Origin of the sequence: Citrobacter sp. RHBSTW-00859 (assembly GCF_013729795.1) — a bacterium.
Taxonomy (GTDB): Bacteria; Pseudomonadota; Gammaproteobacteria; order Enterobacterales; family Enterobacteriaceae; genus Citrobacter; species Citrobacter braakii.
This window is the reverse complement of record NZ_CP056284.1, coordinates 115,218-230,560: the sequence shown is the minus strand read 5'-3', so window position 1 is coordinate 230,560 and position 115,343 is coordinate 115,218. Positions and strand designations below refer to the sequence as shown.

Genomic DNA, 115,343 nt, shown 5'->3' with positions numbered 1-115,343 from the left:
AGACGGAGAAGAAAGAAGCAGACGTTATAAATAGTTACAGCTGAAACCAAAGAATCACACAAAGGATCAAAATCGGGGTCAAATATTCAGAAAATCCTTAATATTTGATGTTCAAACCTGGATTACTAATATTAATAATCCGGAGTTTATATTCTTAGCTAAAAATAAGGAACTCACGATAACAGACAAATATGTTACAAAACAAAATATCGCATTAAATGATCACTCTGGCATGAGAATGGGGAGGTGATCATGGTTTCTGATACAACAAATCCACTCCCGAAGAAGAATGAACTCTTCAGAACGTTTATCCCCGATCTCTTTCAGCACCGCGATTGCGGTATCAGATTCCAAATAATACCGGCAAACGCCACCAGCTATATTTTGACTTCTGATGGCGCGCCGGTTTTCTCTTGCTCAAAAGGCTAAGTAAGAGGCAGTCGTTTACAGGAACATCCCGCCAGAGACTTCGATACGCTGTGCCGTCATCCAGGCCAGCTCATCGCTGAGCAACGCAGCAATGGCGTCGCCAATATCGTCCGGTAACCCAACACGCCCCAGCGCCGTCTGCGATGCAATATAGGCATTCAATTGCGCATTATCCCGCACGTTTCCGCCGCTAAAATCCGTCTCGATTGCCCCAGGCGCAATAATATTCGCCGTAATGCCGCGCTCTCCCAGCTCTTTCGCTTGATAACGGGTTAACACCTCCATCGCCCCTTTCATGGCAGCGTAAGCGCTGTAACCCGGTAGCGCAAAGCGCGACAATCCGGTCGAGACATTAAGAATGCGTCCGCCGTTGTTGATCAGCGCCAGCAGGTTCTGTGTCAGGAAAAAAGGTCCTTTAAAATGGATGTCCAAAAGCTGGTCAAATTGCGCTTCAGTGAACGCCGGATACGGTGCGTTAATGCCAACTCCGGCATTGTTCAATAAATAATCAAAGGTGTCGCTTTGCCAGTGCGTTTCTAGGGTTTCCTGCACCTGTTTGACAAACTGAGGGAAAGTGGAAATATTTCCGACGTTCAACGGTAATGCGGCAGCTTTACCGCCAGATTGGCGAATTTCATCTACAACCTGCTGCGCTTCTTTTTCATTGCTGTTCCACGTCAGGATGACACCAATGCCTTTACTCGCCAGCTTTAGCGCCGCGTTTTTACCGAGTCCACGGCCGCCGCCGGTCACCAATGCGATACGTTGCGTCATAAGAAACCTCATTTCAGGTGTTGTGAAGATTGAGACAAAGCTTATTAGGTGGTAGAAAAACAATAAATACCGCTAACTGCGCATTACTGTTTCATTTAGAACAACAATAGGGCATGAGAATGGATAAAATTCACGCAATGCAGTTGTTCATCCGCGTCGCAGAACTGGAGAGCTTTTCGCGCGCGGCAGACACCCTCGGACTTCCTAAAGGTAGCGTATCGCGTCAAATCCAGGCCCTGGAAAATCATCTGGGCACACAGTTGTTGCACCGCACAACCCGCCGCGTTCAGCTCACGCAAGACGGCATGATCTATTACGAACGAGCGAAAGATTTGTTGAGCAATCTCGATGAACTGGATGGGCTATTCCATCACGACCCGGCCAGCATCAGCGGCAAGCTGCGCGTCGATATGCCGGTTGGTGTGGCGAGAAATCTGGTGATGCCCCGCTTACCGGCCTTCTTGCATCAGTATCCGGGGCTTGAGCTCGAACTTAGCAGCAGCGACCGCCTGGTAGACTTGATCCGCGAAGGCTTCGACTGTGTGGTACGCGTGGGAACGCTGAAAGATTCAGGGCTGATTGCGCGCCCGCTGGGAAAACTCACGCAGATTAACTGCGCCAGCCCGCAATACCTCGCCCGATTTGGTTATCCGGAAAGCCTGGAGGATTTAGCCTCGCATGCGGTGGTGCACTACTCAGTCAATTTGGGAACACGTGCGCAAGGCTTTGAAGTGGCGACAGACAACGGTGCTAAATGGGTTAAAACCGGCGGCATGCTGACGGTGAACAGTACCGAAACGTATCATGCGGCATGTCTTGCCGGTCTGGGCATTATTCAGGTACCGCGCGTGGGCGTGCGTGATGCCCTGCGCGCCGGTACGCTGATTGAAGTATTGCCGCAATATCGCGCCGAACCATTACCGGTTTCATTGCTCTATCCGCATCGCCGTAACCTCTCCCGCCGCGTACATCTGTTTATGGAATGGCTGACCGGCGTGATGAAAGACTATGTGGACTGACAAGCTATACTGTCCTGAGAATGAACAGAACAAGGATTACTGCCCTGATGACGCAGGAAAAAGAGATTAAACGCCCCATTCAGGAACTTGAGCACGCACCAATCCCAAAAATTGAGACCCTGGAGCGTAAAAATACAGAAACCAACGGTAAGACCAACCAGGCGCTGAAAACCGCCCTAACCTTCGCTGATAAAATTCAACGCCAGCCCATGATTGCCCATCTGATTCGCGCCGCGGAGAGATTTAACGATCGTATGGGAAATCAGTTTGGCGCCGCCATTACCTACTTCTCATTTCTGTCGATGATCCCTATCCTGATGGTGTCGTTTGCCGCCGCGGGTTTTATTCTCGCTTCGCACCCTACGCTGTTGCAGGATATCTTCAGCAAAATCCTGCTCAACGTCAGCGATCCGACGCTCGCCTCCACGCTGAAAAACACCATCAATACCGCCGTTCAGCAACGCACCACCGTCGGTCTGGTGGGTCTTGCCATCGCGCTCTATTCCGGAATTAACTGGATGGGAAACCTGCGCGAAGCTATTCGTGCCCAGTCGCGGGATGTCTGGGAGCGGACCCCACAGGATCAGGAAAAAATTTGGGTCAAATATCTGCGTGATTTTGTCTCATTGATTGGCTTACTGATTGCGCTGATTGTTACGCTGTCCATTACCTCCATCGCCGGTTCCGCCCAGCAGATGATTATCTCTGCGCTGTATCTCGACGGCATCGAATGGCTGAAGCCCGCCTGGCGGCTGATCGGCCTGACCATCTCTATTTTCGCCAACTACTTGCTGTTCTTCTGGATTTTCTGGCGGCTGCCGCGTCACCGACCGCGCAAAAAAGCGCTCATTCGCGGCACGTTTATCGCAGCACTGGGGTTTGAAGTCATCAAAATGATCATGACGTACACGCTGCCATCACTGGTGCAATCGCCGTCAGGCGCGGCGTTTGGTTCCGTACTTGGCTTGATGGCGTTCTTCTACTTCTTCGCCCGTCTGACTCTGTTTTGCGCTGCCTGGATTGCCACAGCGGAGTACAAAGACGACCCGCGTATGCCGGGGAAAACCCACCGCTAATCTTTGTTTACTGCCGGATAACGCTGCGCTTATCCGGCCAACCCAATGCTTACGTCGAAATTCTGCGCATTATCAGAATTAAAATCCAGCCCGTAACTTTTGTTTAACCCAAAACCAGTTTTATCATCCAAGTTTTAAATTATGTGAAGCATTTCATGGAAGTGAAATCTCCAGCCTAAAAATTATCCCCTTTTTGCTCTGTTTTTGACCAATCGCAAGGTTTGTTACAGATTGAAATGTCTCTTTTGCTGTGCGTAATATGACCTTTCGTTCGACCAAAAATAAGAAAATATTATGCAAGCAACAGCCACAACGCTCGACAACGAACAGGAACACACCCCGGTCAACTCGCGCAATAAAGTCGTCGTCGCCTCACTCATTGGCACTGCCATTGAGTTCTTCGACTTCTATATCTACGCCACCGCCGCGGTGATCGTGTTCCCCCATATCTTCTTCCCGCAGGGGGATCCGACCGCGGCAACGCTGCAGTCCCTCGCCACCTTTGCTATCGCCTTTGTGGCACGGCCTATCGGTTCTGCTGTGTTCGGGCATTTTGGCGATCGCGTAGGGCGTAAAGTCACGCTGGTTGCCTCACTGCTCACTATGGGGATCTCGACGGTTGTCATTGGCCTGCTGCCGGGCTATGAAACTATCGGTATTTTCGCCCCGCTGCTGCTGGCGCTGGCGCGTTTTGGTCAGGGTTTAGGACTGGGCGGTGAATGGGGCGGCGCGGCGTTACTGGCGACGGAAAACGCACCGCCGCGTAAACGCGCGCTGTACGGATCATTCCCGCAGTTGGGCGCACCTATCGGCTTCTTCTTCGCCAACGGCACTTTCCTGCTGCTCTCCTGGCTGCTGACCGACGAGCAGTTTATGAGCTGGGGCTGGCGCGTACCGTTCATCTTCTCTGCGGTGCTGGTGATTATCGGTCTGTACGTTCGCGTTTCGCTGCATGAATCCCCGGTCTTTGCCAAAGTGGCTGCGGCGAAAAAACAGGTGAAAATCCCGCTGGGTACCCTGCTGACAAAACATGTCCGCGTGACGATCCTCGGCACGTTCATCATGCTGGCGACCTATACGCTGTTCTATATCATGACCGTCTATTCCATGACGTTCAGCACCGCCGCGGCGCCTGTAGGGCTTGGCCTGCCGCGTAATGAAGTGTTGTGGATGCTGATGATGGCGGTTATTGGCTTTGGCGTCATGGTGCCGGTGGCGGGCCTGCTGGCCGATGCGTTTGGTCGTCGCAAGAGCATGCTCATCATCACCACGCTTATTATTCTGTTTGCGCTGTTTGCCTTTAAACCGCTGCTCGGCTCTGGCAATCCGGTGCTGGTGTTCGCCTTCCTGTTGCTTGGTTTGAGCCTGATGGGTTTGACATTTGGTCCGATGGGCGCGCTACTGCCGGAGCTGTTCCCAACCGAAGTGCGCTACACGGGGGCGTCGTTCTCGTACAACGTTTCGTCGATTCTTGGTGCTTCCGTTGCCCCTTACATTGCCGCATGGCTGCAGGCGAATTACGGCCTGGCGGCGGTAGGTACGTATCTGGCATCAATGGCGGCGCTAACGCTGATTGCGCTGCTGTTAACCCACGAAACCCGCCATCAGTCATTGTGATTCTTTGGCTGTAACCACCGTCTCCGGCCTACGTTGAGCATGAAATGTATGTAGGCCGGAGACGCGTTAGCACCATCCGACAACGGCAAAAATCACTTCTTCATTTGCGACAAAATGGTCCGGCATTGATTAGCGTCTCCTTCAGAAGGTGAAATCAGCGCCAGCAAGGCCGCCGCGGGCGTCACTAACGTTGCCAGCGCGGCAGCAACCGCACCGCGCGCAATCAGCGGCCCGGCCTTCACACCGGCCTGCGGATTCTTAAAGGTGCCGCGAACATACAGCGGCGAACGCAGGGTAATAATACGAATGCCTTTGCTCTCCGGATCGATGGTTAAATCCAGTTGCTCCGACGCAAAACTCGCCGTACCAGTGACATTAATGACCGCGTTTTCCGTGTCGAAGGCAAAAATCTGCGGGCGGGCTACGCCGTTAACAATATCCAGATTCGCCGCCGCGCAGTTCACCCGCACCTCGTCATCACCAAATATCTGTCCAACAAGATAGTTGCCCAGATTCAAGCCAACAATTTCCATCAGATTCCGGCTGATCAAACCGTCGTTCATCAGCAGCTTCAGGTTGCCATTGCTGTTACCAAGCAGCGCCGCTACCGAGTTTCCGCTCCCGCTAAACCTGGCGTCACCGTTCATTTCACCGAGCGTTTTCTGCATCAGCTCCACATCCGGCATCAGCGCTTTTAACTTCAGGCGGCGAGCCTGGATGTCCGCCTGCCCCCGCATCGGCTTTTTATCCCCTTCCAGATGGATGCTGGAGACAATGCTGCCTCCCGCGAGGCCAAATTTCAGCGGCTGCAGGCGCAGGTCGGCATTTTTCAGGATGATATGGGTGGAGAGATCGCTGATTGGCAGACTGCTGCCGTGCTCAATACGCCGTCCTTTGAAACGTACGTCAGCGTCCATCACGTTCCATTTGTCGGTTTCAAAACGGTCATACGGCAAGACCCTGTCCGCGGGCTGGACGCTCTTCTCACCTTTGCGCTGTTCAGATTGTTTGGCCCGCTCCGCCCCTTTGCCTGAATCCACACCGATCAGCGGCCCCAAATCAGCCAGCCTTAGTTGGCGTGACTCAACATCCCCTTTCAGCATTGGGCGCGGCTTGCCGGTGGTATAGGCCAGCGTTCCGTGAATATCGCTATCGCCAATTCGGCCATTAAAATCGCGGTAATCAAAAACAGAGGATTTTTCCGGGTCAATTTTCGCGACCAGATGTCCGTCGGTTTCAAACGGCGGCGTATCCGGGAGCAGCACGCCGGTCAAATCGTACAAATCCCCTAGCGAATCTCCCGAGAATTTAAGCCGCAGATCCGCCCCGCCCATATTCATCGGATCGTTTATCGTACCCATAAACGCCACACGCGTATTACCCGAACGGAAATCAGCCTGAATCGGGAAAGGAGTTCCTTCACCGCGCAGTGCCAGCATTCCGCCTATCTTCCCGCTACCGCTTAGCGGTTCCCCGTTATATCGGCCTTGCGCTTTCAGACCAAACACGTAGTCCTCAATGTGGGCGTTGCTCTCTTTACTTTTTGCGCCAGTCACTTCGCTAAAGGGCAACGGCTTACCCAGCGGATCGACCAGGATCTCAATCTCTGACTTCGTCACCTTATCGTTAATGGCGATGCGCCCTTGGTCGAACAGAATGTTATCCAGCCGGAAAGACCAGGCTGATGGCGGCGCATTGGGATCGCGGTTTTCATCCCCTGCCAGGTTAAAGGTCCAGTTATTGTTTTTCTCCGACAGGCGGATAAGCCGCGCATCGGGTTTTACCAGCTTGATCCACGGGAGCCAGACGGTTTTTGTCAGCAATGCCAGTGGGGCGAGCGTGGCTTCAACGCGCGGGAGATGCACCATGGTGACGTCAGGAATGTCCGGTGGGTTGCCGAGGATGATATCCTCAGCATGAACATGCGGCCACGGAACCCAGCTACGCCAGCCGGTTTCCTGTTTTTGGCGTTCCCAAACCACGCCCAGGTCACCCCGTATGGCGAAGGGCCGGTTGAGTTCTGTAGAGACTTTCTGGTTGATGGTCGGTTTGAGCCGGTTCCAGTCAAATGTCGCAATCACGATGATGAGTACGACGATCAACAACAAGAAAACCCCTATTACTGAAGTGGTTATTTTGCCTGTTCTCGTCATGTTTAACCTCCTTACTTTCTTCCTTGCCTGTCCTAAAGATAGTCCAGCAGAGGAAAAGGAGGCGTTCTACATCCTTATCAAAGCGACAGAATTACGTCTTCTAGGGTATCCAGAGGCACTGGACGAGAGAGAAAATAGCCTTGCGCAGCGAAAGCCGGTGAGTTTTGCACATCACGCCACTCTTCCAGCGTTTCAACGCCTTCGACAATCACACCGCGGCAATAGCGGTTCATTAGCTGTAACAGGAGCGTAAAGAGATTGCGGCCCTCCGGCGTCTGGCGCAGCATGACAAACAGATCCCGCGCCACTTTGATATAGTCGTAACTCACTTCGCTCAGAGCCGAGAAGTTTGCCATTCCGGTGCCAAAATCATCTAGCCAGAGCGGGCCAAACTCGCACATTGAGGCGAACGACGAACCCTTCGGCAAGCGGATATGTTCCACCAGTTCAAAGCGCAGCCACGGCAGACATTCGATGATTTTCAGGATTTCGGGATCCTGGCGCATTGCAATCAGCGTTGGCCCGTCGACATTCACGGATGCCAGCAGATCGTGGGCTTTGAAAAACGCCCCTTTTTGTTCAAGCTGTACGAGCTGCTCTTTCACCACATCTACACGATGTCGTACGGCCACTTCGGCGAAATAGCGGTCTGGCGCGATACGTTGGGAGGGGTTTTCAGGATGGCTCACGACGGTCAGCAGCTCAACGGCCATCAGCCGTCCGTTGGTCTGATAAATCGGCTGGTAGGTGTAAGCACGCTCGCACTGCAGCCAATAGCGTCTCTCCTGCAAGTTTTCAATACTCGCATCGAGCGTAATTAGCTGCTGGGTAACCTGCTTTATCATCTGAGATGTCCTGTAAATAAGAGTGTGACTGACCGGACTCGTCAAAGGTTATCGGCGCTCAGGCGAAGAACTTTACGTTCAGCCCTACGCAAAATAGAAACTAAGCGGCAAAAAACGACGCAGAACACGTGCTGGCTCAAAAAAATAATGGAACGATGTTTTAATATAGTTGACCACTTAACACCCACAGCGCACACTAACGCTAATTTTTTTCAGAGCAGGTTACGACTATGTCCAGAAAGATTGCCGTGATTGGCGAATGCATGATTGAGCTGTCACAGAAAGGCGCTGACGTTCAGCGCGGATTCGGTGGCGACACGTTGAATACATCCGTTTATATCGCCCGTCAGGTCGATGCTGCGGCACTTTCCGTACACTATGTGACTGCGCTGGGTACCGACAGTTTTAGCCAACAAATGCTGGAATCCTGGCAGAGCGAAAATGTGGATACCTCATTAACCCAACGCATGGAAAACCGCCTGCCGGGCCTTTATTACATTGAAACCGATAGCACCGGCGAGCGCACCTTCTATTACTGGCGTAATGAAGCCGCTGCTAAATTCTGGCTTGAGAGCGAACAGTCCGCCGCTATTTGCGAAGAACTGGCGACATTTGACTATCTGTATCTGAGCGGAATCAGCCTGGCTATTTTAAGCCCGGCAAGTCGTGACAAGCTGCTGTCGCTGCTGCAAGAATGCCGTGCCAACGGTGGAAAGGTCATTTTTGACAATAACTACCGCCCACGTCTGTGGAGCAGTAAAGAAGAGACCCAGCAGGTGTATCAGCAAATGCTGGAATGCACCGATATCGCGTTCCTGACGCTGGATGATGAAGACGCGCTGTGGGGTGAAAAACCGGTTGCCGAGGTGATTGCCCGTACTCACGTGGCTGGCGTACAGGAAGTGGTTGTGAAACGCGGTGCTGACTCTTGCCTGGTTTCCATCGCAGGCGAAGAACTCATCGACGTTCCGGCCGTAAAACTATCGAAAGAGAAGGTTATCGATACGACCGCTGCGGGAGACTCCTTCAGCGCCGGGTATCTGGCGGTACGTCTGACCGGTGGCGATGCCGCTGATGCCGCAAAACGTGGGCACCTGACGGCAAGCACCGTTATTCAGCATCGTGGGGCGATTATTCCTCGCGACGCCATGCCGCAATAATCTGGCGTTCTGGCAGGCCGGATTAGACGTTAACGTCGCGTCCGGCCTGCAGGTCACGATTCCCTTATTGCACTGGCGGGATGTCCGTCACTTCAGGATGTGATTCATCCGTTTCTACCGACGTTGCCGCGGCGGTAACCGGCGCCATAATGCTATCCCACGTCGCCTGCAGATCCTTCATATTGAATTCAGGTTCACCCTTCGGCTGCAACAGAATTAACGCCATATCTTGCGACAGTTGCTGACGCAGGTCCTGATTCAGCATCTCAACACTCAGGTTGTTCAGGAAGCTTTGGCGTAAACGCTGATACTGTTCAGGCGCAATATCCACGACCTGGTTTTGCAGCGAGCGCAAACGCTGGCTGATCAAAATATCGGTATCGGTGCGACCATAGGTGGCAAACAGCTTCTGCAGTTCCAGATTCTTTTGCGCCACCAGCGCATTAAACTCTTCTTCCGGCAGCCCCTTATCGCGCACTTTGGCCAGCTCACGCGCAACCGTGCTGAGGTTCGCGTTCAGCTTACCGTTCGGTGATTCAACGTTGATGGCACATTGCGCGCGCAGGAACAACACCCGACAGTCAAAGCCAAGGCCAATGTCTTTGGCATTGTTTTTGGTGAGCTCCTGCTGAATGTGCCAGAACAACGCTTCACGGGCTAAATCAGCGCGCCAGTAACGTAACAGCGCGGCAGATTCACGGATCGGCTGCCACGGCGTATCCCACATAATAGACAGGCGATCCTGACGTACCGCATCGGTCATTATGCTTACGGCCTCTGCACGCAGCGGAGAGAGCGTGGGTACCGGCGCAGGCGTTTCGCGTTTACCTTTTAATTCGCCAAAGGTTTTATTGATTTGATCAGCCACGCTGCGCGCATCTACGTTACCGACGATAATCAGCGTCATCGCATCCGGGGTATACCATTTCTGGTAGAAGGACTGGATTTTCGTCGCATCAACAGGCGTTTTCAGCGGATCGGCAGGATCGTGACCCAGCAGAGTCGATCCCTTCAGACGATAGCGCCACCATCCCTCTTTGGTATCTGACGGCCAGGTTGCAACCATATCTTCGCTACTCAGCGCATGATTGACCGATTCAGGGGTGATGCTCAGATTACCGGAAATATTCGCCAGATAAGAAAGTGACTCCTTCAGCAGATCGTTGCGGCTGTTAGGCAGACTGAGGTTATACAGCGTGGAATCATAGGAAACGATAACGGGCGGCATGGGACGACTGGGATCGAACCCCTGCTGCCACAGAGAACGGGCTTGCGTAGCATCGAGGCCACCGCTTTGCGTCAGCGCGATACGCGGGATCGCATGGCTGAAACCACTCTGTTGTGTACTTTCGGTGAGTGAACCGGTATTGACCAGCAGGCGAACCTCAATACGGTCGCTGGGGCGCTGGGGAGTGGCTAAAACTTGCCACTGTAACCCATTTGCCAGCGTGCCCTGTTGCCACGCCGGGTCAGGCTGGAGCGCATCTGCCTGCACATAGCCGGCAGTGGCCATCATCAGCAAGCCGCCCGCTAAAAGTCGAATTTTTGTGCCCTGCATGTGAACCCCTGATCAACTATCCTGGAAATAAAAAGACAGCCCGCGAGAGGACTCTCTGAATATGACGTTAAAAACACTTCGTGTTAGACCGCAAGAACATAAAAATGTCACGGAGGAAGTGAAAAAATCCCGACGCCGCCGAATCGGCGGTTTCAGGCACAGGGGTTAATTATGCGCAAACGCCCGCAGTCCTGGAAGGGACTACGGGCATAAGTGGAGAGATTAAGAGGATATTTCGTGCGTTTTGCCATCCGGCGCACGATTATTCAGCACATCATCCAGCTTTTTATGGTCCAGTTCTTTCACCCATTTCGCTACTACAACAGTTGCCACACCGTTACCGACCAGGTTAGTCAGCGCACGGGCTTCAGACATAAAGCGGTCAATACCGAGAATCAGCGCCAGACCAGCAACCGGCAAATGGCCCACAGCGGAGATAGTCGCGGCCAGAACAATGAAGCCACTCCCGGTCACACCCGCAGCACCTTTTGAAGAGAGCAGGAGCACCACCAGCAGAGTTATCTGATGGAAGATATCCATATGGCTGTTGGTGGCCTGAGCGATAAACACCGCCGCCATCGTCAGATAGATTGATGTCCCATCAAGGTTAAACGAGTAGCCCGTAGGTATAACCAACCCGACAACCGACTTGCGACAGCCCAGTTTTTCCATCTTATCGAGCATACGCGGCAGCGCGGACTCGGAAGAAGAGGTGCCCAGAACGATCAGCAGTTCTTCACGGATATAACGGATGAATTTGAAAATGCTGAAGCCGGTTGCGCGCGCAATCGAGCCCAACACCACAACCACAAACAGAATACAGGTAATGTAGAAACAGATGATCAACTGACCCAACTGCACCAGCGTCCCGACGCCATATTTACCGATAGTAAAGGCCATGGCACCGAAAGCACCGATCGGCGCCAGGCGCATGATCATGTTGATGATGCCAAAAATAACCTGCGAGAAGCTTTCAATCACGTTGAAAATCATCTGGCCTTTGCTACCTAAACGATGCAGCGCAAAACCAAACATGACCGCAAACAGCAATACCTGCAGGATGTTGCCACTGGCGAACGCGCCAATGACGCTACCCGGGATAATATCCATCAGGAAGCCTACGATCCCCTGGTCTTTTGCCTGTTCGGCGTAAATCGCAACCGCTTTGGCATCCAGCGTCGCCGGATCGACGTTCATACCGGCACCGGGTTGCACCACGTTGACGATGATAAGGCCGATGATCAGCGCAATCGTACTAACAATTTCAAAATAAAGCAGTGCAACCGCACCGGTGCGGCCTACGGCTTTCATACTTTCCATGCCTGCAATGCCGGTCACGACAGTACAGAAGATGACAGGTGCGATGACCATTTTGATGAGCTTAACGAAAGCATCACCAAGTGGCTTCATTTGGGCGCCTAATTCAGGGTAGTAATGGCCAAGGAGAATACCTATGGCAATTGCTGTCAGGACCTGAAAGTAAAGGCTTTTGAATATAGAGGTTTTCATAGGGTGTCCTTAAAGTAAAAACCACAGGTCTTGTAAGGTTTTGTTTAACCTGCGGCCTTAAAGTAACACCCACACAACATGACAGAAATGCGCCTGGATCATAATTGATACAGAAATGTTAAAAATTTTGAGCTGGCTCGCACAAGCGAGACCTTTTTTAACTTTTGTAATCAGCGTTTTTCGGCGTCAGATAACGTTCTTCGAAGATATTCGCCGGAGCCGGCCGGGCAAACAGGAACCCTTGTGCCACTTCTACCCCCGCTTGTGATAACCATTCGCGTTGCGCTTCGGTTTCGACGCCCTCAGCGATCATCTGCAAATTGAGGCTATGTGCTAACTGGATGATGGCGGAGATCATGCTGCAATCTTCAGGGACGCCATCGACAAACATCTTATCGATTTTGAGTACATCCACCGGGAGCGACTTCATGTGCTGCAGCTGCCGCAGACCCGCATAGCCCATACCAAAATCGTCCAGCGCGATACGCACGCCCGCGTTGCGCAGCGGGCGTAAAATAGCCACAGCGGCGTTAGGATCATCAATATGCCGGCTTTCGGTCACTTCCAGAATCAACGTCCCAGGCTTGATGCGATAGCGGTTTAGCAATTCCAGCAGATCCGACACCATACTCGGATGCATCAGCTGTAGTGCAGACAGGTTCACCGAGAGCGGCAGCATCAGGCCGCGTTCCTGCCAGGCTGACAGCTGGCGGCATGTCTCCTCCAGCACCCAGTAACCGACCGTCACCATCAGGCCACAGGACTCAATCCTGTCGATTAACCCTTCTGGCAGCTCCCAGCTTCCGTCTGGCTGCTGCATTCGCAATAATGCTTCTGCGCTCAATACCTTACCGCTGGACATCTCCACCTGCGGCTGCATCCAGAGCGCAAACTGATGGTTATCCAGCGCGGTAAGAATATCGTTCTCTTCCGTCAAACGCTGTTGCGCCTCTTCCATCTGCAACGGGTCAAAGAACTGAATCCGGTTTTTACCCTTGTGACGCGACGTTAACACGGCTGAGAGTGCGCGGTGGTAAAGCTGTTCTGCGGTCAAATCGCCATTAAACATCGCCACCCCAATGTTACAGGTTGGACGTAGTTGAATGCCCTGAATCGGTAATCGCTCGTTAACGATAGTGAGCACTTGCTGACCTAGCGTAATAGCGTGCCAGGGTTCTTTCACACCATGTGCGATGATGGCAAAGTCATAGCCGCTCACCTGGGTAAGCACCATTCTGGGGGCCAATACTGACTTCAGCTTTTCAACCAGCGTAAGCAGCAGGATTTCCCGCTGGGTCTCGGATAACACACCCGCGGTATCACGCAGGGTTTCGCAGGTGACAATCATCAACGCCGTTGTCTGCTGGCGGTTCACAACCTGCTCCAGCAGCGCCATCAGAAACGACTTGTTGGGCAGCTCAGAAACCGGGAACCGCATTGAATGGTCGCTTTGCTCTTCACTGCGGCGCTGAATCAGTTGCTGATTGAGGTTGTAGCTACGCACCAGCAGGCCAATCTCGTCGTCCTGATGCAGACGCGGCAATGCCAGCTGATAGCCAATCAGATCCTGCTGGGGAATGTCGTTCAGCTCACGCGCTATTTTACGTAATGGATGCAAAATCAATCTGTTAATACACCATGAGATGGCTACCGTGAGTATTAACGAGAGAAGTAAGTAAATGGTCACTAACGTTGAGAGCGTACTCATCACGAACTTGTACATACGGTACGAATCCGCCTGTAGCACCAGATACGCCAGCGGTTGCGGATTCGCTGAACGCTCAAGAGAATAGACCGGCAGCGAAATTTGTACCGGAAGTTCAAACAGGCGAGTCACCGTAACCGGAACCGGGCGTTCAGGAATAAAGCTCATCCGCAGCGCCTGAAACTGATTGGGAAGCACCACATCGGCGCGGCTGACCACGCCTGCTGGTCGAATACTTCTTAAAATAGCTTCTGCTTCGGGAATATCCCCTTTCAGGATCGTGCCCGACAGAGGCTCACGGACGGAGCGAGCGATACTTTCCAGTTGCGTAGCCGTGTTGTAGCGATTCTGCTGGACCAGATGGAACAACAAAACGGTGCAAAAAATAAACACAAACACCATGACAACGGCCGCAACCATTGCCATCTGCTTAATTGTTAACGAGCGACTGACACGCAAACTGACTCTCCACGGATAGACGAAACTGCCGTCAGAGTATACCCGATCGTAGCGGTATTAAGAGAGGCGGTATCTGAAAACTTCCCAGCATGCATTATCCCGACAGGATAGGCACCTGGCGACGAGATTTATCTGCATTTAAGCCGAAAAAGGCCGCAAGGTTACCCCCTGCGGCCTGGTTCGGGCGCATGTTGCCATCACGGCAGACAGACGCCCGCAAGGTGCATTACTTCCTGTTACGCAGCCAGCTCACAATCAGGCTGGCAATAATGCCAGCGATGATCGGAGCCGCTAAATCGTGCCAGAAGGCCACGCCTAACTGTGCGAGCGTCATATAGCCGCCTGTGTTGCAATGGCAACTGTTCACGGCTATTCTGAGTTGTTCAGGTTCAAGTTAGCCCCCGTTTTGTTGCCAGGTTTATACCGAACAACGTGCGGGGGTTTTCTCTTTCCAGCAACCTATGCCGCCGGGGATCAAGCCCCCGCAACATTGCGCCTCACCGGGAATTCCCGGCTTGCCGCTGATTCTACGGTAGCCCACTTGCCATATCACTGCGCAATACACGGCTCTGCGTAGCGCCTCGCATTTCACCTGTTTTCTCACCATTACGCTGGAAAGATTCTTGCCAGTTGGCAACATTCCTGCCGCTCTTCAATACAGAAAAAGACATATCTCATTGATATCTATAATTTCATTTTCTGGCACAGCGATTGCTATTTGACTGTGAGCTGTTTTGTTCCGAATCAAAGGAGATATCATGTCTGACTGTCGTACTTACGGATTCAACACCCAGATCGTTCACGCGGGGCAACAACCCGACCCTTCTACTGGCGCGCTCAGTACGCCTATTTTCCAGACTTCAACGTTTGTTTTTGACAGCGCCGAACAAGGTGCCGCCCGCTTTGCGCTCGAGGAGTCCGGGTACATTTACACCCGTTTGTGTAACCCCACCACCGATGCGCTGGAGAAAAAGCTGGCGGTACTGGAAAGAGGTGAAGCCGGGCTGGCAACCGCATCCGGTATTTCTGCCATCACCACCACGCTGCTGACGTTGTGCCAGCAGGGCGACCATATCGTTTCCGCCAGCGCGATTTACGGCTGCACCCACGCGTTTTTGTCGCACAGCATGCCGAAGTTTGGGATTAACGTCAGCTTCGTCGATGCGGCAAAGCCTGAAGAAATCCGCGCCGCCATGCGCCCGGAAACCAAAGTAGTGTATATCGAAACACCCGCTAACCCGACGCTGTCGCTGGTCGACATTGAAACGGTAGCCGGTATCGCCCATCAACAAGGCGCATTGCTGGTGGTGGATAACACCTTTATGTCACCGTACTGCCAGCAGCCTTTACAGCTAGGCGCGGATATTGTGGTGCACAGCGTCACTAAATATATCAACGGTCACGGAGACGTGATTGGCGGGATCATTGTTGGTAAGCAGGAGTTTATTGACCAGGCGCGGTTTGTTGGTCTGAAAGATATCACCGGCGGCTGCATGAGTCCTTTCAACGCGTGGTTGACGCTACGCGGCGTTAAAACACTGGGTATACGTATGGAACGCCACTGTGAAAACGCATTGAAAATCGCCCGCTTCCTCGAGGGGCATCCATCCATTACCCGCGTTTATTATCCTGGCTTGTCTTCACACCCGCAGTATGAGCTGGGCCAGCGACAGATGAGCCTGCCAGGAGGAATTATCAGCTTCGAAATCGCTGGCGGCCTCGAGGCTGGCAGACGGATGATCAATTCTGTAGAATTGTGCCTCCTCGCGGTCAGTCTCGGTGATACCGAAACCCTCATTCAGCACCCAGCGTCTATGACACATTCGCCCGTTGCGCCAGAGGAACGGCTTAAAGCAGGTATTACCGACGGGCTTATCCGTCTTTCTGTGGGTCTTGAAGATCCAGAAGATATTATTAACGACCTTGAACACGCCATCAGAAAGGCAACATTCTGACCATTATGACCTGAACCGACGCCGATCGGTTCAGGTTGTTGAGAATCAAGGCACAACAGTCTGGTAATACGCGCAATCCTGTTTCGGGGAGAGCGCGTATTTTGGGCAGGGGGTTCTATGCAGGACGACACATTACAACTAAGCAACAATACAGCAACCACCGTACCATTCTCAAAGAAAATACCGTTTACGAAATATGACTTTGGCTGGGTATTACTGTGTATCGGTATGGCAATTGGTGCCGGAACGGTACTGATGCCGGTACAAATAGGCTTAACAGGCATTTGGGTATTTATCGTCGCCTTTATTATTGCCTATCCAGCAACCTATATTGTGCAGGATATTTATTTAAAAACATTATCAGAAAGTGAAACTTGTAATGACTATACCGATATTATCAGTCATTACCAGGGAAAAAACTGGGGTGTATTTCTTGGCGTCATCTATTTTTTGATGATTATTCACGGCATATTTATCTATTCCTTATCCGTGGTTTTTGACAGTGCCTCATATATCAAAACCTTCGGCTTAACCGATGCCGATCTTTCACAATCGATAATCTATAAAGTGGCCATTTTTGCCGTGCTGGTGGCCATTGCTTCCGGGGGAGAAAAGCTGCTGTTTAAAATCTCCGGCCCGATGGTGGTAGTCAAAGTGGGGATCATCATCGTGTTTGGTTTTGCGATGGTTCCGCACTGGAACTTCACTAATATCAGCGCATTCCCTGAAGCATCGGTCTTCTTTCGCGACGTGCTGCTGACCATCCCGTTCTGCTTCTTCTCGGCGGTGTTTATTCAGGTGTTGAACCCAATGAACATCGCCTACCGCAAGCGGGTAGCGGACCGGGTTCTGGCCACCCGCATGGCAATACGCACACATCGCATCAGTTACATTACGCTGATTGCGGTCATTCTGTTTTTCTCATTCTCTTTTACCTTTTCTATTAGTCATGAAGAGGCCGTTTCAGCCTTCGAACAAAATATTTCTGCACTGGCGCTGGCAGCGCAAGTCATTCCTGGGAAAATTATTCATATCACCTCAACGGTGCTAAATATCTTCGCCGTATTAACCGCATTCTTTGGTATTTATCTGGGGTTCCACGAGGCGATTAAGGGTATTATTCTTAATGTTCTGAGCCGCGTTATTGATGTGGCGAAAATTAATCCCCTGGTGCTTACGCTGGGTATTTGCACCTTTATTGTTATCACCCTGGTGATCTGGGTGTCATTTCGTGTATCGGTACTGGTGTTCTTCCAGTTGGGTAGCCCACTTTACGGGATTGTGTCGTGTATTATTCCGTTTTTCCTGATCTATAAAGTAACGCAACTGGAAAAACTACGCGGGCTGAAAACCTGGCTAATCCTGTTGTACGGGATCCTGCTGTGCCTGTCGCCATTATTGAAGCTGATTGACTAATCCGTTTACAGTGCCGTCAGTCACTGACGGCGCTTAACTCACACTCTCCAGTTGATAGCTGCGAATTTTATTCAGTACCGTGGTATGTGACACCCCCAGCGCTTTAGCGATATGCCGCGACGACACATTCTCTTCCACCATCTGTTCAATAAGCTGGCGTTCAGCACACAAAACCTGTTCTTTAAAAGGACGTTCTGTCGGCGTCAGCTCAACAGCAGGCAAATTCACCATCCCTAATTCTTCCCGCGTAATGACGTCGGATTCCGCCATCAGCATCAGGCGAATGATGGTATTTTCCAGTTCGCGAACGTTTCCCGGCCAGGTGTGATGATGCAGGGCATCAAAGCAGGCTTTATCCAGAATGATCCGTCGCTGGAATTCCTTCGCGTATTTCTGCACAAAGTGGCGAATCAATAGGCTGATATCCTGCGGGCGCTCCCGCAGGGGCGGAATGGTCAGTGAAAGTACATTGATGCGGTAATAGAGATCGGCGCGCAGCAGACGTTGTTCCACCATCTCTTCCAGATTGGCGTTGGTTGCCACAATAATGCGCACATTGACCGGAATAATTTGCGCCCCGCCAACGCGACGGATCCCGCCATCCTGAAGTACGCGCAGTAATTTAGCCTGTAAGCTCAGCGACATTTCACCAAATTCATCGAGAAAAAGGGTGCCTTTATCGGCCATTTCAAACAGCCCTTTTTTGCCTTTACAATCTGCACCGCTAAAAGCTCCTTTCTCATAGCCAAAGAATTCACTCTCCATCAACGACTCAGGTAGCGCAGAGCAGTTGACCGGAATAAACGGATAAAAACGTCGCTGCCCGGAATTATGGATAGCCCGGGCCAGCAGTTCTTTGCCAGTACCCGTATCGCCGCGGATCAAAACGGTATATTTGCTGTCGGCAATTTTTATCGCCTTTTCGATAAGCGAGTGCATGCTCTGGCTGCTACAAATAATGTCAGAGAAATAGCGCGGGCGTTCCGGCTCAGGCGTCGACAGTTCGCTTATCTCTTCACACAGGTAAGCGACGTTAATAATATCGGCGCGCCGGCCTAAACAGGATTGCACGCAGGAAATATCCTGTAACTGCCGGCACCAGGATTTAATCAGGATCCGTCCAGGCGTGACTTTCATGGAGATGATATTGATATCGCAGCAGGAAAATTCCTTCAGGACATCCTCAACCATCGACAGACGATCAATTGTTTTAATATCCCAGCGTATCGTGACCACATTTGCTCCTGACAGTTAGCAACTGCGAAATAGATATTTCTGTGACGAGAGGAAATCTGACTACATTTTAGACGCTGTGGAATAATGTTCTGCCAGAGGACTCACATTGTGGACGTAAAAACAAAATATAAAAAAACCGTAGCACAAGGCTCCGGTTATCAGGTCATAACCCACGTTTATTGCTGTGGATTTTCATCCTGGTCAACAGCGAAACAGGCCACGAGTTGTCCACCGTAATCCTTCAGTTGCGGCTGAAGCTGGGTACACGGACCAAAACGCCGACGGCAGCGGGCATTGAACGCACAGCCCGGCGGTGGATTCAGCGGGCTTGGCAGCTCACCGGTCAGCTTGATACGCTCGCGGCGATCGTCCGGATTCAGGCGCGGCGTCGCAGAGAGCAGCGCCTGCGTATACGGATGACGCGGATTATTGAAGATCTGATCCTTCGTTCCTTTTTCCACGCAACGGCCTAAATACATCACCATCACCTCATCGGCAATGTGCTCTACCACCGACAGGTCATGCGAGATAAAGACGTATGACAGCCCCAGTTCCTGCTGCAAGTCCATCATCAGGTTCAGCACCTGCGCACGAACAGAAACGTCCAGCGCCGAGACCGGTTCGTCGGCGATCACCACGTCTGGATCAAGCATCAGCCCGCGAGCGATGGCAATACGCTGACGCTGACCGCCGGAGAACATGTGCGGATAGCGGTCGTAGTGCTCGGTTTTCAGCCCCACTTTCGCCATCATCGCCAGCGCTTTTTCACGACGCTCCTCTTTACTTAGCGTGGAGTTGATCAGCAGCGGCTCTTCCAGAATCTGCCCTACTTTCTTGCGCGGGTTCAGGGAACCGTAAGGGTTCTGGAACACAATCTGGATTTTCTGCCGGCGCAGCTTCTGCGCCTGCGGGTCGTGCTTAAGCAGATCCTGCCCCTGATAATACAGCTCACCGCCGGTCGGGACTTCAATCATCGTCAGCAGGCGACCAAGGGTGGATTTCCCACAGCCCGACTCGCCTACCACCGCCAGCGTTTTGCCGCGTTCCAGCGTAAAGGAGACGCCGTCCAGCGCTTTCACCAGGCGTTCCGGGGCGAACATCCCCTTCTTCACCGGGTAGTGTTTTTTCAGGTCAATTGCCTGCAACAGCGGCTGTGGCAAAGCGGCCTTTTGCGTACTCATAGCCCAGGCCTCCCGGCATCATCAAGTGGGTAGTGGCATTTCGACTGACGACCGCCTTCCAGCAGGTTCAGTTCAGGTTCTTCAGCGCGGCATTTGTCAGTCGCATAGGGGCAGCGCGGGTTCAGTAAACAACCGGTCGGGCGGTCATATTTACCTGGCACCACGCCCGGCAACGAAGCCAGACGCGCTTTATCCTGAGCGAACTCCGGCAACGCGCGCAGCAACGCCTGGGTATACGGATGACGCGGCGCGCGGAAAATATCCTGCGCGGCCCCGGTTTCCACTACCTGCCCGGCGTACATCACAATGATCTTGTGCGCCGCTTCGGCCACCAGCGCCAGGTCGTGCGTGATTAAGACCAGCGCCATGTTCTCTTTTTGCTGCAATTCCAGCAGTAGCTCGATGATCTGCGCCTGAATGGTCACATCCAGCGCCGTTGTCGGTTCGTCGGCAATCAACAGCTTTGGACGACAGGCAATCGCCATCGCGATCATCACGCGCTGGCTCATCCCACCAGACAACTGGTGCGGATAGACATCCAGACGCGAGGCCGGATCGGGGATCCCCACCAGCGTCAACAGGTCAATCGCCCGCTGAATACGCGTTTTTTTGTTGCCGCCCTGGTGCACCTTAATGGCTTCCATAATTTGGTAGCCGACGGTGTAGCACGGGTTAAGGCTGGTCATCGGGTCCTGGAAGATCATCGCCACTTCCGCGCCCACTAACTGGCGACGCTCTTTCTCAGAGATGCGCTTCAGGTCACGACCATTAAACTCCAGATTTTCGGCCATAACGCGGCCTGGGTAGTCAATCAATCCCATGATCGCCAGCGAGCTGACGGACTTACCAGAGCCGGACTCCCCTACAATGCCAACCACTTCACCCTGGTTCACGCTGTAACTAATGCGGTCTACGGCACGGAATTCGGACCCCACATCGCCGAAGTGCACCGATAATTTATCTACATTTAATAACGCCATCTCGAACCTCTTACTGCTTCAGTTTGGGATCGAGCGCGTCACGCAGACCGTCACCCATCAGGTTAAATGCCAGCACCGTCAGCAGGATTGCCAGCCCCGGGAAGGTCACGACCCACCAGGCGCTTTGGGCAAATTGCAACACGTCAGAGAGCATGGTGCCCCATTCCGGCGTAGGCGGCTGTGCGCCCATCCCCAGGAAGCCGAGGGCAGCCATATCGAGAATGGCGTTAGAGAAGCCAAGCGACGCCTGAACAATCAGCGGCGCAAGACAGTTAGGAAGAATATTGACGAACATCTGGCGCATCGCACCGGCTCCGGCCACGCGGGATGCGGTAACGTAGTCGCGGTTAACCTCCACCAGGACGGCGGCGCGCGTCAGACGCACATAGTGCGGCAATGCCACGAACGTCAGCGCCAGCGCGGCATTGCCAATCGAGGGCCCAAATACCGCCACCAGCACCAGCGCCAGTAGCAGGCTCGGCAGTGCCAGCATGATATCGACCACACGCATGATGACGTTATCGACAATCCCGCCAAAGTAACCGGCAATCAGCCCGAGAATCACGCCCATCAGCAGGGAGAGCACCACCACCAGACAGCCGACCAACAGAGACAAACGCGCACCGTACATCAGGCGGGACAGCACATCGCGGCCCACATCATCAGTACCAAACAGATGCGCCATGGTACCACCTTCCTGCCACGCAGGAGGAGCCAGCAGCGTATCGCGGAACTGCTCTGCCGGGTTGTACGGCGCGAGGACGTTGGCAAAGACCGCAATCAGGATCATCACTACAACGTACACCAACCCAACAACCGCACCTTTGTTGCGTTTAAAATAGTGCCAGAACTCCTGCAGCGGGGTCATGGGCACCGGTGCAGCAATAACTTTATTTTCAGTAACCTGTGACATGATGGCCCCTTACTTCCTATGCCGAATACGCGGGTTCACCACGCCGTACAGCAGGTCTACCAGCAGGTTGACGAGGATAATCATCGTCGCGACCAGCAGTACCCCGCCCTGTACCACTGGATAATCACGGCGTTGTAGCGCATCGATCAACCAGCGTCCCAGTCCCGGCCACGAGAAAATAGTCTCGGTCAGGATCGCCCCAGCCAATAACGTACCGACCTGCAGGCCGATAACGGTCACAACGGGCAGCATCGCGTTACGCAGAGCGTGAATGATGATGACGCGCATACGGGTCAGGCCTTTGGCGCGTGCGGTACGAATGTAATCTTCACCCAGTACTTCCAGCATCGATGAACGAGTCATACGCACAATTACCGCCAGAGGAATGGTGCCAAGCACCATTGCCGGCAGGATCATATGCGCCAGCGCATCGATAAAGTTGCCCTCTTCACCCCAAATGGCGGTGTCAATCAGCATAAAACCGGTCAGGGGATTGGAATCATCAAGGAACACCATGTCGCTCACCCGACCGGAAACCGGCGTCAGGTTCCACTGCACGGAAACCAGCATGATCAGCATCATGCCCCACCAGAAAATCGGCATGGAGTAACCCGTCAGCGCCAGGCCAACGGCAGTGTGATCGAAAATGGAGCCGCGCTTAACGGCAGCAAGTACACCCACCGGAATACCCACCGCAACGGCGAAAATCATCGCGCAGACGCCAAGTTCCAGCGTTGCTTTAAAGCGAGGAACGAACTCTTCCCACACCGGTAATCGGCTTTTCAGCGAGATACCTAAATCACCATGCATAACCCCCCAGATGTAATGGAGGTACTGCTGCCACATCGGTTTATCCAGACCGAGTTCAGCCAACAGTTGAGCATGACGCTCAGGGGAAATTCCACGCTCACCCGCCATGATCATTACCGGATCGCCGGGGATCATATGAACGAAAGCAAAGGTGAGAAGAGTGATACCGATAAACGTGGGGATGACGAGTCCCAAACGTCGGAGAATGAACTGCAACATAACCCGGATTCTCTCTAATGACGCACGGCCTGGAACCGTGAATCTGTATTGCTCACAAATCTTATCTCCCCCTCCAGCGAGAGGGAGATAAAGCATTACTGTCAGGTGGCGCTACGGTGACCCGACTTAACGGTCCGTAGCGCTGCCTGGCTTGCTTTTAATTATTCGACAGAGACGTTTTCGAAGTGATGTTTGCCTAATGGATCAACCACATAGCCTTTCACTTCTTTACGCACTGGTTCATACACGGTGGAGTGAGCAACAATCAGAGCCGGGGCCTGATCGTGCATAACAACCTGAGCTTGCTTGTACAGTTCAATACGTTTGTTGTGATCGTCGGTCGCACGCGCCGGCTGGATCAGATCTTCAAACGGCTTGTAGCACCAGCGAGAGTAGTTGGAACCGTCTTTCGCTGCCGCACAGCTGAACAGGGTGGCGAAGAAGTTGTCCGGATCCCCGTTGTCACCGGTCCAACCCATCATCACCGCCTGATGCTCACCCGCTTTGGCGCGTTTCAGATATTCGCCCCACTCGTAGGTCACAATCTTGGCCTGAACGCCAATTTTCGCCCAGTCAGCCTGAACCATTTCCGCCATACGGCGGGCGTTCGGGTTGTAAGGACGCTGTACCGGCATGGCCCACAGCTCAACGGTAAAGCCTTTATCCTGACCCGCTTCCTTCAGCAGCGCTTTAGCCTTTTCAGGATCGTAGGTGTAGTCTTTAACGTCGTCGTTATAGCCCCACATGGTCGGTGGGATCAGGTTTTTCGCGGCAACGCCAGCGCCCTGATATACCGCTTTAATGATGGCTTCTTTGTTCACCGCGTAGGTCAGCGCCTGACGGACTTTCACGTCATCAAACGGTTTCTTCTCGGTGTTGAAAGAGAGGTAGCCAACGTTCAGACCGGCCTGCTCCATCAGGTTAATATTTTTATCCTGCTTCATACGCGCGATATCTGCCGGGTTCGGGTACGGCATCACCTGGCACTCGTTCTTCTGCAGTTTGGCGTAACGCACGGAAGCGTCAGGCGTAATGGAGAAGACCAGACGGTCAATCTGTGGCTTGGTACCCCAGTAACCTTCGAATGCTTTATACAGAATACGGGAGTCTTTCTGGTACTGCTGCAGCTGGAACGGACCGGTCCCAATTGGGTTCAGATCCACTTTCTCCGGGGAACCGGCTTTCAGCATGTTGTCTGCATATTCTTTGGAAAGAATAGAAGCGAAGTCCATCGCCAGGTCAGCCAGGAAAGGCGCCTCCGGGCGAGTCAGCACGAACTGAACGGTTTTATCGTCCACTTTTTTCACTTCGGAGATCAGATCTGGCAGACCCATCCCTTCGAAGTATTCATAGCTACCGCCAGAGACTTTGTGGTACGGGTTCTGGGCATTTTTCTGACGATCGAAAGAGAACACCACGTCATCGGCGTTTAAATCGCGCGTCGGTTTGAAATCTTTGTTGTCCTGCCACTTCACGCCCTGGCGCAGGTGGAAGGTATAGGTTTTACCGTCTTCGCTGATTTCCCACTTCTCAGCAAGGCCCGGGATCACTTCAGTTGTACCGGTTTTGAACTCGACCAGGCGGTTATAGATCGGCACGGAGCTGGCATCATAGGTCGTGCCAGAGGTGAAAAGCTGTGGGTTAAAGCCTTCAGGAGATCCTTCTGAACAATAAACCAGAGTTTTAGCCTGTACGCTTGCGGCGCAGGTCATAGCCACCAGGCTCAGACCAAGCTTCAGCATCCCTGACTTCTTCAAGGAAATACTCATTCTTCTGCTCCAAATGTGATGTTTGTTGTTTTACCCTTTGCAGTGGGTTTGCACCGCCTGGCCTTTTTTGTTTTTTACCCGGCCGGGTCGGCGTTAAGAGGATAGGGATTCCGTTCACATAAGCGACTGAGTTGCAGTGCGGATTCTCCATGAAATGCCCCTCATGCCCTACAATCTGTCAACAGAATGTGAAAACGTCAATACAGGTAACCGTGATTTACACCAACGGTGAGAATTCGCAAACAAAGATTAAAAAAAGTGCAGAAGGACATTTTCAGCAGGGAAATTTGTGCTACGCGCACTATGCCAGAATAAACATCTTCATATTTCGCAACATTTGGTGATTAACATTTATGCAAATTATTAAAACTTTCTAAATTAATGCTGCATATCTGAGCGATTAATGCCATGAACGCTAAAGCGCACAGCGGAAAATGCCAGGTTCAGCCATAAGTAGCGCAAAAAAAGTTTCAAGCAAATATAAAAAAAGGCAATGGAATATGTCACAGAATCGTTAACAGTCAGTGGGAAGTGGTGCACAATTTTTGCAGATAAAAGGAAGGTCAATTTTGGTCGGAGAGAGAGGATTACTCGCCACTGACGTGGCTCGCCCTACGGGCCGTTGCTAACGCAACGTTCTCTCGCTGCGCTCGAGTCGAACCTCTTACCCCCGGAGGTTCTCATCCTCGTGGGTTTCAAATGCAAAAAACCCTGCTCGTTGAGCAGGGTTTTGAATTTGGTCGGTGATAGAGGATTCGAACCTCCGACCCCTTCGTCCCGAACGAAGTGCGCTACCAGGCTGCGCCAATCACCGAATGCGGGGCGCATCTTACTGCTCAGCCGCGCCCCCGTCAATCCCTTAGTATCAAAATGCCATTTGATCGGCGAGAAAGTCAGCAGCCCAATTACTGAGCCGTAACCTTCTTCGCGTCCGGGATACGGCACCAGTTGTTATTCTCGTTAATACCGCCCTTTGGCGAGGTATAACCGAGGCAACCCAAGATAGTGTCGTACAGTTCCACATGACGACGCGGCACCTTCATATCAGCTTCTTGCTTCAGGTGTGCAAACGCCTTCGCATGGTCTGGGTCTTCCAGATATTTATCTGACATCCACACCAGCATAGGAACGCGGAACTGCTCTGGCGGAGCCATTTTACGCGGCGTACCGTGCAGGTGCTCACGCTCGTTAATCGACTCGCCGTGATCGGCGGCGTAGAACACTATCGCTTTCTTATCCCGCAGTTGATCAAACACTTTGGTAATAAAGTGATCAACATAGGTTACCGAGTTATCAAAAGAGTTAATCATCTCGGCTTTCGAGCAACCGCTATCCACATTGACACACTCCGGCTTCCACTGCGCATATTCGCGGGTGTAGCGCTGCGTGTAGTTAAAATGCGAACCTTTGGTATGCAGAATAATCAGACGTTTGCCATCATCGTCATTCGGTTGCAGAGACTGCTGCATTTCGGTAATCAACAGCATATCGTCAACGTTCTTGCCACGGTTACGCGGCTCTGCGCCAATCTGCTCTCGGTAAGCGATGTTCTCCGCCATGGTATTGCTGTAGAACCACATCTCGCTTTGCATCGCGTAGAGGTCTGTCTTGAACCCTAACTGACCGAGCACGGAAAAGACGTTTTGTTCTTTCAGGGTACGCTGCGGGTTTTCTTCCGCTCCACCTTCACGCACAAACATACAGCGCAGCGAAAGCTTGGTCGCCGTGTCACAGGAATATCCACGGAACGCGGCCAGGTTTTTCTCCTGGGCGAGCCTTGGAGTGGTATTTCGCTCATAGCCAAAAATCCCCATATGGTCCCAGCGGGTCGTTTCGCCGATAATAAAGACCACATAGGTGTCGTCGAGGTTCTTGGGCTCAACATAGGTAAATTTCTTCGCCGGGTTCATCAGCGATTTGTTGTCTGAGGATTCATCCACCTGTGCCCAGGCGTACAAACCCAGCGCAGAGAGCCAGTTTGACGGCAAGTAAGAGTTCGCCACAACCCCGCCATAGCTGGGTAAATCGATACCTGTTTCTCGCTCTACGCTTCTCTGTTGCATGCTCAGCAGGCGAATCGGCGCCCACACCATCAGGCCGGCAAGTAAAACTACCGCTACGCTACGCCACCTCATGCCCGGTGTACGAATTTGTCTCATCAACGTGTAGCGGCAGCGGTTACTCCAAATCAGCACCAAGGGAATAATACTGACCGAAACCAGCCACACGATGAAATGCCAGCCGACGACTTCTTTCGATAAATCAATATCCGTGGTCATTACGGAGGCGATAATACCGTAACCAATTACCACGTTCAGGAAGGTCATATAATAACTGGCGCCGGCAGAACACAGCACCAAACAGGTTGCCAGGACACGCCAGGCGCGGCGGCCAAACAAAGAGAGAAGGCGTAGTAAAAAGAAGGTCACCAGCACAGTGCCGGCCAATTCAACAACCGCGGAAAGTCCTTTCCAGACGGTAAAATCGTGCGCATATCCGCTAAAACGACGGAAAAATACAGCACAGTTCATAAACAAACCGATATAGATTGCCAGCAAGAAACTGAGTTTCTGCTGCGTCATCGACTTAATGTATCTCATGCAAACAAACCCTGGAAATCGGGATAAAAAACCCTGAGCAGCGATCAATCAGACCTGACAGAGGAAAAATGCGACAACAGCAGAGGTGAAATGTCTACGGGCGCGGGTAAGTAGACCACAGGAGGGAGCAAAAGTGCTTATAGAGAATGAAAATGGCGCATAAATTTTTGTAAATATATGCGCCAGGTATTAATCATACTACTAATAGATTTAGGCGTGCGCCTCGGTATAGACACTACGTTGTGGCTGACGAATAGTGGTAGAAAGCGCCAGCGAAATGATTAACAGCGCAAAGATGACGCAGAAGGTCACATAGAACCCGCCAAACAGCGAGGCGATAATGGAACCGCAAATGCTACCGATACCGAAGCCCAGGTAAATAACACCGTAGTTTTTAGCCAGGTTATTCAGACCGAAGAACTCGCTGACCAGTGACGGGAATACGGTGATGGTGCCGCCAAAGTTAAATGCGACACAGGCAATTGCCATAAAGAAGGTTACGTCATTCAGCGGTGCGAACAACAGTGCAGCCATACCGACCAGAGAAACGACCTGACCAATGGTGATCACGCGAATACGGGAGATTTTATCGGACAGAATCCCCAGCACCAGACGACCCGACAGGTTCGCGATAGAAATGACGGTAACCGCATTCGCCGCCGTCGCCACATCCATATGCGCCAGGCTTTGTGCGATATCTTTCGCCACGCCAATGACGTACAGACCGCTCATACACGCTGTCAGGAACATGACTGCCAGCATCCAGTACTGCGGTTTGCGCATGGATTGCGCCAGGGTGTAGTCGTTCTCAACCACGCCATTCTTCGCTTTCACTTCCTGATTCGGCGCATCTTTCATCAGCGTGGAGCCAAAGACGATCATCACCAGTACGATCGCGCCCCAAATCATGAAGGTTTTTTCCAAGCCCACGGTGCTCAGCAGTTGGCTGTCGATAAATTTAAAACCGAGGCTGCCAAGGCCATAAGAACCGATGGCAAAGGCGGAAATCAGCCCTTTACGCTCAGGGAACCATTTTACGCAGTTGGAAAGCGTTAACAGGTAACCTGCGCCATCCGCCAGACCAACCAGCACACCAGCGCTCAGCCACAGCATAATCAGGCTGTTGGAATGGGCGGTTAAGAAGAAACCGACGCCGAGTAAAATACCGGAGGCCATGGTGACGCGTTTCACGCCAAAACGTTCCTGCAGCTTGCCGGCAACGGAAGAGGAAATCGCCAGCCCGAGGCTCAGCAAGCCAAAAGAAAATGCCACCTGACTTACCGGCGCATCGAGCTTAGAAGAGAGCGCGCCATTAAACAGGCTCCAGGTATAAACAGAACCTAAAGCAAATTGGGTAATAATCGTGCCGATCAGTGTTAGCCAGCGAGTGCGCTGATAATCAGAAGTTTTCATGGCAGTCTTCCTGCATAAGCAAAATGGGAAATTCTCTGCCAACAACCATACCGAAGCGCTTTTATGGCCAGGAGAAAACGGCATGAAATGCCACCAGGACGGAATGAAATGCCTGGAATGCGGAATGAATGACGAGACAAAAAGTCGGGTTACTGAATTTTATCGTAAGAGTTAGTACACGCTATCGCTGAGGGGCGTGTGATTGTTGATCTCAATATGTAACAGAGATGTTTATATGATGATTGTTTGCGTTAAAATTTGGCACTCACTCCCATGGTGTACATATAGTCGCTGTTATTGGCGCTATTTTCCGCCTGCGAAAGCGCCGCGTAAGCCGCCATGTGCCTGTTCAACAGCATATCTGCGCCAACGGTAACATCCAGCCAGTTACCGTCTTGACCCGCCGCCGTCATGCGACTGAGGCCCGACTGCGCTTTCCAGATATTCTCGCCAAACTGCTGGTTATAGCTGATTTGCGCCCACGGTCGCACATCACCGAACTGAGAATTGACTCGCCAGCCTAACGTGCTGACGCTGGCATGCCACAGCGGATCGTTCTGCGTTACCGACGTCACGCTATCGCCAAATTCGTTGTAAGTAGACGTGGTCGAACCGTCATAATGCAGCGCGGCCACCGGACCGGTCATCACCTGCCTTGAAAGCGGAAAGTTCCAGCCCATACTCATGCCGCTGGTCGCATCCATAGGCGTTTCATCCGCCAGATTCACCACGGGACCCGCCACGTTTTGAGTGGAGCGAATACGTTCTTCCAGAATGTCGTTATAACGTGGTTGGTGATCGCTGTCCCATGTATAACGTTCAGCCGTATGCCCTGACATCGCATCAACGATATATTCTTGTTGCCAGCCATATGCTGTATTGATGAACAGCGCACAAACTACGACGCTCGCCAGAGTTAACCTTTGGCGACCACTACTGTTTCTTATAATCATCAACGCGACTCCAGAAAAGAGCCGAATTCGGCGATATTATTGTCATTGTGTGAAGGATATCGGGCCCATCAGGCCCTGTATTAAATATTGTCTTTTTAGCTGGCGCGTCAAGGCGGGCCGAATGAAATTTTTACGCCAGTAAAAACAGCGAGGAAGAATATGCAGCGTTGCGGATGGGTCAGCCAGGACCCACTTTACATTGCCTACCACGACAAGGAATGGGGCGTCCCCGAAACAGATGGCAACAAGCTGTTCGAAATGATCTGTCTGGAAGGCCAACAGGCCGGTTTATCGTGGATCACCGTGCTAAAGAAACGGGAAAATTATCGCCACGCCTTCCACCATTTTGACCCGGAAAAAGTGGCGGCCATGACCGAAGAAGATGTGGAAAGACTGGTACTGGATGCCGGCATTATTCGCCATCGAGGAAAAATTCAGGCCATTATCGGCAACGCTCGCGCCTTTCTGACCATGGCGCAAAACGGAGAATCGTTTAGCGAGTTCGTCTGGTCGTTTGTTGATAACCAACCGCAACTGACCCGCGCCGCCAACCTGAGCGATATCCCCACCTCTACACCGGCGTCAGATGCTCTGTCTAAAGCGTTAAAAAAACGCGGATTTAAGTTTGTCGGCACCACCATCTGTTACTCCTTTATGCAGGCATGCGGCCTGGTCAATGACCATGTCACCAGCTGTATCTGTTACCCGGGAGAACAACATGATTCGTGAATCAAAGGCTGACGATCTACCGTCGATTCTGGCGCTGTGGATGGAAAGCACGATCCATGCCCATCCGTTTATCGAAGAACGCTACTGGCGCGAAAGTGAATCCATCGTGCGGGATGTTTACCTGCCAGCCGCACAAACCTGGGTATGGGAAGAAGAAGGGGTGCTCAAAGGCTTTGCCAGCGTCATTGACGACCGCTTTCTCGGCGCGCTGTTCGTCGCGCCTGCCGCCATCAGAAGCGGGATCGGCAAAGCGCTGGTGCAGCATGTGCAGCAGCGCTTTTCGTTACTCAGCCTCGAGGTCTACCAGAAGAATCAATCAGCGGTGAACTTCTACCATGCGCTGGGTTTTCGCATTGAAGATGGCGCATGGCAGGAAGAGACTCACCATCCCACGTGGATTATGGGCTGGCAGGCGGATCAAACGCCGTAAGCGCCAACGTTGGTCCGCTGTATTTTTCGAGCCACGCCAGCGCAGTGTTGCCCGCACAGCCATTCCCCAGCTTCGAGCTGGGGAGATCTTTGGTCAGCACGTTGACGGCGCCATTTTTACAAATACCGTTGGCGGCGAGATCCAAATCAGGCCAGGCGCCCTCATGAATACAGATGACACCGGGTTTAATTCCCGTCGTCACGACCGCTCCCGCCAGAACGTGCCCACGCTGGTTCCACACCCTGACCGTGTCGCCATCCGCAATACCGCGCGCTTTGGCATCCTGCGGATGAATCGTGACGGGCTCACGATCCGCTACCGCATACTGTTCGCGCAACACGCTGTAATTTAGCTGACTGTGCAAACGGTGCGCCGGATGGGCGGAAAGCAGCTGTAACTGGCCCGGCTCGGCGTTACCGAACCACTCATCCGGCTCCAGCCACATCGGATGCCCCGCACAGTCCGCGTAACCGTAACCGGCAATCCTCGCGGAGTAGATTTCAATTTTACCGCTGTCCGTTTTCAGCGGATGCGCCTGTGGGTTGCGGCGAAAATCCGCGAAACGGATAAACTCCGCGCTGGCGGCGTTTTCTGGCATTTCGATCAGCGCATTCCGCTGCCAAAACTCGGTGAATGGCGGCAACGTCACCTGCTGGCTAGCCCCACGCTGCCCGGCAATGTTGTAAAAAGTCTCCAGCCATTCCAGCTCGCTTTTGCCTTCGGTAAATCGCTCATACCCGCCCTTCTCCCAGCGTTCACTCAGCTCGGCAAAGACATCAAAATCATTTCGCGCTTCACCCTGCGGCGGTACAACCTGCTTCATCGGCACCAGATGCTGGTTGCTGTAATCGCCGGTCATGGTCAAATCATTACGCTCAAAAGACGTCGTCGCCGGCAGCACGATATCGGCATGCTTCGCTGCGGCTGTCCAGAAACACTCCGAGATAACCACCAGCTCCGGTTTTTGCCAGGCGCGAATCAGACGGTTGGTGTCCTGATGATGGGTGAAGTTGGCGCCGCCCGCCCACCACAGCATACGGATGTCCGGGAAATGGCGGTCCATCCCGTTGTGCTGATAAAAACCACCGGGGTTCTCCAGCGCTTCAACAATTCGCGCCACCGGGATTTTATCTACCGCGTCGGTACCGTTTTTAACGCTGCCCTGCATTGAAGCCAGCACCGCAGCACGGCGCGTTGGGTTGCCGCCGTTGGCAAAATGGTACGACAGCCCAAAGCCGCCGCCAGGCGTCCCGATTTGCCCGAGCATGGCGGCCAGCGTGACAATCATCCAGTGTTTCTGCTCACCATACTGCTGGCGTTGCATACCCCATCCCGCCATCAGCATGGTGGTGTTTTGGTGAAATATCGCCGCAAGCTCACGTATTTTCGCCGCCGGAACACCACAAATTTCAGCGGCCCATTCTGCCGTTTTTGCAACATCGTCAGATTTGCCCAGCAGATAGTCGGCAAAACGGTCATATCCGGTCGTACACCGAGCGAGAAAGTCCGCGTCGTGCCAGCCGTTTTCCACCAGCGTATGCGCGATACCCAGCATCAGCGCCACGTCGGTTCCCATATGTGGAGCGATCCATTCCATCTTCTCGCCAAAGAAATCGACGCTTTCCGATCGCATCGGATCGATACAGATCAACCGCTTCCCGCTGCCACGCAGTGCCTCAAAGTAAGCGAGGCCCTGCTCGTCGGAGGCGTTCCAGGCAATTTTCAGGGTATTCAGCGGATTGGCGCTCCATAACACCACCACTTCGCTGTTCTCCAGCACCACCGGCCAACTGGTCTGCTGCTGGTAAACTTCGTTACCGCCCACCACGTACGGCATGATGGCCTGCGCAGCACCCGTCGAGTAATCCCCCAGATGCCCGGTATAACCACCCGCCAGCGCCATATAACGCTGTAGCAGGGTCGCTGCTTTGTGTAACACGCCGTTGGAACGCCAGCCGTAGGAACCGGCAAAAATCGAAGCCGGGCCGTAGCTGTCACGGATGCGTTTATGCTGCGTATGGATAAGATTCAGCGCGTCGTCCCAACTGACACGAACAAATTCATCCTGCCCGCGCACCCCCTGCGGATTCTCCGGCGAGGCGAGAAAGCCTTTACGCACCATGGGAAAACGTACCCGCGTTTTACTGTGTACCTGGTCGCGCACCACGGTTTGCAAAGAGTTGGGATGGGCGGTGGGCAGCGCGCCGCGAGAGGAGAAAACCGTCTCGCCATCGGTTTCGACGAGAATAGGTCCCCAGTGGGCGGCGGTTAACACCGAGTAATGTGCGGGTGAATTAGCCAAGATGGCGCTCCTGAATGCGATGTGACGGCTTATTTATTATGCCGTTCAATGTTACTTACAAATTTCAGAGTCTTCCCTGGAATTTTCTTCATGTTCACACGTCATAATCAACCGCCACGGTCGCTGTGGCAAAGAAGAAAAAGTCATTAAGGAATTAAGATGAAGAAACGTGTTTTTGTTATTGCTGCCATCGTGAGCGGCGCCCTGGCGGTTTCTGGCTGCACAACAAACCCTTACACCGGCGAACGCGAAGCGGGTAAATCCGGCATTGGCGCGGGTATTGGCTCTCTGGTCGGCGCGGGTATTGGCGCACTCTCTTCTTCGAAGAAAGATCGCGGCAAAGGCGCGCTGATTGGTGCGGCGGCTGGCGCGGCCGTTGGCGGCGGTGTCGGCTATTACATGGACGTGCAGGAAGCAAAACTGCGCGACAAAATGCAAGGAACGGGCGTCAGCGTGACGCGCAGTGGGGATAACATCATCCTGAATATGCCAAATAACGTCACCTTCGACAGCAACAGCAGCAATCTGAAACCTGCGGGTGCCAACACCCTGACCGGAGTGGCAATGGTACTGAAAGAGTACAATAAAACCGCCGTCAACGTGCTCGGCTTCACCGACAGCACCGGCAGTCAGGATCTAAATATGCGCCTGTCGCAGCAGCGCGCGGACTCCGTGGCCAGCGCCTTAATCACTCAAGGCGTCGCCGCTAACCGTATCCGCACTCAGGGTATGGGCCCGGCAAACCCGATCGCCAGTAACAGCACGGCGGAAGGTAAAGCGCAAAACCGCCGCGTAGAGATCACCTTAAGCCCGCTCCAGTAACGTTTTGTGCCGGATAATGGCAGCGTCTTATCCGGCATGAAGCACTTGCCATCGTTGATTTTCGCGTTAAGGTGTTGTCACCAAATTTAGGGAAATCAGCGATGAGCAAATCAGCACGGGCAACCATCAGCGATGTGGCGAAAGCCGCAAAAACCGGCAAGACCAGCATTTCACGCTACCTCAACGGTGAAAAGCACCTGCTTTCCGACGCGCTACTGGCCCGCATTGAACAAGCCATTGCCGATCTCGACTACCGCCCCAGCCTGATGGCAAGAGGCCTGAAACACGGTCGTACCCGTCTGATTGGTCTGATCATCGCCGATATTACTAATCCCTACTCCGTCAACGTGTTAAGCGGTATTGAAGCCGCCTGTCGCGATAAGGGCTTTACCCCGCTGGTGTGTAACACCAACAACGAAGTGGATCAGGAGCTGCATTATCTCGACCTGCTGCGCAGCTACCAGGTCGAAGGGATTGTGGTCAACGCCGTTGGAATGCGCGAAGAGGGGCTGAACCGCCTGCAACAGTCTGCGCTGCCGATGGTTCTGATTGACCGTAAAATTCCCGATTTTGCCTGTGATATGGTCGGGCTGGATAACACCCAGGCGGCAACGGTTGCCACTGAACATCTGGTCGAGCAAGGTTTTGAAGCCATCCTGTTCCTCAGCGAACCGCTGGGCATGGTGAATACCCGCCGCGAACGCCTGAGCGCTTTTCGCGCCACGCTCGCACAGTACCCCGGCGTTATCGCGCAAAATGCCGAAGTCCCGCTAACGAACAATACGCAACTGGATGACACGCTGCGCCAGTTTCACCAGCAGCATCGGGGGATGCGCAAAGCCGTTATCTCTGCCAACGGCGCTCTCACGCTGCAGGTTGCCCGCGCCCTGAAGCGCATTGGCCTTAACTGGGGCAGCGATATCGGCCTGCTCGGTTTTGACGAACTGGAATGGGCGGAGCTGGCGGGCGTCGGTATCACCACGTTGAAACAACCCACATGGCAGATTGGCTACACCGCCGTTGAGCAGGTTGTACGCCGAATTGATGGCGGCTCTGCTGCCATTCAGGAACAGGTATTCTCCGGCGAGCTGATCGTGCGCGGCTCAACCGCCCGTTAAATTTCCTTCGTGATGGTGATCATAAATTCGACATCATGAGCTTTTCTTTGGAACCGGTTCCATCTAGCGTTATAACAAGAATGCTAGTCTGGAGTTTCCATGAAAAGAAAAATTATGGTGGTTACCGCCGCCTACGGCTACGACCAGGTGCAGGCCGCAGGCGGGCAAACGGCAATGTTGCCCATCATTGCCGAAGCCGGTGCTGACGGCGTCGAAATCCGCCGCGAGTTATTAACCGACGCCGAGCTGAAAACGCTGTCCACAATGGCCTCTGCAATCGAACTCTTCGGCCTGCTGGCCTGTTATTCAGCGCCTGAACCGTTATTCCTTGAGGATGGGAACCTGAATCCCCGACTTCCGCAGCTCCTCGAAGAAGCGCAGGCCCTACAGGCACTGTGGTTAAAAGTCTCTCTCGGTCATTTTTCCCATACCGAACAGTTCGACGATTTACGTGAATGGCTGGACAACAGCGGTATGGAGCTGGTTGTGGAAAACGATCAGACCGCCTGCGGACGCCTGCAGCCGATGCAACGTTTCAATGAAGCCTGTCAGACGCAAAACCTGCCGATATCTCTGACTTTCGATATGGGCAACTGGCTGTGGGTTGGCGACTCCCCGGAACAGGCCGCGCAGAACCTGGCGCCAACCGTCGGATATATCCATGTCAAAGCCGCAGTTACGCATCGCAATAGCTACCGTGCCGTACCGCCTGATGAAGCAGATTCACGCTGGCTGGCGCTGTTAAAAACGCTGCCCAACGATGTTCCACGCGGTATTGAGTTCCCCCTGGAAGGGCAGGATTTGACGGCGGTTACCCGCCACTACGTCGAGCTGTTACGCAAGGAGTAACACATGAAAAATTCACTGGATGCGGTCACTATTGGTGAAGCGATGGCGATGTTTGTCGCCACGCAAACCGGCGAGCTGACGGATGTAGAGCAGTTTATCAAGCGCGTTGCAGGCGCTGAACTCAACGTGGCGACCGGTCTTGCTCGTCTGGGCCTGAAGGTCGGCTGGGTGAGCCGCGTAGGCAACGACAGTTTTGGTCGTTTTATCGTTAAGTCGCTGGAAAAAGAAGGGATAGATGCGCAGGGAGTTACCCAGGACGGGCGTTACGCTACCGGCTTTCAGCTTAAATCTAAGGTCGAAAATGGAACCGATCCCATTGTGGAGTATTTCCGCAAAGGGTCCGCCGCCAGCCACCTCAGCGTTGAGGATTATCACGAGGACTATTTCGCCAGCGCGCGTCACTTGCACCTGAGCGGCGTGGCGGCTGCGCTTTCTGCCAGCTCCTATGAACTACTGGCGCACACCGCCCGCACGCTGAAAGCCCAAGGGAAGACCATCTCGTTCGACCCAAATTTGCGTCCGGTGCTGTGGAAAAGCGAAGCCGAAATGGTGGAAAAACTGAACCGGCTGGCATTCCAGGCTGACTGGGTTTTACCTGGATTAAAAGAGGGGATGATTTTAACCGGCCAACAGACGCCTGAAGCCATCGCCGACTTTTATCTGCGTCACGGAGTGAAGGCCGTGATCATCAAAACCGGGGCTGATGGCGCCTGGTACAAAACAGCCAGCGGTGAACAAGGTTGCGTTGCACCGGTAAAAGTCGACAACGTGGTCGATACGGTCGGCGCAGGCGATGGCTTTGCCGTGGGCGTTATCAGCGCCCTGCTGGAAGGCCGTTCGCTGCATCAGGCGGTGACCCGCGGCAATAAAATCGGCGCACTGGCCATTCAGGTTCAGGGCGACAGCGAAGGATTACCCACACGTGAACAATTAGGGGAATAAACTCCCGGCCAACTCTGTCTCTGTACCCTACATACAGAGGCGGCGTATCAGCATAACCAGAGGGCAGTCTATGAATAGCTCAACTAATGCAGCAAAACGCTGGTGGTACATTATGCCAATCGTGTTTATCACGTATAGCCTGGCGTACCTTGACCGTGCGAACTTCAGCTTCGCTTCCGCCGCCGGTATCAACGAGGACCTCGGCATTACCAAAGGGATCTCTTCCCTGCTGGGCGCTCTGTTTTTCCTCGGCTATTTCTTCTTTCAGATCCCAGGCGCGATTTACGCAGAACGGCGCAGCGTACGAAAACTGATTTTTGTCTGTCTGATCCTCTGGGGCGCATGCGCGTCGTTAACCGGTATGGTCAGCAATATTCCAATGCTTGCCGCCATCCGCTTTATTCTTGGCGTCGTTGAAGCCGCGGTGATGCCCGCAATGCTGATTTATATCAGCAACTGGTTTACGAAATCCGAGCGCTCGCGCGCTAACACTTTCCTGATCCTCGGTAACCCGGTTACCGTCCTGTGGATGTCTGTGGTTTCCGGTTATCTGATCCAGGCGCTGGGCTGGCGGGAAATGTTTATCATCGAGGGCTTCCCGGCCATCATCTGGGCGTTCTGCTGGTGGGTATTGGTAAAAGACAAACCGTCTCAGGTCGGCTGGCTGTCAGAATCTGAAAAAGCCGCCCTTCAGGCGCAACTGGAAAAAGAGCAGCAAGGCATCAAAGCCGTGCGTAACTATAGCGAGGCCTTCCGCTCACGTAACGTCATCCTGCTGTGCATGCAGTATTTCGCCTGGAGTATTGGCGTCTATGGTTTTGTCCTGTGGCTACCGTCGATTATCCGCAACGGCGGCGCAAATCTGGGCATGGTAGAGGTTGGCTGGCTGTCATCCGTACCTTATCTGGCGGCGACGGCGGCGATGATCCTCGTCTCCTGGGCCTCCGATAAGCTGCAAAACCGTAAACTGTTTGTCTGGCCGCTGTTATTGATAGCCGCTTTCGCTTTTATCGGCTCCTGGGCCGTGGGTGCAGACCACTTCTGGATTTCTTACACGCTGTTAGTTATTGCGGGTGCGGCAATGTACGCCCCATATGGCCCCTTCTTCGCCATCATCCCGGAAATGCTGCCGCGCAACGTCGCCGGGGGTGCAATGGCGCTGATTAACAGCATGGGCGCGCTAGGCTCATTCTTTGGTTCATGGTTTGTCGGCTACCTCAATGGCGCAACCGGCAGCCCATCCGCCTCGTACATTTTTATGGGGGTAGCGCTTTTTGTCTCAGTATGGCTAACTTTAATTGTTAAGCCTGCTAATAATCAGCAATTACCTATTGGCGCACGCCACGCTTAAATTTTAACTTACGGAGATTCGCATGAAGCCGTCCATTATTCTCTATAAAGCGTTACCTGACGATTTACTGCATCGCCTGGAAGAGCATTTTACTGTGACTCATGTGCCTAACCTGCGCCCGGAAACGGTCGCACAGTACGCCGAGGCTTTTGCCAACGCGGAAGGTCTGCTGGGTTCCAGTGAAGCCGTCAATACCGCCCTACTGGAGAGAATGCCCAGGCTACGTGCGACATCCACGATTTCCGTAGGCTATGACAACTTCGACGTCGATGCCCTCAACGCGCGCAAGGTGCTGTTGATGCACACGCCAACCGTGCTGACGGAAACTGTCGCCGATACGGTAATGGCGCTGGTGTTAAGCACCGCTCGCCGCGTGGTAGAAGTTGCTGAACGGGTGAAAATTGGCGAATGGACCAAAAGTATCGGGCCGGACTGGTTTGGTACGGATGTACACCACAAAACGCTGGGGATTGTCGGCATGGGCCGTATTGGTCTGGCGCTGGCGCAACGCGCGCATTTTGGTTTTAGCATGCCGATTCTTTATAACGCGCGCCGTCATCACCAGGAGGCGGAAGAACGCTTCAACGCGCGTTACTGCGACCTCGATACGCTGTTGCAGGAGTCCGATTTTGTCTGCCTGATCCTGCCGTTAACCGCAGAAACGCATCATCTGTTTAGTACCGAACAGTTTGCCAAAATGAAGTCCTCCGCCATTTTCATTAACGCCGGGCGTGGGCCAGTGGTCGATGAAAAAGCGCTGATTGCCGCCCTGCAAAGCGGGGAAATTCATGCCGCAGGCCTGGATGTGTTTGAGCAGGAGCCATTACCAGCAGACTCACCGTTATTGGCGCTGCCAAACGTGGTAGCCGTGCCGCACATAGGTTCAGCGACGCATGAAACGCGCTATAACATGGCGGCCTGTGCGGTGGATAACTTAATCGATGCGCTGCAAGGATGCGTTGAGAAGAATTGCGTGAACCCGCAGGTCGCGCCATAAACAAAAGGCCGGGTAGCGCTTACGCTTACCCGGCCTTTTATGTATTACAGCGCCTTCATTACTGAGCGGCATTCACCGCAGCAGTCCAGGCCTGATTAAATGCCTGATGCTGAGAGGCCAACGGGCCAATCAGCGTGTTGTACTGACTTGCCTGCTGTGAAGTTGGGAACTGGATACCGTTAGCGACAAAGCTCACCTGCGTATCCTGCTGTGCCACAAAATCACCGACCTGTACTAACTGCTGCGTGAAGATTTGCGCGGCAGGGATCAGCGGCTGTAGCGCCTCTGAAGGTACAGTGACGACTTTATTGTAGACCTGGTCAAAGACCGGCTTCAGATCCTCGCCCTGCTTCAGCGCGCCATGCGCAGCATCTGCCTGCAGTTTCGCATTCTGCAACTGTTGCCCTAATACGCCCAACGCACCATTTGCCTGACGCAGCGGTTCACGCTGAGTCACATAATCCTGAGGAACACGAATCGCATTTACGCTATCAACCACCGGGCGCAGACCGGAGTCCATTGCCTGATTAACCTGCTGCGAATAGCCATACAGAATCGCGTAATCGGACACAAACGGGCCAAACTGTTTTTTCTGATCGGCGGTCAGCGTTGGTAAACGCTCTCCGCTACGCATTGCAGTATTCTGCAGAAAATCGATAAACGCTTTGCGTTGATCGCCTTCTTTATCAAAACACCCACTCAGGCCAACTACCATTAAGAGCGCCAAAACAGGCGCAAACCAGCGAGAGCAGGACTTACCTGTCGCCATTTTAATACTCCTTTCACCCAAAAATGCGCACAACGACACCCGCGTGCCTGACGTTGACAAGGATAGTCCAGGTCAGCCCCGCAAGATACCCTTTCCGCGTAATCTTGTGGGGGAAAATAACCGCTCCCGCCACCCACCGTTTTGCTAAACAATGCGCCATTTACCACACAACGTCATATTTTAGTCATCTTTACAATCGGGATCGATCGTTCGCAGATCACGACCTTTATCAGTTCGTTAGCCTGCAAAAGATTGTCGACCCCGATCCGCTGAAACGAATCCATCACGCAAACCTAAAATCCGGCTTCATTTTTTCCGACTACTCTTAATGAGCTTCGATGAAATTCACGATCCCGCTGTGTGATTTGTAGGAGTTCTCAATGGAATACAAAGATCCTATGTTTGAACTGCTGAGCAGTCTGGAGCAGATTGTTTTTAAAGATGTATCGCAGACGGTTACTCTGACGCAAAAAACCAACCCTTTCACCGAATTTGAACAGCTACGACGAGGGACAGGTTTAAAAACAGATGATTTTGCCCGAGTGATGGGCGTGACGGTCGCGACGGTTCATGAATGGGAGTCTAAACGCGTAAAGCCTTCCAATACCGAATTGAAGTTAATGCGCCTGATTCAGGCAGACCCAAGATTAAGTAAGCAACTGATGGATTGAACTATTTTTCAATTTTACTTATGAACGGTCCTGTAAAAGGGCCGTTCCCTTAAGGGGGTTATCCACAAAAAAGAAAATAGTAGTTGCATCCACATGCGTAAAATGAGTTAATGCCCTCAACGGTTTGACGTACAGACCATTACAGCAGTTAGTAAGGCAAGTCCCTTCAAGAGTTATCGTTGATACCCTTCGTAGTGAGCATTTCCTTTACTGTTAAAAAATCTGTAAAGCACGCCATATCGCCGAAAGGCACACTTATTTTTTAAAAGGTAATACACTATGTCCGGTAAAATGACTGGTATCGTAAAATGGTTCAACGCTGACAAAGGTTTCGGCTTCATCACTCCTGACGATGGCTCTAAAGACGTGTTCGTACACTTCTCTGCTATCCAGAACGATGGCTACAAATCTCTGGACGAAGGTCAGAAAGTTTCCTTCACCATCGAAAGCGGCGCTAAAGGCCCGGCAGCTGGCAACGTAACCAGCCTGTAAGCTTAAAAAGCTCAAAATTCTGAATCCCTGCCAAACGGCGGGGATTTTTTTTATCTGTACTTCGCAAGACTCCCCGCCCAAACGCTTCTTTGCATTACTTTACCCGTCCTCCCTTTGACCTTTCCCTAAGGGCAAGCTTTATAGTGAGCCAGTCTGTATTCCACAATATTCACAAGGAATGGAAGCTATGTCGAAATCCTCACTGCTGCTGGTTTTAGGTTTGCTCACTACCGCTAGCGCGTTCGCAGCAACTCCGGAAGCTGCTTTTCTGGCGGAACACGGGCTCAGCGGTAAATCCGTCGAGCAAATCGTCGAGACCATTGACCAGTCGCCACAGAACCGCCCGCTGCCGTACTCAGCATCTATCACCAGTACCGAACTGAAGCTCTCTTCGGGCGATCAGATTTATACCCTACCGCTCGGTGACAAGTTCTATCTGTCATTTGCCCCTTATGAATGGCAAACACATCCTTGCTTCAACCACAGCCTTTCTGGCTGCCAGGGCGAAATGCCGGAGAAGGCATTCAATGTCAAAGTGACGGATAACAAGGGTGAGGTGGTGGTACAAAAAGTGATGAAGAGTGGTCGAAATGGCTTCGTCGGGGTATGGCTACCGCGCAATATGGCAGGCACAATCGCGGTAAGTTACAACGGTAAAACGGCGGAGTATCCCATCAAGACGATGGAAGACAGCCAGACCTGTCTGACAAAATTACAGCTGCGCTAACAACATACAAAAAAGCCGGATGGCACAATGCTTATCCGGCTTTTTCTAAGTCAGCTCAGGAGCGTTACTGCAGCAGAGAAATATCCGCTACGCGCAGGAACAGTTCGCGCAGTTTTGCGAGCATAGACAGACGGTTAATACGCAGATCTTTATCTTCCACGTTGACCATCACTTTCTCGAAGAACGCATCAACCGGTTCACGCAGTTCCGCCAACTCAACCAGCGCCTCCTGGTAACGACCAGCTGCAAAGACAGGCTCCAGCTTATCGCGCAGCACCACAACCTGCAGCGCCAGCGCAATTTCTTCCGGCTCTTTCAGCGTTGCCGAATTTACGCGGTCATTCAGCGTCTCTTCAGACTTCGCCAGGATGTTCGATACACGCTTGTTCGCTGCAGCCAGCGCGGACGCGGCTTCCAGCGTACGGAAGTGCGAAACCGCCTTCATACGTGCGTCGAAATCAGCCGGACGAGTCGGACGACGCGCCAGTACTGCCTGAATGGTATCGACGGTGTAACCTTCATCCTGATACCAGGCGCGGAAGCGACCGAGCATAAAGTCGATCACATCATCCACCACGTTGGCGTTAGTCAGCTTGTCGCCATACAGACGAACCGCTTCTTCGGTCAACGTTTGTAGATCCAGATTCAGGTTCTTCTCAACGATGATACGCAGTACGCCCAGCGCGGCACGACGCAGCGCAAACGGGTCTTTGTCGCCTTTCGGATGCTGACCGATACCGAAGATACCCGCCAGTGTGTCCATCTTATCGGCAATCGCCACGGCACAGGCAACCGGGTTAGATGGCAGGTCATCACCAGCAAAACGCGGCTGATACTGCTCGTTCAGCGCCACAGCGACATCTTCCGCTTCACCATCGTGACGCGCGTAGTGCATGCCCATCACGCCCTGGGTATCGGTGAACTCGAAGACCATGTTGGTCATCAGGTCGCACTTGGACAGCAGGCCAGCACGCGTTGCGTGGTTAACGTCAGCGCCAATTTGACCAGCAATCCAGCCCGCCAGCGCCTGGATACGGTCAGTTTTGTCGCGCAGCGTACCCAGTTGCTGTTGGAACAGCACGGTTTGCAGACGTGGCAGATGGTCTTCCAGACGTTTTTTACGGTCAGTATTGAAGAAGAACTCGGCATCCGCCAGACGCGGACGAACCACCTTCTCGTTACCGGAGATGATTTGCTGCGGGTCTTTGGATTCGATGTTGGCAACGAAGATAAAATTCGGCAGCAGTTTGCCGTCGTTCGCGTATACCGGGAAGTACTTCTGGTCACCTTTCATGGTGTGTACCAGCGCTTCGGACGGAACAGCGAGGAATTTCTCTTCGAACTTCGCGGTCAGCACGACCGGCCATTCCACCAGCGAAGTGACTTCTTCCAGCAGGCTTTCACTCAGATCGGCGTTGCCGCCAATTTTACGCGCCGCGTCTTCGGCATCGGCTTTGATTTTGGCTTTACGCTCAGCGTAATCCGCAATTACTTTGCCGCGCTCACGCAGGATTTCCGGGTACTGATCGGCAGAATCAATGGTGAATTCCGGCTCGCCCATAAAGCGATGACCGCGGATCACGCGATCGGACTGAATGCCCAGAATCGTTGCCGGGATCACTTTGTCGCCCAGCAGCAGAGTGACGGTGTGAACCGGACGCACGAAGTGGACGTCAGACGCGCCCCAGCGCATCAGTTTCGGGATCGGCAAATTTTTGAGAGCTTTTTCTACTATTGCAGGAAGTAACTCGCTAGCTTTCTTAGGCTCATTTTGGATTAGCGCATTAAGCTTTTCATCTTTTCCATCATAAGCTTTTGAAATGATTAAGCCATATTGGTCATTGATATCATCAATAGTAATTTTTTTATCAGAATCAATAGGTTGTGAAGTGAGCTTACCAACAAATGCCAGACCAGCTTTAGTTAAAAAGCCCTCAGGTGAAAGCGCAATACGCGATGGTGGCCCCCAAAGCAAGTTTTCATCATTTAGCTGTTCTTCAGCTAATCCACTAAATTTGCACGCTAAACGTCTCGGAGAGGCAAACCAAGCACAGTTATCAGGATCGTGAATAACAATTTTTTCTGCATTCAAGCCGGAAACTATATTAGTAAAGAATTCTTCTCCGAGTTTGCGCAGTGCTTTTGGTGGCAGCTCTTCAGTGCCGATTTCCACCAGAAAAGTTTTCTCAGACATGGCCGCCTCTTATTTGTCTTTGTTGCACATTGGGAAGCCAAGGGCTTCACGGGAAGCGTAGTAAGCTTCTGCCACTGCTTTGGTCAGGGTGCGAATGCGCAGGATATAGCGCTGGCGCTCGGTGACGGAGATGGCTTTACGCGCATCCAGCAGGTTGAAGCTATGGGCGGCTTTCAGAATACGTTCATACGCAGGCAGCGGCAGCGGATTATCCAGCGCCAGCAGCTGCTGAGCTTCTTTTTCGTACTGCTCGAAGCAGGTGAACAGGAAGTCCACGTCGGCGTATTCGAAGTTGTAGGTGGATTGCTCCACTTCGTTCTGATGGAACACGTCGCCGTACGTGGTTTTACCCAGCGGGCCGTCGCTCCAGACCAGGTCGTAAACGCTGTCTACGCCCTGAATGTACATGGCCAGACGTTCCAGACCGTAGGTAATTTCCCCGGTTACTGGTTTACATTCCAGACCACCAACCTGCTGGAAGTAGGTGAACTGCGTGACTTCCATGCCGTTCAGCCACACTTCCCAACCCAGACCCCAGGCACCCAGCGTCGGGTTTTCCCAGTTATCTTCCACGAAACGGATATCGTGAATGGTCGGGTCCATACCCAGCTCTTTCAGAGAACCCAGGTACAGCTCCTGAATGTTGTCCGGAGAAGGCTTAATCACTACCTGGAACTGATAGTAGTGCTGTAAACGGTTCGGGTTTTCGCCATAGCGGCCATCGGTCGGACGACGAGAAGGCTGCACATAAGCAGTCGCCATCGGTTCCGGCCCCAGCGCACGCAGGCAGGTCATTGGGTGAGATGTTCCCGCGCCGACTTCCATGTCCAATGGTTGAACAATGGTGCAGCCCTGGCGAGCCCAGTAATCCTGTAAGGTCAGGATCAAGCCCTGGAAGGTCCTGGTATCAAACTTTTGCATATTATTTCGTGCTGGATACGTGTGGATTTAAAGGAAGCGATCAGTATACCCGCTGGCTGCAAGATATACAGTACGAAACGGGAAAAAGGGGGAACTTAGCGCATGGAAAGGTGCAAAAACTGCCCGTCTGCATCAAAAGAACAGACAAAACTCTCTTTACGGAAGGTAGAACCACGCATCTCATAGCTGCCCTGGAATTGCTCCAGGCCGGAGATATCAATTTTCTGCGCGCCAGTGTTGTAGCGTTGCGCCGCCTCATTTTTGCACAATGACTCCATATCCAGCGAACGTGTGGCACTGACCTTAACCTTTTGCGCTTTCTGCGCAGGTGCAGACGGTTGTGTGTCAGCGCACGCTACCAGCAAAAGGGCAGCGATCGCGGGAAAGAAATACTTCATCATCATTTTATTACCGCCTGGTTTGCTGGTCAGTCTTATTATTAGTGTCTGGAAACAGATCCTATTTTGAGAATCTCATCAGACCATCTCAAGCTTTAGCGTAAGAACTCGGATTATTCCAGTGAGCTACATTCGCAAAATATCGGTCAGACTTTTTTTAATGGACACAGAGGAACTGATGCAGCCCAAAATTTTCTGGATTGATAACCTGCGCGGGATAGCCTGTTTAATGGTCGTGATGATCCACACCACAACCTGGTACATCACCAATGCGCAAAGCGTCAGCCCGTTGAATTGGGATCTGGCTAACGTGCTCAATTCAGCCTCTCGCGTCAGCGTTCCGCTGTTCTTTATGATTTCGGGCTATCTGTTCTTTGGTGAGCGTAGCGCCAAACCGCGCCATTTCCTGCGCATCGCGCTCTGCATTCTGTTTTACAGCAGCGTGGCGCTGGCCTATATCCTGATGTTTACCTCGATCAACGCTGAGCTGTCGCTGAAGAACCTGCTGCAAAAGCCGGTGTTCTATCACCTGTGGTTTTTCTTCGCGATCGCCGTCATCTACCTGGTTTCACCACTGATACAGGTGAAAAATATCAGCGGCAAGATGCTACTGGCGCTCATGGTGGTGATTGGCGTGATTGCCAATCCCAATACCGTCTCGCAAAAAATCGGCGGTTTTGAGTGGCTTCCCATCAACCTGTACATCAGTGGCGACACGTTCTACTACATCGTGTACGGTATGCTAGGCCGAGCGATTGGTATGATGGATACGCACAAGCGCGCGCTTACCTGGCTCTGTGCGGCGTTGTTTATCACCGCAGTGTTTATTATTTCTCGAGGCACGTTGCATGAACTGCGTTGGCGAGGCAATTTTGCCGATACCTGGTATCTCTATTGCGGTCCGGCGGTGTTTATTTGTGCCGCCTCCCTCCTGACGCTGGTCAAAAATACGCTCAGTACGCGCACTCTGCCGGTACTGGGCCTTATTTCCCGCCACTCTCTGGGCATTTATGGCTTTCATGCGCTGATCATTCACGCGCTACGCACCAACGGTGTAGAACTCAAAAACTGGCCGCCGCTGGATATGCTGTGGATTTTTAGCGCCACGCTGGCGGGAAGTTTACTGTTGTCTGTATTGTTACAGCGCATCGATACGCGCAGACTGGTGAGCTAACAATAAAAGCCCTCGATCGGTAACCATCGAGGGCATACGATCACTCCGTAAAATCGTCTGCGACTGCCAGCGTTTCTTTTGGATGCTCAAAGCCACTATCACGGATATTTTTCTGCACCGCAACGGTACCAAACAGGCTCAAAAAGAAGGCCAGGCCGTAAAACCCTTTCTCGTTTAGCAGCAGCGTGGCATTCCACAAACCGATAACTAACAACGCAACCGCAATAATAAACGCGGCAAGACAGGTTATGTAGTAAATCGGCGTAGTCGGGATCCCCTCATATTTATCCCGTACCGTCTTTTGATACGACGCAGCAGAAAACAAACCAAGCACCAAAACAGCAAAGTAATACCCCTTTTCGTTCAACTGCATATCGGCATTCCACAACCCCAGCAGATAAACCACAATGCCGCCGAGAAGCGCGACCCATGACACAATACTAAATGCCGGTGAATAAGTTGATATCCTGTTTTCCATTTAGAGTTCCGGTCCTTTAGATAAATATTCTGCTGAACGCATGAGTAAAACTTGCCCCAGTAAACATACGATGAATGCCAGCGGGAACAGCCCCTTTTCGAGGGGTGATAATGGGACATTCAATACGCCCACCAACAGCACCCCTACAGTGATAAGCGCCACCATCTGACATACAGAGGCGAAGTGTTCATCGTTCTGATTGAGATTTTCTGCACGCTGATAAACGTACGTCACAAACATTCCCGTCATCAGCACGGCAAAAAAATAGCCTTTGCTACTCAATAACGGGCATGCCCGCCATAAGCCAATAACGTAAATCAATGCACCAGAGAAGAATAATATCCATGGCAACAGCCTTGTCGTCTTCATTGGGACCTCCTTATCCATCATGGATACAATATGAATAACCCGCTAAAGACAACACAGAAAAGGTCACTACGCCGGACTTTCAGAATAAATTCATGCGCGCTAATTATTAATTAGATTGAAATATATATTTGATAAATCCCCTCTGTTTACCAGAGGGGATTTAGGGTCAGGACATCAGCGGGTGTAATTGCTGATAGATTCGGCGGAAGGTTTCCCGATGCTGTTGGTAAAGGGCATGGCGCTCGGCATCAGGATAATGCGCCTGCTCCAGCGTAAGCTGAGGTAGAAGGTCTGATAATGGCTGCTGCGGATTAATGGCAATTTGCGCCAGACGCGCCGCACCGAGAGCAGGGCCGACATCGCCGCCGGTACGGTAATCCAACTGCAATCCGCTGATGTCAGACAGCATCTGACGCCAGTATTCGCTGCGCGCCCCGCCGCCAATCAGCGTAATGCTGGAGGGCTGCACGCCGCAGGCGTGTACCACGTCCATACCCTCAGCCAATGCAAAACCAACGCCTTCCAGCACCGCCTGTGCCAGCTCCGCCGGACCATGCTGATGCGTCAGACCGAAAAATACGCCCTTCGCCTGCGGGTTGTTGTGCGGCGTACGTTCACCGGACAGATAGGGTAAAAACCAGACCGGCTCAGCGTGTTCATCCGCCTGTTGCGCTGCGGCAATCAACGCAGGAACGCTCGCCAGTCCGGTTAATTTTGCCGCCCAGTCCAGGCAGGATGCCGCACTTAACATCACGGACATCAGGTGCCATCGTTCAGGCAATGCATGGCAAAAGCTATGGACCGCGCTTTCCGGTTTGCTGAGAAAGCCGTCGCTGACCGCAAAATAGACCCCGGAAGTACCCAGCGATAGCATCGCCTGACCGGCATTCATCATGCCCACGCCAACCGCCCCCGCTGCGTTATCCCCGCCTCCGGCGACCACCGCAACCTCCTGCATTCCCCAGGCCCTGGCGACTGCTGGCAACAATGTTCCGGTAATCTCACTGCCTTCATAGAGCGCAGGCATATGCGCACGAGTCAGCTTACAGGCTTCCAGCATGACATCACTCCAGTCACGCTTCGCAACATCCAGCCACAGGGTACCAGCCGCATCAGACATATCGCTGGCGAAATCGCCGATCATACGCAGGCGCAGGTAATCTTTCGGCAGCAGGACTTTATCAACCCGGCTAAAAATCTCCGGTTCGTGGCGCTGTACCCACAGCAGCTTTGGCGCGGTAAAGCCAGGCATCATAAGGTTGCCGGTGATGGCACGAGACTGCGGAACCAGGCTCTCCAGCATGACGCACTCTTCGGCGCAGCGACCATCGTTCCACAGGATAGCCGGGCGCAATACCTTCTGTTGTGCATCCAGTAGCGTCGCGCCGTGCATCTGTCCGGCAATTCCCAACGCTTTCACCTCGCGAAGTGAATGCTGCCGACCCAGAGCTTTCACAGCGCGATCCGTTGCCAGCCACCACTGCTCTGGGTCTTGTTCTGACCATAACGGGTGCGGGCGCGAGACGGTGAGTTTCTCTGTTTGCGAAGCGACCACATCGCCCTGCTCATTGAGCAGAATGGCCTTTACGCCTGATGTGCCAAGATCTATCCCGATATACATAGGGCATCGTTCCTTAAAGAAAGGCCCGGTCGCGCGAGCTGACCGGGCTTACGGACATGCTCAGAGACCCGTTATTTGTCGAACAAATAATGGTTCACCAGATTTTCCAGCAATTCCTGATGACCGCTCTGGTGCACTGGCGCCAGGTTGTGTTGTTCAGCGTACTGCGCAATTTCCGTCAGCGTCATCTGCCCTTTCAGAATTTGCTGGCCCAGCTCACCATTCCAACCGGCATAACGTTTAGCCACGCGCTGATCCAGACCACCGTCTTCAATCATACGCGCCGCAATTTTCAGCGACAGCGCCATGGTATCCATCGCGCCAATATGACCATAGAACAGATCGTATTTATCGGTACTCTGACGACGAACCTTGGCATCGAAGTTCAGGCCACCGGTGGTGAAGCCGCCGGCTTTCAGGATTTCGTACATCACCAACGCATTCTCTTCTACGCTGTTCGGGAATTGGTCAGTGTCCCAGCCCAGTTGCGCGTCCCCACGGTTGGCATCGACAGAGCCAAACAGGCCCAGTGCGATAGCGGTAGCGATTTCGTGATGGAACGAGTGACCCGCCAGCGTGGCGTGGTTGGCTTCGATATTCAGTTTGATCTCTTTTTCCAGACCGAACTGCTTGAGGAATCCGTATACGGTCGCCGCATCGTAATCATACTGGTGCTTGGTCGGTTCCTGCGGCTTCGGCTCGATAAGCAAAGTGCCCTGGAAACCGGTTTTGTGTTTGTGTTCCACGACCAGTTGCATGAAGCGACCAATTTGCTCACGTTCCTGACGCAGATCGGTATTCAGCAGCGTTTCATAGCCTTCACGACCGCCCCACAGAACGTAGTTTTCACCGCCTAATTTATGCGTGGCATCCATAGCCGTAACCACCTGAGTGGCGGCCCAGCTGAACACTTCCGGATCCGGGTTCGTGGCCGCGCCCGCGCCGTAACGTGGGTTGGTGAAGCAGTTTGCCGTTCCCCACAGCAGCTTCACGCCGCTCTGTTCCTGTTTTGCCGCCAGTACATCAACCATCTGCGCAAAATTGTTTTTGTACTCTTTCAGCGACGCGCCTTCCGGGGAGACATCCACGTCATGGAAGCAGTAGTAGGGCACGTTCAGTTTGTGGAAAAACTCGAACGCCACGTCCGCCTTGCGCTTCGCTAATTCCAGCGCTTCACCGGGCTGCTGCCACGGGCGATTAAATGCACCGACACCAAACATATCTGCACCATTCCAGCAGAAAGTGTGCCAGTAGCAGGCAGCAAACCGCAGGTGATCTTCCATACGCTTGCCTAACACTAACTCATCAGAGTTGTAGTGGCGAAATGCTAATGGATTAGTTGATTTGGTGCCTTCATAACGAACGCGCTCAAGCTGGTCAAAATAGGCTGGCATAATGAACTCCATAATCAGGTAATGCGGCGGTTGATGGATAATGTCGTAATATTGGGCACTCCCCACCTATTGCTCAATTATGTTATTTCATACTGCCATTGAGATAATTCACAAGTGTGCGCTACTTCTCAAAATAAAATCTGACCAATTTAAAAATTGTTACTTATCAAACTTAAATGCAACCCAGGTAACGAATCATTTAAAATACGATCCCGGTCATAAATCAAGAAATAAACCAAAAAACGTAATTGGAAGATAAAAATCTATAATTGCCTTCCCGCCGTTACCTGTTAAAACTCTGCTACGTCTTATGCTGTGATTGTTACTTTTACTGCTGTTTCCCCCCTACAAAAGGCATCACGATTATGAAGATGAAGAACATTTTACTTGCTGTTTGCACATCCCTTTTACTCACCAGTGTCGCAGGTCATGCCAAAGAAGTAAAAATCGGTATGGCGATTGATGATCTCCGCCTGGAACGCTGGCAGAAAGATCGCGATATTTTCGTCAACAAAGCTGAATCGCTTGGTGCGAAAGTATTTGTACAATCGGCGAATGGTAATGAAGAAACCCAAATGTCGCAGATTGAAAACATGATAAACCGGGGCGTGGATGTCCTTGTGATAATCCCTTACAACGGCCAGGTATTAAGCAATGTTATCAAAGAAGCAAAACAAGAAGGGATCAAGGTGCTGGCTTACGATCGCATGATCAATGATGCTGACATCGATTTTTATATCTCTTTCGATAATGAAAAAGTAGGTGAATTACAGGCTCAATCATTAGTCAATATTGTTCCCGAAGGGAATTATTTCCTGATGGGTGGCTCACCCGTTGATAACAACGCGAAGCTGTTCCGCGCTGGACAAATGAAAGTATTAAAACCTTATATCGACAGCGGAAAAATTAAGGTAGTGGGCGATCAATGGGTTGACGGCTGGTTACCGGAGAATGCGTTGAAGATTATGGAAAATGCGCTAACCGCCAACAATAACAAAATTGACGCAGTAGTTGCCTCAAATGACGCCACAGCTGGCGGTGCGATTCAGGCGCTGAGTGCGCAAGGATTATCAGGAAAAGTCGCTATTTCCGGACAAGATGCAGACCTTGCAGGCATCAAGCGCATTGTCGCCGGGACTCAAACCATGACGGTTTATAAACCTATTACATTGCTCGCAAATACCGCTGCGGAAATCGCCGTCGAACTGGGAAATGATCAACAGCCTAAAGCAGATACTTCGCTGAATAATGGCCTGAAAGATGTCCCTTCCCGACTACTCACACCTATTGATGTTAACAAAGACAATATTAACGAGACCGTCATTAAAGACGGATTCCACAAGAAAAGCGATCTGTAAGCCATGTGCCCTCTGCAAATCAGAGGGCAATAAAACGTGGTGTCAAATTCGCCACGGATATACGTGAATGTCCACGCAGGGTTCTCTTATTGGCTTATGTGGAGCAGTTATGCCATATCTTCTTGAAATGAAAAACATTACCAAGACATTCGGCGTAGTGAAGGCGGTTGATAACGTTAGCCTTAGGATCAATGCTGGCGAAATCATTTCATTATGCGGTGAAAATGGTTCGGGTAAATCGACGCTAATGAAAGTTCTGTGCGGAATTTACCCGCATGGAACCTACGAAGGCGAGATCATTTTTGCTGGCGAAGCCATCCGTGCCAGCCATATTCGTGATACCGAACGTAAGGGTATTGCGATCATCCACCAGGAATTAGCCCTGGTGAAAGAGTTAACAATACTGGAAAATATTTTCCTCGGTAACGAAATGACCCGTAACGGCGTTCTTGATTACGAGATGATGACGTTACGCTGTCAAAAATTACTCGATCAGGTCAGTTTGTCTATTTCGCCAGATACGCGCGTGGGCGATTTAGGACTAGGGCAACAACAGCTGGTAGAAATTGCAAAAGCGCTGAATAAGCAGGTCCGCTTACTTATTCTGGATGAACCAACGGCCTCCCTCACCGAGCAGGAAACTGCAATACTGCTGAATATTATACGTGACCTACAACAGCATGATATCGCCTGCATTTATATTTCACACAAATTGAATGAAGTTAAGGCCATCTCGAATACCATTTGCGTTATTCGCGACGGTAAACACATCGGCACACGCGATGCGACCAACATGACTGAAGACGATATTATCACCATGATGGTTGGTCGTGAGCTCACCGCACTTTACCCCAGCGAGCCTCATACCACGGGAGAAGAGATTTTACGGGTTGAGAATCTGACAGCCTGGCATCCCGTCAATCGCCATATAAAACGCGTCAACGACATTTCTTTCTCACTCAAGCAGGGCGAAATTCTCGGCATTGCCGGACTCGTCGGTGCAGGACGTACCGAAGCCGTACAGTGTCTGTTTGGCGTCTGGTCTGGTCGTTGGGAGGGAAAGATTTTTATTGAAGGCACTCAGGTGCATATCCATAACTGCCAGCAAGCTATTGCTCATGGCATCGCCATGGTGCCTGAAGACAGAAAAAAAGATGGCATTGTTCCGGTGATGGCTGTGGGGAAAAATATCACGCTGGCTGCACTCGATAAATTTACCGGGGGCATGAGCCATCTTGATGATGCCGCTGAACAAAAATGCATTCTGGAATCGCTTCAACAGCTCAAAGTAAAAACATCGTCCCCCGACCTTGCGATCGGGCGTCTGAGCGGAGGGAATCAGCAAAAAGCGATTCTCGCGCGTTGCCTCCTGTTAAATCCCCGGATTCTCATTCTTGATGAACCCACCAGGGGTATTGATATCGGCGCCAAATATGAAATCTACAAACTCATCAACCAGCTCGTCCAGGAAGGCATTGCCGTGATTGTCATCTCCTCTGAATTACCTGAAGTGCTCGGACTAAGCGATCGCATCCTCGTGATGCATGAAGGAAAACTGAAAGCTAACCTGGTAAATCATAACCTGACTCAGGAGCAGGTGATGGAAGCCGCATTAAGGAGCGAACATCATGTCGAAAAACAATCCGTCTGAAGCGAAACTTTCTCCCTCTATCACAGGTGGTTTCCCAGCAATAAAATCGCTTAACTTGCAAGTCTTCGTCATGATTGCGGCGATTATCGTGATTATGCTGTTTTTCACGTGGACCACTGATGGCGCATACCTGAGCGCACGTAATGTCTCGAACCTGCTTCGACAGACTGCGATTACCGGTATTCTTGCCGTGGGTATGGTGTTTGTGATCATTTCCGCTGAAATCGATCTCTCTGTCGGTTCCATGATGGGATTGTTGGGCGGCGTAGCGGCGATCTGTGATGTTTGGCTAGGCTGGCCTTTACCGCTGACGGTGATCGTAACCCTGACTCTGGGATTGCTCCTCGGGGCATGGAATGGATGGTGGGTTGCTTACCGCAAGGTTCCCTCGTTTATCGTCACCCTTGCGGGAATGCTGGCTTTCCGCGGTATTCTGATTGGCATCACCAACGGCACCACCGTATCCCCCACCAGCGCAGCAATGTCTCAGATTGGTCAGAGCTACTTGTCTGATGGCACAGGCTTTGTCATCGGTGCTCTCGGCTTAATGGCGTTTGTTGGCTGGCAATGGCGAGGCCGTATGCGTCGCCAGGCGTTAGGCCTCGCCACTCCCGCATCAACGTCGGCTGTGGGTCGCCAGGCATTCACAGCCATTGTCGTCTTAGGGGCAATCTGGCTATTAAACGATTATCGTGGTGTTCCAACGCCCGTCCTGCTGCTGACGCTGCTGCTGCTCGGTGGGATGTTTATGGCCACGCGCACGGCATTCGGTCGGAGAATTTACGCCATTGGCGGGAATCTGGAAGCCGCCCGCCTTTCAGGTATCAACGTTGAACGCACCAAACTTGCCGTCTTCGCTATTAATGGTTTGATGGTCGCCATTGCTGGGCTCATTCTTAGCTCCCGGCTTGGCGCAGGTTCCCCTTCCGCAGGGAACATTGCAGAACTGGATGCCATTGCCGCATGTGTCATCGGGGGAACCAGCCTGGCGGGAGGGGTCGGGAGTGTTGCCGGCGCCGTCATGGGCGCATTCATTATGGCTTCTCTCGATAATGGAATGAGTATGATGGACGTCCCCACCTTCTGGCAATACATAGTGAAAGGGGCGATATTGTTGTTGGCGGTATGGATGGACTCAGCAACCAAACGTCGTTCCTGAATTTAAGAAGTGGGTGTATCTCAATGCCGGTTAATGCAACCGGCATTGTCTTATCTACATGATTCAGCAGGAAAAGAACCATGTTTTATAAACGTCATCGTATTACGTTGTTATTTAATGCCAATAAAGCCTACGACCGTCAGGTGGTTGAAGGGGTTGGCGAGTATCTGCAAGCGTCGCAATCGGAATGGGATATCTTCATAGAAGAAGATTTTCGTGCTCGCATTGATAACATTAAAGAGTGGTTAGGCGACGGCGTTATTGCCGATTATGACGATGATGATATTGCGCAATTACTTGTCGATGTGGATGTTCCGATCATTGGCGTTGGGGGTTCCTACCATCTGCAGCAAGATTATCCACCAGTACATTACATTGCCACCGACAACCACGCGCTGGTAGAAAGCGCCTTCCTGCATCTGAAAGAGAAAGGGATTAACCGCTTTGCGTTTTACGGTCTGCCTGCCTCAAGCGGTAAACGCTGGGCCGCAGAACGTGAATATGCGTTTTGCCAGTTGGTTGCCAAAGAGAAGTACCGCGGCGTCGTCTATCAGGGGCTGGAAACCGCGCCAGAAAACTGGCAGCACGCGCAAAATAGGCTGGCGGACTGGCTGCAAACCTTACCGCCACAAACCGGGATTATCGCCGTCACCGACGCACGTGCGCGGCACGTTCTGCAGGCCTGTGAACATCTGCATATTCCGGTACCGGAAAAACTGTGCGTCATTGGTATCGATAACGAAGAGCTGACCCGTTACCTGTCACGAGTCGCCTTGTCCTCCGTCGCTCAGGGGGCCAGACAAATGGGGTATCAGGCAGCCAAACTACTCCACCGCCTGCTGGCTCACGAAGAGATACCCTTACAGCGCATTCTGGTTCCTCCTGTACGCGTTGTTGCGCGTCAGTCTACAGATTATCGTTCACTTACCGATCCTGCCGTTATTCAGGCGATGCATTACATTCGCAACCATGCCTGCAAAGGTATCAAGGTTGATCAAGTGTTGGACTCAGTAGGGATTTCACGTTCGAATCTGGAGAAGCGCTTTAAAGAAGAGGTCGGAGAGACCATTCACGCCGTGATTCATGCCGAAAAGCTGGAAAAGGCGCGCAGCCTGTTGATTTCTACCACGCTTTCAATCAACGAAATTTCACAGATGTGCGGCTACCCATCTCTGCAGTATTTCTATTCGGTATTCAAAAAAGAGTACGACACGACGCCAAAAGAGTATCGCGATGTGAACAGTGAAGTGTTGCTATAAGGATGATAGCCGGAGGGCGAAGTCGCCATCCGGCACTCGAAATTACATATGCGCGGCGATTAAACGCTGGTTGTCCTGATACATTGCAAACAGATAGTTGTTATAACTCTGTCCCTTAGTGGAATAACCCTTAAGTTTATGGATCATCGCGGTGGCGGTGACTTCCTGATCGGCTTTACGCAACTGCGCACGTGACTTACGGAAGGAAGAGTAGGCCGGATGCGTATTCAAATTAATGACGTAAGCATTCACCGACTCTTTCACTGATTCAAACTGTGAGTAGCCTTTCACCTTACCCGGTGCATTGTTACAACGACCCTTGCCACATTTCATGCCAAACAGGTTGTTGTTGCTCCGCGCCAGCTTCGACGTACCCCAGCCGCTTTCTGCCGCAGCCATGGTTGCCACCATACTGGTCGGGATAATGTCTACACGCTCAAGCAGCGTATTCCACGGAATTTTACGCGTGTTACCAGACCAGTTCACCTTGTAGCGCTTCGCGATGTCTTTCATACGCGTACGCTCAGTCGGTGACCAGCGGTTCTGGTACTGTTTTGAAATCAGCCAGTTACGGTCCGCCGTAATGGCAGCATTTTGACTGGTAATATAAGGCATAACCGTCCGGAGAAACGCTTTTTTCCTTGGTGTTCCGGAAGGGTATTTTCGCAAATCAGGAAGTGAACTACTCTTTGCACTATTGCGAGAATACTCTTGTTTACTGCTAACCTGTTTATTACTTGCCTTGGTTATCTGGGGCTTGTGACTCGTTGTCGCCGTGTGTGTCTTTGCCAGCACCTCACCCGAAAATGCAACGGTGAGTAACATAAGAATCATTGCCCCATATCGTCGAATGGGAGTCAATATCATTAGGTCTCCTGGTCGGATTTATACATTCCAACACCTTATATTTTTCACAAAAATGAGAGATGAATCTCAAATCATATCAAAAATAGCCGTCAAGAGCACCCACAGGAATAGTCCAATTCTGAAACTATGTCACGTATAAACGGTTCTGGGTGCCATTAATTCGAAGAAAATGTGGAGGTTATCGCAAAATCAGTTCATTTTTTGCGCGCGATCGCTCACCCTCACTTCTCCTCCTGGCGGAATCAACTCAAAGGAGGAGTTTCCGGCCTGATTTCGCTGGCAAACTGGCGAAAATCGCAGCATCAAGGACAGCACTATGAAACTTGCCGCCGTTGCGCTGGCGCTAATGCCCGGCATTGCCATCGCCTCATCATGGACGTCTCAAGGACTTCCCACCTTCGAAGCGGAAGGTACGGGTAAATTCGTCAGCCATGCAGCGTTGACGAAGGGTACCCGTCCTTTAACCCTGAATTTTGACCAACAGTGCTGGCAGCCTGCTGATGCGATAAAACTCAACCAGATGCTGTCGCTAAAACCTTGTGAAGGCACGCCGCCACAGTGGCGTTTATTCAAAGACGGCGATTACACGCTGGAAATCGATACCCGCTCCGGTACGCCGACGCTGATGCTGTTGGTAAAAAGTGCTAAGGACACCGTCACCACCCAGATTCGCCAATGCCCGAAATGGGACGGTTCACCCTTAACGCTGGACGTGAGCCAGACCTTCCCGGAAGGTGCCGTGGTGCGTGATTTCTACAGCCAGCAAACGGCAACGGTAAAAAACGGGTCGATTACCCTACAGCCCGCCGCAACCAGTAACGGGCTGTTGCTACTGGAACGGGCGGAAACAGATGCCCCCGCCGCTTTCGACTGGCATAACGCCACGGTGTATTTCGTCCTGACGGACCGCTTTGTGAATGGCGATCCGAGTAACGACCACAGCTATGGGCGTCGCAACGACGGCATGCAGGAAATTGGCACGTTCCACGGTGGCGATTTGCGCGGGCTCGCCAGCAAACTCGACTACCTGCAACAGTTAGGCGTCAACGCCCTGTGGATCAGCGCGCCGTTTGAGCAAATCCACGGCTGGGTCGGCGGTGGCGCCAAAGGGGACTTCCCCCACTACGCTTACCACGGCTACTACACTCAGGACTGGACCACGCTTGACGCCAATATGGGAAACGAAGCGGACCTGCGTGCGCTGGTTGATGGCGCACACCAGCGCGGCATCCGTGTCTTGTTTGATGTGGTGATGAACCATACCGGCTACGCCACGCTGGCGGATATGCAGGAGTATCAGTTTGGGGCACTGTACCTATCGGGCGATGAACTGAAAAAAACGCTCGGGGAACGCTGGACGGACTGGCAGCCATCCGCCGGGCAAAGCTGGCACAGTTTCAATGATTACATCAACTTTAGCGATAAAGCTGGCTGGGAAAAATGGTGGGGAAAAAACTGGATCCGCACCGATATTGGCGATTACGACAATCCTGGCTTTGACGACCTGACGATGTCGCTGGCTTTCCTGCCCGATCTGAAAACCGAATCCACCACGCCTTCCGGGCTGCCAAACTTTTATCAGCACAAGCCGGATACGCACGCCAAAGCCATCGCCGGCTACACACCCCGGGATTATCTGACGCACTGGCTCAGTCAGTGGGTGCGTGATTATGGGATTGACGGCTTTCGGGTCGACACCGCTAAACACGTCGAGCTTCCCGCCTGGCAGCAGCTAAAAACACAGGCCAGCGCGGCGCTGGTCGAATGGAAGAAAGCCAATCCGGAAAAAGCGCTGGATGATAACCCCTTCTGGATGACTGGCGAGGCCTGGGGTCACGGTGTGATGCAAAGCGACTATTACCGTCACGGCTTCGATGCGATGATCAATTTCGACTACCAGGAGCAGGCGGCAAAGGCCGTCGATTGTCTGGCAAATATAGACCCCACCTGGCAGCAGATGGCGGATAAATTGCAGGACTTCAACGTCCTGAGCTATCTCTCCTCGCACGATACACGTCTGTTCCGCGAAGGTGGAGACAACGCCGCCGAGCTATTGCTGCTGGCACCTGGCGCGGTTCAACTCTTTTATGGCGACGAGTCGGCCCGCCCCTTTGGCCCAACCGGCTCAGACCCATTACAGGGTACGCGCTCAGAGATGAACTGGCAGGATGTGACCGGGAAATCTGCCGCCAGCGTCGCCCACTGGCAGCGAATCAGTCAGTTCAGGGCCAGACATCCCGCCATTGGCGCCGGTAAACAAATCACGCTGCCGCTGACGCAGGGATACGGATTTATTCGTGAGCATGGCGACGATAAGGTGATGGTGGTGTGGGCCGGTCAGCCCTGATCCCGGCAGGCTTCTCTCTGTGCACGCAGCGGGAAGCCTTACTCAACATTAAAAACCAGCCAAATAAAAATCAGTAGCACAAAATCTCAATCCGGCCTGCTACCCCTGATTTGCACCCTGCCATGGGTAGCGCTATGGTTAGCCACTTTACTACTCAGTTCGACAGACCACCTGCTATGACATTCTCACTTTTTGGCGACAAATTTACCCGCCATTCAGGCATCACACGCCTGATGGAGGACCTTAATGACGGTTTACGCACCCCAGGCGCCATCATGCTCGGTGGCGGCAATCCGGCGCAAATTCCAGAGATGCAAAATTACTTTCAGTCTCTGCTGGCAGATATGCTGGAAAACGGCAAAGCCACTGATGCGCTTTGCAATTACGATGGTCCACAAGGTAAAACCGAGCTGCTGACTGAGCTGGCGAAACTGCTACGTGAGAAGCAGGGTTGGGATATCGAGCCACAAAATATTGCACTGACAAATGGCAGTCAGAGCGCATTTTTCTACTTATTCAATCTGTTCGCCGGACGCCGCGCCGACGGAACAACGCAAAAAGTGTTGTTCCCGTTAGCTCCGGAATACATTGGCTATGCCGATTCCGGGCTGGAAGAGGATCTTTTTGTCTCCGCGCGTCCAAACATCGAACTGTTACCAGAAGGTCAGTTTAAGTATCACGTTGATTTTGAACACCTGCACATCGGTGAAGAGACGGGCATGATCTGCGTGTCACGTCCGACAAACCCGACAGGCAACGTGATCACCGATGAAGAGCTGATGAAGCTGGACCGGCTGGCCAACCAGCATGGGATCCCGCTGGTGATTGATAACGCCTATGGCGTACCGTTCCCCGGCATCATCTTTAGCGAAGCGCGCCCGCTGTGGAACCCCAACATTGTGCTGTGCATGAGCCTTTCCAAGCTGGGTCTACCAGGCTCCCGCTGCGGCATCATTATCGCGAATGAAAAAATCATCACCGCCATCACCAACATGAACGGCATTATCAGCCTCGCGCCTGGCGGAATGGGTCCGGCAATCATGTGCGAAATGATTAAGCGCAACGACCTTCTACGCCTGTCCGAGACAGTGATCAAGCCGTTTTATTATCAGCGCGTTCAGGAGACGATTGCGATCATTCGCCGCTATTTATCTGAAGATCGCTGCCTTATTCATAAACCGGAGGGGGCGATTTTCCTGTGGTTATGGTTCAAAGATTTGCCTATCAGCACCGAACTGTTGTATCAGCGTTTGAAAGCGCGCGGCGTACTGATGGTTCCCGGTGACTACTTCTTCCCGGGTCTGGATAAACCTTGGCCGCATACGCATCAGTGCATGCGGATGAACTACGTGCCAGAACCGGAGAAAATAGAAGCTGGAGTGAAGATTCTGGCTGAAGAGATCGAACGCGCCTGGCAGGAAGGCTAACGCAAGTCCCGGCCTAACCACAGGTCGGGACTCACATTACTGTGGTAGTAAACACAGACGCTGGCGCTGAATACTGACGGCATCTATACACTGCAACGCGCTGGTCGGACAGGCTTCGACACACGCGGGTCCCGCATCACGGTGCCAGCATAAATCGCATTTTATCGCCTGCACCCGTGACGAGCGGGCGACGACATTCATTGCCCCAAACGGGCAGGCCAGCATACAACTTTTACAACCTATACAACGCGCCTGTTCAACGAAGATATGCCCATGTTCACGACGAATTGCGTGCGTCGGGCAGACATTTGCACAGGGAGCGTCCTCGCATTGATGGCAGGCGACTGCCGTCGTAAAGGCGTCGTCTTTGATCACGCGGATGCGCGGGGTAAACGCAGTAGGAGAGACCGACGCGCAGTCCTGGTTTTGCTGGTGCGCGACGACGCAAGCAACTTCGCAGGTACGACACCCAATACATTTTGCCGCATCCGCCATAATAAACGCGTTCATTGCTCCCTCCGTCTGCGTGAAAACCACAGAGTGCCAGAGAGACGGCCCCTGTCGCTTTGATCGGACAGGGGAAACGGTTAAATATTGTCAGGTGCCTGAACAACTATGGCGATCCGCCTAATCGCGAACGGTAAAGCCCAGCTCATTGGAAATCGCCTGCGCGGTTTCCCGTAGCGGCTTGAGTAGATTTTTTTCCCCTATCTGCTTAAGTCGCGAAGTAGAGAGTGAAATTGACACCGCGTACGGCACCCGACCATGAATATCAAACACCGGTACGGCAATACAGGAAACGCCCAGTTCGTTCTCTTCCCGATCCATCGCCATACTGCTTTCGCGGATCTGCGCCAATTCGTCGTACATCGCCGGCAAACCGGTAATGGTATTGCGGGTCAGCGGCTGAATAAGATCCTGATGGCTCTCCCAATAAGATTCCACATAATCCGCATGTCCAAACGCCATGTAAATTTTACCCATCGCGGAGCAATACAGCGGCATATGTTGACCGATATAAGCGCGGGTACGCAGCATGCCCGTCGTCGGTTCCAGCTTATAAATCAGAATCGCGTGGTCATCTTCACGGCTTGAGAAGTTGATTGTTTCACCCGTGGCAATATTCAACGCTTCGAGGTGCGGTGCGGCAACATGGATGATATTCAGTGAAGATAGTGCCTTCTGACCCACGGCGATAAATTTAGTGGTTAACCTATAGCTACCCGCAGCAGGTGCAGGCGTGACATATCCGCAGGACTGCAGCCCTTGCAGGAGTCGATGCACAGTACTTTTGTTCAGCCCGGCCAGTTCAGACAGATGGGCCAGTGGGCACCCATTCGGATAGTTACTCAGAATCTCAATCAACATTAAACCACGGAACAGGCTCTGACTTCCGGCTGGCCTCTCTTTGTCTTGCGTCATTTCACTCTCTTTTGTGCCCATCGCTTCCGCTCCCCTTTTCGTCGCGCTCTGATGGTAGCGCAAAGTGTGTTTCAGTTCACGATCTGAACCGAAAAAACACAACTATTTGATTTTGATGATTTTAAAAAATAGACCACCCCGTTGATCTGTCAAAATTTGATCGCTATATTTGAAATCAGATTTCGCATAGTGAAATTCAGAGATAAAAAAGCGATCAAATTTAAACAAGGAAACAGGAATGAAAGTCACTTTTGAGCAGTTGAAAGATGCGTTCAAGCGGGTACTGCTGGCACGCGGTATTGCCGTTGAAACCGCCGATGCCTGTGCCGAAATGTTTGCGCGCACCACCGAGTCCGGCGTTTATTCGCACGGTGTGAATCGTTTTCCTCGTTTTATTCAGCAACTGGATAACGGCGACATCATTCCTGAGGCCAAACCGCAACGCATTACCAGCCTGGGGGCGATTGAACAATGGGATGCCCAGCGTTCGATCGGCAACCTGACGGCGAAAAAGATGATGGACAGAGCCATTGAGCTGGCCTCCGATCACGGTATTGGCCTGGTCGCACTGCGTAACGCCAACCACTGGATGCGCGGCGGTAGCTATGGCTGGCAGGCGGCGGAGAAAGGTTACATCGGTATCTGCTGGACTAACTCGATTGCCGTCATGCCACCGTGGGGTTCGAAAGAGTGCCGCATTGGTACTAACCCGCTGATCGTCGCGATCCCCTCATCACCAATCACCATGGTTGATATGTCGATGTCGATGTTCTCCTACGGCATGCTGGAAGTGAATCGCCTGGCCGGTCGCCAACTGCCGGTAGATGGTGGCTTTGATGATGAAGGCAATCTCACCAAAGAGCCGGGCGTTATCGAAAAAAACCGCCGCATTTTGCCAATGGGCTACTGGAAAGGTTCAGGTCTGTCGATTGTGCTGGATATGATTGCCACCCTGCTTTCTGATGGCTCCTCCGTTGCGGAAGTCACCCAGGATAACAGCGATGAATATGGCGTTTCACAGATTTTTATCGCCATTGAAGTGGATAAGCTGATCGACGGTGCCACCCGCGATGCCAAGCTACAGCGGATTATGGATTTCATCACTACCGCCGAACGCGCAGATGAAAACACGCCTGTCCGTCTGCCGGGCCACGAGTTTACAAAGCTACTGGAAGAAAATCGCCGGAACGGTATCACCGTTGACGACAGCGTCTGGGCAAAAATTCAGGCCCTGTAAGGAGCAACACCATGATCTTCGGACATATTGCTCAACCTAACCCATGCCGTTTGCCCGCTGCGATTGAAAGGGCGCTCGACTTTCTGCGCACCACAGATTTTCAAAAACTGGAGCCGGGCGTGGTGGAGATCGACGGTAAAAATATCTTCGCGCAAATTATGGTAATGACTCCAACTTACTGATAGTGTTTTATGTTCAGATAATGCCCGATGACCTTGTCATGCAGCTCCACCGATTTTGAGAACGACAGTGACTTCCGTCCCAGCCTTGCCAGATGTTGTCTCAGATTCAGGTTATGTCGCTCAATGCGCTGAGTGTAACGCTTGCTGATTACGTGCAGCTTTCCCTTCAGGCGGGATTCATACAGCGGCCAGCCATCCGTCATCCATACCACGACCTCAAAGGCCGACAGCAGGCTCAGAAGACGCTCCAGTGTGGCCAGAGTGCGTTCACCGAAGACGTGCGCCACAACCGTCCTCCGTATCCTGTCATACGCGTAAAACAGCCAGCGCTGACGTGATTTAGCACCGACGTAGCCCCACTGTTCGTCCATTTCCGCGCAGACGATGACGTCACTGCCCGGCTGTATGCGCGAGGTTACCGACTGCGGCCTGAGTTTTTTAAGTGACGTAAAATCGTGTTGAGGCCAACGCCCATAATGCGGGCGGTTGCCCGGCATCCAACGCCATTCATGGCCATATCAATGATTTTCTGGTGCGTACCGGGTTGAGAAGCGGTGTAAGTGAACTGCAGTTGCCATGTTTTACGGCAGTGAGAGCAGAGATAGCGCTGATGTCCGGCAGTGCTTTTGCCGTTACGCACCACCCCGTCAGTAGCTGAACAGGAGGGACAGCTGATAGAAACAGAAGCCACTGGAGCACCTCAAAAACACCATCATACACTAAATCAGTAAGTTGGCAGCATCACCCAAATTATCGATTTAACCACCCGTGACGTTGCCGAAAATCGTCCTGAGGTGCATCGCCGCTATCTGGATATTCAGTTTCTGGCCTGGGGTGAAGAGAAAATCGGGATCGCCATTGATACCGGGAATAACCAAATCAGTGAATCGTTATTAGAACAGCGCGATATTATTTTTTATCACGCCAGCGAACATGAATCTTTCATTGAAATGATTCCGGGAAGTTATGCCATATTTTTCCCGCAGGATGTTCACCGCCCTGCATGTCATAAAACTGTCGCCACGCCGATCCGTAAAATAGTTGTGAAGGTCGCTATTTCAGTTTTATAAAAAGGAGCACAACATGAGCGTTAATAATGCCGGTTATATTATCGGTGCGTACCCCTGTGCACCCTCATTTCACCAAAAGAGTGAAGAGGAAGAGAAGGATTTCTGGCGACAACTCGCCGATACCCCGGATATTCGCGGACTGGAGCAGCCCTGCCTTGAACATCTTCACCCGTTAGGCGACGAATGGTTATTACGTCATACACCGGGCGACTGGCAAATCGTGCTCACAGCTATAATGGAAACCATGCGCCGTCGTGGCGCAAACAGCGCTTTTGGGCTGGCTTCCAGCGACGAAGAACAACGTAAAGCCTGCGTGGCGTATTACCGTCATCTGCAGCAGAAAATCAACCATATCAATGCGTCCCACGCCGGAAAAGTGATTGCGCTGGAGCTGCATGCCGCCCCCTGTGCCAGCAATCCAGATGTTGCGCAGGCCACCGACGCATTCGCCCGTTCGCTTAAAGAGATAGCCAATTGGGACTGGTCCTGCGATCTGGTGCTGGAACATTGTGATGCCATGACCGGTATTGCGCCGCGCAAAGGTTTTCTGCCGTTGGACAACGTGCTGGAGGTCATTGCCGGGTATGACATCAGCGTGTGCATTAACTGGGCGCGATCGGCCATTGAAGGACGGAACCTCACCCTACCGCTGACCCACACGCAGCAGGCCAAACGGGCTGGAAAACTGGGCGCACTGATGTTTTCCGGTACCACGCTTGCGGGGGAATACGGCGAGTGGCAGGACTTACACGCACCGTTTGCCCCTTTCTGTCCAGAAGGTCTGATGGCCACAGAGCATGCCCGCGAATTATTCGCCTGCGCAGGAACCGAGCCATTGCAATTTGCCGGCATTAAATTACTGGAAATAAATGCCAATGCAGATGTGGCTCATCGTGTAGCAATATTGCGCGACGGTATCGCCGCATTAAATAAAGCAAAACTATAAAAATAAAATACTACTCTACGAGAATATTAATATGAACATGACCTCTCGCCCTACACTTCAAGATATACCCCGTCAGCGCTGGCTACGGATTATTCCACCTATTCTCATCGCCTGTATTATTTCTTATATGGACCGCGTCAATATCGCATTCGCGATGCCCGGCGGAATGGATGAGGAATTAGGCATTTCCGCCACCATGGCCGGTCTGGCCGGTGGTATTTTCTTTATCGGCTATCTGTTTTTACAGGTTCCCGGCGGAAAAATTGCCGTACACGGCAGCGGCAAGAAATTTATCGGCTGGTCGTTGGTTGCCTGGGCGGTCATTTCCGTTTTGACGGGGTTGATCACGAATCAGTATCAACTGCTGGTTTTGCGCTTCTTACTCGGCGTTGCCGAAGGCGGCATGCTGCCGGTCGTGCTGACGATGATCAGTAATTGGTTCCCCGATGCCGAACGCGGTCGCGCCAATGCGATTGTGATTATGTTTGTGCCGATTGCCGGGATCATTACCGCCCCGCTCTCGGGTTGGATCATCACCGTGCTCGACTGGCGCTGGCTGTTTATCATTGAAGGTTTACTGTCTGTCGTCGTCCTGGTGCTGTGGGCCTATACCGTTTACGACCGTCCGCAGGAAGCGCGCTGGATCTCTGACGCCGAGAAAAATTACCTGGTGGAAACGCTGGCCGCCGAGCAAAAAGCCATTGCCGGAACCGAAGTCAAAAATGCCTCTCTGGGCGCAGTACTTTCCGATAAAACCATGTGGCAGCTAATCGCGCTGAACTTCTTCTATCAGACCGGGATTTACGGTTACACCCTGTGGCTGCCGACCATTCTCAAAGAGTTGACTCACAGCAGCATGGGGCAGGTCGGCATGCTCGCCATTCTGCCTTACGTCGGCGCAATTGCTGGGATGTTCCTGTTCTCTTCTCTCTCTGACCGCACCGGTAAACGCAAGCTGTTCGTCTGCCTGCCGCTGATTGGCTTTGCCCTGTGCATGTTCCTCTCTGTGGCGCTGAAAAATAACGTCTGGCTGGCTTATGCCGCGCTGGTCGGCTGCGGATTCTTCCTGCAATCGGCTGCGGGCGTGTTCTGGACTATTCCGGCGCGTTTGTTCAGCGCGGAAATGGCCGGTGGCGCACGTGGGGTCATCAACGCTCTCGGCAACCTCGGTGGCTTTTGCGGTCCTTACGCGGTCGGCGTACTCATCACCCTGTACAGCAAAGATGCGGGCGTTTACTGCCTGGCAATTTCACTGGCTCTGGCCGCGCTGATGGCCCTGCTGCTGCCAGCGAAATGCGATGCCGGCGCCGCGCCGCTAAATACACTGAATCCACATAAACGTACAGCTTAAAACAATGCCCGGTGGCGCTTCGCTTACCGGGCCTACAGGTAGCAACCGTCGTAGGCCGGATAAGCGCAGCGCCATCCGGCAAAAATGAGATAACAAAGATGAGTGAGAAAGCGACCTTCTGGCTGGGTATTGATTGCGGCGGGACCTATCTGAAAGCGGGTTTGTATGATGCCAAAGGTCATGAGCTGGGAATTAACCGGCAATCGCTGCAGACAATATCGCCATTCCCCGGGTACGCCGAACGCGATATGCATCAACTGTGGCAACAGTGCGTCGCGACCATTGCCGGGCTGTTAAAGCGTACAGGTGTCTGCGGCGAGCAAATCAAAGGTGTCGGTATATCCGCTCAGGGCAAAGGCCTGTTCCTTCTTGATAAGCAAGATAAGCCGCTAGGTAATGCCATTCTCTCTTCTGACCGACGTGCGATGGACATCGTACAGCGCTGGCAGCAGGATGGGATCCCTGAGCAGCTCTACCCGGTCACCCGCCAGACATTGTGGACCGGGCATCCGGCATCGCTCCTGCGCTGGGTGAAAGAGAACACCCCTCAGCGCTACGCGCAAATTGGTAGCGTCATGATGGGTCATGACTACCTGCGCTGGTGCTTAACCGGCGTCAAAGGCTGCGAAGAGAGCAATATCTCCGAGTCGAACCTCTACAACATGACCACGGGTCAGTACGACCCGAGGCTGACTCAGTGGCTGGGTATCAGTGAAATCGACCATGCCCTGCCCCCCATCGTGGGGTCAGCAGAAATATGCGGGGAAATCACCGCTCAGACAGCCGCCATCACCGGTCTGGCGGCGGGTACGCCCGTCGTCGGCGGCCTGTTTGATGTGGTTTCCACCGCACTCTGCGCCGGTATCGAAGATGAGCACACCCTTAACGCGGTGATGGGAACGTGGGCTGTCACCAGCGGGATCGCTCACAGGCTGCGCGACCACGAGCCTCATCCCTATGTTTATGGCCGCTATGTGAATGACGGGCAGTACATCGTTCATGAAGCCAGTCCGACCTCCTCCGGCAATCTGGAATGGTTTACCGCTCAGTGGGGTGAGCTCTCTTTTGATGAAATTAATCAGGCCGTTGCTAGCTTACCGAAAGCCGGTAGCGCGCTTTTCTTCCTGCCATTTTTGTACGGCAGTAACGCCGGGCTGGAGATGACCAGCGGCTTTTATGGCATGCAGGCTATACACACTCGCGCCCACTTATTACAGGCCATCTACGAAGGCGTGGTTTTCAGCCACATGACCCACCTGAACCGCATGCGTGAACGTTTTACGCAGGCACATACCCTGCGCGTCACCGGAGGTCCGGCGCACTCCGACATCTGGATGCAAATGCTGGCAGACGTCAGCGGCTTACGTATCGAGCTGCCACAGATTGAAGAGACCGGCTGCTTTGGTGCAGCACTCGCCGCCCGCGTAGGCACCGGCGTTTATCACAATTTCAGCGACGCGCAGCGCAGCTTACAGCACCCAGTGCGCACACTGCTGCCAGACGCCGCCGCGCATGCGAGCTACCAGCGCAAATACCGCCAATACCAGAATTTAATTACCGCACTACAGGGCTATCACGCCCGCATTAAGGAGCATGAATGATGAGTCGACCATTACTGCAACTGGCGCTCGACCACACCAACCTGCAGGCAGCCCAGCGCGATGTCGCACTGCTACAAGAAAGTGTCGATATCGTTGAAGCGGGAACGATTCTCTGCTTAACCGAAGGCCTTAGCGCCGTCAAAGCGCTGCGCGCCCAGTGCCCAAATAAAATCATCGTCGCCGACTGGAAGGTAGCCGATGCGGGCGAAACCCTTGCACAGCAAGCGTTTGGCGCTGGCGCTAACTGGATGACCATCATCTGCGCTGCGCCGCTGGCGACGGTAGAGAAAGGCCATGGCGTCGCGCAGTCCTGCGGCGGCGAAATTCAGATGGAACTGTTCGGCAACTGGACGCTGGATGACGCCCGTGACTGGTATCACGTTGGAGTTCGCCAGGCGATTTACCATCGGGGGCGCGATGCCCAGGCCAGCGGGCAACAGTGGGGAGAAGCGGATCTGGCGCGCATGAAAGCGCTTTCCGATATCGGTCTGGAGTTGTCGATTACCGGCGGGATTACGCCCGCCGACCTGCCGCTGTTTCGCGATATCAACGTCAAAGCCTTTATCGCCGGACGCGCGCTGGCTGGGGCGCAAAACCCAACGCAGGTTGCCGCTGAATTCCATGCGCAAATCGACGCCATCTGGGGAGCACAGTATGCGTAATCATCCGTTAGGTATCTATGAAAAAGCGCTGGCGAAAGACCTCTCCTGGCCGGAGCGTTTGGTGCTGGCGAAAAGCTGCGGTTTTGATTTCGTCGAGATGTCGGTGGATGAAACCGATGAACGTCTGTCGCGTCTCGACTGGAGCCCCGCTCAGCGCGCATCGCTGGTGAGCGCGATGCTGGAAACCGGCGTGGCAATCCCCTCAATGTGCCTGTCCGCCCACCGCCGTTTTCCCTTTGGCAGCCGCGATGAATCAGTCCGCGTTCGGGCGCGCGACATCATGACCAAAGCTATTCGTCTGGCGCGCGATCTCGGTATTCGCACCATTCAACTGGCAGGTTACGACGTCTATTACGAGGAACATGACGAAGGTACGCAGCAGCGCTTTGCCGAAGGGCTGGCATGGGCAGTCGAGCAAGCCGCCGCCGCGCAGGTCATGCTGGCGGTAGAAATTATGGATACCGCTTTTATGAACTCGATTAGCAAGTGGAAAAAGTGGGACGAAATGCTGTCATCGCCGTGGTTCACCGTCTATCCGGACGTAGGCAATCTCAGCGCCTGGGGAAATGACGTCACTGCCGAATTGACGCTGGGCATCGACCGTATCGCCGCTATCCACCTGAAAGACACGCTACCGGTAACCGAAACCCATCCGGGCCAGTTTCGCGATGTGCCTTTTGGCGAAGGGTGCGTGGACTTTGTCGGTATCTTTAAAACGCTGCATGAGCTGAACTATCGCGGATCGTTTCTGATTGAAATGTGGACTGAAAAAGCGAATGAGCCGGTACTGGAAATTATCCAGGCGCGACGCTGGATAGAAGCACGTATGCAGGAAGGAGGATTTCCATGTTAGAACAACTGAAGGCCGAGGTGCTGGCGGCCAATCTGGCGCTTCCGGCTCATGGTTTAGTCACCTTTACCTGGGGTAACGTCAGCGCGGTGGATGAAACGCGTAAGCTGATGGTGATTAAGCCGTCCGGCGTGGAATATAACGTGATGGCCGCCGACGATATGGTGGTGGTGGATATTGCCAGCGGCAATGTGGTTGAAGGCAGTAAAAAACCCTCCTCAGACACGCCAACCCATCTGGCGCTGTACCGTCGCTACCCTGAAATCGGTGGGATCGTCCACACCCATTCACGCCACGCGACGATCTGGTCACAGGCGGGTCTTGATCTCCCGGCATGGGGCACCACACATGCCGATTATTTCTATGGTTCTATTCCGTGTACTCGTCTGATGACCGTTGAGGAGATTAACGGCGAATATGAATATCAAACCGGTGAGGTCATTATTCAGACCTTTGAGCAACGCGATCTTAATCCGCTGCAGGTTCCGGCGGTATTAGTGCATTCACACGGTCCGTTCGCCTGGGGTAAAGATGCCGCAGACGCCGTACATAACGCGGTGGTGCTCGAAGAGTGCGCCTACATGGGGCTGTTCTCGCGCCAGTTAGCCCCTCAGTTGCCGGATATGCAGTCGGAGTTGCTGGATAAACACTATCTGCGCAAACACGGCGTGAATGCGTATTACGGGCAGTAACGGGTCAGGCGCTATTAATATGCTCTTTGCAATAGCGCCGTTTCCACGCCGCGGGTGTCAGGCTGGTATGCTTGCGAAAGATTTTGCGAAAGTAACCCACATCATTAAATCCACATTTTATCGCCACTTCGGTAAGCGACAGCGAGCCACTGATCAACAGTTTTTCTGCCGCCCTTACCCGCTGGCGATGCAATGCTTCAGTTAGCGTCAGCCTGAAAGCGCTACGGAATACACGCCCCAGATAATCCGCATTGCAATACAGTTCTTTCGCCAGAGTTGAAGCACTAATCGGCAGGTGGAACTGGGTGTGGATTATTTGTTGCGCTTTCCATGCCAGCGCATTACCGGGGCTATCTGCGGGTTGCTCGCTAGCCGCCGCGGAGATTTGCTGCAAAATCAGCAGTAGGATCAGTTCCAACGCAACGCTGCGATGAATATTTTCCTGCTCGCGTAAGAACTGGCGAAACAGCGAAATGCGTATCTGGGTAAACGAGTAGTAACTGAAGGCATGCCGGATGACGATGCTTCGGGTCTTATCCGGTCTACCGCATTGAAAAGATTGCCCTCCTCCCTGAGGACAAACGGGTGAGAATCAGAAACGCCAGGTCAGACCGGACATAAAGGTAAAGCTGTCATCACGGTCAACCATCGGGCTATTTTTAATATCATCTGGCAGCGCACTATAGTTGGCGCTGGCCAGCAGCGTCAGATTGCTGGTCAATGCGTATTTAGCGGACAGGCCAACATACGGTGTCCAGCTATCGCCAGGGGAGTAGCTTGATAACCCACTACGGCGGGATTCATTGCCAGAGAAGCCGTAGTAATATTCGTTGAAGTTTTCGTCATAGTAGAGCACGCCAATCGCCGGCGTCAGCGTCAGCTTGCCCATCGGCATTTGGCGAAACAGAGACATTTCCCCAACCCAACCGTTGCTGTTGTCCAGCACATCCGCTGCTGCGGAGACTTTCACGCTGCCCCATTTCTCATGGTGATACCATGCAGCACCCGCCATCGCGGTTGCGTCACGCTTGTTCAGTTGCTTCATCGCTTGATCGTCGTTATCACCCGGATCAAACTCAAGCGGCATGTACGAGGCAGTAATGCTAAATTCATTACTTTCATTTTTTGAAAGAATATAACCTAACGTTGTTTGCCTAAAATAAAATGATTCACTTTCATAACTGACAAGCGGTACTGCGTGAACGTTATCATTATATCCACGATAAGGAGATTCGTTATATACAGCGCCGCCGCCAATAGAAAATTCTGCGGCAGTTGCGCTCGCCATAAATGAAAAGGCGAATAGCGCCACAATATTGCGTTTAATTAACATGCCCACATTCCATTTTAAAATAAGATACAAAACGCGTGCATAATAATGCTTACAATTTCATCGATGCAAGATTCATATTTATATAGTAATATATACAAAATTATATATATTGGGTTTGGCGATGAACAAATTACAACTCAAACACCGGGAACTGAAGATTATTTCGGTAATTGCTGCCAGTGAAAACATCAGTCATGCCGCTACGGTTCTCGGCATCGCACAAGCCAACGTTAGTAAGTATCTTGCTGATTTTGAATCAAAAGTTGGACTAAAGGTATTTGACCGCACCACCCGACAGCTCACCCTCACGCCATTTGGTACGGCGCTGCTTCCTTACATCAATGACATGTTGGACAGAAACGATCAGCTCAATAATTTCATTGCTGATTATAAGCACGAAAAACGTGGCCGGGTAACCGTATATGCTCCGACGGGCATAATTGCTTATTTATCGCAACATGTGATCGCAAAAATTCAGGATATCGGTGGAATTAGTCTCTCACTTAAAACATGTAACCTGGAACGAAAGGCATTTTTTGAAGGTGTCGACTTTCCTGAAGATTGTGATATTTTAATCACCTATGCACATCCTAAAGATGAATCTCTGGTTGCCAGTTTCATTACTAAATATGCGGTGACGGCTTTTGCCAGCCCTGAGTATATCAAAGCACATCCTATTAGTAGCCCTGATGAACTGGAAGAACATTCCTGTATCCTGATTGATTCCATGATGATAGATGAGGCTAATATCTGGCGTTTCACTTCAGCCGGAGGCAAGGAGATGCACGATTATCGGGTGACCGGAAATTATGTCTGCGACAATACACAGTCTGCACTGGCGCTGGCACGTAACCATCTGGGCATTGTTTTTGCGCCAAATGCGAGTATCCAAAAAGATATTGAATCCGGGTCGCTGGTTCCATGTTTCTCAGAACAACATGAATGGTGGCTGGATTTGGTGGTGATTTTCCGCAAACGTGAATACCAGCCGTGGCGGGTACAGTTTATTCTTGATGAGATGTTAGCAGAGATCCGCCAGCAACTTACTCAGGCGCTGGAACAGCAGCCTGAGTAAGCGAAATTAGGGTACCAGGTTCAAAATGGTAAGCAAAATAGCCTGCGCCTAGTGATCGAGATACAGATAATGCACCCAACTGGTCATACGCAGCAGAACCTTACGCATCACTGACACATGGGTGAAGTGATCAGAATAAACCGCGACCTGCGCATAAATCCCATCAGGCAGAGCGTTCACATCCACATTATCATTCAGCTCAATCGTGGCGATCACCCCTTCCGATCCAGGCGTAGAATTTAAGGATTGCAGCGCCCCATTCGACTGGTATGTCCCCCCCGGTACGGCCGGACTGATGGCAGCCAGTTTGCCGCTGAAAACCTTACCCGGCAGGGCGTTAAACACCACTTCAGCTTCATCGCCTGGCTCCAATCGCAGCAACGAGTTTTGCCGGAACTGGGCGATAATTTGCCGTTTTTGATCCGGGATAAACACCATCACCGGACGCATAGGCAGCGCGGCGGCATAGGTTCCCGGTCGCATCAGCACCTGCGTAACGTAACCATCGCTGGGCGCGCGAACCACTGTCTGGTCCAGGTTGAACTCCGCTTCGGCTAACTGCGCTTTCAGGCTGGCAATTTGCGAATTCTCACCCTGCACCAGGCTGTCTAACTGACTCTGGATTTGCTGTTGTTCCGCAACGGAGGATTTCACCGCTGCTTCCTGCGCCAGATAGTTTTGCCGCGCCGCATCGATATCGCGTTCAGAAAAAGGATTGACCTTCGCCTGACTCCCCTGCGCATAACGCTGGTAATCTTTAGCTAGCTTGTCACGCGTAGCCTTTGCCCGCTGCGTGTTGGCTTGCATTTCGTCTAACTGCGCCACCAGCACCTGCTCTTTATGTTGTGCGGTGACAATATCAGCTTTCAGGCGATCAACTCGTGCCTGATAACGTCCCGGATTAAGTTTAAACAGTACCTCACCTTTTTTGATCAGCGTATTCTTCTTATCCGTCACTTCCGTCACGACCCCCGTGACCTGCGGTACTACGGGAATAGAAATTACTGCCTTTTGCGCCTTAAATGTATACGGATGGTTATAATTCATCAGTAATATAAGCCCGCAAACAATGAATATACCGCCCAATGCTGCAGTGGGTACTGTCCATTTATTGGCAGGAATTTTAAAAATCTTAAATATTGACCATGCGCACGCCACATAGGTCAGAACGATCAATAAATCCATCGATATTACTCCGCCGGAGAGGTCTTCGCCTCACCCAGTTTCTTTTCCAGATCGGCAACCCTGGCCTGCAACTGGATCAGGGAAGAATCCGCGCTTTGCATGCCCCACCCGCGTTCCGGGCGATAAAGCGTTGCCCAGATCCATAAAAAGGGCCAAATGACATGTAAGGTAAACAAACTCACCCAGCCCGCGACATGTATTGCGTCAGCATGAGGATGGTTACGTTTCTTTGCAATGAGATAGGGAATATCATGCAGAATAATAATCCCGTAAAAAATGACCAGGAATACAAAAATAAGCACTCCTAATGCAAAATAATTAAGGAACATATTTGCCTCAGGGATTTAAATTAAAAATTCGGCTGCAATTTGATTTACACAATAGAGTTGATAATAGTAGTGGAATGACCAGATTGGATGCAATCGTCTTATTTATATAACGATATATGGGTTTATATATATAACAGTTAAATCTTGATAGCGCGGCGACATTTCTCATAGAATAAAGTTCATTAATATCTGACCAGCAAGCCCTAACACCACTGCACGGACATACTGCACGATTTTTTGTTCTCTAGGCGTGAAGGCCCGTTTGTAATGTAATAGTTTATGTTGTTATATATTTGTTAATTAAAAATAGCAGTATGCACTCTAACTACATTGCCTTGTCATGAATGCTGCTTTTTACTCTTTTGATGAGCTCGATAATCTCTTCACTTACTGTTTATTGATAAATAACTATACATCACTTTTCTCATTTCAAAATTTATTTATTCATGCCTATAGCTTAACCATAAACATAACATTTGATAATACAATTTTACTATTTATATAAATCGTGATTTATTTTTTATTAATAGAATAAGATATTGAATTTTATATTTAGGGAAGGTGCGAACAAGTTCCTGATATGAGATCATCATATTCATCCGGAGCGCATCCCAGAGGGACATCATGAGCCATCAACTCACCTTCGCCGATAGTGAATTCAGCACTAAGCGCCGTCAGACCCGAAAAGAGATTTTCCTCTCCCGCATGGAGCAGATTCTGCCATGGCAGAATATGACCGCTGTCATCGAGCCGTTTTATCCCAAGGCGGGCAATGGCCGACGGCCCTATCCGCTGGAGACCATGCTGCGTATTCACTGCATGCAGCATTGGTACAACCTGAGCGACGGTGCCATGGAAGATGCCCTGTACGAAATCGCCTCCATGCGCCTGTTTGCCCGATTATCCCTGGATAGCGCCCTGCCGGATCGCACCACCATCATGAATTTCCGCCACCTGCTCGAGCAGCATCAACTGGCCCGTCAATTGTTCAAGACCATCAATCGCTGGCTGGCCGAAGCAGGCGTCATGATGACCCAAGGCACTTTGGTGGATGCCACCATCATTGAGGCACCCAGCTCTACCAAGAACAAAGAGCAGCAACGCGATCCGGAGATGCATCAGACCAAGAAAGGCAATCAGTGGCACTTTGGCATGAAGGCCCACATTGGTGTCGATGCCAAGAGTGGCCTGACCCACAGCCTGGTCACCACCGCGGCCAACGAGCATGACCTCAATCAGCTGGGTAATCTGCTTCATGGAGAGGAGCAATTTGTCTCAGCCGATGCCGGCTACCAAGGAGCGCCACAGCGCGAGGAGCTGGCCGAGGTGGATGTGGACTGGCTGATCGCCGAGCGTCCCGGCAGGGTAAAAACCTTGAAGCAGCATCCGCGCAAGAACAAAACGGCCATCAACATCGAATACATGAAAGCCAGCATCCGTGCCAGGGTGGAGCACCCGTTTCGCATCATCAAGCGGCAGTTCGGCTTCGTGAAAGCCAGATACAAGGGGCTGCTGAAAAACGATAACCAACTGGCGATGTTATTCACCCTGGCCAACCTGTTTCGGGTGGACCAAATGATACGTCAGTGGGAGAGATCTCAGTAAAAACCGGAAATAACGCCAGAAATGGTGGAAAAAATAGCCTAAATAGGCTGATTCGATGTGTTTGCGGGAAAAAAATCGGCCCAGATCCGCGAAATTTTAATCAGCGAGTCAGCTTGGGAAGAAATGACCTGCTTATTCGCACCTTCCTTAGCTGAATTTTTACCAATAACGTGATGAGCTTCAAATTTTCGATACTAATGTTCTTGCAAGATACTCAATATAGGACTACTTACATTTCTATCATGCTTTATCTGGTTTTTTATGACAAATGGGTACAAAGGAGTTTGTTATGTCCGTTGAGTTTATGGAAAAGCTAAACCAACTAGCTTCAAAAATAAAACAACAATCTAGCGCTACTGAAACTGAGGAAGCAACAAAGAATGCTTTTGTTATGCCATTTATTAATAATGTACTTGGCTACGATGTTTTTGACCCTACAGAAGTTATTCCAGAATTCGTATGTGACGTAGGTACAAAGAAAGGCGAAAAAATAGATTATGCCATTCTGAAAAATGGTGATGTTCAAATTCTAATTGAGTGCAAAAAAATTGGAGAACCTCTCAACATACATCATGCCTCACAACTTTTCCGCTACTTTCATGTTACTAACGCCAGAATTTCAATACTAACGAATGGACAGGAGTATAAGTTTTTCACGGACTTAGATGCCCCTAATAAAATGGATGAAAAACCGTTTCTCGAGATCAACCTTCTTGATTTGGATGAAATGGTCATCCCTGAAATTAAGAAATTAACCAAATCTGCATTTGACCTAGAATCAATACTAAATGCTGCTGGAGAATTAAAGTATGTTAGTTTGATAAAAAAACACCTTCATAATCAATTAAACAATCCTGAAGAGGATTTCGTAAAGTTTTTCGCATCAAGAATATATGAAGGTATGTTAACACAGAAGGTCAGAGAAACATTTACATTATTAACTAAAAAAGCGGCGACTCAATATATCAACGCCCAGATAAATGAAAGATTAAAATCAGCCATTGGTGGTAATGTAATTCAGGTTCAAGATTCAACAAATCCAATTAACGAGAATGACGCCCCCGCTAACATTATAAAAGATGAGAATGACATTATTACAACAATGGACGAACTTGAAGGATTTCACATTGTGAAAGCAATAACGCGAACAGTAATCGATGCCCCAAGGATAATACATAGAGATACAAAAAGTTATTTTGGTATATTAATTGATGACAATAATAGAAAACCACTTTGCCGACTTCATTTTAATCGTAATCAAAAATACATTGGAATATTCGATCTAGACAAAAATGAAACTCGCCATCCAATTGAATCATTGGATGATATTTACAAATTCAGCACTGAATTGCAAGCCACAGCTGCATTGTATAACTAATAGAGAATAGGCAGTATTACTACTGCCTATTTAAACTGTATTAAAATAGTCCCAGCGGTTTATCTGAGTAGCTCACCAGCAGACATTTGGTTTGCTGATAATGCTCGAGCATCATCTTATGCGTCTCGCGCCCGATACCCGACTGCTTATAGCCACCGAATGCCGCATGGGCCGGGTAAGCATGGTAACAGTTGGTCCAAACACGCCCCGCCTGAATCCCACGGCCCATCTTGTACGCCAGATTTCCGTTACGGCTCCAGACACCAGCGCCAAGCCCATATTGGGTGTCATTGGCGATTTCCAGCGCCTCTTCCATAGTTTTAAAGGTCGTGACGGCCAGCACGGGCCCGAAGATCTCTTCCTGGAAAACCCGCATGTTGTTCTTGCCAAACAGAATGGTTGGTTCGAGGTAATAACCTTCTTTTAAGTCGCCATCCAGTTGCTTGGGCCGCGCGCCGGTGAGAACATCAGCCCCTTCTTTCTTACCAATATCGATGTAATTCAAAATGGTTTCCAGTTGACCATGCGAGACCTGCGCACCCATTTGCGTCACGCTGTCTAACGGGTTGCCGCTGCGAATACTCTCCACCCGGCGGATAGCTCTTTCCATAAAACGTTCGTAAATAGATTCCTGTACTAATGCACGGCTCGGACAGGTACACACTTCACCCTGATTGAAGGCAAACAGCGCGAAACCTTCCAGCGCTTTGTCAAAAAACGCATCCTCTTCATCCATCACATCAGCGAAGAAGATATTGGGCGATTTCCCACCCAGCTCCAGCGTGACGGGAATAATGTTCTGCGTGGCGTATTGCATGATCTGCTGCCCAACTTCCGTTGAGCCGGTAAACGCCACTTTCGCAATGCGCTTAGACGTCGCCAGATACTCACCGATTTCCCCACCCGCACCGTTTACCACGTTTACCACGCCTGGCGGGAGCAGATCGCCGATGACTTCCATCAGCAACAGCACGGACAGCGGCGTGAGGCGCGCGGGTTTAAGCACGACGCAGTTACCCGCCGCCAGCGCGGGCGCCATCTTCCAGCTGGCCATCAGCAGCGGGAAGTTCCACGGGATAATTTGTCCTACCACGCCAAGAGGTTCATGGAAGTGATAAGCCACGGTCTCGCTATCAACCTCGCTTATTCCCCCTTCCTGCGCACGAATACAGGAAGCGAAGTAGCGGAAATGGTCAATCGCCAGCGGAACATCTGCCGCGCTGGTTTCGCGGATGGGCTTACCGTTATCCCAGGTTTCTGCCGTCGCCAGCAGTTCCAGGTTTTGCTCCATACGATCGGCGATTTTGAACAGTATCGCCGCCCTGTCCTGCACGGATGTCTGCGCCCACTTGTCTTTTACTTTGTGCGCGGCATCCAGTGCCAGATCGATATCCTTTTTGCCGGAAGAGGCCACTTCGCACAGTAATTGCCCGGTTACCGGCGTCAGGTTTTGGTAATACTCGCCGTCCACCGGGGCAACCCAGTCACCGCCGATAAAGTTATCGTATCGGGCTTTTAACTTCAGAGGGTAACCATACTCGCCGGGATAAATACGCGTTGAAGGGGGGTTATTGGTCATGACCGTCTCCTTGCTGTAGGGGTACTACAAGGGTAGACGGGGCTGGCGAATTATTCGCCAGCCATTTACTGCTTTACGACAGGTATCACGAATTACATAGCAGCGCGATAAATCGCCATGATTTCTTCATGAGTCGCCTGAATCGGGTTAGTGAAACCGCAGGCATCTTTCAGGGCATTGGTCGCCAGTACGGCAATATCCTCTTCCTTCACGTTCAACTCACGCAGACCGGCCGGGATATTCACTTTCTGCGCCAGTTCGCGGATCGCCGCGATGCAGGCTTCCGCCCCTTGCTCTGCGCTCAAGCCAGCAACGTCCACGCCCATTGCCGCAGCGCAATCACGCAGGCGAGCGGCAGCCACTTTGCTATTGAAGACCTGCACATGCGGCAGCAGCACTGCGTTACATACACCGTGCGGCAGATCGTAGAAGCCGCCCAACTGGTGCGCCATTGCGTGCACATAACCAAGAGAAGCGTTGTTAAAGGCCATTCCCGCGAGGAACTGCGCGTAAGCCATGGCTTCGCGCGCCTGAGCATTGCTGCCATCTGCAACGGCGACCGGCAGGTTTTCCGCAATCATGGTGACCGCTTTCAACGCGCACGCATCGGTAATCGGCGTTGCAGCAATAGACACGTAGGCTTCAATGGCGTGGGTCAGCGCATCCATACCGGTTGCCGCTGTCAGGGACTTCGGCATGCCGAGCATCAGCGAGGAGTCATTAACGGACAGCAGCGGCGTAACGTGCTTATCCACAATCGCCATTTTAATGTGGCGTACTTCATCGGTAATGATGCAGAAACGGGTCATTTCAGATGCCGTGCCCGCGGTGGTGTTAATGGCGATCATCGGCAGCTGTGGTTTTGCAGAACGGTCCACACCTTCGTAATCGCGAATATCGCCGCCGTTAGCCGCCACCAGCGCAATGCCCTTCGCACAATCGTGCGGAGAACCGCCGCCGAGGGAAATAACGCTATCACATTCATTTTCTTTCAGTATATGCAGGCCAGCAGCAACGTTACTGGTCGTGGGATTAGGATGCGTACCGTCGAAAATTACGCTGAAAATATCACGTTCCTGTAATGCTTTTTGAATATCGCCAGCCATACCTAATTTTGTCAGCATGGCATCCGTGACAATCAGCGTACGACGAAAACCATATTCCGCCATTGTATTCATCGCGTCTTTTAATGAATCAGCGCCAATTACATTCACGGAAGGAATAAAAAATGTTGAAGCAGCCATTGTACGATCCTTAATTACTCTAAAGAGTCAGGAAGCATACGAGTGAAATATCCAACAAAATATGATCGTGGTTGTTATTTTAATAACACCCACAATTAAAAAGCACATTAGGTTCATAATCTAATGTGCTTATTTCAATCAATTTTTATTTTGTATTAATTCATTTAATTCCTGAATTAATTGTTTCATTACTTTTCGGGAAACAACAAAGCATCGCGTAATAAATGATCATTTCCCCGGCGACGCGTAAAACCAATGCGGTCAAAATATTCCAGAATCTGGATAGCCAATTTGCGTCCAACGTTAAGCCTGTCGCGGAAATCGGCAGCACAAGTCGATCCTTTCTCCTGATCCAGTTCGCGGATCATATTGGCAAAGGCCACAATCCGATCGTTACGGTAATAGCGATCTTTGACGATCGCGGTGATGATGCCTTGCTGCGCTGCTTGTCGTAACGCCACACGCATCATCTGCTCATCTGTGCCCGTCTGTTTTGCCAAATCACGCACCCACCACGGCTCATCGCCAAAAAGCGGTTCTGCTTTTTGCCAGATAGCCTGCTGCTCTTCGCTGAAACCGGCCTTATGATCCGGCAAATGCAGCCAGCCATGATGGCTATGGATGGCGCCGCTCTCACGCATCTTTTCAATCAGCAGCAGGACCAACGCTTCGTCTTCCATCGGCAAAGCCATACGGCGCAGGCGTTCTCGCCCTGGTCCTGGTTCATCACGGTGCTGCTCGTGGTACGTTGCCAGCGTATCAAGGACTTTCCGCTGCCAGCGCGCTGCAACGGCAGCATTCAACAGACTGTATCCCGCCTGAATAAAGCCATGCAGCTCAATCAACGGACGCATACCGTTGCCGTTGAGCTGACGCGCCCAGGCGAAGTCAGGAATATTCACCGCCCCGCGCGTCAGATGTAGCGCCAGAGCTTCGCCGTCACTCTGCACCTTCTCCAGCGCTGCCAACCACTGCAAATATTCCGGCTTACGCTTCCCGCGACGCGGCGGATTGAGCGTTACCACGCGCGCGCCAGCCAGCGTCGTACGGGCCGAGATATCGCGTAGCACCAGACGGTCGTTATCGGCGAGCCAGAGCGGTGTATCAAACACCAGTTCCGCCAGCGTCCCTTCAAGCAGCGAGATTCTCCCGGTGACATGGCTGGCCGCGTGGTGAATATGCAGCGGTTGCCACTGCATCAGCGGCGCGGCATGCTCTAAAGAGACAATCACGCGGGTAAACGCCTCTGGCGGTGCATCGGACAGCAGCCAGTCGCCGCGGTTAAGCTCTTCTTTTTGTGCATCACCAGCAATATTCAGCGCAATACGTTGCCCCGCCTGCGCGCGTTCGGTGGCCTGATTTTGCGCATGCAAGCTACGTACGCGCATCGGTTTGTTGACGCCCGTGAGCCACAGCGTGTCACCAACAGTCACCTCACCGCTAAGCGCCGTCCCGGTCACCACCAGACCCGCGCCTTTGACCGTAAAGGCACGGTCAATCGCCAGGCGAAAGCTGCAATCGCGGGCATGCTCGCGCGACGTTAATTGCTGTAAATGATCGCGCAGTTCTTCGATTCCACGACCTTCACTGGCAGCCGTCACGAACAGAACCGCATCGGCGAATCCATAGTTCTCAAGCGCAGTATGCACCTCAGTACGTACCGCGTTGATGCGATCGTCATCCACGCGATCGGCTTTCGTGAGCGCCACGGTGATCTGCGGGTTGCCCGTCAGTTGCAGAATTTGCAAATGCTCACGCGTTTGCGCCATCACGCCGTCATCACACGCCACCACCAGCAGCGCATGGTCGATCCCGCCGACACCCGCCAGCATGTTGGACAAAAACTTTTCGTGTCCGGGAACATCGATAAATCCCAGAATCCTTCCGTCCGGCTGCGGCCAGTAGGCATAACCGAGATCGATGGTCATGCCGCGCTTTTTTTCTTCCGGCAAACGGTCGGCATTCACGCCGGTAATCGCCTGTAATAACGTTGTTTTTCCGTGGTCAACGTGTCCGGCGGTTGCAATAATCATTTCAGCATCATCTCCATAAACCGGGTCTCGTCCTCAAGGCAGCGCAGATCCAGCCATAAGCGACCATCATAAATTCGCCCAATGATCGGCACGGGCAGCGCACGCCAACGGGCGGCCAGTGCTTCGAGGCGGCTACCGCGCCCGTCATGTGGCGTAAAGGTTAATGCCGCGCTGGGCAGCCTATCAACAGGTAGCGAACCGCTGCCTATCTGCGATAAACAAGGCATAACGTTCAGGGCGAATTCGTCGCCGTAATGATCAGCAAGCCGTGCCTGTAATTGTTGTGCCTGCGCGTGGACAGCCTCCTGCGAGCGGGTGAGCTGGCGTAACGTCGGCAACTTCGCTGCCAGCGCTTCCGGGTGCAGGTAGAGCCGCAGCGTCGCTTCCAGCGCAGCCAGCGTCATTTTATCAGCCCGTAATGCACGTTTCAGCGGATGGCTCTGTAAGCGCGCGATCATCTCTTTTTTACCGACAATAATCCCTGCCTGCGGCCCTCCCAGTAATTTATCGCCAGAGAAGCTCACCAGGCTGACGCCTGCGGCAATCAGCTGTTGCGGCATCGGCTCCTGCGGTAATCCATACTGGCTGAGATCGACCAGCGAGCCGCTGCCGAGATCCGCCACTACCGGAACATCCAGCTCCTTGCCAATAGTGGCCAGCTCTGCCTCATCCACCGACTTCGTAAAGCCTTCGATACTGTAATTACTGGTATGCACTTTCATCAGCAGACCGGTGTTTTCATTTACCGCCTGACGATAATCTTTCGTGTGGGTCCGGTTGGTGGTACCCACTTCGCGCAGAATACATCCGGCCTGACACATCACGTCCGGAATACGAAATGCGCCGCCAATTTCTACCAGTTCTCCGCGTGAAACGACCACCTCTTTGCCGTTAGCCGTGGCCGCCAGCATCAGCAAAACCGCTGCCGCATTGTTATTGACGATACAGGCGTCTTCCGCCCCCGTCAGACGGCAGAGTAAATCCGCCAGGGCCCGATCCCGATGTCCACGCCCGGCATCATCCAGGCTGTATTCCAGCGTCACCGGCGTGCGCATCGCCTGCACCACCGCCTCGATCGCTTCTTCGGCCTGCGATGCGCGACCAAGATTGGTATGCAGCACCGTTCCGGTCAGGTTAATCACCGGACGCAGCGCACTTTGCGATTCTCGTTCCAGTCGGGCGCAGGCCTCTTGCGCCCAGTCCTCACACCATGCCGGGAGCGCATGCGTGTCGCGAATAGCTTCTCTGGCTTCGTCGAGCATGTGACGCAGCAGGTCAACCACCCGGGTATGACCGTGAGACTCACGTAAAGCTGGGAAGGCGCTATCGCGCAATAAACGATCGATAGCAGGAAGCTGGCTGTAGAGTGAACGCATGTCGGTTGTCATGAAAGGGCCTGGCTGTTGGTGGCCCTCTCCACCGTGGAGAGGGATATCGATATAGGAAGGATTGTACCGTGACTTTGCTCAGGCGAGTATAATGTGTATCAAGCCTTTGGCGGTTCCGTACGGGCAAAACTTTCGCGTTGAAAGAGCGTTTCCACCAGTTTGACCAGACGCGGGCGATCAACACACCAGCCGGGCGCAACCCGACGGAAATTGAGATAACCGACGGCACAGGCAATCGCAATGGTTGCCAGGTTAACCGTATCCGTTTTCAGCGTACCCTCCGCCAGATAACCTTCCAGCATATCCAGACTACGGGTAATCTTCTCTCGCTGGCGTAACAGTTCGGTTTCTGACTGCTGCGCGGCGGGGCGAGCCTGTTCGCGTACCGAGACTAAACCGGCATCCATAATGCCATCGGCCAGCGCTTCCAACTGGCGTACCTTCAGCGCCGCCAGTGGTTCACGCGGCAGCATCGCTGGCGCAATATCCAGCAGTTCTATGTATTCCGCGATGATCGGAGAGTCAAACCAGTACTCGCCCTCATCGGTAACCAACGCGGGCACTTTTCCTAACGGGTTATAGCGTGCCACGCCGCTATCTGCGTTATAGGGGAGTTCATTCACAAATTCGAAAGTGATGCCCTTTTCCAGTAACAGAATAGAAATTTTACGCACAAAAGGGCTGGTATAGCTGCCAATGAGTTTCATGCCGGGTCCTTTTTGCCAACAAAAATATCAGTATGGCTCAGGTCAGTGCAAATGGCAGGTGATGACGGTCTCAATGATCCAAATAAAGGTAATGCATCCAACTGGTCATGCGCAGCAGCACTTTTCGCATCACTGAAACGTGAGCGAAATGGTCGGAATAGACCGCCACCTGGGCATAGATACCGTCCGGCAGCGCATCCACATCGGCATTGGGAGCCAGCTCAATCGTGGCCAGCACGCCATCGGTACCCGGCACCACCGTTAAGGACTGTAATGCTCCCTGCGCCTGATAAGAACCGCCCGGAACAACCGGCAGAATGCTGGTAAGCTTGCCGGAGAATACCTGGCCTGGCAGCGCGTTGAAGACCACTTCCGCTTCATCACCCGGTTTAAGGCGCAGCAACGAATTCTGGCGGAATTGCGCCACGATTTGCCGTTTTTGTTCCGGAATAAATACCATCACCGGGCGCAGAGGCAGCGCGGCGGCATAGGTCCCGGGCCGGATAAGCACCTGTGTTACATAACCGTTGCTGGGCGCACGTACGATAGTCTGCTCAAGATTGTATTTGGCTTCAGCGAGCTGGGCGCGCAGAGACGCAACCTGAGATTGCTCTCCATTGACCATACTGTCTAACTGGCTCTGAATCTGCGTCTGTTCGGCAACGGAGCCTTTGACCAGCGCATCCTGCGCCAGGTAGTTTTGCCGGGCATTGTCGATGTCGCTTTCAGAGAATGGATTAACCTTCGCCTGACTACCCTTCAAATAGCGTTGATAATCTTTATACAGGCGATCTCGTTCAGCGGAAACGCGGGTGGTATTGGCTACGGCTTCAGACAGCTGCGCTTTCATATTGTCGATGTTGTGCGTAGCGGTCACCAGGTCGGCCTGCAGCCTGTCGACCCGCGCCTGATAACGAACGGGATCGAGTTTAAATAACACCTCGCCTTTTTTAATCAGCTGATTATTTTTATCTGTCACTTCACTAACAATTCCGGTGACCTGTGGGGTAACAGGAATTGAAATAACCGCCTTTTGCGCCGTAAAGGTATACGGGTGGTTATAGTTCATTAATAAAATGAGTCCCGCCACAATAAACACCCCACCTAATGCGGCGGTAGCAAGCGTCCATTGATTTACCGGAATACGGAATATTTTAAAAATGGCCCAGGCGAATGCCACATAAGTTAGGACAATCAACAAGTCCATGATCAAATCTCCGGAAAGGTGGAGTTATCGTTTTTTTTGTCCCCATCCAGTCTATTTTCCAACTGGGTGATGCGCGCGGCCAGCGCGGCAATTTCAGGGTCAGGTTCCTTCCCGGACGGCGTGATGTGGGACTGCATTCCCCAGCCTCGTTCTGGCTGATAGAGCGTGGCCCAGATCCACAGGAAGGGCCAAATAACATGCAGCGTAAATAAGCTCACCCAACCCGCCGTATGGATGGCATCGGCATGGGGATGGTTGCGCTTCTTAGCCATGTTATAGGGAATATCATGGATGGCGATGATTCCGTAAAACAGAACCAGAAAAACGAAGATCAGCACACCTAACGCGAAATAGTTTAGAAACATACCCGCCTCGTATTCACGCTAATCAGAGCTTTCAATTGCAGGCAGCCGAAAGGAGTCATGGCTGGTAATTTGAACATAATTGCAGTTAGTCATTTCCGCCATACCACCAGGGTATAAATTTTCAGGTTGATGGCTTGCGGGGTAGTTGCAAGAAATAGGTGATGAAACAGAATCCGCTCCAGATCACACCAGGAGAAATCCAGACAAATATTTATTGCGAAGTAGATCACAAATATCCAACAAACAGCCAAAGCAAAAACGTGAACAACTTCACACTTAACGCCCATTTTTAGCCAATTCTTGACCTGTGATGTTTTTTTGTACCGATATTTTGTGATGAAAATCACATTAACTAACGCCACACACCCTATATTTACGTGACAAACGTCACATAAAAAGCCGTCGACTGGACAGTTGAACGATTCAGTGCCAGATTTCGCAGTATCTACAGGGTCCGGCTACCTCCTGCCGCTACATTAACAAACCTCGGGCTTTTAGCCTGCGCGACAGCAAACATAAGAAGGGGTGTTTTTATGTCATCCGATATTAAGATCAAAGTGCAAAGCTTTGGTCGATTCCTCAGTAACATGGTGATGCCAAATATCGGCGCGTTTATCGCGTGGGGTATTATCACCGCATTGTTCATTCCGACAGGGTGGTTGCCGAACGAAACGCTGGCGAAGCTTGTCGGCCCAATGATCACCTATCTGCTGCCGCTGCTGATCGGTTATACCGGTGGTAAGCTGGTTGGCGGCGAGCGTGGCGGCGTGGTGGGTGCTATCACCACCATGGGCGTTATCGTCGGTGCCGATATGCCAATGTTCCTCGGCGCGATGATCGCAGGTCCGCTGGGCGGCTGGGCTATCAAACATTTCGACAACTGGGTAGACGGTAAGATCAAGTCCGGTTTTGAGATGCTGGTGAATAACTTCTCCGCAGGCATCATCGGGATGATCCTCGCCATTCTGGCATTCCTTGGCATTGGCCCATTGGTTGAAGCACTGTCCAAAATCCTGGCGGCAGGCGTTAACTTCATGGTTGTCCATGACATGCTGCCGCTGGCGTCTATCTTCGTTGAACCGGCGAAAATCCTGTTCCTCAACAACGCCATCAACCACGGTATTTTCTCACCGCTGGGTATTCAGCAGTCCCACGAGATGGGCAAATCCATCTTCTTCCTGATTGAAGCTAACCCGGGTCCGGGTATGGGCGTTCTGCTGGCATACATGTTCTTCGGTCGCGGCAGCGCTAAGCAGTCTGCAGGCGGCGCGGCTATCATCCACTTCCTGGGTGGTATCCACGAAATTTACTTCCCGTACGTGTTGATGAACCCGCGTCTGATCCTGGCCGTTATCCTCGGCGGTATGACTGGCGTATTTACCCTGACTATCCTGAACGGCGGCCTGGTTTCTCCGGCTTCTCCGGGTTCTATCCTGGCCGTGCTGGCAATGACGCCGAAGGGGGCTTACTTCGCGAACATCGCTGCTATTTGTGCCGCAATGGCTGTCTCCTTTGTCGTCTCAGCCATTCTGCTGAAAACCAGCAAAGTGAAAGAAGATGATGACATTGATGCCGCAACTCGTCGTATGCACGACATGAAAGCGGAATCCAAAGGTGCATCTCCGCTGGCGGCTGGCGACGTGACTAACGACCTGAGCCATGTGCGTAAAATCATCGTTGCCTGCGATGCGGGTATGGGCTCCAGCGCCATGGGGGCGGGCGTACTGCGCAAGAAAGTGCAGGATGCCGGTCTGTCTCACATTTCCGTCACCAACAGCGCGATTAACAATCTGCCGCCGGATGTCGATCTGGTCATTACTCACCGTGACCTGACCGAACGAGCGATGCGCCAGGTGCCTCAGGCGCAGCACATTTCGCTGACCAACTTCCTCGACAGCGGCCTGTACGCCAGCCTGACCGAACGTCTGGTTGCTGCACAGCGCCACAACGTGAACGAAGAGAAAGTCCGCGATCACCTGAAAGACAGCTTTGAAGAGGGTGATACCCACCTGTTCAAACTGGGTGCGGAGAATATCTTCCTCGGCCGTAAAGCCACTAACAAAGAAGAAGCGATTCGCTTTGCCGGTGAGCAACTGGTGAAAGGCGGCTACGTTGAGCCAGAATACGTCGAGGCGATGCTGGACCGCGAAAAACTGACCCCGACTTACCTCGGTGAGTCCATCGCAGTGCCGCACGGTACGGTTGAAGCCAAAGACCGCGTGCTGAAAACCGGCGTGGTGTTCTGCCAGTACCCAGAAGGCGTGCGCTTCGGTGAAGAAGAAGACGACATTGCCCGCCTGGTCATTGGTATCGCCGCACGTAACAATGAACATATCCAGGTGATCACCAGCCTGACCAACGCTCTGGATGACGAATCCGTGATCGAACGTCTGGCCCATACCACCAGCGTGGATGAAGTTCTGGAACTGCTGGCTGGTAAAAAAGCTTAACCATTAAGTATCTCCAAAATAGTTCGAGCTGCAGAAAGGCGGCAACGCAGCGAATCCCCAGGAGCGTACATAAGTACGTGACTGGGGTGAGCGAGGAGAGCCAACGCATCTGCAGTTCGAAATATGAAGGCGATATCCTCTCCCTTGTGGAGAGGGTTAGGTTGAGGGAAACGCCTCACCCCAGCCCTCTTGGGTAAAAACATTAATGAAGGTTAATACTATGAAAGCATTACATTTTGGCGCAGGTAATATCGGTCGTGGCTTTATCGGCAAACTGCTGGCGGACGCGGGGATACAACTGACGTTCGCGGATGTAAACCAGGTCGTGCTCGATGCCCTGAATGCCCGTCATAGCTATCAGGTTCATGTGGTGGGTGAAAACGAGCAGGTTGATACCGTTTCCGGCGTCAACGCCGTAAGCAGCATCGGCGATGATGTTGTCGACCTGATTGCCCACGTAGATTTAGTCACTACCGCCGTCGGTCCGGTTGTGCTTGAGCGTATCGCTCCGGCCATCGCCAAAGGGCTGGTTAAACGCAAAGCGCAGGGCATCGCCACTCCGCTGAATATTATCGCCTGTGAAAACATGGTGCGCGGAACCACCCAGTTGAAAGGCCACGTTATGAACGCGCTGGCAGATGAAGACAAATCCTGGGTTGAAGAACATGTTGGCTTCGTCGATTCCGCCGTGGACCGCATTGTTCCCCCTTCGGCTTCTGCGACCAACGATCCGCTGGAAGTCACCGTCGAAACCTTCAGTGAGTGGATTGTCGACAAAACACAGTTCAAAGGCGAACTGCCTGACATCCCGGGAATGGAATTAACTGATAACCTGATGGCATTTGTCGAACGTAAACTCTTCACGCTGAACACCGGGCATGCTATAACCGCGTACCTCGGAAAATTGACCGGTCATCAGACCATCCGGGACGCGATTCTCGACGAGAAAATCCGTGCAGTGGTAAAAGGTGCGATGGAAGAGAGCGGCGCGGTACTGATCAAACGCTATGGCTTTGATGCAGCAAAACATGCGGCATACATTCAGAAAATCCTCGGTCGCTTTGAAAACCCGTATCTGAAAGATGACGTTGAGCGCGTGGGTCGTCAGCCGCTGCGTAAACTGAGCGCGGGCGACCGTCTGATTAAACCGCTGCTGGGCACGCTGGAGTATGGCCTGCCGCACGCGAATCTGGTCACCGGTATTGCTGCAGCGATGCACTATCGCAGTGAAGAAGATCCGCAGGCCCAGGAACTGGCCGCGCTGATTGACGAAAAAGGTCCACAGGCCGCGCTGGCACAGGTTTCCGGTCTGGATGCCAACAGTGATGTGGTGGCGGAGGCGGTTAACGCATATAACGCAACCAAATGATAGAGAATGTGGCGCAGGTCAGCCTGCGCCCAAATGACAGATTGTCAGATATGCAGGCAATAATGGAACAAACGCAGGCCTTTGAAAATCGTGTGCTTGAGCGTCTGAATGCTGGCAAAACCGTACGCAGCTTCCTCATCACCGCCGTAGAACTGCTCACCGAAGCGGTGAATATCCTTGTGCTTCAGGTATTTCGCAAAGATGACTATGCGGTAAAATATGCCGTAGAACCCCTGCTCGACGGCGACGGTCCGCTGGGCGATCTTTCCGTTCGTCTGAAGCTAATTTACGGTCTGGGCGTACTCAGCCGGCCGGAGTATGAAGATGCGGAGCTTCTGATGGCGCTGCGGGAAGAGTTAAACCATGACGGTAATGAATACGCGTTCACCGACGACGAAATTCTTGGCCCGTTTGGCGAACTCCACTGCGTGACGGCACTCCCGCCGCCACCGCAGTTTGATACCTCAGACTCAGGTTTGCACGCAATGCAGATTCAGCGCTACCAGCAGATGGTACGCTCCACGATGGTACTTTCCCTGACCGAGCTGATTTCTAAAATCAGCTTAAAAAAAGCCTTTCAAAAATAAGACCCTGCAGGCTTACTTCTCTTCCTGCTGCGGTCGATACAGCTGCCGATAATACGCCAGACGTTGCAGATACAGCTGCGCATTCTCCTGCGGTATTTCAGTAGGGACAACGTTGCGCGGTGGTGTTTTATTCAGATATTCGCGAAAAGCCTGGCTTGAAGCCATAAAATCGACCGTCTTATCAATAAGGGCCGAAACGTTCTCACCTATTTTCGCCATAATCTTCCCTCCTCCATGTATTAACCGCGCTCAGCCTGCGCGGTTGCTCATTTAAGTTTAGGATCGGTTGGGCGATTATATTGAGGAAAACGTGCTTCACTATGAACCCGTCAATAAAAAGCACCACGGCCGACCTTATCACTTAAAATTCCTTATTAATCAAAATAGTAGTATTTTCATTAGCTGAATAATACTTGCAACATTTGATTATTTATCTGCGATTAGTTGTGAATAATCCCGCTCTGCGCGCATACTATAGGATATTCATCCTATTTTTATCAGAAGCTATCCTATGAAAGAAGTCGAAAAAAACGAAATTAAACGCCTGAGCGATCGTCTGGACGCTATCCGCCACCAGCAGGCAGACCTGTCCCTGGTTGAAGCCGCCGACAAATATGCCGAGCTGGAGCAAGAGAAAGAAACGCTGGAAACCGAGATCGCGCGTCTGCGTGACGTCCACGGCCATAAGCTGAGCAAAGAAGCGCAAAAGCTGGCGAAACTTCCTTTCCGTCGTGCTATCACCAAAAAAGAACAGGCCGACATGGGCAAGCTGAAGAAGAGCGTGCGCGGCCTGATCGTCGTTCACCCGATGACCGAGCTTGGCCGTGAAATGGGCCTGAAAGAGATGACGGGCTTCGCGAAGAGCGAGTTCTGATCTCCCACCGGGCAACATTCGCTTGCCCGGTCCTTCCCTTCCCCTCGCAATTGGCCCTACCAATTTTAGCCAGATCCTACCAGCACCTCACATTTCATTAAAATGTGCGTACAATACCGTTGCCAATAAATAACATTTGATTAACCATTCATTGTCATTACCCCTACACAACAATATTGGCAGGGCCACTTTTACACATAATGTGACCAGGAGATGAGCACAGACTCATTCCATTATGTCGGCGGCCCCCAGGAGACCTGCAATGAATCTCTGGCAACAGAACTACGACCCGGCCGGTAACATCTGGCTTTCCAGTCTGATCGCATCGCTCCCTATCCTGTTCTTTTTCTTCGCCCTGATTAAGCTCAAGCTGAAAGGCTATGTTGCGGCGTCATGGACGGTGGTGATCGCTCTGACGGTCGCCCTGCTGTTTTACAAAATGCCAGTCGATCACGCTCTGGCTTCCGTGGTATACGGCTTCTTCTATGGTCTGTGGCCAATTGCCTGGATCATTATCGCCGCGGTATTCGTCTATAAAATCTCGGTGAAAACCGGGCAGTTCGACATCATCCGCTCCTCAATACTCTCGATTACCCCGGACCAACGTCTGCAAATGCTGATTGTCGGTTTCTCCTTTGGGGCATTCCTCGAAGGGGCGGCAGGATTTGGCGCTCCGGTAGCGATTACCGCTGCACTGCTGGTTGGTCTGGGCTTTAATCCTCTGTACGCGGCAGGTTTGTGCCTGATCGTAAACACCGCTCCGGTCGCTTTTGGCGCAATGGGCATTCCGATTCTGGTTGCCGGTCAGGTTACCGGGCTGGATAGCTTCGAGATTGGTCAGATGGTGGGCCGTCAGTTACCGTTCCTGACCATTATCGTGTTGTTCTGGATTATGGCGATTATGGATGGCTGGCGCGGCGTAAAAGAGACCTGGCCTGCGGTGATGGTCGCTGGCGGCTCGTTTGCTATCGCGCAGTACCTCAGCTCTAACTTTATCGGGCCAGAACTGCCAGACATTATCTCGTCTCTGGTTTCGCTGGTCTGCCTGACGCTGTTCCTGAAACGCTGGCAGCCAGTACGCATCTTCCGCTTTGGCGATATGGGCGCTTCACAGGTCGATCAGACGCTGGCTCGCACCCACTATACCGCTGGACAGGTGGTCCGCGCCTGGTCTCCGTTCCTGTTCCTGACCGCCACCGTCACGCTGTGGAGCGTACCGCCGTTTAAAGCGCTGTTTGCGCCAGGCGGCGCGATGTACCACTGGGTGGTCAATATTCCGGTTCCGTACCTCGATAAGCTGGTTGCCCGTATGCCGCCGGTCGTACATGAAGCCACAGCCTACGCGGCGGTGTATAAATTTGACTGGTTCTCCGCAACCGGTACCGCGATTTTGTTTGCCGCCCTGCTGTCTATCGTCTGGTTGAAGATGAAGCCGTCCGCAGCGCTGCAGACTTTTGGCAGCACGCTGAAAGATCTGGCGTTACCTATTTACTCCATCGGAATGGTGCTGGCATTTGCGTTTATCTCAAACTACTCCGGGCTTTCATCAACCCTGGCGTTGGCCCTGGCACACACCGGCAGCGCGTTTACCTTCTTCTCACCGTTCCTCGGCTGGCTGGGGGTATTTCTGACCGGGTCCGACACCTCATCAAACGCACTGTTTGCCGCCCTGCAGGCTACGGCTGCTCAGCAAATCGGCGTTTCGGATGTGCTGATGGTTGCGGCAAATACCACTGGCGGCGTGACCGGCAAGATGATCTCGCCGCAATCTATCGCTATCGCCTGTGCGGCAGTGGGATTAGTGGGGAAAGAGTCTGACCTGTTTCGCTTTACCGTGAAACACAGCCTGATTTTCACCTGCATGGTGGGTGTGATTACCACGCTGCAGGCCTATGTCTTAACCTGGATGATTCCATGATAGTGATGCCCAGACGCCTGTCAGACGAAGTCGCATCTCGTGTGCGGGCGCTGATTGAAGAACAACAGCTGGAGGCGGGCATGAAGTTGCCCGCTGAGCGCCAACTGGCCGTACAGCTCGGCGTATCGCGTAACTCGCTGCGCGAGGCGTTAGCAAAGCTGGTCAGTGAAGGCGTACTGATTAGCCGTCGTGGCGGCGGGACGTTTATCCGCTGGCAGCATGAGGCCTGGTCTGAACAAAACATCGTTCAGCCGCTGAAAACCCTACTGGCGGACGATCCTGATTACAGTTTCGATATTCTGGAGGCCCGCCACGCCATCGAAGCCAGTACCGCCTGGCACGCTGCCATGCGGGCCACCGCCGCGGATAAAGAGAAAATCAGGCTCTGTTTCGAGGCCACGCAAAGCGAAGATCCGGATCTCGCCTCGCAGGCTGACGTTCGTTTTCATCTCGCCATTGCGGAAGCCTCGCACAACGTGGTGCTGTTGCAGACCATGCGCGGTTTCTTCGACGTCCTGCAGTCTTCGGTAAAACAGAGCCGCCAACGTATGTACCTGGTACCGCCGGTATTTTCTCAACTGACGGCGCAGCATCAGGCCGTGCTGGACGCCATTGTTGCCGGGGATGCCGACGGGGCGCGTAAGGCCATGATGGCGCACCTCAGTTTTGTCCACACCACAATTAAACGATTTGATGAAGATCAGGCCCGGCAGGCGCGTATTACTCGCCTGCCCGGTGATCCTGGTGAGAATAGCAGGGAGAACAACACATGATTATTTCAGCAGCCAGCGACTATCGCGCCGCAGCCCAGCGCATCCTGCCCCCCTTCTTGTTTCACTATATTGACGGCGGGGCGTATGCCGAGCACACCTTGCGCCGTAACGTGGCAGACCTGTCAGAGGTGGCGCTGCGCCAGCGCGTACTGAAGAATATGTCTGACCTGAGCCTGGAAACCAAGCTGTTCAACGAAACACTCTCCATGCCGGTAGCCCTCGCGCCTGTCGGTTTGTGCGGCATGTACGCACGCCGGGGCGAGGTTCAGGCCGCCGCCGCCGCTGATGCCAAAGGCATTCCGTTTACGCTTTCCACAGTGTCCGTATGTCCGATTGAAGAAGTCGCCCCGACCATCAAGCGTCCGATGTGGTTCCAGCTGTATGTTCTGCGCGATCGCGGTTTTATGCGTAACGCACTGGAGCGCGCCAAAGCGGCGGGTTGCTCCACGCTGGTCTTTACCGTCGATATGCCAACGCCTGGCGCACGCTACCGTGATGCCCATTCCGGTATGAGCGGCCCAAATGCGGCACTGCGCCGCTACTGGCAAGCAGTCACTCATCCACAGTGGGCATGGGACGTTGGTCTGAACGGTCGCCCGCATGATTTAGGCAATATTTCGACTTATCTGGGCAAACCCACCGGCCTTGAAGATTACATCGGCTGGCTGGCGAATAACTTCGATCCGTCGATTTCCTGGAAAGACCTCGAGTGGATCCGTGAATTCTGGGATGGTCCGATGGTGATCAAAGGGATCCTCGACCCTGAAGATGCCCGCGACGCCGTACGCTTTGGCGCGGATGGTATCGTTGTCTCTAACCACGGTGGCCGTCAGTTAGATGGCGTGCTGTCTTCAGCTCGTGCGCTGCCCGCCATTGCCGATGCGGTGAAAGGCGATATTACCATTCTGGCTGATAGCGGGATCCGCAATGGTCTGGACGTTGTACGCATGATAGCGCTGGGCGCGGATAGCGTGCTGCTGGGGCGTGCTTATCTGTACGCGCTGGCGACCCACGGCCAGGCCGGTGTGGCGAATCTGCTGAACCTGATCGAGAAAGAGATGAAGGTGGCGATGACCCTGACCGGTGCGAAGTCGATTAGCGAAATCAGCCGTGATTCGCTGGTACAGGAACTGGGTAAGAGCCTGCCTGCCGCGCTGGCACCTCTGGTCCAGGGTAGCGCAGCGTAACAACATCCCCGTAAACCCCATTTTCTGAATGGTCGGTCTGTTTTCAGCCCGACCATTTTTTATCCAAAAATAACGACTAGTTAACATTTACAACCAATATATTTGACAACTTTTTATCCACCTGCCAAATGTATAGACAAGCTAATACAACAGCATTTTATACATATAACAACCATCATAACGGGCGAGGGTGACATGGCTTATTCCGGAAAAGTGAATATCCAGCAGGCGATAGATGACAGTGCTTTTTCGCGCTTCCACTGGGTCATTATTGTCCTGGGTTTTCTGGTTTTAGCCATTGACGGCTTCGATACGGCGGCGATGGGCTATATTGCCCCCACGCTTTCAGCCGACTGGGGGATCAAGAAACAAGATCTTGGACCGGTGTTAAGCGCCGCGCTATTGGGCCTCTCATTTGGTGCCCTGCTGGCCGGACCGATTTCCGATCGTATGGGTCGTAAGCGCGTCCTGGTCTTTTCCTGTCTGTTCTTTGGCCTCGCCAGTCTGGGAACCGCCTATGCCCAGACGCTGAATATGCTCACGTTTTGGCGCTTTCTCACCGGGCTTGGGCTTGGCGCGGCAATGCCCAATGCCATCACCCTGGTGTCAGAATTCGCCCCGAAACGCTGTCGTTCAATGGCGATTAACACCATGTACTGTGGCTTTCCGTTAGGGGCTGCGGGCGGCGGCGTGATCTCCTCCTGGCTGATCCCCAACTACGGCTGGCACAGTGTTCTGCTTGCTGGTGCGATCTCCCCGCTGGTCCTCACCGCACTGTTGGTGCTGTTCCTGCCAGAGTCGGTTAAGTATCTGGTTCACCGCGGTAAAGGGGTTGCACAGATTAAACGCATTGCTCAACGCTTTATGTCGGGAAGTCTGGAACAGGTTACCCAGTTTTATCTGGATGAAGACCGTATCACGGTCAAAAAAAGCAGCGTGGCACAGTTATTTAGTATGCCCTGGCTGCCGGGTACGCTGATGATCTGGATGACCTACTTTATGGGGCTGGTTATCTATTACGTGCTGCTGAGCTGGATGCCAACGCTGATGCTGGGAATGGGCTATCCGCTGGCCGAATCCGCCTGGCTGACATCGCTGTTTACCTTTGGCGGTACGGCAGGGATCCTGCTGGCCGGTTGGTTAATGGACCGCTGGGAAGCCCATAAAGTGGTGTCACTTGGCTTTATTCTGACGATGCTGTTTGCCCTCGCTCTCGGGTTTGAACATAACCACATCATCTTGTTCGGCGCACTGATCTTCCTGATGGGGATTACCATGAACGGCGCGCAGTCCGGGCTGCAGACGCTGGCCGCCACGTTTTATCCAACCCACTGCCGTGCGACGGGCATTGCCTGGATGCAGGGCGTGGGCCGCTTCGGCGGCGTAGCCGGAACGATGATGAGCGCCCAGTTGCTTTCCCTGCAATGGCAGGCAGACAGTATCTTAATGTTCCTCAGCCTTCCGGCCCTGGTCGCTGCTGCCGCGACAATTTACAAGCTGCAACGCTATAAACCGCACGCGCTGACCGTCGCATAGTACCCGCTCTTTCTGCTATTCTGCCCCCCGTTATCAAGGGGGCAGTATGCTTAACATCGTTTTATTCGAACCAGAAATCCCGCCAAATACCGGCAATATTATCCGTCTTTGCGCCAACACCGGCTTTCGTCTGCATATTATAGAGCCAATGGGCTTTACCTGGGACGACAAGCGCCTGCGTCGCGCGGGGCTGGATTACCATGAATTTACCGCCGTGCTGCGCCACCCTGATTACGCCGCCTTCGTCGCCGCAGAACATCCGCAGCGCCTGTTTGCTCTGACCACCAAAGGTACGCCAGCGCATAGCGCGGTATGCTATCAGGACGGGGATTATCTGATGTTTGGTCCGGAAACACGCGGTCTGCCAGCCAGCATCCTTGACGCGCTGCCGGCCGAACAAAAAATTCGTATTCCGATGATGCCAGACAGTCGCAGCATGAACCTGTCAAATGCGGTGTCGGTGGTGGTGTATGAGGCCTGGCGCCAGCTAGGGTATCCGGGCGCGGTACTGCGTAGCTGATGATTGTTGGATAGCGGCTAGCGCCTGATCCGACCTACATTAATTTGATGAAATTCATTTCGAGCGTTATCGGCGCAGACAGATTGAACACGGACTGCGCACAGTCACCGGAGCGTACACGCAATACGTGAGGATGACGAGCACAGCTCAGGTTCAATCTGCCAGGTAAGATAGCTCGAAATCAGATACCATCTCCATACTCAAAAGTATGATGTATCCCGTTGAAATGCTGATCCATATCCATGGACGGCTTATCGCTGTCAGGCTTGCCGACGATGCGTGCCGGAACGCCTGCTGCAGTGGTATGCGGGGGTACCGGCTGTAAAACGACGGAACCTGCGCCAATCTTCGCGCCGCGCCCGACTTCAATGTTGCCGAGAATTTTTGCTCCCGCGCCAATCATCACGCCTTCACGAATTTTCGGATGACGGTCACCGCCAGCTTTACCGGTCCCGCCCAGCGTGACGGATTGCAAAATAGAGACGTCGTTTTCAATCACGGCAGTTTCACCGACCACAATACCAGTGGCGTGATCGAGCATAATCCCACGGCCAATTTTTGCCGCCGGGTGAATGTCTACCTGGAAGCTAACGGACACCTGATTTTGCAGGAAGATCGCCAGCGCCTGACGCCCCTGATGCCACAGCCAGTGACCGATACGGTAGGCCTGAAGCGCATGAAAGCCCTTCAGATACAGAAGTGGGGTGGAATATTTATCGACAGCCGGATCACGCGTGCGTACCGCCTGAATATCACAGGCCGCTGAGGCAATCATTTCAGGATCGGCCGCGTAGGCCTCTTCCACGACTTCGCGAATGGCAATGGCGGGCATGATCGGAGAAGCGAGTTTATTCGCCAGCATATAGCTCAGCGCACTGCCGAGGTTTTCATGCTTGAGCAGCGTTGCGTGGTAAAAACTGGCCAGCATTGGTTCACATTCCGCCAGTGCCCGGGCTTCCGCTTTAATGTTTTTCCAGACGATATCCAGTTCTTCACACGGCATTGCGTACTCCAGAAGGTAGCAAAACGACCGACCCGTTCTTCGCGGGTCGGGTCGTTATATTCAACAGTTCCTTACAGCTAGTGGCGACTCAGCTCGTCCCTGCGTGCACGGCCTAATAACGTCAATGCTGCCTCGCGCGCGTTTTTTCCGCAATACAATACTTGATAAATTTCCTCGGTTATTGGCATCTCAACACCAAAACGGTGCGCCAATTCACGAACTTCTTTCGTATTGCGGTAGCCTTCAACCACCTGACCAATCTTATCCTGCGCCCCCTGCACGTCCATCCCCTGGCCGAGCATCATGCCAAAACGACGGTTACGCGACTGGTTGTCGGTACAGGTCAGCACCAGATCGCCTAAACCCGCCATACCCATAAAGGTGGCAGGATCGGCACCCAGCGCCGCGCCAAGACGAGACATTTCGGTCAGTCCACGGGTGATCAATGCGGTTCGCGCATTCGCGCCGAAACCGATGCCGTCAGACATCCCCGCGCCAATCGCAATGACGTTTTTCACCGCGCCGCCAAGCTGCACGCCAATGAAATCCGGATTGCTGTAAACGCGGAAGCTCTTGCCACAGTGCAGCAACTGCTGGAGATCGTCAGCAAAGGTGTCGTCCGTCGAGGCCAGAGAAATCGCCGTCGGCATGCCCGCCGCCAGCTCTTTGGCGAACGTCGGACCGGAGATAACCGCCAGTGGAATAGAATTCCCCAGCGCTTCACGCGCGACGTCCTGCAGCAGGCGTCCCGTTTCCGCTTCCAGACCCTTTGTCGCCCAGACCAGACGCGCGTCAGGACGCATCAGCGGTTTGATGTTGCGCAGCACTTCGCCAAAGACATGGCTCGGCACCACCACCAGAATATTACGACTGGCGGCCAGCGCAGTGGCTAAATCACTTTCCAGGCGCAGCGTTTCGGGAAAAGGCACATCAGGGAGGAACGCGACGTTGCAGCGATCGTGCTCGAGGGTCGCGATATGTTTCGGATCATGGCCCCACAGGACAACCTGATGGCCATTTCTTGCCAGGGTGATGGCAAGAGCGGTGCCGTACGAGCCGGCACCAATCACAGTCATTGAAGCATTACTTTGGTTCATCAGGCATCCTGATGTTCTTCAGTACCTTCGCCAGCCTGCTGCTGTAAATAGTTCATGAACAGCGCATCAAAGTTGACCGGCGCAAGGTTCAGTTGCGGGAATGTACCGCGGGAAACCAGGCTGGTGATGCATTCTCGGGCATACGGGAACAGAATGTTCGGGCAGTATGCACCAAGGCAATGCGCCATCTGAGTCCCTTCAATACCACTGATGGAGAAAATACCGCCCTGCTGAACTTCACACAGGAACGCAGTTTCTTCACCCAGAGAAGCCGTTACGGTGACACGCAGCACTACTTCATACACATCATCTGCCAGTTGGGTAGATGCGGTATCAAGATCCAGTTTAACCTCTGGCTGCCAATCTTTCTGGAAAACATGTGGTGCATTTGGCGCTTCGAAAGACACATCCTTGGTATAAATACGTTGGATCTGGAAAGCCATTTCAGTGTTATTTTGTTCTGACATGTTGAGAAAACCCTTTAGTGTTGTCCTTTAAATACTTCGGTACGCCTTAACGCAGCAGTGGATCCAGTCCACCACGTGCATCCAACGCATACAAGTCGTCACAACCACCAATGTGCTGTGCATCAATAAAAATCTGCGGAACCGTTGTACGGCCACTGCGCTTGATCATCTCTTCACGCTTCACGGCATCGCCGTCAATCGGAAGTTCCTGGAAACTCACACCCTTGCTGTTCAACAGCGCCTTTGCGCGATGGCAAAACGGGCAGGTCGCTTTGGTATAGATCTCAATATTGGCCATGACTTATCTCCAGTGTTCTTTTACCCTGAGGCATGAAAGAAGACGGGTAAATTACTTGCCGCGAACCAGTGGCAGATTCTCGCCACTCCAGCCCGCTACGCCGTCTTTCAGTACAGATACCTGCTCAAAACCGGCTTTAATCAGCGCAGTTGCTGAATCCTGGCACTGCATACCAGAGCCATCAACCACAATAACAGGTTTGTTTTTGTGTTTTTCCAGCTCGCCAAAATTGTTGGCTTTGATTTCGCTCGGCAGCAGGTTAGTGGAGCCCGCGATATGGCCTTTGCGGAAGTCGTCGCGCTGACGTAAATCCACAATCACCGCATCTTCTTTGTTGATAAGACGAGTGGCTTCTCCGCGCGTAATTACCTTCACTTTCGAAGTCAGGCTCTTAAACGTGGTAAATAATACAGCCGCCAGTAACGCAATCCAGGCGATACTCAATACAGGGTGGCGACTAACAAATTGCATAATTTCTTGCATGGGGGGTAACAACTCCCGACTTAGTGATTAAAAAACCAGGAAAGGAGTATACCTGCGCGTTGGCGCAAATACAGCCAGAGCGTGCATTGGATTGCATTTTTGCGGGGCGCTACGGAAAAAAAAACGTAAATCCGCGCCCTCTGCGACACGCTCTGGTCGATTATTTGATCTTCTGGGGCTATTTTATCGATTCAGCTGTAGTAAAATTACGCAATTATTTTTGTCTATTGAGTGTGAGGTTGTCGCAATGTCGGTTTCTAAAAAACCTATGGTACTGGTGATTCTGGATGGCTATGGCTATCGTGAAGACAGCCAGGATAACGCCATCTTTAATGCCAAAACCCCGGTAATGGATGCTCTGTGGGCAAAACGTCCGCATACCCTGATTGATGCCTCTGGCCTGGAAGTCGGCCTGCCCGATCGCCAGATGGGCAACTCCGAAGTGGGTCACGTCAACCTGGGCGCGGGCCGCATCGTGTATCAGGACCTGACCCGTCTGGATGTTGAAATTAAAGAACGGACTTTCTTCGCTAACCCAGTGCTGACCGATGCGGTCGACCAGGCAAAAAATAGCGGCAAAGCGGTTCATATCATGGGCCTGCTCTCTGCTGGCGGCGTTCACAGCCACGAAGATCACATCATGGCGATGGTCGAAATGGCAGCTGAACGCGGTGCTGAGAAAATCTATCTGCACGCTTTCCTTGATGGCCGTGATACCCCGCCGCGCAGCGCTGAACATTCGCTGCAGAAATTCGAAGAGAAATTTGCCGCGCTGGGCAAAGGCCGCGTAGCGTCCATCATCGGTCGTTACTACGCCATGGACCGCGACAACCGTTGGGATCGCGTTGAACAGGCTTATGACCTGATGACGCTGGCAAAAGGCGAGTTCCAGTTCGCTACGGCTGTTGAAGGCCTGCAGGCTGCTTATGCCCGCGACGAAAACGACGAATTCGTGAAAGCGACCGTGATCCGTGCTGAAGGCCAGGCTGAAGCCGCCATGGAAGACGGCGATACGCTGATTTTCATGAACTTCCGTGCTGACCGTGCGCGTGAAATCACCCGTGCGTTTGTTAACGCTGACTTCGACGGCTTCGCCCGTAAGAAAGTCGTTAACCTCAACTTTGTGATGCTGACCGAATACGCAGCCGACATCAAAACTGCTGTTGCTTACCCACCAGCGTCTCTGGCCAACACCCTTGGCGAGTGGATGGCGAAGAATGACAAAACGCAGCTGCGTATTTCCGAAACTGAAAAATATGCCCACGTGACCTTCTTCTTTAACGGCGGCGTAGAAGAGCCGTTCAAAGGCGAAGATCGCATCCTGATCAACTCGCCGAAAGTCGCGACCTACGATCTGCAGCCGGAAATGAGCTCTGCTGAGCTGACCGAGAAGCTGGTTGCTGCGATTCAGAGCGGAAAATACGACACCATCATTTGTAACTACCCGAACGGCGACATGGTTGGTCACACCGGGGTGATGGAAGCTGCGGTTAAAGCGGTTGAAGCGCTGGATCACTGCGTTGAGCAGGTGACTAAAGCGGTTGAATCCGTTGGCGGCCAACTGCTGATCACCGCGGACCACGGTAACGCAGAGCAAATGCGCGATCCGTCCACCGGTCAGGCACATACAGCACACACCAACCTGCCCGTTCCGCTGATTTATGTCGGTGGTAAAAACGTCAAAGCAGTTGAAGGCGGCAAACTTTCTGATATCGCCCCGACGATGCTGACGCTGATGGGTATGGAAATCCCGCAAGAGATGACTGGTAAGCCGCTGTTCATCGTGGAATAATCCCTCCCCATGAGGGGAAAGGCGATTAATACCATCACTTGGGCCGTGAAACTGCAAAAGCTTTCAGTCAGGCCCTTGTTCTACGCCAGCGCGCTTAGCGCTGGCGTATTGCTGTGCGCCTTTTCCGCCCACGCGGACGAGCGCGATCAGCTCAAATCTATTCAGGCTGATATCGCGGCAAAAGAACGCGCGGTACGCCAACAACAACAACAACGCTCCACTCTCCTCGCTCAACTTAAAGCTCAGGAACAGGCCATCGCCGTTGCTGCCAGGCAACTACGCGAAACGCAAAACTCGCTGGCGCAGCTGAATGCGCAAATCACTGAAATGAATGCCGCCCTCGCGAAGCTGGAAAAACAGCGGGCTGCGCAAGAGCGTAGCCTGGCAGCCCAACTTGACGCAGCGTTTCGCCAGGGCGAACACACCGGTATTCAGCTCATTCTGAGCGGGGAAGAGAGCCAGCGCGGGCAACGCCTGCAGGCCTATTTCGGCTATCTGAACCAGGCGCGGCAGGAAACCATCGCGCAGTTGAAACAAACCCGCGAAGAGGTCGACTCGCAAAAAGCCGAGCTGGAAGATAAGCAGAGCGAACAGCAGACGTTGCTGTACGAACAGCGCGCTCAGCAGGCTAAGCTGGAGCAGGCGCGTAATGAACGCAAGAAGACGCTCTCGGGTCTGGAGTCATCGATTCAGCAGGGCCAGCAGCAACTGGGCGAAATGCGCGCCAACGAATCACGCCTGCGCAACAGCATTGCTCGCGCCGAAGCCGCAGCCAAAGCACGTGCGGAACGTGAAGCACGCGAGGCGCAGGCCGTACGCGACAAACAAAAGGATGCGTCACGGAAAGGCTCAACCTACAAGCCAACCGAAAGCGAAAAATCACTGATGTCCCGTACCGGCGGTTTAGGTTCCCCACGCGGCCAGGCATTCTGGCCCGTTCGTGGCCCAACGCTACATCGTTATGGCGAACAGTTGCAAGGTGAGCTACGTTGGAAGGGGATGGTTATTGGCGCATCCGAAGGCACCGAAGTTAAAGCCATTGCCGATGGCCGCGTCATTCTGGCGGACTGGTTGCAGGGCTACGGTCTGGTGGTCGTCGTTGAGCACGGTAAAGGCGATATGAGCCTTTACGGTTATAACCAGAGCGCGCTGGTCAGCGTCGGTACGCAGGTTCGCGCCGGGCAGCCTATTGCACTTGTGGGTAGCAGCGGCGGACAGGGCAGGCCGGCACTCTATTTCGAAATTCGTCGCCAGGGTCAGGCGGTCAATCCACAGCCGTGGTTGGGAAGATAAGTTTTGCCTCAATTTCGTCGTCTATTATTCTCTCTCGCCAGCGTGCTGGCCTTCGCAACACCTGTTTTTGCTGGCAAACTTGCCATCGTTATTGATGATTTCGGCTATCGTCCACACACCGAAAATCAGGTTCTGGCGATGCCTTCCACCCTCTCCGTTGCCGTTCTGCCTAATGCCCCACACGCGCGTGAAATGGCGATTAAAGCGCATAACAGCGGGCATGAAGTTTTAATCCATCTGCCGATGGCGCCGCTGAGCAAACAGCCGTTAGAGAAAGATACTTTGCGCCCGGAAATGAGCAGCGAAGAGATTGAGCGGATTATTCGCGACGCGGTAAGCAAAGTACCGAATGCGGTCGGGCTGAACAACCATATGGGCAGCGCGATGACCTCCAGCCTGTTCGGCATGCAGAAGGTGATGCAGGCGCTGGAACGCTACGATCTCTACTTCCTGGACAGTATGACCATCGGCAACAGTCAGGCAATGCGCGCAGCATCAGGAACCGGCGTGAAGGTTATCAAACGCAAAGTCTTCCTGGATGACACGCAAAACGAAGCCGATATTCGCCGTCAGTTTAATCGTGCCGTTGAGCTTGCGCGCCGCAACGGTTCAGCAATTGCCATTGGGCATCCTCACCCTTCGACGGTTCGCGTCCTGCAGCAGATGCTTTATAACCTGCCTGCGGACATTACGCTGGTTCGCCCAAGCAGCCTGCTCAATGAACCACAGGTAGACACCTCCAGACCAAACCTTACACCGCCGAAGAATGGTAAACCTGATGCGCCACGTAATCCTTTCCGCGGGGTGAGATTATGCAAACCGAAGCAGCCGTTAGAGCCGGTTTACGCCAGCCGCTTCTTCAGCGTGCTCGGTGAAAGCATCACCCAAAGCACGCTGGTGCAGTACATGCGCCTGCAATGGCAAGGCTGGGGGAATACATCCTCACCCAGCCCTATGAACGCTAACGTAAATTAAGCGTTTTACGGGCAATACGAGAGGGCGAGGATGTTTTATCGCGCCATTTCCAGAGACGGAATGACCATAGCAGCGCCTGGTACAAAACTTTGGCGCTGCGTACGTTAGTAATCATGCGCTTATACATACCAGAGACAAAAATCTCTGCAATCATGCGTTGACGAATATGGACATCCGGCTCTTTGCGTACTGCGTGGCAAACGCGTAATGCTTCATAGGTTATTTGCTGATGAAATTCCGGATAAATAGTAATCCGACCCGCATATTCACGATTCAACTTATCCAATAACCGTGTAATTTTAATATAGTGGCGTTGGTAATTGAGATTTTTTAAGCCTTGTCTTTTAAGGCGGCTAACTGATTGATCGTGTAAGAAGTATTTATACAATGATTGCTCGGTATATCGCACACGTTTGGCGTTAAACATAAACTCCGTCGTCCATACAATATCCTGATGATGCAACCCTGGAATAAACGCTATCTTGTTTTTCTCGATAACATCTCTGCGATAAACCCCCATCCAGACCACATGCGTCCAACGGCGTGAAGCCAATGCCATACGTAACCAGTCGGGGCCGGTCAATACACCCGTAGACCGCAGACGGTCCGTCGGTATTGATTGCCAGGTGTCCCCCGTTTCGAAAATGCACCAATCAGAATTGCACTGTGCCAGATCGAGGTCATCCTGAAGCGCCATGGTCATCAGGGTTTCATACATATTGGGATAAACCAGGTCATCGGCATCGACAAATGCAACATAATCCCCTTTGGCCACTGCCAGACCACGATTACGCGCGACAGATGCCCCGGCGTTAGCCTGATGTAACAACCGGACATGGGAATAGTTATCAGCATAATGTCTTGCAATATCAACAGAGTTATCCGTTGAACCGTCATCCACAATAATGATCTCTATCGCAGCCCATGTCTGTGCGATCAAAGATTCCATGCAACCCCGAAAACTATCACCCGCGTTATACAACGGAATAATAACACTCAACATATTTGTGCGGTTTCTCATCAGATAACCCAAGTTTGTCAGTACACTGATGACTTTTACTACAGTTTCATTAAGGAATTATTAAGGCTAGAACGTTTAATTTTCAGAAGCGGCGCAGCGAAAGCAACCAGTATGGGAAAATGCCATGCGGCGCCTGAGTTCAGCGGGCTGTGATAGCTCAGATCATCTACATATTGAGGGACACAACCTGTATACTATACCCCTGTAAATTAACGCGCGATGTACACTGATATTGAGGAAAGTGATGGCCATCAGTAAGACACATGAGAAAGGTTATACGGTCTATTGCAAAGAGACCAAAATAGACCTTAAGTCACTGATGAATAAGTATATAAACAAAGAAATCAGTGGCAAACCATTGAGCAGTGGTAACGCCATGCGCAGTGTAGAACTGGTCGAGTACAACTCACAAAAATTTATCATCAAAAACGACCGTGAAGTTGATCCTCGATTTGAGAAAAAAATGCAGAATTTTATCTCCGGCCCCTTTTATTCCTGGCTCATCAAGAAGCTGGACACACTCTCCCCGGAAATGCGCGCCTGTACAGCCGATCTCTACTATGCCGCTGAAAAAGTACGACTTCGTCAGTGTCATGATGTTTATATTATTCATGAATATGTTGAAGGCACTCCTTTAAAAGAAATTAACCATAAGAATGCCGATGAAGTGAAGCAGTGCGTTCTGCGCCTTCACAAAGCCGGGTTGGCATCTAATGATATCCACCCTGGAAATTTCATTCGTACGCCAGGCGGTGAATTAAGAATAATTGACTTATCCTGTAAGGGAAATATGAAGATTTGCCAGGCTAATGATATTTTAGCTTTGCAGCGAAAATATCATATTAACATCAAAGGAAAAGGATTAATCTATAAGCTCATCTGGCTCAAAGAAGCGATAAGATCTTTATCCAGAAAGCTTCGTGGCAAATAGTATTTATTATTTATACGGCCAGAATAAAGAATCTGGCCGTTGGTAGCATTTAATACAAGTCGAGCATTCAATCCCAGCTCAGGATCACTTTCCCTGACTGGCCCGAGCGCATCGCGTCAAAGCCCTGCTGGAATTCATCGATGGAGAATCGATGGGTGATAATCGGCGACAAATCCAGACCAGACTGAATCAATGCGGCCATCTTGTACCAGGTCTCAAACATCTCACGACCGTAGATACCTTTAATAAACAATCCCTTAAAGATAACTTTAGTCCAGTCGATGGACATGTCTGATGGTGGAATACCCAGCATAGCAATACGGCCACCGTGGTTCATGGTGTCCAGCATGGTGCGAAACGCTGGCGGCGCGCCGGACATCTCCAGACCGACATCAAACCCTTCGGTCATGCCCAGTTCAGCCATCACGTCGGTCAGACTCTCTTTCGACACGTTGACCGCGCGAGTGATGCCCATTTTACGCGCCAGTTCAAGGCGATACTCATTAACATCGGTAATCACCACGTGGCGTGCGCCAACGTGCCTGGCAACCGCTGCCGCCATAATACCGATTGGACCCGCGCCGGAAACCAGCACATCTTCCCCAACCAGATCGAACGACAGCGCCGTATGCACCGCATTACCGAACGGATCGAAGATAGACGCCAGGTCGTCAGAGATGTTGTCCGGAATTTTAAACGCGTTAAATGCCGGGATCACCAGGTATTCTGCAAAGCAGCCAGGACGGTTTACGCCAACACCGGTCGTATTGCGGCACAGGTGAGTACGTCCACCGCGGCAGTTACGGCAATGCCCGCAGGTGATATGACCTTCGCCTGAAACGCGATCGCCGATTTTAAAGCCTTTAACTTCCTGGCCGATGCCAACAACTTCGCCGACATATTCATGTCCAACGACCATCGGTACCGGGATGGTTTTTTGCGACCATTCATCCCAGTTATAAATGTGAACGTCAGTCCCGCAGATGGCTGTTTTACGGATTTTAATCAGCAAATCGTTATGGCCGACTTCCGGTTCAGGAACGTCGGTCATCCAAATGCCCTCTTCCGCTTTCAGTTTGGATAACGCTTTCATTTCACATCCTCAGGCAATAACGCCCAGTTGTTTACCAATGCGTGTGAACGCCTCAACAGCACGCGTAATCTGCTCAGGGGTATGCGCCGCAGACATCTGGGTACGAATACGCGCCTGACCTTTTGGAACCACCGGATAGAAGAATCCAGTAACGTAAATCCCCTCTTTTTGCAGCTCGCGGGCGAACTCTTGCGCCACTACCGCATCCCCCAACATGACCGGGATAATTGCGTGATCCGCTCCCGCTAACGTAAAGCCTGCGGCAGACATTTGCTCGCGGAACTGACGTGCGTTCGCCCACAGGCGATCGCGCAGCTCGCTGCCTGCTTCGACCATCTCCAGCACTTTAATGGAGGCAGAAACAATTGCAGGAGCCAATGAGTTGGAGAACAGATACGGACGGGAACGCTGACGCAACCACTCAACAACCTCTTTGCGCGCTGCGGTGTACCCGCCAGATGCGCCGCCGAGCGCTTTACCCAGCGTACCAGTGATGATGTCCACACGCCCCATCACGTCACAGTATTCATGTGAGCCACGACCATTTTCGCCGACAAAGCCGACAGCATGGGAATCATCAACCATGACCAGCGCGTCGTATTTATCCGCCAGGTCACAAACGCCTTTCAGGTTAGCGATCACACCATCCATAGAGAACACGCCATCGGTGGCGATCAGGATATGACGGGCTCCCGCTTCACGCGCTTCTTTCAGGCGCGCTTCCAGCTCGACCATGTCGTTGTTGGCGTAACGGAAACGCTTTGCTTTACACAAGCGAACACCGTCAATGATAGAAGCGTGGTTGAGCGCATCTGAGATAATCGCATCTTCTGCACCCAGCAGCGTTTCAAACAGGCCGCCGTTGGCGTCAAAGCAGGAAGAGTAAAGAATGGCATCTTCCATACCGAGGAATGCCGCCAGTTTTTGCTCCAGTTGCTTATGGCTGTCCTGGGTACCGCAAATAAAGCGGACCGAAGCCATACCAAATCCGTGAGAATCCATACCTGCTTTTGCAGCTGCAATCAGTTCCGGGTGGTTAGCCAGCCCCAGATAGTTGTTCGCACAAAAGTTAATAACGTGGCTTCCGTCCGCCACGGTGATATCCGCCTGCTGGGCAGACGTAATAATGCGCTCTTCTTTAAACAATCCTTCCGCACGTGCGGTTTCGAGATCGTTCGTTAACTGTTTGTAAAAATCCCCACGCATTTCAATTCTCCAGACTGGGCAAATTTCAGCACATATTACCCAAAGCTATACGCTGATACGAGATGACGCATCATCACTTCTTCAAAATGAAGCATAAATCACGTATACCCACATGGCTAATCAGTGATGCCGTCGTATGGATTCATTGGACGCACTGAATCGCAACCAATTGAATTGGCTGGATTTTATAAAAAATCATAAAAAAAAACAGCAATAGCAGAAGAATGCCTTTGCAGCATTCTATCTGGTTAGGTAACCCTTCAATCTCATTCAAGCCACTACTTTCGAGTGAGAAAAATTCGCAATGCCTGGAGTTTTGCACCTAAAGCGGTTCGCCGATAAACACGGAACAGATCGAACCATTTGCCCCGACCAAGGTAATTAAGCATTAATAGATCAGGGCGCTTGTAATAACACATGACAAAAATACCCTGATCATCATCAACAATATTATTTCTGAGAGTCTCTTTTTGACACTCAGTGACTAATGAGTAAAACTCTTTCCATTTCTCTGGTGAACCAACAATAGCGCCGCCGATAATATAAGTATGATTCCCGATCATAAAATCATAAACCTGTTTTCTGGATGATATAACCAGACCCTTTTTAATCGTGAAGAGATGCATTTTATTACGGTCAAAAGGGAAGTCCCATACTTTTAATCCGCGAGTAACCTGCGGTTTACGGCAATATTCGAAGTCTACCCAGGCAACCATCGGAGTATTAACTAAGCCTGCATTTATGGCCTTCACTACAAAATATGCTTTTAAATTATTGATCAACACATATTCTGGAGACCAGTACTCAGGGTTACCTAGCTGTCGCGTCTCTAATTTATTCTTAAAGGTATCATCCTGCTGGATTTGTCTTATTTTATTATTAATATGCTTAAATTTTTTACCTAAATCTATGGTTATAATTTTTGTGGGCTTACCTTTGCGTATTTCCGCAACTTTGTCCTCAAACTCAGACGAAGTAAAAATAACCATTTCATTTTCTAAAGCGGCTAACCGTTTGAAGTAGTCAAAATAGACATCAGAAGATCGGGAAAGTTTTTCACGGAAGCCTTTATTAACAGTCCACTCCCCCCTACCGATATCAAAATATGCTGTCACAATAGTGGTAGACGATTTCATAACCATTTTCAAACCATTAATAAAAAAAATATTATATCACATAGTTTTTGTTTTTGTACATATAATATACATAGATGGATATAAAAAAACTAAGTACATTTAAGATTAATTTAATAGACTTAATAACCATTAAATAAGCATTCTTATACTGGTGTTTATAGGCCTTCTACCGACCCACCATCTTACTTAAGAGGCTGAAGGGATGCCGATGTGATGGTATGATTACAGACATTAGTGTCTGAGATTGTCTCTGACTCCAAAATTCGAAGGTTACATTTATGATCATCGTTACCGGCGGCGCGGGCTTTATCGGCAGCAACATCGTCAAGTCATTGAATGATAAAGGCATCACCGACATCCTGGTGGTGGACAACCTGAAAGATGGCACCAAGTTTGTTAACCTGGTGGATCTGAATATTGCTGACTACATGGACAAGGAAGACTTCCTGATCCAGATTATGGCCGGAGAAGATTTCGGCGATATCGAAGCGATTTTCCACGAAGGCGCATGCTCCTCCACTACCGAGTGGGACGGCAAGTATATGATGGATAACAACTATCAATACTCCAAAGAGCTGTTGCACTACTGCCTGGAGCGTGAAATTCCGTTCCTGTATGCGTCCTCTGCCGCCACCTACGGCGGCCGCACTTCTGATTTCATCGAATCCCGTGAATATGAGAAACCGCTGAACGTTTACGGCTACTCAAAATTCCTGTTCGACGAGTACGTTCGTCAGATCCTGCCAGAAGCTAATTCTCAGATTGTTGGCTTCCGCTATTTCAACGTCTACGGACCGCGTGAAGGCCATAAAGGCAGCATGGCGAGCGTCGCTTTCCACCTCAACACCCAGCTCAACAATGGCGAAACACCAAAACTGTTCGAAGGCAGTGAAAACTTCAAGCGTGATTTCGTTTACGTAGGCGATGTGGCTGCGGTGAACCTGTGGTTCCTGGAAAACGGGGTTTCCGGCATCTTTAACCTTGGTACCGGTCGTGCGGAATCTTTCCAGGCCGTTGCCGATGCAACGCTTGCGTACCACAAAAAAGGCAGCATTGAGTACATCCCATTCCCGGAAAAACTGAAAGGTCGCTATCAGGCGTTTACCCAGGCCGATCTGACTAATCTACGCGCTGCGGGCTATGACAAGCCGTTTAAAACCGTTGCTGAAGGTGTAACGGAATATATGGCCTGGCTGAACCGCGACGCGTAAGTATGAAAATTTTGGTGGTAGGCCCGTCCTGGGTGGGCGACATGATGATGTCGCAAAGTCTCTATCGCACGCTTAAGGCGCGCTATCCCCAGGCGATAATCGACGTGATGGCACCTGCATGGTGCCGTCCGTTATTGTCGCGCATGCCTGAAGTTAACGAAGCTATCGCCATGCCGCTGGGACACGGCGCGCTGGAGATCGGCGAGCGGCGTAAACTCGGTCATAGCCTGCGTGAAAAACGCTATGACCGCGCCTATGTGCTGCCTAACTCGTTTAAATCCGCGCTGGTACCGTTCTTTGCTGGCATTCCCCATCGTACCGGTTGGCGTGGTGAAATGCGCTACGGCCTGCTAAACGATGCGCGCGTGCTGGATAAAGATGCCTGGCCGCTGATGGTCGAACGCTATGTAGCCCTGGCCTATGATAAAGGCGTAATGCTGTCAGCTAAAGATTTACCGCAGCCTCTGCTATGGCCGCAGTTGCAGGTAAGCGAAGGTGAAAAGTCCCTGACCTGTCGCCAGTTTTCCCTTTCTGCCGAACGCCCCATCATCGGCTTTTGCCCTGGTGCGGAATTTGGTCCAGCGAAACGCTGGCCACATTACCACTACGCAGACCTGGCGAAGCAACTGATCGATGAAGGCCATCAGATTGTGCTTTTTGGCTCTGCAAAAGACCATGAAGCCGGAAATGAGATCCTGGCGACGCTAAACGTTGATCAGCAGGCCTGGTGCCGTAATCTGGCGGGCGAAACACAGCTGGAGCAGGCCGTCATTCTTCTCGCCGCCTGCAAAGCGGTGGTCACCAACGACTCTGGATTAATGCACGTTGCCGCAGCGTTGAATCGACCTCTGGTAGCGTTATATGGCCCCAGCAGCCCGGATTTTACTCCGCCGCTTTCACACAAGGCGCGCGTGATTCGCTTGATTACGGGCTATCACAAAGTACGCAAGGGCGATGCAGCAGAAGGCTATCATCAGAGCCTGATTGACATCACACCCCAGCGCGTGCTGGAAGAACTTAACGACCTGTTGTTACAAGAGGAAGCCTGACGGATGCGGGTATTGATCGTTAAAACATCGTCTATGGGCGATGTACTGCATACGTTACCGGCATTAACCGATGCGCAGCAGGTCATGCCGGATATTCAATTTGATTGGGTAGTGGAAGAAGGCTTCGCGCAGATCCCATCCTGGCATGCAGCCGTTGACCGGGTGATCCCAGTGGCGATCCGCCGCTGGCGTAAAGCCTGGTTTTCAGCGCCGATTAAAGCCGAGCGTAAAGCCTTTCGCGATGCGGTGCGTTTACAGCAGTATGACGCGATAATTGATGCGCAGGGTCTGGTAAAAAGCGCGGCGTTGGTTACGCGTCTGGCACGTGGCATCAAGCATGGTATGGACTGGAGCACGGCGCGCGAACCATTGGCGAGCCTGTTTTATAATCGCAAACATCACATTGCCAAACAGCAGCACGCGGTAGAACGTACGCGTGAATTGTTCGCCAAAAGTCTGGGATATTCCAGGCCCCAGTCGCAGGGTGATTACGCTATCGCTCAGCATTTTCTGAAAGAACGTAATGCTGATGCGGGCCAGTATGCCGTATTTCTGCATGCCACAACGCGTGATGATAAGCACTGGCCAGAAGCCAACTGGCGGGAGCTAATTGGCCTGTTAAATAACGCTGGCATACGTATTAAACTGCCATGGGGTGCTCCTCATGAAGAAGCACGAGCCCGTAGGCTGGCAAATGGTTTTTCTTATGTTGATGTTCTTCCACGGATGACTTTGGGAGAGGTCGCTCGCGTACTGGCGGGGGCAAAATTTGTGGTGTCGGTTGATACAGGCCTGAGTCATTTAACCGCTGCACTGGATCGCCCTAATATTACGTTGTACGGTCCAACGGACCCAGGATTGATTGGTGGGTATGGGAAGAATCAAGTGGCATGTCGCTCAGAAAGTGAAAATCTTTCAGACTTGCGTTCTTCGACCGTATTAGAATCAATTAATTGCAATTTTTTAAATAATTGTTTGTAAGTGTCGGAGAAATGATGGCTTTAACAAAGTTTTTTTTAGATGAGAAAAAAAACTGGAAGATAAACTGGAATAGAGGACTTATATTTCTGTTTGTCGCCACCTATTTCTTAGGTGGTATTACTCGTTATAAACATTTGATTGTCATCCTGATGACTATCACAACGATAGTTTATTTATGTAAGAATCCTCGACATTATATTCCTATTTTTAAAACATTTGTTTTTGCAAGTGTATCATTTCTTGTAATCGCTACCTTCGTCTCTTTAGTGTTCACTCCTGAACTAAAAGCTAGCCTGAAAGAGATAAACAACTCAGTTGTTGAAAATGTCTTATTATGCACTATTGCGATCCCTGTATTACTAAGAGAAGAAAGCAAAGAAACCATTTCAAAGTTGATATTCTTCTCGTTCCTTACAGCTCTTAGTTTGCGATGCCTTTCAGAACTTGTCCTTTATTATCAGGACTATCAGCAAGGAATCATGCCTTTTACTAATTACCAACATCGCGGAATTTCAGATGCAATGGTGTTTTTATTCCCAGTGCTTCTGAATCTATGGCTCGTTAAATCAGCGAAATACCGTATATTATTCCTGTTGTTAGGGGCGATATACACCTTTTTAATTCTTGGAACATTGTCCCGTGGCGCATGGTTATCTGTATTCATTATTGCTCTTACATGGATAATCATGTACAAACAATGGCGATTGCTTACTGTAGGAATCCTCGTAGCTATTGTTGCTCTGACAGCTATATTTTCACACAAAGATATGTCAGAAAAACTGACCTTTAAATTGCAGCAAACTGACAGTTCATATCGCTATACTAACGGTACGCAAGGAAGTGCGTTTGACCTAATCTTAGAAAATCCAGTTATTGGTTATGGTTTTGGTAATAACGCTTATAAAACTGTATACAACAAGCGTGTTGTTGATTATCCAAACTGGACATTCCGCGAGTCAATTGGACCACACAACCTTATTCTTTTTGTATGGTTTGGTACAGGATTACTTGGACTTGTGGGTTTAATACTGGTGTACACTAGCATTGTGAGAGAATGTGTTACGCATGCATTTAGGGAGAACTACTATTCCCCATACAATTCTTATATAATAATTTTACTTTCATTTTTCGGTTATTTTATTATACGTGGCAACGTTGAGCAGATTGAGTTAGATCTGTTGGGTATTTTTGCAGGTTTTCTGTTAGCGCTGAAGAATAAATAAAATAGTAAAAAAAGGCTACTTTATGTAGCCTTTTTTTCACTCGAACCAGTTACAAATAACCTCTTCAAACCGTTGTGTAACCGCAGACCAACTATAGTTTCCAAAGACATATTGCTGACCTCGTTGGGCGGTATCCGCTAAACTACTTTCCGCCATTACCCTGGTAATATCCTGAGCAATAGTTTCTGCAGTCATCGGCTCTGTAAGGTGATAGCCTGTAATTTTATCTTTAACAAACTCAACCATGCCGCCTCGAGTACTGACTAATACAGGTCTTCCAGCGCCCATAGCCTCAATAGCCACCATACAAAATGGCTCCTGAAATTGAGAAGGAATCACAACTATATCTGCCAGTGGATAGTAATAGTGCATTTTCTCGGGTGAGATACTACCTAACATAATACAATGTGGTTTGAGGCGCTCAGCTATTTCCCGAACTTCACGCTGATAATCACCTTTATCGTTCTTACTTACTTCCATGTGATCACCAACAACCACAAGCTTCAGATTTTTGTTCTCATGCAGCAACTTTTCAAAAGCCTGCAGAAGTAAGAGAACGCCTTTATCAGGGACTATACGTCCAGCAAAAAATACCACCTTGCTTTCAGGGGGAATACTTAATTTATTTTTTGATATTGATTCATATGACGATTGATAGATATCCAGGTCAATACCATTAGGCACAATAACAATATCAGCTTCAGGAAGATAAGATAGATAATAGTTCTTCAAAAACAAACTTGGTACGATCATCTTAACTTTTTTATCAAGCAACTTAGGTTCAAACGCATTATGCATATGAATCACAACTTTAGCCTGAGGAGCTTGCGAACGAATTTGTCGATATAGCTTCATACTGTTATG

103 protein-coding genes, 1 tRNA gene, 1 other RNA gene and 3 pseudogenes (1 of these 108 only partly in view) are annotated in these 115,343 nt (G+C 51.9%); 54 read left to right on the top strand and 54 right to left on the bottom strand.

Translation table 11 applies throughout. The features are described 5' to 3' along the window. The first annotated feature begins 252 nt into the window (after window positions 1-252). A complete protein-coding gene (locus tag HV302_RS01115) occupies window positions 253-429 on the top strand; it encodes a hypothetical protein (protein WP_191212333.1) in 177 nt (58 codons plus the stop codon). Between the two features lie 15 nt (window positions 430-444). On the opposite strand, the gene HV302_RS01110 is transcribed toward HV302_RS01115, so the two are convergent. After that, window positions 445-1,203, bottom strand: coding sequence for an SDR family NAD(P)-dependent oxidoreductase (locus tag HV302_RS01110; RefSeq protein WP_181626817.1), 759 nt, complete (start codon window positions 1,201-1,203; stop codon window positions 445-447). Between the two features lie 119 nt (window positions 1,204-1,322). On the opposite strand from HV302_RS01110, the gene HV302_RS01105 reads away from it, so the two are divergent. From HV302_RS01105 to HV302_RS01095, 3 genes are all read left to right on the top strand, one after another. Beyond that, window positions 1,323-2,222 carry a LysR family transcriptional regulator gene (locus HV302_RS01105; protein ID WP_016157706.1) on the top strand — a complete coding sequence of 300 codons (900 nt, stop codon included), beginning with the start codon at window positions 1,323-1,325 and terminating at the stop codon, window positions 2,220-2,222. A 47-nt stretch (window positions 2,223-2,269) separates the two neighbouring features. Then, window positions 2,270-3,298 carry an inner membrane protein YhjD gene (gene yhjD / locus HV302_RS01100; RefSeq protein WP_016154892.1) on the top strand — a complete coding sequence of 343 codons (1,029 nt, stop codon included), beginning with the start codon at window positions 2,270-2,272 and terminating at the stop codon, window positions 3,296-3,298. Between the two features lie 294 nt (window positions 3,299-3,592). Beyond that, a complete protein-coding gene (locus HV302_RS01095) occupies window positions 3,593-4,915 on the top strand; it encodes an MFS transporter (RefSeq protein WP_003023312.1) in 1,323 nt (440 codons plus the stop codon). Window positions 4,916-5,007: 92 nt separating this feature from the next. Here the strand turns inward: HV302_RS01095 and HV302_RS01090 are convergent, their stop codons facing one another. Together HV302_RS01090 and pdeH are read right to left on the bottom strand one after the other, a co-directional pair. Continuing rightward, the gene (locus tag HV302_RS01090; protein WP_181626816.1) at window positions 5,008-7,068 is read right to left on the bottom strand and encodes an AsmA family protein; all 2,061 of its coding nucleotides are present in this window, start codon (window positions 7,066-7,068) and stop codon (window positions 5,008-5,010) included. A 77-nt stretch (window positions 7,069-7,145) separates the two neighbouring features. Then, window positions 7,146-7,913: a cyclic-guanylate-specific phosphodiesterase gene (gene pdeH, locus HV302_RS01085; RefSeq protein ID WP_016157708.1), complete on the bottom strand. Its 768-nt coding sequence runs from the start codon at window positions 7,911-7,913 to the stop codon at window positions 7,146-7,148. Between the two features lie 230 nt (window positions 7,914-8,143). On the opposite strand from pdeH, the gene HV302_RS01080 reads away from it, so the two are divergent. After that, entirely contained in the window at window positions 8,144-9,073 is a 930-nt protein-coding gene (locus tag HV302_RS01080; RefSeq protein WP_181626815.1) for a sugar kinase, read from the top strand. Window positions 9,074-9,137: 64 nt separating this feature from the next. Here HV302_RS01080 and HV302_RS01075 read toward each other — a convergent pair whose 3' ends face one another. The 4 genes from HV302_RS01075 to HV302_RS01060 form a co-directional block, all read right to left on the bottom strand. Further along, window positions 9,138-10,631 carry a M16 family metallopeptidase gene (locus tag HV302_RS01075; RefSeq protein ID WP_016157710.1) on the bottom strand — a complete coding sequence of 498 codons (1,494 nt, stop codon included), beginning with the start codon at window positions 10,629-10,631 and terminating at the stop codon, window positions 9,138-9,140. A gap of 222 nt (window positions 10,632-10,853) precedes the next feature. After that, window positions 10,854-12,140 (bottom strand): C4-dicarboxylate transporter DctC, encoded by a 1,287-nt coding sequence (dctA, locus tag HV302_RS01070; protein ID WP_003023301.1) that lies wholly within the window; start codon window positions 12,138-12,140, stop codon window positions 10,854-10,856. A gap of 157 nt (window positions 12,141-12,297) precedes the next feature. Further along, window positions 12,298-14,304, bottom strand: a complete 2,007-nt coding sequence (gene hmsP, locus HV302_RS01065; protein ID WP_181626814.1) for a biofilm formation regulator HmsP — start codon at window positions 14,302-14,304, stop codon at window positions 12,298-12,300. Between the two features lie 226 nt (window positions 14,305-14,530). Next, window positions 14,531-14,638 carry a type I toxin-antitoxin system toxin Ldr family protein gene (locus HV302_RS01060; RefSeq protein ID WP_016154898.1) on the bottom strand — a complete coding sequence of 36 codons (108 nt, stop codon included), beginning with the start codon at window positions 14,636-14,638 and terminating at the stop codon, window positions 14,531-14,533. Window positions 14,639-15,062: 424 nt separating this feature from the next. Here HV302_RS01060 and megL point away from each other — a divergent pair, with 424 nt between their 5' ends. Together megL and HV302_RS01050 are read left to right on the top strand one after the other, a co-directional pair. After that, window positions 15,063-16,259, top strand: a complete 1,197-nt coding sequence (gene megL / locus HV302_RS01055; RefSeq protein ID WP_181626813.1) for a methionine gamma-lyase — start codon at window positions 15,063-15,065, stop codon at window positions 16,257-16,259. A 117-nt stretch (window positions 16,260-16,376) separates the two neighbouring features. Continuing rightward, window positions 16,377-17,675, top strand: a complete 1,299-nt coding sequence (locus tag HV302_RS01050; RefSeq protein WP_181626812.1) for an amino acid permease — start codon at window positions 16,377-16,379, stop codon at window positions 17,673-17,675. Window positions 17,676-17,708: 33 nt separating this feature from the next. Here the strand turns inward: HV302_RS01050 and HV302_RS01045 are convergent, their stop codons facing one another. From HV302_RS01045 to HV302_RS00990, 12 genes are all read right to left on the bottom strand, one after another. Continuing rightward, window positions 17,709-18,911, bottom strand: coding sequence for a sigma-54 interaction domain-containing protein (locus HV302_RS01045; RefSeq protein WP_016154900.1), 1,203 nt, complete (start codon window positions 18,909-18,911; stop codon window positions 17,709-17,711). 176 nt (window positions 18,912-19,087) lie between these two features. After that, a complete protein-coding gene (gene dppF, locus HV302_RS01040) occupies window positions 19,088-20,092 on the bottom strand; it encodes a dipeptide ABC transporter ATP-binding subunit DppF (RefSeq protein WP_003827418.1) in 1,005 nt (334 codons plus the stop codon). Next, window positions 20,089-21,072 (bottom strand): dipeptide ABC transporter ATP-binding protein, encoded by a 984-nt coding sequence (gene dppD, locus HV302_RS01035; RefSeq protein ID WP_019078085.1) that lies wholly within the window; start codon window positions 21,070-21,072, stop codon window positions 20,089-20,091. Before dppD ends, dppF begins: the two co-directional genes overlap by 4 nt. A gap of 10 nt (window positions 21,073-21,082) precedes the next feature. Then, window positions 21,083-21,985: a dipeptide ABC transporter permease DppC gene (gene dppC, locus HV302_RS01030; RefSeq protein ID WP_016154902.1), complete on the bottom strand. Its 903-nt coding sequence runs from the start codon at window positions 21,983-21,985 to the stop codon at window positions 21,083-21,085. 9 nt (window positions 21,986-21,994) lie between these two features. Beyond that, a complete protein-coding gene (gene dppB, locus HV302_RS01025) occupies window positions 21,995-23,014 on the bottom strand; it encodes a dipeptide ABC transporter permease DppB (protein WP_016154903.1) in 1,020 nt (339 codons plus the stop codon). 161 nt (window positions 23,015-23,175) lie between these two features. Further along, complete coding sequence (gene dppA / locus HV302_RS01020) at window positions 23,176-24,783, bottom strand: dipeptide ABC transporter periplasmic-binding protein DppA (RefSeq protein WP_016154904.1); 1,608 nt, start codon at window positions 24,781-24,783, stop codon at window positions 23,176-23,178. Beyond that, entirely contained in the window at window positions 24,698-24,934 is a 237-nt protein-coding gene (locus tag HV302_RS01015; protein ID WP_137398959.1) for a hypothetical protein, read from the bottom strand. Before HV302_RS01015 ends, dppA begins: the two co-directional genes overlap by 86 nt. Before the next feature lie 419 nt (window positions 24,935-25,353). After that, window positions 25,354-25,487: non-coding RNA, RtT sRNA (locus HV302_RS01010), on the bottom strand. A 33-nt stretch (window positions 25,488-25,520) separates the two neighbouring features. Further along, window positions 25,521-25,597, bottom strand: a tRNA-Pro gene (locus HV302_RS01005). A 91-nt stretch (window positions 25,598-25,688) separates the two neighbouring features. Next, window positions 25,689-27,383, bottom strand: coding sequence for a kdo(2)-lipid A phosphoethanolamine 7''-transferase (gene eptB, locus HV302_RS01000; RefSeq protein WP_181626811.1), 1,695 nt, complete (start codon window positions 27,381-27,383; stop codon window positions 25,689-25,691). Window positions 27,384-27,593: 210 nt separating this feature from the next. Then, window positions 27,594-28,796, bottom strand: coding sequence for an L-lactate MFS transporter (locus HV302_RS00995; RefSeq protein WP_016154906.1), 1,203 nt, complete (start codon window positions 28,794-28,796; stop codon window positions 27,594-27,596). A gap of 251 nt (window positions 28,797-29,047) precedes the next feature. Next, window positions 29,048-29,749: an autotransporter outer membrane beta-barrel domain-containing protein gene (locus HV302_RS00990; protein WP_016157717.1), complete on the bottom strand. Its 702-nt coding sequence runs from the start codon at window positions 29,747-29,749 to the stop codon at window positions 29,048-29,050. A 159-nt stretch (window positions 29,750-29,908) separates the two neighbouring features. Here HV302_RS00990 and tag point away from each other — a divergent pair, with 159 nt between their 5' ends. Together tag and HV302_RS00980 are read left to right on the top strand one after the other, a co-directional pair. Next, complete coding sequence (gene tag / locus HV302_RS00985) at window positions 29,909-30,478, top strand: DNA-3-methyladenine glycosylase I (RefSeq protein WP_047358205.1); 570 nt, start codon at window positions 29,909-29,911, stop codon at window positions 30,476-30,478. After that, complete coding sequence (locus HV302_RS00980) at window positions 30,468-30,908, top strand: N-acetyltransferase (protein WP_016157718.1); 441 nt, start codon at window positions 30,468-30,470, stop codon at window positions 30,906-30,908. The genes tag and HV302_RS00980 overlap by 11 nt, the downstream gene beginning before the upstream one ends. Here the strand turns inward: HV302_RS00980 and HV302_RS00975 are convergent. After that, window positions 30,877-33,210: a molybdopterin guanine dinucleotide-containing S/N-oxide reductase gene (locus HV302_RS00975; protein WP_181626810.1), complete on the bottom strand. Its 2,334-nt coding sequence runs from the start codon at window positions 33,208-33,210 to the stop codon at window positions 30,877-30,879. The two genes, HV302_RS00980 and HV302_RS00975, sit on opposite strands and share 32 nt — an antisense overlap. Before the next feature lie 159 nt (window positions 33,211-33,369). Between HV302_RS00975 and HV302_RS00970 the strand changes: the two genes are divergently transcribed. The 6 genes from HV302_RS00970 to ghrB all read left to right on the top strand — a co-directional run bounded on the left by HV302_RS00970 (window position 33,370) and on the right by ghrB (window position 39,289). Further along, complete coding sequence (locus HV302_RS00970) at window positions 33,370-34,032, top strand: OmpA family lipoprotein (RefSeq protein ID WP_016157720.1); 663 nt, start codon at window positions 33,370-33,372, stop codon at window positions 34,030-34,032. Window positions 34,033-34,133: 101 nt separating this feature from the next. Further along, window positions 34,134-35,150 carry a LacI family DNA-binding transcriptional regulator gene (locus HV302_RS00965; protein ID WP_181626809.1) on the top strand — a complete coding sequence of 339 codons (1,017 nt, stop codon included), beginning with the start codon at window positions 34,134-34,136 and terminating at the stop codon, window positions 35,148-35,150. A 99-nt stretch (window positions 35,151-35,249) separates the two neighbouring features. Continuing rightward, window positions 35,250-35,999, top strand: a complete 750-nt coding sequence (locus HV302_RS00960; RefSeq protein WP_181626808.1) for a sugar phosphate isomerase/epimerase family protein — start codon at window positions 35,250-35,252, stop codon at window positions 35,997-35,999. Between the two features lie 3 nt (window positions 36,000-36,002). Continuing rightward, window positions 36,003-36,941, top strand: coding sequence for a sugar kinase (locus HV302_RS00955; RefSeq protein WP_046275780.1), 939 nt, complete (start codon window positions 36,003-36,005; stop codon window positions 36,939-36,941). 70 nt (window positions 36,942-37,011) lie between these two features. Continuing rightward, entirely contained in the window at window positions 37,012-38,292 is a 1,281-nt protein-coding gene (locus HV302_RS00950; RefSeq protein WP_003827389.1) for an MFS transporter, read from the top strand. 22 nt (window positions 38,293-38,314) lie between these two features. Continuing rightward, complete coding sequence (ghrB, locus tag HV302_RS00945) at window positions 38,315-39,289, top strand: glyoxylate/hydroxypyruvate reductase GhrB (RefSeq protein WP_181626807.1); 975 nt, start codon at window positions 38,315-38,317, stop codon at window positions 39,287-39,289. Window positions 39,290-39,347: 58 nt separating this feature from the next. Here ghrB and HV302_RS00940 read toward each other — a convergent pair whose 3' ends face one another. Beyond that, entirely contained in the window at window positions 39,348-40,058 is a 711-nt protein-coding gene (locus tag HV302_RS00940) for a DUF3053 domain-containing protein (protein ID WP_016154915.1), read from the bottom strand. A gap of 380 nt (window positions 40,059-40,438) precedes the next feature. Here HV302_RS00940 and HV302_RS00935 point away from each other — a divergent pair, with 380 nt between their 5' ends. The 3 genes from HV302_RS00935 (at window position 40,439) to cueP (ending at window position 41,948) form a co-directional block, all read left to right on the top strand. After that, a complete protein-coding gene (locus tag HV302_RS00935) occupies window positions 40,439-40,729 on the top strand; it encodes an HTH-type transcriptional regulator (RefSeq protein ID WP_016157726.1) in 291 nt (96 codons plus the stop codon). Window positions 40,730-41,008: 279 nt separating this feature from the next. Further along, window positions 41,009-41,221 carry a transcription antiterminator/RNA stability regulator CspE gene (gene cspE, locus HV302_RS00930; RefSeq protein WP_000014594.1) on the top strand — a complete coding sequence of 71 codons (213 nt, stop codon included), beginning with the start codon at window positions 41,009-41,011 and terminating at the stop codon, window positions 41,219-41,221. A gap of 187 nt (window positions 41,222-41,408) precedes the next feature. Next, on the top strand, window positions 41,409-41,948 hold the full coding sequence (gene cueP, locus HV302_RS00925; protein WP_016157727.1) for a copper-binding periplasmic metallochaperone CueP: 540 nt from the start codon (window positions 41,409-41,411) through the stop codon (window positions 41,946-41,948). Between the two features lie 64 nt (window positions 41,949-42,012). Here cueP and glyS read toward each other — a convergent pair whose 3' ends face one another. The 3 genes from glyS to HV302_RS00910 form a co-directional block, all read right to left on the bottom strand. Further along, on the bottom strand, window positions 42,013-44,142 hold the full coding sequence (gene glyS / locus HV302_RS00920) for a glycine--tRNA ligase subunit beta (RefSeq protein ID WP_181626806.1): 2,130 nt from the start codon (window positions 44,140-44,142) through the stop codon (window positions 42,013-42,015). A gap of 9 nt (window positions 44,143-44,151) precedes the next feature. Then, window positions 44,152-45,063 (bottom strand): glycine--tRNA ligase subunit alpha, encoded by a 912-nt coding sequence (glyQ, locus tag HV302_RS00915; protein ID WP_016154919.1) that lies wholly within the window; start codon window positions 45,061-45,063, stop codon window positions 44,152-44,154. 95 nt (window positions 45,064-45,158) lie between these two features. Continuing rightward, window positions 45,159-45,467, bottom strand: a complete 309-nt coding sequence (locus HV302_RS00910) for a YsaB family lipoprotein (RefSeq protein WP_079939658.1) — start codon at window positions 45,465-45,467, stop codon at window positions 45,159-45,161. A 172-nt stretch (window positions 45,468-45,639) separates the two neighbouring features. Here HV302_RS00910 and HV302_RS00905 point away from each other — a divergent pair, with 172 nt between their 5' ends. Beyond that, window positions 45,640-46,635: an acyltransferase gene (locus HV302_RS00905; protein WP_181626805.1), complete on the top strand. Its 996-nt coding sequence runs from the start codon at window positions 45,640-45,642 to the stop codon at window positions 46,633-46,635. Between the two features lie 40 nt (window positions 46,636-46,675). On the opposite strand, the gene yiaA is transcribed toward HV302_RS00905, so the two are convergent. The 4 genes from yiaA to xylA form a co-directional block, all read right to left on the bottom strand. After that, window positions 46,676-47,113 carry an inner membrane protein YiaA gene (gene yiaA / locus HV302_RS00900; protein WP_080859290.1) on the bottom strand — a complete coding sequence of 146 codons (438 nt, stop codon included), beginning with the start codon at window positions 47,111-47,113 and terminating at the stop codon, window positions 46,676-46,678. Then, window positions 47,114-47,482 carry an inner membrane protein YiaB gene (yiaB, locus tag HV302_RS00895; RefSeq protein ID WP_047415855.1) on the bottom strand — a complete coding sequence of 123 codons (369 nt, stop codon included), beginning with the start codon at window positions 47,480-47,482 and terminating at the stop codon, window positions 47,114-47,116. A gap of 166 nt (window positions 47,483-47,648) precedes the next feature. Beyond that, the gene (gene xylB, locus HV302_RS00890) at window positions 47,649-49,103 is read right to left on the bottom strand and encodes a xylulokinase (protein WP_181626804.1); all 1,455 of its coding nucleotides are present in this window, start codon (window positions 49,101-49,103) and stop codon (window positions 47,649-47,651) included. 71 nt (window positions 49,104-49,174) lie between these two features. Continuing rightward, a complete protein-coding gene (xylA, locus tag HV302_RS00885; RefSeq protein WP_016154925.1) occupies window positions 49,175-50,497 on the bottom strand; it encodes a xylose isomerase in 1,323 nt (440 codons plus the stop codon). A gap of 365 nt (window positions 50,498-50,862) precedes the next feature. On the opposite strand from xylA, the gene xylF reads away from it, so the two are divergent. The 4 genes from xylF (at window position 50,863) to xylR (ending at window position 55,924) form a co-directional block, all read left to right on the top strand. Further along, window positions 50,863-51,855, top strand: coding sequence for a D-xylose ABC transporter substrate-binding protein (xylF, locus tag HV302_RS00880; protein ID WP_016154926.1), 993 nt, complete (start codon window positions 50,863-50,865; stop codon window positions 51,853-51,855). Window positions 51,856-51,964: 109 nt separating this feature from the next. Then, window positions 51,965-53,506: a xylose ABC transporter ATP-binding protein gene (locus HV302_RS00875; protein ID WP_046275786.1), complete on the top strand. Its 1,542-nt coding sequence runs from the start codon at window positions 51,965-51,967 to the stop codon at window positions 53,504-53,506. Continuing rightward, the gene (gene xylH, locus HV302_RS00870) at window positions 53,484-54,665 is read left to right on the top strand and encodes a xylose ABC transporter permease XylH (protein WP_016154928.1); all 1,182 of its coding nucleotides are present in this window, start codon (window positions 53,484-53,486) and stop codon (window positions 54,663-54,665) included. The genes HV302_RS00875 and xylH overlap by 23 nt, the downstream gene beginning before the upstream one ends. Window positions 54,666-54,745: 80 nt before the next feature. Beyond that, entirely contained in the window at window positions 54,746-55,924 is a 1,179-nt protein-coding gene (gene xylR / locus HV302_RS00865) for a D-xylose utilization transcriptional activator XylR (RefSeq protein ID WP_016154929.1), read from the top strand. 42 nt (window positions 55,925-55,966) lie between these two features. On the opposite strand, the gene HV302_RS00860 is transcribed toward xylR, so the two are convergent. Beyond that, the gene (locus HV302_RS00860; protein WP_016154930.1) at window positions 55,967-56,791 is read right to left on the bottom strand and encodes a protein bax; all 825 of its coding nucleotides are present in this window, start codon (window positions 56,789-56,791) and stop codon (window positions 55,967-55,969) included. Window positions 56,792-57,107: 316 nt separating this feature from the next. Between HV302_RS00860 and malS the strand changes: the two genes are divergently transcribed. Together malS and avtA are read left to right on the top strand one after the other, a co-directional pair. Continuing rightward, entirely contained in the window at window positions 57,108-59,138 is a 2,031-nt protein-coding gene (malS, locus tag HV302_RS00855; RefSeq protein WP_181626803.1) for an alpha-amylase, read from the top strand. A gap of 176 nt (window positions 59,139-59,314) precedes the next feature. After that, the gene (avtA, locus tag HV302_RS00850; protein ID WP_032931931.1) at window positions 59,315-60,565 is read left to right on the top strand and encodes a valine--pyruvate transaminase; all 1,251 of its coding nucleotides are present in this window, start codon (window positions 59,315-59,317) and stop codon (window positions 60,563-60,565) included. A gap of 36 nt (window positions 60,566-60,601) precedes the next feature. Here avtA and HV302_RS00845 read toward each other — a convergent pair whose 3' ends face one another. Next, window positions 60,602-61,075 carry a 4Fe-4S dicluster domain-containing protein gene (locus HV302_RS00845; protein WP_181626802.1) on the bottom strand — a complete coding sequence of 158 codons (474 nt, stop codon included), beginning with the start codon at window positions 61,073-61,075 and terminating at the stop codon, window positions 60,602-60,604. A gap of 117 nt (window positions 61,076-61,192) precedes the next feature. Then, window positions 61,193-62,008, bottom strand: a complete 816-nt coding sequence (yiaJ, locus tag HV302_RS00840; protein WP_016154934.1) for an IclR family transcriptional regulator YiaJ — start codon at window positions 62,006-62,008, stop codon at window positions 61,193-61,195. 217 nt (window positions 62,009-62,225) lie between these two features. On the opposite strand from yiaJ, the gene yiaK reads away from it, so the two are divergent. Next, entirely contained in the window at window positions 62,226-63,224 is a 999-nt protein-coding gene (gene yiaK / locus HV302_RS00835) for a 3-dehydro-L-gulonate 2-dehydrogenase (protein ID WP_016154935.1), read from the top strand. 11 nt (window positions 63,225-63,235) lie between these two features. Further along, window positions 63,236-63,394 (top strand): annotated as a pseudogene (locus tag HV302_RS00830) (YhcH/YjgK/YiaL family protein); the annotation flags it as partial. A 5-nt stretch (window positions 63,395-63,399) separates the two neighbouring features. Here HV302_RS00830 and HV302_RS00825 read toward each other — a convergent pair. Next, window positions 63,400-64,097 (bottom strand): IS1 family transposase gene (locus tag HV302_RS00825; RefSeq protein ID WP_223429336.1). Its coding sequence is split into 2 segments (ribosomal slippage): window positions 63,400-63,848 and window positions 63,848-64,097, totalling 699 coding nucleotides; the frame shifts between segments, so codons are not numbered across the junction. Between the two features lie 55 nt (window positions 64,098-64,152). Between HV302_RS00825 and HV302_RS00820 the strand changes: the two are divergent. The 7 genes and pseudogenes from HV302_RS00820 to araD form a co-directional block, all read left to right on the top strand. Further along, window positions 64,153-64,476: pseudogene (locus tag HV302_RS00820) on the top strand (YhcH/YjgK/YiaL family protein); the annotation flags it as partial. Window positions 64,477-64,489: 13 nt separating this feature from the next. Further along, window positions 64,490-65,422: a DUF4862 family protein gene (locus tag HV302_RS00815; protein WP_181626801.1), complete on the top strand. Its 933-nt coding sequence runs from the start codon at window positions 64,490-64,492 to the stop codon at window positions 65,420-65,422. A gap of 31 nt (window positions 65,423-65,453) precedes the next feature. After that, complete coding sequence (locus tag HV302_RS00810) at window positions 65,454-66,773, top strand: MFS transporter (protein WP_016154938.1); 1,320 nt, start codon at window positions 65,454-65,456, stop codon at window positions 66,771-66,773. 98 nt (window positions 66,774-66,871) lie between these two features. After that, window positions 66,872-68,374 carry an FGGY-family carbohydrate kinase gene (locus tag HV302_RS00805; RefSeq protein WP_181626800.1) on the top strand — a complete coding sequence of 501 codons (1,503 nt, stop codon included), beginning with the start codon at window positions 66,872-66,874 and terminating at the stop codon, window positions 68,372-68,374. Next, a complete protein-coding gene (ulaD, locus tag HV302_RS00800; RefSeq protein ID WP_047359027.1) occupies window positions 68,374-69,036 on the top strand; it encodes a 3-keto-L-gulonate-6-phosphate decarboxylase UlaD in 663 nt (220 codons plus the stop codon). Before HV302_RS00805 ends, ulaD begins: the two co-directional genes overlap by 1 nt. Beyond that, the gene (locus tag HV302_RS00795) at window positions 69,029-69,889 is read left to right on the top strand and encodes an L-ribulose-5-phosphate 3-epimerase (protein WP_047415838.1); all 861 of its coding nucleotides are present in this window, start codon (window positions 69,029-69,031) and stop codon (window positions 69,887-69,889) included. The genes ulaD and HV302_RS00795 overlap by 8 nt, the downstream gene beginning before the upstream one ends. Continuing rightward, a complete protein-coding gene (gene araD, locus HV302_RS00790) occupies window positions 69,883-70,578 on the top strand; it encodes an L-ribulose-5-phosphate 4-epimerase (RefSeq protein WP_016154942.1) in 696 nt (231 codons plus the stop codon). The genes HV302_RS00795 and araD overlap by 7 nt, the downstream gene beginning before the upstream one ends. 4 nt (window positions 70,579-70,582) lie before the next feature. Here araD and HV302_RS00785 read toward each other — a convergent pair. Together HV302_RS00785 and HV302_RS00780 are read right to left on the bottom strand one after the other, a co-directional pair. Then, window positions 70,583-71,062 (bottom strand): annotated as a pseudogene (locus HV302_RS00785) (helix-turn-helix domain-containing protein); the annotation flags it as partial. 108 nt (window positions 71,063-71,170) lie between these two features. Beyond that, window positions 71,171-71,911, bottom strand: a complete 741-nt coding sequence (locus HV302_RS00780; RefSeq protein ID WP_181626799.1) for a MipA/OmpV family protein — start codon at window positions 71,909-71,911, stop codon at window positions 71,171-71,173. A gap of 121 nt (window positions 71,912-72,032) precedes the next feature. Here HV302_RS00780 and HV302_RS00775 point away from each other — a divergent pair, with 121 nt between their 5' ends. Beyond that, window positions 72,033-72,986 carry a LysR family transcriptional regulator gene (locus HV302_RS00775; protein ID WP_115190065.1) on the top strand — a complete coding sequence of 318 codons (954 nt, stop codon included), beginning with the start codon at window positions 72,033-72,035 and terminating at the stop codon, window positions 72,984-72,986. Between the two features lie 48 nt (window positions 72,987-73,034). Here HV302_RS00775 and HV302_RS00770 read toward each other — a convergent pair whose 3' ends face one another. After that, window positions 73,035-74,171 carry an HlyD family secretion protein gene (locus HV302_RS00770; RefSeq protein ID WP_016154946.1) on the bottom strand — a complete coding sequence of 379 codons (1,137 nt, stop codon included), beginning with the start codon at window positions 74,169-74,171 and terminating at the stop codon, window positions 73,035-73,037. Between the two features lie 5 nt (window positions 74,172-74,176). Continuing rightward, on the bottom strand, window positions 74,177-74,500 hold the full coding sequence (locus HV302_RS00765; RefSeq protein WP_003024200.1) for a DUF3302 domain-containing protein: 324 nt from the start codon (window positions 74,498-74,500) through the stop codon (window positions 74,177-74,179). A 624-nt stretch (window positions 74,501-75,124) separates the two neighbouring features. Between HV302_RS00765 and HV302_RS00760 the strand changes: the two genes are divergently transcribed. Both HV302_RS00760 and HV302_RS00755 read left to right on the top strand, forming a co-directional pair. Further along, on the top strand, window positions 75,125-76,105 hold the full coding sequence (locus tag HV302_RS00760) for an IS5-like element ISKpn26 family transposase (RefSeq protein WP_000019450.1): 981 nt from the start codon (window positions 75,125-75,127) through the stop codon (window positions 76,103-76,105). 289 nt (window positions 76,106-76,394) lie between these two features. Then, window positions 76,395-77,483, top strand: a complete 1,089-nt coding sequence (locus tag HV302_RS00755) for a type I restriction endonuclease (protein ID WP_181626798.1) — start codon at window positions 76,395-76,397, stop codon at window positions 77,481-77,483. A 40-nt stretch (window positions 77,484-77,523) separates the two neighbouring features. On the opposite strand, the gene aldB is transcribed toward HV302_RS00755, so the two are convergent. The 7 genes from aldB to HV302_RS00720 all read right to left on the bottom strand — a co-directional run bounded on the left by aldB (window position 77,524) and on the right by HV302_RS00720 (window position 86,006). Then, complete coding sequence (aldB, locus tag HV302_RS00750; RefSeq protein ID WP_181626797.1) at window positions 77,524-79,062, bottom strand: aldehyde dehydrogenase AldB; 1,539 nt, start codon at window positions 79,060-79,062, stop codon at window positions 77,524-77,526. A 92-nt stretch (window positions 79,063-79,154) separates the two neighbouring features. Then, complete coding sequence (yiaY, locus tag HV302_RS00745) at window positions 79,155-80,306, bottom strand: L-threonine dehydrogenase (protein ID WP_181626796.1); 1,152 nt, start codon at window positions 80,304-80,306, stop codon at window positions 79,155-79,157. 188 nt (window positions 80,307-80,494) lie between these two features. Further along, the gene (gene selB / locus HV302_RS00740; RefSeq protein ID WP_181626795.1) at window positions 80,495-82,339 is read right to left on the bottom strand and encodes a selenocysteine-specific translation elongation factor; all 1,845 of its coding nucleotides are present in this window, start codon (window positions 82,337-82,339) and stop codon (window positions 80,495-80,497) included. After that, entirely contained in the window at window positions 82,336-83,727 is a 1,392-nt protein-coding gene (selA, locus tag HV302_RS00735; RefSeq protein WP_016154951.1) for an L-seryl-tRNA(Sec) selenium transferase, read from the bottom strand. Before selA ends, selB begins: the two co-directional genes overlap by 4 nt. 98 nt (window positions 83,728-83,825) lie before the next feature. Next, window positions 83,826-84,434 carry a glutathione S-transferase gene (locus HV302_RS00730; RefSeq protein ID WP_016157739.1) on the bottom strand — a complete coding sequence of 203 codons (609 nt, stop codon included), beginning with the start codon at window positions 84,432-84,434 and terminating at the stop codon, window positions 83,826-83,828. A gap of 70 nt (window positions 84,435-84,504) precedes the next feature. Continuing rightward, complete coding sequence (locus tag HV302_RS00725) at window positions 84,505-85,641, bottom strand: HlyD family secretion protein (protein ID WP_016157740.1); 1,137 nt, start codon at window positions 85,639-85,641, stop codon at window positions 84,505-84,507. A gap of 2 nt (window positions 85,642-85,643) precedes the next feature. Continuing rightward, window positions 85,644-86,006, bottom strand: a complete 363-nt coding sequence (locus HV302_RS00720) for a DUF3302 domain-containing protein (RefSeq protein WP_103767001.1) — start codon at window positions 86,004-86,006, stop codon at window positions 85,644-85,646. 533 nt (window positions 86,007-86,539) lie between these two features. Here HV302_RS00720 and mtlA point away from each other — a divergent pair. The 3 genes from mtlA to mtlR all read left to right on the top strand — a co-directional run bounded on the left by mtlA (window position 86,540) and on the right by mtlR (window position 90,412). Further along, window positions 86,540-88,456 (top strand): PTS mannitol transporter subunit IICBA, encoded by a 1,917-nt coding sequence (gene mtlA / locus HV302_RS00715; RefSeq protein WP_181626794.1) that lies wholly within the window; start codon window positions 86,540-86,542, stop codon window positions 88,454-88,456. Window positions 88,457-88,676: 220 nt separating this feature from the next. Beyond that, window positions 88,677-89,825 carry a mannitol-1-phosphate 5-dehydrogenase gene (gene mtlD / locus HV302_RS00710; protein WP_016154957.1) on the top strand — a complete coding sequence of 383 codons (1,149 nt, stop codon included), beginning with the start codon at window positions 88,677-88,679 and terminating at the stop codon, window positions 89,823-89,825. Next, complete coding sequence (mtlR, locus tag HV302_RS00705) at window positions 89,822-90,412, top strand: mannitol operon repressor MtlR (protein WP_005120486.1); 591 nt, start codon at window positions 89,822-89,824, stop codon at window positions 90,410-90,412. Before mtlD ends, mtlR begins: the two co-directional genes overlap by 4 nt. Window positions 90,413-90,424: 12 nt before the next feature. Here the strand turns inward: mtlR and HV302_RS00700 are convergent, their stop codons facing one another. Further along, entirely contained in the window at window positions 90,425-90,631 is a 207-nt protein-coding gene (locus HV302_RS00700) for a hypothetical protein (RefSeq protein ID WP_016154958.1), read from the bottom strand. A 292-nt stretch (window positions 90,632-90,923) separates the two neighbouring features. Here HV302_RS00700 and HV302_RS00695 point away from each other — a divergent pair, with 292 nt between their 5' ends. From HV302_RS00695 to trmL, 6 genes are all read left to right on the top strand, one after another. After that, complete coding sequence (locus tag HV302_RS00695) at window positions 90,924-91,286, top strand: YibL family ribosome-associated protein (RefSeq protein WP_181626793.1); 363 nt, start codon at window positions 90,924-90,926, stop codon at window positions 91,284-91,286. Window positions 91,287-91,548: 262 nt separating this feature from the next. After that, window positions 91,549-93,204: an L-lactate permease gene (lldP, locus tag HV302_RS00690; RefSeq protein WP_016154960.1), complete on the top strand. Its 1,656-nt coding sequence runs from the start codon at window positions 91,549-91,551 to the stop codon at window positions 93,202-93,204. Beyond that, window positions 93,201-93,977: a transcriptional regulator LldR gene (gene lldR / locus HV302_RS00685; protein WP_003024170.1), complete on the top strand. Its 777-nt coding sequence runs from the start codon at window positions 93,201-93,203 to the stop codon at window positions 93,975-93,977. Before lldP ends, lldR begins: the two co-directional genes overlap by 4 nt. Then, on the top strand, window positions 93,974-95,164 hold the full coding sequence (gene lldD / locus HV302_RS00680; protein ID WP_016154962.1) for an FMN-dependent L-lactate dehydrogenase LldD: 1,191 nt from the start codon (window positions 93,974-93,976) through the stop codon (window positions 95,162-95,164). Before lldR ends, lldD begins: the two co-directional genes overlap by 4 nt. 195 nt (window positions 95,165-95,359) lie before the next feature. Then, the gene (locus HV302_RS00675) at window positions 95,360-96,700 is read left to right on the top strand and encodes an MFS transporter (RefSeq protein ID WP_181626792.1); all 1,341 of its coding nucleotides are present in this window, start codon (window positions 95,360-95,362) and stop codon (window positions 96,698-96,700) included. A 46-nt stretch (window positions 96,701-96,746) separates the two neighbouring features. Continuing rightward, window positions 96,747-97,220, top strand: a complete 474-nt coding sequence (gene trmL / locus HV302_RS00670; protein WP_016157744.1) for a tRNA (uridine(34)/cytosine(34)/5-carboxymethylaminomethyluridine(34)-2'-O)-methyltransferase TrmL — start codon at window positions 96,747-96,749, stop codon at window positions 97,218-97,220. A gap of 181 nt (window positions 97,221-97,401) precedes the next feature. On the opposite strand, the gene cysE is transcribed toward trmL, so the two are convergent. From cysE to HV302_RS00645, 5 genes are all read right to left on the bottom strand, one after another. Then, a complete protein-coding gene (cysE, locus tag HV302_RS00665; protein WP_016154965.1) occupies window positions 97,402-98,223 on the bottom strand; it encodes a serine O-acetyltransferase in 822 nt (273 codons plus the stop codon). Between the two features lie 77 nt (window positions 98,224-98,300). After that, window positions 98,301-99,320, bottom strand: a complete 1,020-nt coding sequence (gene gpsA / locus HV302_RS00660; protein WP_016154966.1) for an NAD(P)H-dependent glycerol-3-phosphate dehydrogenase — start codon at window positions 99,318-99,320, stop codon at window positions 98,301-98,303. Beyond that, the gene (gene secB / locus HV302_RS00655) at window positions 99,320-99,787 is read right to left on the bottom strand and encodes a protein-export chaperone SecB (RefSeq protein ID WP_003024155.1); all 468 of its coding nucleotides are present in this window, start codon (window positions 99,785-99,787) and stop codon (window positions 99,320-99,322) included. The genes gpsA and secB overlap by 1 nt, the downstream gene beginning before the upstream one ends. A gap of 46 nt (window positions 99,788-99,833) precedes the next feature. Then, a complete protein-coding gene (gene grxC, locus HV302_RS00650) occupies window positions 99,834-100,085 on the bottom strand; it encodes a glutaredoxin 3 (RefSeq protein WP_003024152.1) in 252 nt (83 codons plus the stop codon). 51 nt (window positions 100,086-100,136) lie between these two features. Beyond that, on the bottom strand, window positions 100,137-100,568 hold the full coding sequence (locus tag HV302_RS00645) for a rhodanese-like domain-containing protein (protein WP_005120473.1): 432 nt from the start codon (window positions 100,566-100,568) through the stop codon (window positions 100,137-100,139). 247 nt (window positions 100,569-100,815) lie between these two features. On the opposite strand from HV302_RS00645, the gene gpmM reads away from it, so the two are divergent. The 3 genes from gpmM to HV302_RS00630 are packed head-to-tail and all read left to right on the top strand — an operon-like array spanning window position 100,816 to window position 104,628. After that, entirely contained in the window at window positions 100,816-102,360 is a 1,545-nt protein-coding gene (gpmM, locus tag HV302_RS00640) for a 2,3-bisphosphoglycerate-independent phosphoglycerate mutase (protein WP_016154967.1), read from the top strand. 33 nt (window positions 102,361-102,393) lie between these two features. Next, window positions 102,394-103,653, top strand: a complete 1,260-nt coding sequence (envC, locus tag HV302_RS00635) for a murein hydrolase activator EnvC (RefSeq protein WP_230330234.1) — start codon at window positions 102,394-102,396, stop codon at window positions 103,651-103,653. A 3-nt stretch (window positions 103,654-103,656) separates the two neighbouring features. After that, window positions 103,657-104,628: a divergent polysaccharide deacetylase family protein gene (locus tag HV302_RS00630; protein ID WP_153689905.1), complete on the top strand. Its 972-nt coding sequence runs from the start codon at window positions 103,657-103,659 to the stop codon at window positions 104,626-104,628. Here the strand turns inward: HV302_RS00630 and HV302_RS00625 are convergent. Continuing rightward, on the bottom strand, window positions 104,615-105,649 hold the full coding sequence (locus tag HV302_RS00625) for a glycosyltransferase (RefSeq protein ID WP_101700435.1): 1,035 nt from the start codon (window positions 105,647-105,649) through the stop codon (window positions 104,615-104,617). The two genes, HV302_RS00630 and HV302_RS00625, sit on opposite strands and share 14 nt — an antisense overlap. A 244-nt stretch (window positions 105,650-105,893) precedes the next feature. Between HV302_RS00625 and rfaY the strand changes: the two genes are divergently transcribed. Further along, the gene (gene rfaY, locus HV302_RS00620) at window positions 105,894-106,580 is read left to right on the top strand and encodes a lipopolysaccharide core heptose(II) kinase RfaY (RefSeq protein WP_181626791.1); all 687 of its coding nucleotides are present in this window, start codon (window positions 105,894-105,896) and stop codon (window positions 106,578-106,580) included. Window positions 106,581-106,647: 67 nt separating this feature from the next. On the opposite strand, the gene tdh is transcribed toward rfaY, so the two are convergent. The 3 genes from tdh to yibB all read right to left on the bottom strand — a co-directional run bounded on the left by tdh (window position 106,648) and on the right by yibB (window position 110,015). Beyond that, on the bottom strand, window positions 106,648-107,673 hold the full coding sequence (tdh, locus tag HV302_RS00615; RefSeq protein WP_046275753.1) for an L-threonine 3-dehydrogenase: 1,026 nt from the start codon (window positions 107,671-107,673) through the stop codon (window positions 106,648-106,650). Between the two features lie 9 nt (window positions 107,674-107,682). Further along, window positions 107,683-108,879 carry a glycine C-acetyltransferase gene (gene kbl / locus HV302_RS00610; protein WP_046275754.1) on the bottom strand — a complete coding sequence of 399 codons (1,197 nt, stop codon included), beginning with the start codon at window positions 108,877-108,879 and terminating at the stop codon, window positions 107,683-107,685. Window positions 108,880-109,157: 278 nt separating this feature from the next. Then, window positions 109,158-110,015 (bottom strand): protein YibB, encoded by an 858-nt coding sequence (gene yibB, locus HV302_RS00605; RefSeq protein ID WP_191212332.1) that lies wholly within the window; start codon window positions 110,013-110,015, stop codon window positions 109,158-109,160. 278 nt (window positions 110,016-110,293) lie between these two features. Here yibB and rfaD point away from each other — a divergent pair, with 278 nt between their 5' ends. From rfaD to rfaL, 4 genes are read left to right on the top strand one after another with little or no spacing between them, the layout of a single operon-like run. Next, the gene (gene rfaD, locus HV302_RS00600; protein ID WP_003827312.1) at window positions 110,294-111,226 is read left to right on the top strand and encodes an ADP-glyceromanno-heptose 6-epimerase; all 933 of its coding nucleotides are present in this window, start codon (window positions 110,294-110,296) and stop codon (window positions 111,224-111,226) included. 2 nt (window positions 111,227-111,228) lie between these two features. Further along, window positions 111,229-112,275 carry an ADP-heptose--LPS heptosyltransferase RfaF gene (rfaF, locus tag HV302_RS00595; RefSeq protein ID WP_131347174.1) on the top strand — a complete coding sequence of 349 codons (1,047 nt, stop codon included), beginning with the start codon at window positions 111,229-111,231 and terminating at the stop codon, window positions 112,273-112,275. Between the two features lie 3 nt (window positions 112,276-112,278). Next, complete coding sequence (gene rfaC / locus HV302_RS00590; protein ID WP_019078050.1) at window positions 112,279-113,256, top strand: lipopolysaccharide heptosyltransferase RfaC; 978 nt, start codon at window positions 112,279-112,281, stop codon at window positions 113,254-113,256. 14 nt (window positions 113,257-113,270) lie between these two features. Continuing rightward, entirely contained in the window at window positions 113,271-114,479 is a 1,209-nt protein-coding gene (gene rfaL, locus HV302_RS00585; RefSeq protein ID WP_181627427.1) for an O-antigen ligase RfaL, read from the top strand. Window positions 114,480-114,515: 36 nt separating this feature from the next. Here the strand turns inward: rfaL and HV302_RS00580 are convergent, their stop codons facing one another. Beyond that, on the bottom strand, window positions 114,516-115,343 hold the 3' portion of the coding sequence (locus HV302_RS00580; RefSeq protein WP_181626789.1) for a lipopolysaccharide N-acetylglucosaminyltransferase. It continues 315 nt past the right edge of the window; the window shows 828 of its 1,143 coding nt (coding positions 316-1,143); its start codon lies beyond the right edge, outside the window; it ends in the stop codon at window positions 114,516-114,518.

What these genes read in the sequence shown, in the direction of transcription:
- HV302_RS01115 (WP_191212333.1), top strand. Translation starts at nt 253, where the DNA reads ATGGTTTCTGATACAACAAATCCACTCCCGAAGAAGAATGAACTCTTC.
- HV302_RS01110 (WP_181626817.1), bottom strand. Translation starts at nt 1,203, where the DNA reads ATGACGCAACGTATCGCATTGGTGACCGGCGGCGGCCGTGGACTCGGT.
- HV302_RS01105 (WP_016157706.1), top strand. Translation starts at nt 1,323, where the DNA reads ATGGATAAAATTCACGCAATGCAGTTGTTCATCCGCGTCGCAGAACTG.
- yhjD (WP_016154892.1), top strand. Translation starts at nt 2,270, where the DNA reads ATGACGCAGGAAAAAGAGATTAAACGCCCCATTCAGGAACTTGAGCAC.
- HV302_RS01095 (WP_003023312.1), top strand. Translation starts at nt 3,593, where the DNA reads ATGCAAGCAACAGCCACAACGCTCGACAACGAACAGGAACACACCCCG.
- HV302_RS01090 (WP_181626816.1), bottom strand. Translation starts at nt 7,068, where the DNA reads ATGACGAGAACAGGCAAAATAACCACTTCAGTAATAGGGGTTTTCTTG.
- pdeH (WP_016157708.1), bottom strand. Translation starts at nt 7,913, where the DNA reads ATGATAAAGCAGGTTACCCAGCAGCTAATTACGCTCGATGCGAGTATT.
- HV302_RS01080 (WP_181626815.1), top strand. Translation starts at nt 8,144, where the DNA reads ATGTCCAGAAAGATTGCCGTGATTGGCGAATGCATGATTGAGCTGTCA.
- HV302_RS01075 (WP_016157710.1), bottom strand. Translation starts at nt 10,631, where the DNA reads ATGCAGGGCACAAAAATTCGACTTTTAGCGGGCGGCTTGCTGATGATG.
- dctA (WP_003023301.1), bottom strand. Translation starts at nt 12,140, where the DNA reads ATGAAAACCTCTATATTCAAAAGCCTTTACTTTCAGGTCCTGACAGCA.
- HV302_RS01060 (WP_016154898.1), bottom strand. Translation starts at nt 14,638, where the DNA reads ATGACGCTCGCACAGTTAGGCGTGGCCTTCTGGCACGATTTAGCGGCT.
- megL (WP_181626813.1), top strand. Translation starts at nt 15,063, where the DNA reads ATGTCTGACTGTCGTACTTACGGATTCAACACCCAGATCGTTCACGCG.
- HV302_RS01050 (WP_181626812.1), top strand. Translation starts at nt 16,377, where the DNA reads ATGCAGGACGACACATTACAACTAAGCAACAATACAGCAACCACCGTA.
- dppF (WP_003827418.1), bottom strand. Translation starts at nt 20,092, where the DNA reads ATGAGTACGCAAAAGGCCGCTTTGCCACAGCCGCTGTTGCAGGCAATT.
- dppD (WP_019078085.1), bottom strand. Translation starts at nt 21,072, where the DNA reads ATGGCGTTATTAAATGTAGATAAATTATCGGTGCACTTCGGCGATGTG.
- dppC (WP_016154902.1), bottom strand. Translation starts at nt 21,985, where the DNA reads ATGTCACAGGTTACTGAAAATAAAGTTATTGCTGCACCGGTGCCCATG.
- dppB (WP_016154903.1), bottom strand. Translation starts at nt 23,014, where the DNA reads ATGTTGCAGTTCATTCTCCGACGTTTGGGACTCGTCATCCCCACGTTT.
- dppA (WP_016154904.1), bottom strand. Translation starts at nt 24,783, where the DNA reads ATGAGTATTTCCTTGAAGAAGTCAGGGATGCTGAAGCTTGGTCTGAGC.
- HV302_RS01015 (WP_137398959.1), bottom strand. Translation starts at nt 24,934, where the DNA reads ATGGAGAATCCGCACTGCAACTCAGTCGCTTATGTGAACGGAATCCCT.
- eptB (WP_181626811.1), bottom strand. Translation starts at nt 27,383, where the DNA reads ATGAGATACATTAAGTCGATGACGCAGCAGAAACTCAGTTTCTTGCTG.
- HV302_RS00995 (WP_016154906.1), bottom strand. Translation starts at nt 28,796, where the DNA reads ATGAAAACTTCTGATTATCAGCGCACTCGCTGGCTAACACTGATCGGC.
- HV302_RS00990 (WP_016157717.1), bottom strand. Translation starts at nt 29,749, where the DNA reads ATGATTATAAGAAACAGTAGTGGTCGCCAAAGGTTAACTCTGGCGAGC.
- tag (WP_047358205.1), top strand. Translation starts at nt 29,909, where the DNA reads ATGCAGCGTTGCGGATGGGTCAGCCAGGACCCACTTTACATTGCCTAC.
- HV302_RS00980 (WP_016157718.1), top strand. Translation starts at nt 30,468, where the DNA reads ATGATTCGTGAATCAAAGGCTGACGATCTACCGTCGATTCTGGCGCTG.
- HV302_RS00970 (WP_016157720.1), top strand. Translation starts at nt 33,370, where the DNA reads ATGAAGAAACGTGTTTTTGTTATTGCTGCCATCGTGAGCGGCGCCCTG.
- HV302_RS00965 (WP_181626809.1), top strand. Translation starts at nt 34,134, where the DNA reads ATGAGCAAATCAGCACGGGCAACCATCAGCGATGTGGCGAAAGCCGCA.
- HV302_RS00960 (WP_181626808.1), top strand. Translation starts at nt 35,250, where the DNA reads ATGAAAAGAAAAATTATGGTGGTTACCGCCGCCTACGGCTACGACCAG.
- HV302_RS00955 (WP_046275780.1), top strand. Translation starts at nt 36,003, where the DNA reads ATGAAAAATTCACTGGATGCGGTCACTATTGGTGAAGCGATGGCGATG.
- HV302_RS00950 (WP_003827389.1), top strand. Translation starts at nt 37,012, where the DNA reads ATGAATAGCTCAACTAATGCAGCAAAACGCTGGTGGTACATTATGCCA.
- ghrB (WP_181626807.1), top strand. Translation starts at nt 38,315, where the DNA reads ATGAAGCCGTCCATTATTCTCTATAAAGCGTTACCTGACGATTTACTG.
- HV302_RS00940 (WP_016154915.1), bottom strand. Translation starts at nt 40,058, where the DNA reads ATGGCGACAGGTAAGTCCTGCTCTCGCTGGTTTGCGCCTGTTTTGGCG.
- HV302_RS00935 (WP_016157726.1), top strand. Translation starts at nt 40,439, where the DNA reads ATGGAATACAAAGATCCTATGTTTGAACTGCTGAGCAGTCTGGAGCAG.
- cspE (WP_000014594.1), top strand. Translation starts at nt 41,009, where the DNA reads ATGTCCGGTAAAATGACTGGTATCGTAAAATGGTTCAACGCTGACAAA.
- cueP (WP_016157727.1), top strand. Translation starts at nt 41,409, where the DNA reads ATGTCGAAATCCTCACTGCTGCTGGTTTTAGGTTTGCTCACTACCGCT.
- glyS (WP_181626806.1), bottom strand. Translation starts at nt 44,142, where the DNA reads ATGTCTGAGAAAACTTTTCTGGTGGAAATCGGCACTGAAGAGCTGCCA.
- glyQ (WP_016154919.1), bottom strand. Translation starts at nt 45,063, where the DNA reads ATGCAAAAGTTTGATACCAGGACCTTCCAGGGCTTGATCCTGACCTTA.
- HV302_RS00910 (WP_079939658.1), bottom strand. Translation starts at nt 45,467, where the DNA reads ATGATGATGAAGTATTTCTTTCCCGCGATCGCTGCCCTTTTGCTGGTA.
- HV302_RS00905 (WP_181626805.1), top strand. Translation starts at nt 45,640, where the DNA reads ATGCAGCCCAAAATTTTCTGGATTGATAACCTGCGCGGGATAGCCTGT.
- yiaA (WP_080859290.1), bottom strand. Translation starts at nt 47,113, where the DNA reads ATGGAAAACAGGATATCAACTTATTCACCGGCATTTAGTATTGTGTCA.
- yiaB (WP_047415855.1), bottom strand. Translation starts at nt 47,482, where the DNA reads ATGAAGACGACAAGGCTGTTGCCATGGATATTATTCTTCTCTGGTGCA.
- xylB (WP_181626804.1), bottom strand. Translation starts at nt 49,103, where the DNA reads ATGTATATCGGGATAGATCTTGGCACATCAGGCGTAAAGGCCATTCTG.
- xylA (WP_016154925.1), bottom strand. Translation starts at nt 50,497, where the DNA reads ATGCCAGCCTATTTTGACCAGCTTGAGCGCGTTCGTTATGAAGGCACC.
- xylF (WP_016154926.1), top strand. Translation starts at nt 50,863, where the DNA reads ATGAAGATGAAGAACATTTTACTTGCTGTTTGCACATCCCTTTTACTC.
- HV302_RS00875 (WP_046275786.1), top strand. Translation starts at nt 51,965, where the DNA reads ATGCCATATCTTCTTGAAATGAAAAACATTACCAAGACATTCGGCGTA.
- xylH (WP_016154928.1), top strand. Translation starts at nt 53,484, where the DNA reads ATGTCGAAAAACAATCCGTCTGAAGCGAAACTTTCTCCCTCTATCACA.
- xylR (WP_016154929.1), top strand. Translation starts at nt 54,746, where the DNA reads ATGTTTTATAAACGTCATCGTATTACGTTGTTATTTAATGCCAATAAA.
- HV302_RS00860 (WP_016154930.1), bottom strand. Translation starts at nt 56,791, where the DNA reads ATGATATTGACTCCCATTCGACGATATGGGGCAATGATTCTTATGTTA.
- malS (WP_181626803.1), top strand. Translation starts at nt 57,108, where the DNA reads ATGAAACTTGCCGCCGTTGCGCTGGCGCTAATGCCCGGCATTGCCATC.
- avtA (WP_032931931.1), top strand. Translation starts at nt 59,315, where the DNA reads ATGACATTCTCACTTTTTGGCGACAAATTTACCCGCCATTCAGGCATC.
- HV302_RS00845 (WP_181626802.1), bottom strand. Translation starts at nt 61,075, where the DNA reads ATGAACGCGTTTATTATGGCGGATGCGGCAAAATGTATTGGGTGTCGT.
- yiaJ (WP_016154934.1), bottom strand. Translation starts at nt 62,008, where the DNA reads ATGGGCACAAAAGAGAGTGAAATGACGCAAGACAAAGAGAGGCCAGCC.
- yiaK (WP_016154935.1), top strand. Translation starts at nt 62,226, where the DNA reads ATGAAAGTCACTTTTGAGCAGTTGAAAGATGCGTTCAAGCGGGTACTG.
- HV302_RS00815 (WP_181626801.1), top strand. Translation starts at nt 64,490, where the DNA reads ATGAGCGTTAATAATGCCGGTTATATTATCGGTGCGTACCCCTGTGCA.
- HV302_RS00810 (WP_016154938.1), top strand. Translation starts at nt 65,454, where the DNA reads ATGAACATGACCTCTCGCCCTACACTTCAAGATATACCCCGTCAGCGC.
- HV302_RS00805 (WP_181626800.1), top strand. Translation starts at nt 66,872, where the DNA reads ATGAGTGAGAAAGCGACCTTCTGGCTGGGTATTGATTGCGGCGGGACC.
- ulaD (WP_047359027.1), top strand. Translation starts at nt 68,374, where the DNA reads ATGAGTCGACCATTACTGCAACTGGCGCTCGACCACACCAACCTGCAG.
- HV302_RS00795 (WP_047415838.1), top strand. Translation starts at nt 69,029, where the DNA reads ATGCGTAATCATCCGTTAGGTATCTATGAAAAAGCGCTGGCGAAAGAC.
- araD (WP_016154942.1), top strand. Translation starts at nt 69,883, where the DNA reads ATGTTAGAACAACTGAAGGCCGAGGTGCTGGCGGCCAATCTGGCGCTT.
- HV302_RS00780 (WP_181626799.1), bottom strand. Translation starts at nt 71,911, where the DNA reads ATGTTAATTAAACGCAATATTGTGGCGCTATTCGCCTTTTCATTTATG.
- HV302_RS00775 (WP_115190065.1), top strand. Translation starts at nt 72,033, where the DNA reads ATGAACAAATTACAACTCAAACACCGGGAACTGAAGATTATTTCGGTA.
- HV302_RS00770 (WP_016154946.1), bottom strand. Translation starts at nt 74,171, where the DNA reads ATGGATTTATTGATCGTTCTGACCTATGTGGCGTGCGCATGGTCAATA.
- HV302_RS00765 (WP_003024200.1), bottom strand. Translation starts at nt 74,500, where the DNA reads ATGTTCCTTAATTATTTTGCATTAGGAGTGCTTATTTTTGTATTCCTG.
- HV302_RS00760 (WP_000019450.1), top strand. Translation starts at nt 75,125, where the DNA reads ATGAGCCATCAACTCACCTTCGCCGATAGTGAATTCAGCACTAAGCGC.
- HV302_RS00755 (WP_181626798.1), top strand. Translation starts at nt 76,395, where the DNA reads ATGTCCGTTGAGTTTATGGAAAAGCTAAACCAACTAGCTTCAAAAATA.
- aldB (WP_181626797.1), bottom strand. Translation starts at nt 79,062, where the DNA reads ATGACCAATAACCCCCCTTCAACGCGTATTTATCCCGGCGAGTATGGT.
- yiaY (WP_181626796.1), bottom strand. Translation starts at nt 80,306, where the DNA reads ATGGCTGCTTCAACATTTTTTATTCCTTCCGTGAATGTAATTGGCGCT.
- selB (WP_181626795.1), bottom strand. Translation starts at nt 82,339, where the DNA reads ATGATTATTGCAACCGCCGGACACGTTGACCACGGAAAAACAACGTTA.
- selA (WP_016154951.1), bottom strand. Translation starts at nt 83,727, where the DNA reads ATGACAACCGACATGCGTTCACTCTACAGCCAGCTTCCTGCTATCGAT.
- HV302_RS00730 (WP_016157739.1), bottom strand. Translation starts at nt 84,434, where the DNA reads ATGAAACTCATTGGCAGCTATACCAGCCCTTTTGTGCGTAAAATTTCT.
- HV302_RS00725 (WP_016157740.1), bottom strand. Translation starts at nt 85,641, where the DNA reads ATGGACTTGTTGATTGTCCTAACTTATGTGGCATTCGCCTGGGCCATT.
- HV302_RS00720 (WP_103767001.1), bottom strand. Translation starts at nt 86,006, where the DNA reads ATGTTTCTAAACTATTTCGCGTTAGGTGTGCTGATCTTCGTTTTTCTG.
- mtlA (WP_181626794.1), top strand. Translation starts at nt 86,540, where the DNA reads ATGTCATCCGATATTAAGATCAAAGTGCAAAGCTTTGGTCGATTCCTC.
- mtlD (WP_016154957.1), top strand. Translation starts at nt 88,677, where the DNA reads ATGAAAGCATTACATTTTGGCGCAGGTAATATCGGTCGTGGCTTTATC.
- mtlR (WP_005120486.1), top strand. Translation starts at nt 89,822, where the DNA reads ATGATAGAGAATGTGGCGCAGGTCAGCCTGCGCCCAAATGACAGATTG.
- HV302_RS00700 (WP_016154958.1), bottom strand. Translation starts at nt 90,631, where the DNA reads ATGGCGAAAATAGGTGAGAACGTTTCGGCCCTTATTGATAAGACGGTC.
- HV302_RS00695 (WP_181626793.1), top strand. Translation starts at nt 90,924, where the DNA reads ATGAAAGAAGTCGAAAAAAACGAAATTAAACGCCTGAGCGATCGTCTG.
- lldP (WP_016154960.1), top strand. Translation starts at nt 91,549, where the DNA reads ATGAATCTCTGGCAACAGAACTACGACCCGGCCGGTAACATCTGGCTT.
- lldR (WP_003024170.1), top strand. Translation starts at nt 93,201, where the DNA reads ATGATAGTGATGCCCAGACGCCTGTCAGACGAAGTCGCATCTCGTGTG.
- lldD (WP_016154962.1), top strand. Translation starts at nt 93,974, where the DNA reads ATGATTATTTCAGCAGCCAGCGACTATCGCGCCGCAGCCCAGCGCATC.
- HV302_RS00675 (WP_181626792.1), top strand. Translation starts at nt 95,360, where the DNA reads ATGGCTTATTCCGGAAAAGTGAATATCCAGCAGGCGATAGATGACAGT.
- trmL (WP_016157744.1), top strand. Translation starts at nt 96,747, where the DNA reads ATGCTTAACATCGTTTTATTCGAACCAGAAATCCCGCCAAATACCGGC.
- cysE (WP_016154965.1), bottom strand. Translation starts at nt 98,223, where the DNA reads ATGCCGTGTGAAGAACTGGATATCGTCTGGAAAAACATTAAAGCGGAA.
- gpsA (WP_016154966.1), bottom strand. Translation starts at nt 99,320, where the DNA reads ATGAACCAAAGTAATGCTTCAATGACTGTGATTGGTGCCGGCTCGTAC.
- secB (WP_003024155.1), bottom strand. Translation starts at nt 99,787, where the DNA reads ATGTCAGAACAAAATAACACTGAAATGGCTTTCCAGATCCAACGTATT.
- grxC (WP_003024152.1), bottom strand. Translation starts at nt 100,085, where the DNA reads ATGGCCAATATTGAGATCTATACCAAAGCGACCTGCCCGTTTTGCCAT.
- HV302_RS00645 (WP_005120473.1), bottom strand. Translation starts at nt 100,568, where the DNA reads ATGCAAGAAATTATGCAATTTGTTAGTCGCCACCCTGTATTGAGTATC.
- gpmM (WP_016154967.1), top strand. Translation starts at nt 100,816, where the DNA reads ATGTCGGTTTCTAAAAAACCTATGGTACTGGTGATTCTGGATGGCTAT.
- HV302_RS00625 (WP_101700435.1), bottom strand. Translation starts at nt 105,649, where the DNA reads ATGAGAAACCGCACAAATATGTTGAGTGTTATTATTCCGTTGTATAAC.
- rfaY (WP_181626791.1), top strand. Translation starts at nt 105,894, where the DNA reads ATGGCCATCAGTAAGACACATGAGAAAGGTTATACGGTCTATTGCAAA.
- tdh (WP_046275753.1), bottom strand. Translation starts at nt 107,673, where the DNA reads ATGAAAGCGTTATCCAAACTGAAAGCGGAAGAGGGCATTTGGATGACC.
- kbl (WP_046275754.1), bottom strand. Translation starts at nt 108,879, where the DNA reads ATGCGTGGGGATTTTTACAAACAGTTAACGAACGATCTCGAAACCGCA.
- yibB (WP_191212332.1), bottom strand. Translation starts at nt 110,015, where the DNA reads ATGAAATCGTCTACCACTATTGTGACAGCATATTTTGATATCGGTAGG.
- rfaD (WP_003827312.1), top strand. Translation starts at nt 110,294, where the DNA reads ATGATCATCGTTACCGGCGGCGCGGGCTTTATCGGCAGCAACATCGTC.
- rfaF (WP_131347174.1), top strand. Translation starts at nt 111,229, where the DNA reads ATGAAAATTTTGGTGGTAGGCCCGTCCTGGGTGGGCGACATGATGATG.
- rfaC (WP_019078050.1), top strand. Translation starts at nt 112,279, where the DNA reads ATGCGGGTATTGATCGTTAAAACATCGTCTATGGGCGATGTACTGCAT.
- rfaL (WP_181627427.1), top strand. Translation starts at nt 113,271, where the DNA reads ATGGCTTTAACAAAGTTTTTTTTAGATGAGAAAAAAAACTGGAAGATA.